The sequence below is a fragment of the Pseudomonas sp. VS40 genome (genome assembly GCF_018587885.1).
GTDB classification, from domain to species: domain Bacteria; phylum Pseudomonadota; class Gammaproteobacteria; order Pseudomonadales; family Pseudomonadaceae; genus Aquipseudomonas; species Aquipseudomonas pergaminensis.
Map to the genome: position 1 here is coordinate 227,397 of NZ_JAGYWD010000006.1, position 115,343 is coordinate 342,739.

General features: G+C 62.8%; 96 protein-coding genes and 1 pseudogene (2 of these 97 cut by a window edge). 53 read left to right on the forward strand and 44 right to left on the reverse strand.

Annotated elements, in window-relative coordinates; all coding sequences use genetic code 11:
- The 3 genes in view from KHP07_RS19415 to KHP07_RS19425 are tightly spaced (each overlapping or abutting the next) and all read left to right on the forward strand, a layout consistent with a single transcriptional unit that may run on beyond the window.
- Positions 1–2,226, forward strand: the 3' portion of a protein-coding gene (locus KHP07_RS19415; RefSeq protein ID WP_214497808.1) for an efflux RND transporter permease subunit. Its footprint begins 996 nt before the window's first position; 2,226 of the gene's 3,222 nt are visible here — the last part of the coding sequence; its start codon lies beyond the left edge, outside the window; it ends in the stop codon at positions 2,224–2,226.
- A complete protein-coding gene (locus KHP07_RS19420) occupies positions 2,216–3,385 on the forward strand; it encodes an efflux RND transporter periplasmic adaptor subunit (RefSeq protein ID WP_214497809.1) in 1,170 nt (389 codons plus the stop codon). The genes KHP07_RS19415 and KHP07_RS19420 overlap by 11 nt, the downstream gene beginning before the upstream one ends.
- Positions 3,369–4,787 carry an efflux transporter outer membrane subunit gene (locus KHP07_RS19425; RefSeq protein ID WP_214497810.1) on the forward strand — a complete coding sequence of 473 codons (1,419 nt, stop codon included), beginning with the start codon at positions 3,369–3,371 and terminating at the stop codon, positions 4,785–4,787. The genes KHP07_RS19420 and KHP07_RS19425 overlap by 17 nt, the downstream gene beginning before the upstream one ends.
- A 57-nt stretch (positions 4,788–4,844) precedes the next feature.
- On the opposite strand, the gene KHP07_RS19430 is transcribed toward KHP07_RS19425, so the two are convergent.
- Both KHP07_RS19430 and KHP07_RS19435 read right to left on the reverse strand, forming a co-directional pair.
- Positions 4,845–6,128, reverse strand: coding sequence for a Zn-dependent hydrolase (locus KHP07_RS19430; protein ID WP_214497811.1), 1,284 nt, complete (start codon positions 6,126–6,128; stop codon positions 4,845–4,847).
- Positions 6,129–6,307: 179 nt separating this feature from the next.
- Positions 6,308–7,795 (reverse strand): NCS1 family nucleobase:cation symporter-1, encoded by a 1,488-nt coding sequence (locus tag KHP07_RS19435; protein ID WP_078049287.1) that lies wholly within the window; start codon positions 7,793–7,795, stop codon positions 6,308–6,310.
- 590 nt (positions 7,796–8,385) lie between these two features.
- On the opposite strand from KHP07_RS19435, the gene hydA reads away from it, so the two are divergent.
- The 3 genes from hydA to preA all read left to right on the forward strand — a co-directional run bounded on the left by hydA (position 8,386) and on the right by preA (position 12,644).
- On the forward strand, positions 8,386–9,825 hold the full coding sequence (gene hydA, locus KHP07_RS19440) for a dihydropyrimidinase (RefSeq protein WP_078049288.1): 1,440 nt from the start codon (positions 8,386–8,388) through the stop codon (positions 9,823–9,825).
- Between the two features lie 177 nt (positions 9,826–10,002).
- The gene (locus KHP07_RS19445; protein ID WP_214497812.1) at positions 10,003–11,370 is read left to right on the forward strand and encodes an NAD(P)-dependent oxidoreductase; all 1,368 of its coding nucleotides are present in this window, start codon (positions 10,003–10,005) and stop codon (positions 11,368–11,370) included.
- A complete protein-coding gene (preA, locus tag KHP07_RS19450) occupies positions 11,370–12,644 on the forward strand; it encodes an NAD-dependent dihydropyrimidine dehydrogenase subunit PreA (protein ID WP_078049289.1) in 1,275 nt (424 codons plus the stop codon). The genes KHP07_RS19445 and preA overlap by 1 nt, the downstream gene beginning before the upstream one ends.
- A gap of 79 nt (positions 12,645–12,723) precedes the next feature.
- Here preA and KHP07_RS19455 read toward each other — a convergent pair whose 3' ends face one another.
- A complete protein-coding gene (locus KHP07_RS19455) occupies positions 12,724–13,344 on the reverse strand; it encodes a TetR/AcrR family transcriptional regulator (RefSeq protein WP_078049290.1) in 621 nt (206 codons plus the stop codon).
- Positions 13,345–13,487: 143 nt separating this feature from the next.
- Between KHP07_RS19455 and KHP07_RS19460 the strand changes: the two genes are divergently transcribed.
- The 10 genes from KHP07_RS19460 (at position 13,488) to KHP07_RS19505 (ending at position 22,560) form a co-directional block, all read left to right on the forward strand.
- Positions 13,488–13,931: a GNAT family N-acetyltransferase gene (locus KHP07_RS19460; RefSeq protein ID WP_078049291.1), complete on the forward strand. Its 444-nt coding sequence runs from the start codon at positions 13,488–13,490 to the stop codon at positions 13,929–13,931.
- 18 nt (positions 13,932–13,949) lie between these two features.
- The gene (gene copC, locus KHP07_RS19465) at positions 13,950–14,315 is read left to right on the forward strand and encodes a copper homeostasis periplasmic binding protein CopC (RefSeq protein ID WP_099492953.1); all 366 of its coding nucleotides are present in this window, start codon (positions 13,950–13,952) and stop codon (positions 14,313–14,315) included.
- Between the two features lie 3 nt (positions 14,316–14,318).
- Positions 14,319–15,176 (forward strand): copper homeostasis membrane protein CopD, encoded by an 858-nt coding sequence (gene copD, locus KHP07_RS19470; RefSeq protein ID WP_214497813.1) that lies wholly within the window; start codon positions 14,319–14,321, stop codon positions 15,174–15,176.
- A gap of 396 nt (positions 15,177–15,572) precedes the next feature.
- Positions 15,573–16,835 (forward strand): OprD family porin, encoded by a 1,263-nt coding sequence (locus KHP07_RS19475; RefSeq protein WP_078049294.1) that lies wholly within the window; start codon positions 15,573–15,575, stop codon positions 16,833–16,835.
- Between the two features lie 197 nt (positions 16,836–17,032).
- Positions 17,033–17,857, forward strand: coding sequence for an NAD-dependent epimerase/dehydratase family protein (locus tag KHP07_RS19480; RefSeq protein WP_099492956.1), 825 nt, complete (start codon positions 17,033–17,035; stop codon positions 17,855–17,857).
- A gap of 3 nt (positions 17,858–17,860) precedes the next feature.
- A complete protein-coding gene (locus tag KHP07_RS19485) occupies positions 17,861–18,736 on the forward strand; it encodes an SMP-30/gluconolactonase/LRE family protein (RefSeq protein ID WP_214497814.1) in 876 nt (291 codons plus the stop codon).
- A 51-nt stretch (positions 18,737–18,787) separates the two neighbouring features.
- Positions 18,788–19,750: a TRAP transporter substrate-binding protein gene (locus KHP07_RS19490; RefSeq protein ID WP_099492957.1), complete on the forward strand. Its 963-nt coding sequence runs from the start codon at positions 18,788–18,790 to the stop codon at positions 19,748–19,750.
- Positions 19,751–19,814: 64 nt separating this feature from the next.
- On the forward strand, positions 19,815–20,342 hold the full coding sequence (locus tag KHP07_RS19495) for a TRAP transporter small permease (protein WP_078049298.1): 528 nt from the start codon (positions 19,815–19,817) through the stop codon (positions 20,340–20,342).
- A 1-nt stretch (position 20,343) separates the two neighbouring features.
- Complete coding sequence (locus tag KHP07_RS19500) at positions 20,344–21,624, forward strand: TRAP transporter large permease (RefSeq protein ID WP_078049299.1); 1,281 nt, start codon at positions 20,344–20,346, stop codon at positions 21,622–21,624.
- A 66-nt stretch (positions 21,625–21,690) separates the two neighbouring features.
- The gene (locus tag KHP07_RS19505) at positions 21,691–22,560 is read left to right on the forward strand and encodes an aldose 1-epimerase (RefSeq protein ID WP_214497815.1); all 870 of its coding nucleotides are present in this window, start codon (positions 21,691–21,693) and stop codon (positions 22,558–22,560) included.
- Between the two features lie 90 nt (positions 22,561–22,650).
- Here KHP07_RS19505 and KHP07_RS19510 read toward each other — a convergent pair whose 3' ends face one another.
- From KHP07_RS19510 to KHP07_RS19530, 5 genes are all read right to left on the reverse strand, one after another.
- Positions 22,651–23,802: an HlyD family secretion protein gene (locus KHP07_RS19510; protein WP_078049301.1), complete on the reverse strand. Its 1,152-nt coding sequence runs from the start codon at positions 23,800–23,802 to the stop codon at positions 22,651–22,653.
- Positions 23,799–25,445, reverse strand: a complete 1,647-nt coding sequence (locus tag KHP07_RS19515; protein WP_078049302.1) for an MFS transporter — start codon at positions 25,443–25,445, stop codon at positions 23,799–23,801. Before KHP07_RS19515 ends, KHP07_RS19510 begins: the two co-directional genes overlap by 4 nt.
- Before the next feature lie 185 nt (positions 25,446–25,630).
- Positions 25,631–26,443: a sulfite exporter TauE/SafE family protein gene (locus KHP07_RS19520; protein ID WP_099492959.1), complete on the reverse strand. Its 813-nt coding sequence runs from the start codon at positions 26,441–26,443 to the stop codon at positions 25,631–25,633.
- Positions 26,444–27,688: an FAD/NAD(P)-binding oxidoreductase gene (locus KHP07_RS19525; protein WP_214497816.1), complete on the reverse strand. Its 1,245-nt coding sequence runs from the start codon at positions 27,686–27,688 to the stop codon at positions 26,444–26,446.
- Between the two features lie 50 nt (positions 27,689–27,738).
- The gene (locus tag KHP07_RS19530; RefSeq protein WP_005789341.1) at positions 27,739–28,074 is read right to left on the reverse strand and encodes an ArsR/SmtB family transcription factor; all 336 of its coding nucleotides are present in this window, start codon (positions 28,072–28,074) and stop codon (positions 27,739–27,741) included.
- Between the two features lie 94 nt (positions 28,075–28,168).
- On the opposite strand from KHP07_RS19530, the gene KHP07_RS19535 reads away from it, so the two are divergent.
- Positions 28,169–29,032: an MBL fold metallo-hydrolase gene (locus tag KHP07_RS19535; RefSeq protein WP_078049305.1), complete on the forward strand. Its 864-nt coding sequence runs from the start codon at positions 28,169–28,171 to the stop codon at positions 29,030–29,032.
- Here the strand turns inward: KHP07_RS19535 and bkdR are convergent.
- Entirely contained in the window at positions 29,029–29,514 is a 486-nt protein-coding gene (bkdR, locus tag KHP07_RS19540; protein WP_010209335.1) for a Bkd operon transcriptional regulator BkdR, read from the reverse strand. The genes KHP07_RS19535 and bkdR overlap by 4 nt on opposite strands.
- A gap of 195 nt (positions 29,515–29,709) precedes the next feature.
- Here bkdR and KHP07_RS19545 point away from each other — a divergent pair, with 195 nt between their 5' ends.
- From KHP07_RS19545 to KHP07_RS19565, 5 genes are all read left to right on the forward strand, one after another.
- Positions 29,710–30,945, forward strand: a complete 1,236-nt coding sequence (locus KHP07_RS19545; RefSeq protein WP_078049306.1) for a 3-methyl-2-oxobutanoate dehydrogenase (2-methylpropanoyl-transferring) subunit alpha — start codon at positions 29,710–29,712, stop codon at positions 30,943–30,945.
- A gap of 1 nt (position 30,946) precedes the next feature.
- Complete coding sequence (locus KHP07_RS19550; RefSeq protein WP_034107322.1) at positions 30,947–32,005, forward strand: alpha-ketoacid dehydrogenase subunit beta; 1,059 nt, start codon at positions 30,947–30,949, stop codon at positions 32,003–32,005.
- Positions 32,006–33,289 carry a dihydrolipoamide acetyltransferase family protein gene (locus KHP07_RS19555; protein WP_214497817.1) on the forward strand — a complete coding sequence of 428 codons (1,284 nt, stop codon included), beginning with the start codon at positions 32,006–32,008 and terminating at the stop codon, positions 33,287–33,289.
- Between the two features lie 3 nt (positions 33,290–33,292).
- A complete protein-coding gene (gene lpdA, locus KHP07_RS19560; RefSeq protein WP_214497818.1) occupies positions 33,293–34,672 on the forward strand; it encodes a dihydrolipoyl dehydrogenase in 1,380 nt (459 codons plus the stop codon).
- A 203-nt stretch (positions 34,673–34,875) separates the two neighbouring features.
- On the forward strand, positions 34,876–35,895 hold the full coding sequence (locus tag KHP07_RS19565; RefSeq protein WP_100490251.1) for a branched-chain amino acid aminotransferase: 1,020 nt from the start codon (positions 34,876–34,878) through the stop codon (positions 35,893–35,895).
- A gap of 129 nt (positions 35,896–36,024) precedes the next feature.
- Here KHP07_RS19565 and KHP07_RS19570 read toward each other — a convergent pair.
- Positions 36,025–36,923, reverse strand: a pseudogene (locus KHP07_RS19570) (GNAT family acetyltransferase).
- A gap of 267 nt (positions 36,924–37,190) precedes the next feature.
- Between KHP07_RS19570 and ctlX the strand changes: the two are divergent.
- The 7 genes from ctlX (at position 37,191) to KHP07_RS19605 (ending at position 43,068) form a co-directional block, all read left to right on the forward strand.
- Positions 37,191–38,117 (forward strand): citrulline utilization hydrolase CtlX, encoded by a 927-nt coding sequence (gene ctlX, locus KHP07_RS19575; protein ID WP_214497819.1) that lies wholly within the window; start codon positions 37,191–37,193, stop codon positions 38,115–38,117.
- Positions 38,118–38,133: 16 nt separating this feature from the next.
- The gene (ocd, locus tag KHP07_RS19580; RefSeq protein ID WP_099492967.1) at positions 38,134–39,180 is read left to right on the forward strand and encodes an ornithine cyclodeaminase; all 1,047 of its coding nucleotides are present in this window, start codon (positions 38,134–38,136) and stop codon (positions 39,178–39,180) included.
- Positions 39,181–39,406: 226 nt separating this feature from the next.
- Positions 39,407–40,186: an ABC transporter substrate-binding protein gene (locus tag KHP07_RS19585; RefSeq protein WP_214497820.1), complete on the forward strand. Its 780-nt coding sequence runs from the start codon at positions 39,407–39,409 to the stop codon at positions 40,184–40,186.
- 133 nt (positions 40,187–40,319) lie between these two features.
- Positions 40,320–41,021, forward strand: coding sequence for an ABC transporter permease (locus tag KHP07_RS19590; protein ID WP_071495875.1), 702 nt, complete (start codon positions 40,320–40,322; stop codon positions 41,019–41,021).
- The gene (locus KHP07_RS19595; RefSeq protein WP_078049314.1) at positions 41,018–41,731 is read left to right on the forward strand and encodes an ABC transporter permease; all 714 of its coding nucleotides are present in this window, start codon (positions 41,018–41,020) and stop codon (positions 41,729–41,731) included. Before KHP07_RS19590 ends, KHP07_RS19595 begins: the two co-directional genes overlap by 4 nt.
- Before the next feature lie 3 nt (positions 41,732–41,734).
- A complete protein-coding gene (locus tag KHP07_RS19600) occupies positions 41,735–42,565 on the forward strand; it encodes an ABC transporter ATP-binding protein (RefSeq protein WP_214497821.1) in 831 nt (276 codons plus the stop codon).
- 5 nt (positions 42,566–42,570) lie between these two features.
- Positions 42,571–43,068 carry an Lrp/AsnC family transcriptional regulator gene (locus KHP07_RS19605; RefSeq protein ID WP_016974875.1) on the forward strand — a complete coding sequence of 166 codons (498 nt, stop codon included), beginning with the start codon at positions 42,571–42,573 and terminating at the stop codon, positions 43,066–43,068.
- Between the two features lie 124 nt (positions 43,069–43,192).
- Here KHP07_RS19605 and KHP07_RS19610 read toward each other — a convergent pair whose 3' ends face one another.
- The 4 genes from KHP07_RS19610 to KHP07_RS19625 all read right to left on the reverse strand — a co-directional run bounded on the left by KHP07_RS19610 (position 43,193) and on the right by KHP07_RS19625 (position 47,250).
- On the reverse strand, positions 43,193–44,026 hold the full coding sequence (locus tag KHP07_RS19610; RefSeq protein WP_078049315.1) for a TIGR03915 family putative DNA repair protein: 834 nt from the start codon (positions 44,024–44,026) through the stop codon (positions 43,193–43,195).
- Positions 44,023–45,243 carry a putative DNA modification/repair radical SAM protein gene (locus KHP07_RS19615; protein WP_016974873.1) on the reverse strand — a complete coding sequence of 407 codons (1,221 nt, stop codon included), beginning with the start codon at positions 45,241–45,243 and terminating at the stop codon, positions 44,023–44,025. Before KHP07_RS19615 ends, KHP07_RS19610 begins: the two co-directional genes overlap by 4 nt.
- Positions 45,244–45,309: 66 nt before the next feature.
- Positions 45,310–46,647: a lysine N(6)-hydroxylase/L-ornithine N(5)-oxygenase family protein gene (locus KHP07_RS19620; RefSeq protein ID WP_214497822.1), complete on the reverse strand. Its 1,338-nt coding sequence runs from the start codon at positions 46,645–46,647 to the stop codon at positions 45,310–45,312.
- 120 nt (positions 46,648–46,767) lie between these two features.
- Positions 46,768–47,250, reverse strand: a complete 483-nt coding sequence (locus tag KHP07_RS19625; protein ID WP_078049317.1) for a sigma-70 family RNA polymerase sigma factor — start codon at positions 47,248–47,250, stop codon at positions 46,768–46,770.
- Positions 47,251–47,506: 256 nt separating this feature from the next.
- On the opposite strand from KHP07_RS19625, the gene KHP07_RS19630 reads away from it, so the two are divergent.
- From KHP07_RS19630 to KHP07_RS19695, 14 genes are all read left to right on the forward strand, one after another.
- Complete coding sequence (locus tag KHP07_RS19630) at positions 47,507–48,676, forward strand: efflux RND transporter periplasmic adaptor subunit (RefSeq protein ID WP_078049318.1); 1,170 nt, start codon at positions 47,507–47,509, stop codon at positions 48,674–48,676.
- 1 nt (position 48,677) lies between these two features.
- Positions 48,678–50,648 (forward strand): MacB family efflux pump subunit, encoded by a 1,971-nt coding sequence (locus KHP07_RS19635; protein WP_214497824.1) that lies wholly within the window; start codon positions 48,678–48,680, stop codon positions 50,646–50,648.
- Positions 50,641–52,059 (forward strand): efflux transporter outer membrane subunit, encoded by a 1,419-nt coding sequence (locus KHP07_RS19640; protein ID WP_214497825.1) that lies wholly within the window; start codon positions 50,641–50,643, stop codon positions 52,057–52,059. Before KHP07_RS19635 ends, KHP07_RS19640 begins: the two co-directional genes overlap by 8 nt.
- Before the next feature lie 107 nt (positions 52,060–52,166).
- Positions 52,167–52,916 (forward strand): alpha/beta fold hydrolase, encoded by a 750-nt coding sequence (locus tag KHP07_RS19645; RefSeq protein WP_214497826.1) that lies wholly within the window; start codon positions 52,167–52,169, stop codon positions 52,914–52,916.
- Positions 52,917–53,023: 107 nt separating this feature from the next.
- Positions 53,024–53,794: a FadR/GntR family transcriptional regulator gene (locus KHP07_RS19650; RefSeq protein ID WP_078049322.1), complete on the forward strand. Its 771-nt coding sequence runs from the start codon at positions 53,024–53,026 to the stop codon at positions 53,792–53,794.
- Positions 53,795–54,036: 242 nt separating this feature from the next.
- A complete protein-coding gene (locus KHP07_RS19655; RefSeq protein WP_078049323.1) occupies positions 54,037–55,239 on the forward strand; it encodes an ABC transporter substrate-binding protein in 1,203 nt (400 codons plus the stop codon).
- Positions 55,240–55,296: 57 nt separating this feature from the next.
- Positions 55,297–56,157 (forward strand): branched-chain amino acid ABC transporter permease, encoded by an 861-nt coding sequence (locus tag KHP07_RS19660; protein WP_016974865.1) that lies wholly within the window; start codon positions 55,297–55,299, stop codon positions 56,155–56,157.
- A 1-nt stretch (position 56,158) separates the two neighbouring features.
- The gene (locus KHP07_RS19665) at positions 56,159–57,169 is read left to right on the forward strand and encodes a branched-chain amino acid ABC transporter permease (protein WP_078049324.1); all 1,011 of its coding nucleotides are present in this window, start codon (positions 56,159–56,161) and stop codon (positions 57,167–57,169) included.
- Complete coding sequence (locus tag KHP07_RS19670; RefSeq protein ID WP_214497827.1) at positions 57,166–57,915, forward strand: ABC transporter ATP-binding protein; 750 nt, start codon at positions 57,166–57,168, stop codon at positions 57,913–57,915. Before KHP07_RS19665 ends, KHP07_RS19670 begins: the two co-directional genes overlap by 4 nt.
- The gene (locus KHP07_RS19675; RefSeq protein WP_214497828.1) at positions 57,915–58,610 is read left to right on the forward strand and encodes an ABC transporter ATP-binding protein; all 696 of its coding nucleotides are present in this window, start codon (positions 57,915–57,917) and stop codon (positions 58,608–58,610) included. The genes KHP07_RS19670 and KHP07_RS19675 overlap by 1 nt, the downstream gene beginning before the upstream one ends.
- Before the next feature lie 13 nt (positions 58,611–58,623).
- Positions 58,624–59,892 carry a Zn-dependent hydrolase gene (locus tag KHP07_RS19680; RefSeq protein WP_214497829.1) on the forward strand — a complete coding sequence of 423 codons (1,269 nt, stop codon included), beginning with the start codon at positions 58,624–58,626 and terminating at the stop codon, positions 59,890–59,892.
- Complete coding sequence (locus KHP07_RS19685) at positions 59,889–61,292, forward strand: amidase (protein WP_214497830.1); 1,404 nt, start codon at positions 59,889–59,891, stop codon at positions 61,290–61,292. Before KHP07_RS19680 ends, KHP07_RS19685 begins: the two co-directional genes overlap by 4 nt.
- Before the next feature lie 443 nt (positions 61,293–61,735).
- The gene (locus KHP07_RS19690) at positions 61,736–62,599 is read left to right on the forward strand and encodes a LysR family transcriptional regulator (RefSeq protein ID WP_078049328.1); all 864 of its coding nucleotides are present in this window, start codon (positions 61,736–61,738) and stop codon (positions 62,597–62,599) included.
- Between the two features lie 58 nt (positions 62,600–62,657).
- The gene (locus KHP07_RS19695; RefSeq protein ID WP_078049329.1) at positions 62,658–63,662 is read left to right on the forward strand and encodes a LacI family DNA-binding transcriptional regulator; all 1,005 of its coding nucleotides are present in this window, start codon (positions 62,658–62,660) and stop codon (positions 63,660–63,662) included.
- Here the strand turns inward: KHP07_RS19695 and KHP07_RS19700 are convergent.
- The 6 genes from KHP07_RS19700 to KHP07_RS19725 form a co-directional block, all read right to left on the reverse strand.
- Positions 63,659–64,384: an SDR family oxidoreductase gene (locus KHP07_RS19700; protein ID WP_099492975.1), complete on the reverse strand. Its 726-nt coding sequence runs from the start codon at positions 64,382–64,384 to the stop codon at positions 63,659–63,661. The genes KHP07_RS19695 and KHP07_RS19700 overlap by 4 nt on opposite strands.
- A gap of 135 nt (positions 64,385–64,519) precedes the next feature.
- Positions 64,520–66,052: an FGGY-family carbohydrate kinase gene (locus KHP07_RS19705; RefSeq protein ID WP_214497831.1), complete on the reverse strand. Its 1,533-nt coding sequence runs from the start codon at positions 66,050–66,052 to the stop codon at positions 64,520–64,522.
- 2 nt (positions 66,053–66,054) lie between these two features.
- Positions 66,055–67,134, reverse strand: a complete 1,080-nt coding sequence (locus tag KHP07_RS19710; RefSeq protein WP_214497832.1) for an alcohol dehydrogenase catalytic domain-containing protein — start codon at positions 67,132–67,134, stop codon at positions 66,055–66,057.
- 22 nt (positions 67,135–67,156) lie between these two features.
- Positions 67,157–68,149, reverse strand: a complete 993-nt coding sequence (locus KHP07_RS19715) for an ABC transporter permease (RefSeq protein WP_078049333.1) — start codon at positions 68,147–68,149, stop codon at positions 67,157–67,159.
- Positions 68,115–69,623, reverse strand: a complete 1,509-nt coding sequence (locus KHP07_RS19720) for a sugar ABC transporter ATP-binding protein (protein WP_214497833.1) — start codon at positions 69,621–69,623, stop codon at positions 68,115–68,117. Before KHP07_RS19720 ends, KHP07_RS19715 begins: the two co-directional genes overlap by 35 nt.
- A 63-nt stretch (positions 69,624–69,686) precedes the next feature.
- Positions 69,687–70,610, reverse strand: coding sequence for a substrate-binding domain-containing protein (locus tag KHP07_RS19725; RefSeq protein WP_214497834.1), 924 nt, complete (start codon positions 70,608–70,610; stop codon positions 69,687–69,689).
- Between the two features lie 294 nt (positions 70,611–70,904).
- Between KHP07_RS19725 and KHP07_RS19730 the strand changes: the two genes are divergently transcribed.
- Positions 70,905–71,582: a sterol desaturase family protein gene (locus KHP07_RS19730; protein WP_214497835.1), complete on the forward strand. Its 678-nt coding sequence runs from the start codon at positions 70,905–70,907 to the stop codon at positions 71,580–71,582.
- Positions 71,579–72,679, forward strand: coding sequence for an SMP-30/gluconolactonase/LRE family protein (locus KHP07_RS19735; protein WP_214497836.1), 1,101 nt, complete (start codon positions 71,579–71,581; stop codon positions 72,677–72,679). Before KHP07_RS19730 ends, KHP07_RS19735 begins: the two co-directional genes overlap by 4 nt.
- 48 nt (positions 72,680–72,727) lie before the next feature.
- Here KHP07_RS19735 and KHP07_RS19740 read toward each other — a convergent pair whose 3' ends face one another.
- The 6 genes from KHP07_RS19740 to KHP07_RS19765 all read right to left on the reverse strand — a co-directional run bounded on the left by KHP07_RS19740 (position 72,728) and on the right by KHP07_RS19765 (position 79,983).
- Complete coding sequence (locus tag KHP07_RS19740; RefSeq protein ID WP_214497837.1) at positions 72,728–74,170, reverse strand: hypothetical protein; 1,443 nt, start codon at positions 74,168–74,170, stop codon at positions 72,728–72,730.
- Positions 74,171–74,283: 113 nt separating this feature from the next.
- Positions 74,284–74,664 (reverse strand): hypothetical protein, encoded by a 381-nt coding sequence (locus KHP07_RS19745; protein WP_099492982.1) that lies wholly within the window; start codon positions 74,662–74,664, stop codon positions 74,284–74,286.
- Between the two features lie 2 nt (positions 74,665–74,666).
- On the reverse strand, positions 74,667–75,662 hold the full coding sequence (locus tag KHP07_RS19750) for a hypothetical protein (RefSeq protein ID WP_214497838.1): 996 nt from the start codon (positions 75,660–75,662) through the stop codon (positions 74,667–74,669).
- A gap of 137 nt (positions 75,663–75,799) precedes the next feature.
- On the reverse strand, positions 75,800–76,861 hold the full coding sequence (locus KHP07_RS19755) for a lipocalin-like domain-containing protein (RefSeq protein WP_214497839.1): 1,062 nt from the start codon (positions 76,859–76,861) through the stop codon (positions 75,800–75,802).
- A complete protein-coding gene (locus KHP07_RS19760; RefSeq protein ID WP_214497840.1) occupies positions 76,851–79,313 on the reverse strand; it encodes an ABC transporter permease in 2,463 nt (820 codons plus the stop codon). The genes KHP07_RS19755 and KHP07_RS19760 overlap by 11 nt, the downstream gene beginning before the upstream one ends.
- A 1-nt stretch (position 79,314) precedes the next feature.
- Positions 79,315–79,983, reverse strand: coding sequence for an ABC transporter ATP-binding protein (locus KHP07_RS19765; protein ID WP_099492986.1), 669 nt, complete (start codon positions 79,981–79,983; stop codon positions 79,315–79,317).
- Between the two features lie 274 nt (positions 79,984–80,257).
- Here KHP07_RS19765 and pmrG point away from each other — a divergent pair, with 274 nt between their 5' ends.
- On the forward strand, positions 80,258–80,932 hold the full coding sequence (gene pmrG / locus KHP07_RS19770) for a lipopolysaccharide core heptose(II)-phosphate phosphatase PmrG (protein ID WP_214497950.1): 675 nt from the start codon (positions 80,258–80,260) through the stop codon (positions 80,930–80,932).
- 177 nt (positions 80,933–81,109) lie between these two features.
- Positions 81,110–82,765 carry a lipid IV(A) 4-amino-4-deoxy-L-arabinosyltransferase gene (arnT, locus tag KHP07_RS19775; protein WP_214497841.1) on the forward strand — a complete coding sequence of 552 codons (1,656 nt, stop codon included), beginning with the start codon at positions 81,110–81,112 and terminating at the stop codon, positions 82,763–82,765.
- A gap of 2 nt (positions 82,766–82,767) precedes the next feature.
- On the opposite strand, the gene KHP07_RS19780 is transcribed toward arnT, so the two are convergent.
- Positions 82,768–83,685 (reverse strand): ATP-binding cassette domain-containing protein, encoded by a 918-nt coding sequence (locus KHP07_RS19780; RefSeq protein ID WP_214497842.1) that lies wholly within the window; start codon positions 83,683–83,685, stop codon positions 82,768–82,770.
- A gap of 145 nt (positions 83,686–83,830) precedes the next feature.
- On the reverse strand, positions 83,831–84,508 hold the full coding sequence (locus KHP07_RS19785; protein WP_352152411.1) for an alpha/beta fold hydrolase: 678 nt from the start codon (positions 84,506–84,508) through the stop codon (positions 83,831–83,833).
- On the opposite strand from KHP07_RS19785, the gene KHP07_RS19790 reads away from it, so the two are divergent.
- Positions 84,416–85,042 carry an LLM class flavin-dependent oxidoreductase gene (locus KHP07_RS19790; protein WP_250883631.1) on the forward strand — a complete coding sequence of 209 codons (627 nt, stop codon included), beginning with the start codon at positions 84,416–84,418 and terminating at the stop codon, positions 85,040–85,042. The genes KHP07_RS19785 and KHP07_RS19790 overlap by 93 nt on opposite strands.
- Here KHP07_RS19790 and KHP07_RS19795 read toward each other — a convergent pair.
- Both KHP07_RS19795 and KHP07_RS19800 read right to left on the reverse strand, forming a co-directional pair.
- Positions 85,032–89,333, reverse strand: a complete 4,302-nt coding sequence (locus KHP07_RS19795; protein WP_214497845.1) for a dermonecrotic toxin domain-containing protein — start codon at positions 89,331–89,333, stop codon at positions 85,032–85,034. The two genes, KHP07_RS19790 and KHP07_RS19795, sit on opposite strands and share 11 nt — an antisense overlap.
- Positions 89,334–89,659: 326 nt before the next feature.
- A complete protein-coding gene (locus KHP07_RS19800; protein ID WP_214497846.1) occupies positions 89,660–95,869 on the reverse strand; it encodes a non-ribosomal peptide synthetase in 6,210 nt (2,069 codons plus the stop codon).
- Between the two features lie 490 nt (positions 95,870–96,359).
- Between KHP07_RS19800 and KHP07_RS19805 the strand changes: the two genes are divergently transcribed.
- Positions 96,360–97,154 (forward strand): helix-turn-helix transcriptional regulator, encoded by a 795-nt coding sequence (locus tag KHP07_RS19805; protein WP_214497847.1) that lies wholly within the window; start codon positions 96,360–96,362, stop codon positions 97,152–97,154.
- A complete protein-coding gene (locus KHP07_RS19810) occupies positions 97,136–98,632 on the forward strand; it encodes an efflux transporter outer membrane subunit (protein ID WP_502937535.1) in 1,497 nt (498 codons plus the stop codon). Before KHP07_RS19805 ends, KHP07_RS19810 begins: the two co-directional genes overlap by 19 nt.
- On the opposite strand, the gene KHP07_RS19815 is transcribed toward KHP07_RS19810, so the two are convergent.
- The 7 genes from KHP07_RS19815 to KHP07_RS19845 all read right to left on the reverse strand — a co-directional run bounded on the left by KHP07_RS19815 (position 98,565) and on the right by KHP07_RS19845 (position 104,847).
- Positions 98,565–98,969 (reverse strand): RidA family protein, encoded by a 405-nt coding sequence (locus tag KHP07_RS19815; protein WP_099492991.1) that lies wholly within the window; start codon positions 98,967–98,969, stop codon positions 98,565–98,567. The genes KHP07_RS19810 and KHP07_RS19815 overlap by 68 nt on opposite strands.
- 678 nt (positions 98,970–99,647) lie before the next feature.
- Entirely contained in the window at positions 99,648–100,580 is a 933-nt protein-coding gene (locus KHP07_RS19820; protein ID WP_214497848.1) for a pyridoxamine 5'-phosphate oxidase family protein, read from the reverse strand.
- A gap of 79 nt (positions 100,581–100,659) precedes the next feature.
- Complete coding sequence (locus KHP07_RS19825) at positions 100,660–101,544, reverse strand: LysR family transcriptional regulator (RefSeq protein ID WP_214497849.1); 885 nt, start codon at positions 101,542–101,544, stop codon at positions 100,660–100,662.
- Positions 101,544–102,464, reverse strand: a complete 921-nt coding sequence (locus tag KHP07_RS19830) for a LysR family transcriptional regulator (protein WP_214497850.1) — start codon at positions 102,462–102,464, stop codon at positions 101,544–101,546. The genes KHP07_RS19825 and KHP07_RS19830 overlap by 1 nt, the downstream gene beginning before the upstream one ends.
- Positions 102,465–102,482: 18 nt before the next feature.
- On the reverse strand, positions 102,483–103,103 hold the full coding sequence (locus tag KHP07_RS19835; protein ID WP_214497851.1) for a glutathione S-transferase family protein: 621 nt from the start codon (positions 103,101–103,103) through the stop codon (positions 102,483–102,485).
- A 272-nt stretch (positions 103,104–103,375) separates the two neighbouring features.
- Positions 103,376–104,167 (reverse strand): ABC transporter permease, encoded by a 792-nt coding sequence (locus KHP07_RS19840; RefSeq protein WP_099492996.1) that lies wholly within the window; start codon positions 104,165–104,167, stop codon positions 103,376–103,378.
- Positions 104,164–104,847, reverse strand: a complete 684-nt coding sequence (locus tag KHP07_RS19845; RefSeq protein WP_214497852.1) for an ABC transporter ATP-binding protein — start codon at positions 104,845–104,847, stop codon at positions 104,164–104,166. The genes KHP07_RS19840 and KHP07_RS19845 overlap by 4 nt, the downstream gene beginning before the upstream one ends.
- Positions 104,848–105,020: 173 nt before the next feature.
- Here KHP07_RS19845 and KHP07_RS19850 point away from each other — a divergent pair, with 173 nt between their 5' ends.
- Positions 105,021–106,217, forward strand: coding sequence for a DUF1835 domain-containing protein (locus KHP07_RS19850; RefSeq protein ID WP_099492998.1), 1,197 nt, complete (start codon positions 105,021–105,023; stop codon positions 106,215–106,217).
- A gap of 46 nt (positions 106,218–106,263) precedes the next feature.
- A complete protein-coding gene (locus KHP07_RS19855) occupies positions 106,264–107,088 on the forward strand; it encodes an HAD family acid phosphatase (RefSeq protein ID WP_214497853.1) in 825 nt (274 codons plus the stop codon).
- Here KHP07_RS19855 and KHP07_RS19860 read toward each other — a convergent pair.
- On the reverse strand, positions 107,057–108,430 hold the full coding sequence (locus tag KHP07_RS19860; RefSeq protein WP_214497854.1) for an LLM class flavin-dependent oxidoreductase: 1,374 nt from the start codon (positions 108,428–108,430) through the stop codon (positions 107,057–107,059). The two genes, KHP07_RS19855 and KHP07_RS19860, sit on opposite strands and share 32 nt — an antisense overlap.
- A 287-nt stretch (positions 108,431–108,717) precedes the next feature.
- Between KHP07_RS19860 and KHP07_RS19865 the strand changes: the two genes are divergently transcribed.
- On the forward strand, positions 108,718–109,095 hold the full coding sequence (locus KHP07_RS19865; protein ID WP_214497855.1) for a c-type cytochrome: 378 nt from the start codon (positions 108,718–108,720) through the stop codon (positions 109,093–109,095).
- A 3-nt stretch (positions 109,096–109,098) separates the two neighbouring features.
- Here KHP07_RS19865 and KHP07_RS19870 read toward each other — a convergent pair whose 3' ends face one another.
- The 6 genes in view from KHP07_RS19870 to KHP07_RS19895 are tightly spaced (at most 18 nt apart) and all read right to left on the reverse strand, a layout consistent with a single transcriptional unit that may run on beyond the window.
- Positions 109,099–109,533, reverse strand: coding sequence for a RidA family protein (locus KHP07_RS19870; RefSeq protein ID WP_214497856.1), 435 nt, complete (start codon positions 109,531–109,533; stop codon positions 109,099–109,101).
- 11 nt (positions 109,534–109,544) lie between these two features.
- Positions 109,545–111,128 carry a flavin monoamine oxidase family protein gene (locus KHP07_RS19875; protein WP_214497857.1) on the reverse strand — a complete coding sequence of 528 codons (1,584 nt, stop codon included), beginning with the start codon at positions 111,126–111,128 and terminating at the stop codon, positions 109,545–109,547.
- A gap of 12 nt (positions 111,129–111,140) precedes the next feature.
- Complete coding sequence (locus KHP07_RS19880) at positions 111,141–112,064, reverse strand: ABC transporter substrate-binding protein (protein WP_078049365.1); 924 nt, start codon at positions 112,062–112,064, stop codon at positions 111,141–111,143.
- Positions 112,065–112,082: 18 nt separating this feature from the next.
- The gene (locus tag KHP07_RS19885; RefSeq protein ID WP_214497858.1) at positions 112,083–112,856 is read right to left on the reverse strand and encodes an amino acid ABC transporter ATP-binding protein; all 774 of its coding nucleotides are present in this window, start codon (positions 112,854–112,856) and stop codon (positions 112,083–112,085) included.
- A complete protein-coding gene (locus KHP07_RS19890) occupies positions 112,849–113,814 on the reverse strand; it encodes an amino acid ABC transporter permease (RefSeq protein ID WP_099493003.1) in 966 nt (321 codons plus the stop codon). Before KHP07_RS19890 ends, KHP07_RS19885 begins: the two co-directional genes overlap by 8 nt.
- A gap of 16 nt (positions 113,815–113,830) precedes the next feature.
- Positions 113,831–115,343: the 3' portion of a TonB-dependent receptor plug domain-containing protein gene (locus KHP07_RS19895; protein WP_214497859.1), read on the reverse strand. It continues 881 nt past the right edge of the window; only the last 1,513 of its 2,394 coding nucleotides appear in the window; the start codon falls outside the window, past its right edge; the stop codon is at positions 113,831–113,833.

A 115,343-nucleotide genomic window follows, 5' to 3' on the forward strand; every position in this document is an offset into this window, starting at 1 on the left:
GGCAGCGTGGCCCAGGAAGGCATCATCGCCGCGTTGCTGACCAGCGCGATGATCCTGCTGTTCCTCGGCAGTTGGCGTTCGACATTGATCATCGCCGCCTCGATTCCGCTGGCCGTGCTGTCGGCCATCGCACTGCTGGCGGTCAGCGGGCAAACCCTCAACGTGATGACCCTCGGCGGGCTGGCGTTGGCGGTGGGGATCCTGGTGGACGACGCCACGGTGACCATCGAGAACATCAACTGGCACCTGGAGCAAGGCAAGGCGGTGAAGACTGCGATCCTCGACGGTGCCGCGCAAATTGTCGGGCCGGCGTTCGTCTCGCTGCTGTGTATCTGCATCGTGTTCGTGCCGATGTTTTTGCTGCAAGGCATCGCCGGCTACCTGTTCCGGCCGATGGCCCTGGCGGTGATCTTTGCCATGGCCAGCTCCTTCATCCTTTCGCGTACGCTGGTGCCGACCCTGGCGATGTTCCTGCTCAAGCCGCACATGCCCGAGGCCGGTGCAGGGCATCATCCGGAAGATGCGTTCATCAACCACCACGAGGGCGAGCAGCACACAACACCACGCAATGCGGTGCTGCAATCGGTGCTGAATTTCCAGCAAGGTTTCGAGCGCCACTTCTCGAATATCCGTGACACCTACCACGGCCTGCTGACCCTGGCCCTGGGCAACCGCAAGGGTTTTATCGTCGGTTTCCTGGCCTGTGTCCTGGCGTCTTTCCTGCTGTTGCCCAGCCTGGGCCAAGACTTCTTCCCGGCCACCGATGCAGGCGCCCTAGCCCTTCACGTGCGTTTGCCACTGGGCACGCGTATCGAAGAAAGCGCCGCCGCCTTCGACCGCATCGAAGCGCGGATTCGTGAAGTCATTCCCGCCGAAGAGCTGGACACCATCGTCGATAACATTGGCATTCCGCTCAGCGGCATCGACATGGCCTACAGCAGCAGCGGCACCATCGGCCCGCAGGACGGCGATATCCAGGCCACCCTGAAAAAAGACCACGCCCCCACCGCCGACTACGTGAAAAAACTGCGCGAAGCCTTGCCGCAAAGTTTCCCCGGCAGCCACTTCGCCTTCCTGCCGGCGGACATCAGCAGCCAGATCCTCAACTTTGGCGCCCCCGCCCCGTTGGACGTGAAAATCTCCGGGCGCAGCGATGAAGAAAACCGTGCCTATGCGGTGGAGCTTGAGCGTCGCTTGCAGCACGTACCGGGCATTGCCGACCTGCGTATCCAGCAGTCCACCGGCTACCCGTCGCTGCAGGTGAACGTCGACCGCATGCGCGCCAATGGCCTGGGCATCACCGAGCGTGACGTGACCAACAGCATGGTCGCCTCCCTCGCCGGCAGCTCGCAGGTGGCGCCAACCTTCTGGCTCAATCCGGCCAACGGCGTGTCCTACTCCATCGTAGCGGCGACCCCGCAATACCGCCTCGACAGCCTGCCCTCACTGGAAGCCCTGCCAGTGACCGGCGCTGACGGCCAGTCGCAGATCCTGGGCGGCGTGGCGACTATTGCCCGCGTGCAAAGCCCGGCGGTGGTCACCCACTACAACATCGAACCGACCCTGGACCTGTACGCCAACGTGCAAGGCCGCGACCTCGGCGGCGTGGCCCGCGACGTGCAAAAAGTGCTGGACGACACCGCATCCATGCGTCCCAAAGGCGCGGTGATCAGCCTGCATGGGCAGATCGACGCGCTGCATGAAGCCTTCAGCGGCCTGAGCTTCGGCCTGCTCGGTGCGGTGGTGCTGATCTACCTGCTGATCGTGGTCAACTTCCAGTCGTGGGTCGACCCGTTCGTGATCATCACTGCTTTGCCGGCGGCCCTGGCGGGGATTGTGTGGATGCTGTTCCTCAGCGGCACGTCCTTGTCGGTGCCCGCCTTGACCGGCGCGATCCTGTGCATGGGCGTCGCCACCGCCAACTCGATCCTGGTGGTGAGCTTCTGCCGTGAACGCCTGGCCGAACATGGGGATGCACTGAAGGCCGCCCTGGAAGCCGGTTACACGCGCTTCCGCCCGGTGTGCATGACCGCCCTGGCGATGATCATCGGCATGTTGCCCCTGGCGATTTCCGAAGAGCAGAACGCCCCGCTCGGCCGCGCCGTGATCGGCGGCCTGATCCTCGCCACCACCGCCACCCTGTTGTTTGTCCCCGTGGTCTTCAGCCTGGTCCACGGTCGTCACCCTACTCGCGCAACTGCTGGAGAAACGTCTCATGTCGTCTGATCACAAACCCTCGCGCAAGCGTCTGATGCTCATGGGTGTCGGCGGCCTGACCCTGGCCACCCTGTTGGTCGCCAACGGCCTGCACGCCCGCACATTGCACGAACAATCGGTCACCGCCTGGACCGAGACCGCCGCCGTCCCGCAAGTGATGGTGTTCCAACCGCAGCAGAATGCCGCGGGCGACACCCTGCGCTTGCCGGCGCACCTGGAAGCCTGGAGCAAGGCGCCGATCCACGCCCGCGTCAGCGGCTACCTCAAGGACTGGAAAGCCGACATCGGCACCCAGGTCAAGTCCGGGCAGATCCTCGCCGAGATCGACAGCCCCGACCTCGACCAACAACTGGCCCAAACCCATGCGCGGCTGGTGCAGGAACAGGCCAATGCACGCCTGGCCACCACCACCGCCACCCGCTGGCAGAACCTGCTGGCCAGTCACTCGGTGTCGCGCCAGGAGGCCGATGAAAAAACCTCCAACGCCGCTGCCGCCAAAGCCAACGCCGAAGCCGCCGCTGCCGATTACGCCAGGCTTACGGCACTGGAAGGCTTCAAGACTATCCGCGCGCCATTCGCGGGCACCATCACTGCACGCAACACCGACATCGGCCAGTTGATCAAGGCCGATACCGACAGCGACCCGGAGCTGTTCAACATCGCCGACACCCACCAATTGCGCCTGTATGTGCCAGTGCCGCAGAACTATGCGGCGGTCATTCACCCAGGCCTCGAAGCCGAGCTGACCGTGCCCGAGCACCCCGGCGAGCATTTCAAGGCGCGCCTGATCGGCGACTCCACCGCCATCGACCGCCGCTCCGGCACCCTGCTCGCGCAGTTCGTCGCCGACAACCCCAATGGCGAGTTGCTGCCAGGCGACTACGCCGAAGCCACCCTGCCGATTCCGGCGGACACCCATGGCGTGAGCATCCCGGCCAGCGCGCTGATCTTCCGTGCCCAAGGCACCCAGGTGGCGGTGCTGGATGCGCAGAATCATGTGCACCTGCAAGACATCCACATCGGCCTCGACCTGGGCGAACGCCTGGTCATCGACCAAGGCCTGAAACCCGCCGACCGCGTGGTCGACAACCCGCCCGACGCCCTGCGAGAAGGCGACCCGGTGCAACTGGCCGACGCCTCTGGAGGTACGCATGCGCCCAAGGCTTAAGCCCCTCGCGGCGTTGATGCTGTTGGCGTTGCAGGGTTGCTCGATGGCGCCCACCTACACAGTGCCGTCACTTGACCTGCCCGCGAATTACCGCGAACAGACCAGCGATGGCCCGTGGCACAGCGCGCAGCCCTCCGACTCATTGGCGCCCGATTGGTGGACCCTCTACCACGACCCGCGCCTGAACGACCTGCAACAGCAACTGCTCAAGGCCAACCCGGACCTGGCGGCGGCACTGGCACACTTCGATGCCTCCCAGGCGTATGCCAGCCAGCTGCATGCCGGGCTGTTCCCGCAGATCACCGCCAGCGCGCAGCCATTGCGCCAGCGTCAATCGGACTCGCGGCCATTGCGGGGGACCACGCAGCCGTCGGTGTACAACAGCAATACGGCGGGGTTTTCGCTGAGTTATGACCTGGACCTGTGGGGCAAAATCCGCAACCAGGTCGCGGCCGGCGACGCCCAGGCACAAGCGTCCGGCGATGACCTGGCCGTGGCGCGCCTGAGCCTGCAACATCAGTTGGCGACGCTGTATGTGCAACTCAATGGGCTGGATGCACAGGCGCGGATTCTCAACAGTTCGCTGGAGGATTTCCGCCAGGCACTGCAACTGACCCGCAGTCGGTATGAGGGCCAGATTGCTTCGGAGCTGGACCTCACCCGCGCGCAAAACCAACTCGCCGAAGCCAAGGCGCAACTGGATGAAGTCCGCGGGCAGCGCAATCTTACTGAACACGCCATGGGTGAGTTGGTGGGTGTGGCGGCCAGTGACTTCAGCGTGCCGCCGAGCCAGCAACTGATCGCACTGCCGGGCATCCCGTCGCAGTTGCCGAGCCATCTGCTGCAACGCCGGCCAGACATCGCGGCGGCGGAGCGTCGCGTGTTTGCCGCCAACGCCAATATCGGCGTGGCCAAGGCGGCGTGGTACCCGGATTTCAGCCTGACCGGCTTGATCGGCGGCCAGACCCAAGGGGTTGGTAACTTGTTGTCCGCTAGCAATCGCTATTGGGCGCTGGGGCCGTTGGTGAACTTGCCGATCTTTGATGGCGGGCGCTTGAGCGCCAACGAACGCCAGGCCAAGGCCGAGTTTGAAGAAGCCTCGGCGCACTACCGCAGCCAGGTGCTGAAGGCCGTGCGCGAGGTGGAAGACAACCTGGCGCAACTGCGCGATTTGCAGCAGGAGGCGCAGGATGAGCAAGCGGCGGCGGATGCGGCGCAGCACACCCAAGCGCTGGCCATGAACAGCTACCAGGCCGGGGCCGTGAGCTACCTGGACGTGGTGACGGCGCAGACGGCAGCATTGCAAGCGCAGCGGACCTTGCAGGCGGTGCAGACCCGGCAGTTACAGGCGAGCATCGGGCTGGTGACCGCGTTGGGTGGCGGCTGGCAGCCCTCTTCCTGACACTGTCCATCCTCCGTAGGAGCCGGCTTGTCGGCTCCTACGGTGGGCAGTGAAGGCTTAGGCGGCGAGCTTGCCGCTGGCGATTGCCGCCGATGCGGCCACCATGGCGCGCAGCAGCACCGCACACCCTGCCGCCAGGTCATCCGGCGCGGCATTCTCGATTTCGTTATGGCTGATGCCGCCTTCACACGGCACGAAGATCATCCCCGCCGGGCCCAGTTCGGCGACGAAGATTGCGTCGTGCCCTGCCCCGCTGACGATGTCCATGTTCGACAGGCCCAGGCCATTCGCCGCATTACGCACCGCTTCCACGCAGCCTTTGTCGAAGTACAGCGGCGGGAAGTCCGCAGTGGACTCCATCTCGAAACTCAGCCCATGTTTGGCGCAGGTGTCTTCAATGACCTGGCGCACTTGGGCAATCATCGAGTCCAGGCGCGCCGGTTCCAGGTGGCGGAAATCCAGGGTCATGCGTACTTCGCCGGGAATGACGTTGCGCGATCCCGGATAAGCCTGCAAGCAACCCACCGTCCCACACGCATGGGGTTGATGACCCAGCGCTGCCGCGTTGACCGCCGCCACCACTGCTGCCGCGCCCACCAGTGCATCCTTGCGCAGGTGCATCGGCGTTGGCCCCGCATGCGCTTCAACCCCACGCAGCTTCAGGTCAAACCACTTCTGCCCCAGTGCGCCGAGCACCACACCGATGGTTTTCTTCTCATCCTCAAGAATCGGGCCTTGCTCGATATGTGCTTCGAAATACGCACCCACCTTATGCCCACTGACCGGCCGCGAGCCCGCATAGCCAATCGCATTCAATGCATCGCCGACACTGACGCCGTCCACATCGACCTTGGCCAGTGTGTCCGCCAGGGTGAATTTCTCGGCGAACACGCCGGAGCCCATCATGCACGGCGGGAAGCGCGAGCCTTCCTCGTTGGTCCACACCACCACTTCCAGCGGCGCCTCGGTTTCCACCTTGAGGTCATTGAGCGTACGCAGCACTTCCACACCCGCCAGCACGCCAAAGCAACCGTCAAACTTGCCACCGGTGGGCTGGGTGTCGATGTGGCTGCCGGTCATCACCGGTGGCAGGTTGGGATTGCGCCCGGGGCGGCGAGCGAAGATGTTGCCGATGCCGTCGACGGTCACGGTGCAGCCAGCGGCCTCGCACCACTGCACGAACAGGTCGCGAGCCTTGCGGTCAAGGTCGGTAAGGGCCAGGCGACAGACGCCGCCCTTGGGGGTGGCGCCGAGTCTGGCCAGGTCCATCAAGGATTGCCACAAGCGGTCGCGGTTGATGTGCTGATGGGTCGATTGCAGAACGTCGAGGGCAGCGTTCATGGGGGATCTCCTCAGGCTACATTTCTTATGGATTGACTCAATTCCATCAATGGAATGCGTTCATACATGTGGGAGCGGGCTTGCTCGCGAAGGGGCCGTGTCAGTCGCTGCAAATGTCGCCTGAAAGACCGCATTCGCGAGCACGCCCGCTCCCACATGTGGATTGCATTTCAAATGATCTACAGTGGTGTTTTCACCGCGACCGGGCTGGCCCCGCGCTTGGCATTCAGGCCGTAATACAACAAGCCACCCAAGGCCGAACCGGTAAACCAGCCATAGCTGTAGAACCAGCTGAACGCATCGCTGCCCAGTGACAGCAAGGTCAGCACCACCGGCACGCCAAAGGCGATGAAGCCGCTCCAGTTCCACGCCGGGTAAACGTCATCGCGGTACAGGCCCGCCAGGTCGAGCTGCTGTTTGCGGGTGATGAAGTAGTCCACCACCATGATCCCGGCAATCGGCCCCAGCAGGCTTGAATAGCCGAGCAACCAATTGGAATAAACGGTCTCCAGGCTCACCTCGGAAACGATCAGCCCGAGTTTTTTCAGCAGCTCATGGGCCATCAACGCCAACCCCACCAGGCCGGTCAGGATCACGGCGGTGGTGCGGTTGATCAGCTTGGGGGCGATGTTCTGGAAGTCGTTGGTGGGCGAGACAATGTTCGCCGCGGTGTTGGTGGACAAGGTGGCGATGATGATCAGCGCCATGGCAATGGCGACCCACACCGGGCTTTGGATATGCCCGATCAGGGTCACCGGGTCGGACACGCTGACGCCCACCAGTTTCACCGAGGCGGCGGTCATGATCACGCCGAGGGCGGCGAACAGGAACATGGTCAGCGGCAGGCCGAATATCTGCCCGAGGATCTGGTCCTTCTGGCTTTTGGCGTAGCGGCTGAAGTCGGGAATATTCAATGACAAGGTGGCCCAGAAACCCACCATCGCCGTGAGGCCGGCCATGAAGTAACCGGTAAGGCTTGCGCCCTCGGGACGCTTGGGCGGGATCGCCATCAGTTCGCTGATCGACACGTTAGGCATCGCCCACACCAGCAGGCCAATCCCCACCGCCACCAGCAGCGGCGCCGACAGGGTTTCAAGGCGCTTGATCGATTCGGCACCGCGCAGCACCACCCACAAATTCAGGCACCAGAAAATCATGAAGCCAATCACTTCACCCGTGCCGCCGAGGGATTTCCAGCCCTCGAAAATCGAGCCCAGGAACAGGTGGATCGCCAACCCGCCGAACATCGTCTGGATACCAAACCACCCGCACGCCACCAGTGCCCGAATCAGGCACGGCACGTTCGAACCGAGGATGCCAAACGACGAACGCAACAGCACCGGAAACGGTATGCCGTACTTCGTGCCAGGGAACGCATTGAGGGTCAGCGGGATCAGCACCACGATGTTGGCGAGCAAAATCGCCATCAGCGCTTCGCCCACCGACAGGCCGAAATACGCAGTGAGCACGCCGCCCAACGTGTAGGTGGGCACGCAGATCGACATGCCGACCCACAGCGCGGTGATATGCCACTTGTTCCAGGTGCGTTCATGCACCTTGGTCGGTGCCATGTCGTGGTTGTAGCGAGGGCTGTCGAGGACGTCGGGGCCGGCGTCGAGTTCGTACAGGCCGTTGCGCTCAATGACTTGCGATCTGTTCTGTTGCATGGCCGCTCCACGGTTTTTTCGAATTATTGTTGCTCGCCTGCCATTGGGTGCAGGCGGCCGGAGTACCTCGTAAACAACATGACATCACGGGTCCGGCCAGCCGCCACTGCACTCAATAACCGTGCCGACAACCGATACCGCACCCACACCGCGTATATAACTGGCTGATGTTAATCAGCTTTCCGATTGAGCCTTCGGTACTTGCCGCGTTACTCAGGCTAGATAACGTGGAAGTTGCCCGAACGATCAGGACTCAATCTGGTGCAACACAATTATTTTTATTCACTGCCTTCGTCAAGAGGCATGTCTCAAGCGTCTGATTTGCAATAAGAAATGTTGCTCAATTTAAGAACCTGTCAAGTGCGTCAAAATGGTGAGAGCGCGCTACATTTTGGTGATTTAAAATTTTTTACCTTATTAATCAATGCATTAAACACTATATAAGCTTATAAAAAATCTTCTTGCCCAATCGAAAAACTCGGGCTAGTTTCTATTCCTGTCACCGATGACAGGAATTAACCGACCATCGGTAAGCAGCATTACAACACTTAGAACTGGCACAAGCCGGTCAAGCCTGTGAGGAACTCGACATGTCGCTGTTGATCCGTGGCGCCACCGTTATTACCCATGATGAAAGTTACCGCGCCGACGTGTTATGCGCAGGCGGTCTAATTCGCGCCATTGGCACGAACCTGGATATTCCCGCCGGCACTGAAATACTCGATGGCAGCGGCCAATACTTGATGCCCGGCGGCATCGATCCCCACACCCATATGCAACTCCCCTTCATGGGCACCGTGGCCAGTGAAGACTTTTTCAGCGGTACGGCGGCAGGCTTGGCGGGAGGCACCACGTCGATCATCGACTTCGTGATTCCCAACCCACAGCAATCCTTGCTGGAAGCCTTCCACCAGTGGCGCGGCTGGGCGGAAAAATCCGCGTCCGACTATGGCTTCCATGTGGCGATCACTTGGTGGAGCGAGCAGGTGCGCGAGGAAATGGCCGAGCTGGTCAGCCACCACGGCATCAACAGCTTCAAGCATTTCATGGCCTACAAGAACGCGATCATGGCGGCGGACGACACCCTGGTCGCCAGCTTCGAGCGTTGCCTGGAACTGGGCGCAGTGCCCACGGTGCATGCCGAGAACGGCGAGTTGGTGTATCACCTGCAACGCAAGCTGATGGCCCAGGGCATTACCGGGCCGGAAGCGCACCCGCTGTCGCGTCCGTCCCAGGTAGAGGGCGAAGCGGCCAGCCGCGCGATCCGCATCGCCGAGACCATCGGCACGCCGCTGTACCTGGTGCATGTGTCCACCAAAGAGGCGCTGGACGAAATCACCTACGCCCGTGGCAAGGGCCAGCCAGTCTACGGCGAAGTCCTCGCCGGCCACCTGCTGCTGGACGACAGCGTCTACCAGCACCCCGACTGGCAAACCGCCGCCGGCTATGTAATGAGCCCGCCGTTCCGCCCGCGCGGGCATCAGGAGGCGCTGTGGCACGGCCTGCAATCCGGCAACCTGCACACCACCGCCACCGATCACTGCTGCTTCTGCGCCGAGCAAAAAGCCGCCGGCCGTGACGACTTCAGCAAGATCCCGAACGGCACCGCCGGTATCGAAGACCGCATGGCGCTGCTGTGGGACGAAGGCGTCAACACCGGGCGTCTGTCGATGCAGGCGTTCGTCGCACTGACTTCCACCAACACCGCGAAGATTTTCAACCTCTACCCGCGCAAAGGCGCGATTCGCGTGGGTGCGGATGCGGACTTGGTGCTGTGGGACCCAGAGGGCACGCGGACCATTTCCGCCAAGACCCATCACCAGCAGGTCGACTTCAACATCTTCGAAGGCAAAACCGTGCGCGGCGTGCCGAGCCACACCATCAGCCAGGGCAAGCTGGTGTGGGCCGATGGCGACCTGCGCGCCGAGCGCGGGGCCGGGCGGTATGTGGAGCGGCCGACATATCCGCCGGTGTTCGAGCAGTTGAGCAAGCGGGCGGAGCGTTCCAGGCCCACTGCAGTGAAACGCTAAAAGCGGCCTTCGGCCTATCGCGGGCAAGTCGAATCGTCGCACCGCCGGCTCCCACAGTTGAACGATGTGAACCCGATCCCATGTGGGAGCTGGCTCGCCTGCGATAAAGCCAGCAACGGCAACACAAAAACCAATGCCCATCAGAGGCAGCACCTCAATAACCGTGAGGCCACCACCGTGATCCAGACCCTGACCCACCTCCCCCATCCCGCTGAGGATGGCGCCACCCTCGCCAGCCACTTCACCGACCTGGCACCGCCCCTCAATGCGCGCCAGGCGCAACTGGAAGCGTCGCGCTGCCTGTATTGCTACGACGCACCGTGCGTGAACGCGTGCCCCAGCGAGATCGATATCCCCTCGTTTATCCGCAATATCCACACCGAAAACGTGCAAGGCGCGGCGCAGAAAATTCTCTCGGCCAATATCCTCGGCGGCAGTTGCGCGCGGGTCTGCCCCACGGAGATTTTGTGCCAGCAGGCCTGCGTGCGTAACAACGCCGAAGAGTGCGCACCGGTGCTGATCGGCCTGCTGCAACGTTATGCGGTCGACAATGCCCACTTCACCGAACATCCCTTCCACCGCGCCGCGTCCACCGGCAAGCGCATCGCCGTGGTCGGTGCCGGCCCCGCTGGCCTGGCTTGCGCCCACCGCAGTGCGTTGCACGGTCATGACGTGGTGATTTTCGAAGCCCGGGAGAAAGCCGGTGGCCTGAATGAATACGGGATCGCCAAGTACAAACTGGTGGATGACTTTGCGCAGAAGGAGCTGGATTTCCTCCTGCAGATCGGCGGCATCGAGATTCGCCACGGCCAGCGCCTGGGGGACAACCTCACCCTCAGCGAACTGCATCAGCAATTCGATGCGGTCTTCCTGGGGCTGGGCCTGGCCGCGAGCAAACAGCTGGGCCTGCCCTTTGAGGACGCCCCCGGCCTGCTCGCCGCCACCGACTACATCCGCGAGTTGCGCCAGGCCGATGACCTGACTCAACTGCCGCTGGCCGACCGTTGCATCGTGCTCGGCGCCGGCAATACCGCCATCGACATGGCCGTGCAAATGGCCCGCCTTGGCGCCCGCGACGTCAACCTCGTGTACCGCCGTGGCCTGGCGGACATGGGCGCTACCCACCATGAACAAGACATCGCCAAGGCCAACCAGGTGCGCCTGCTCACCTGGGCCCAGCCCGAAGCCGTGCTGCTGGATGACCTGGGCCACGTACGCGGCATGCGTTTTGTGCGCACGCGTATGGAGAACGGCCGCTTGCACCCCACCGGCGAAACCTTCGAGCTGGCCGCCGATGCGATTTTCAAAGCCATCGGCCAGGGTTTCGACAATGAGGCACTGCACGACCCGTTGGCGCAGCAACTGCACCGCGTCGGTGAGCGCATCTTTGTCGACGAACAGCTGCGCACCAGTATTTCCGGTGTGTATGCCGGTGGCGACTGCGTCAGCCTCGGCCAGGACCTTACCGTGCAGGCCGTGCAACACGGCAAGCTGGCTGCCGAAGCCATGCACGCCCAACTCATGCTGAATGTGGAGGCTGCGTAATGGCCGATCTCTCGATTGTGTTTGCCGGTATCAAAGCCCCCAATCCGTTCTGGCTGGCTTCCGCGCCGCCCACCGACAAGGCCTACAACGTGGTGCGCGCCTTCGAAGCCGGCTGGGGCGGCGTGGTGTGGAAAACCCTGGGTGAGGACCCGGCAGCGGTCAACGTGTCATCGCGTTACTCGGCCCACTACGGCGCCAACCGTGAGGTGCTGGGCATCAACAATATCGAGTTGATCACGGACCGCTCCCTGGAGATCAACCTGCGGGAAATCACCCAGGTGAAAAAGGACTGGCCCGACCGCGCACTGATCGTATCGCTGATGGTGCCGTGCGTGGAGGAATCCTGGAAAAACATCCTACCGCTGGTGGAAGCCACCGGTTGCGACGGTATCGAGCTGAACTTCGGCTGCCCCCACGGCATGCCCGAACGCGGCATGGGCGCGGCGGTGGGCCAGGTGCCGGAGTATGTGGAACAGGTGACACGCTGGTGCAAGACGTATTGCTCGCTGCCGGTGATCGTCAAGCTCACGCCCAATATCACCGACATCCGTGTGGCAGCGCGGGCGGCGTATCGGGGCGGTGCGGATGCGGTGTCGCTGATCAACACCATCAACTCCATCACCAGCGTGGACCTGGAACGCATGGTCGCCCTGCCGGTGGTCGGCACCCAGAGCACCCACGGTGGTTACTGCGGCTCGGCGGTGAAGCCCATTGCACTGAACATGGTCGCCGAAATCGCCCGCGACCCGCAGACCAAGGGCCTGCCGATCTGCGGCATTGGCGGCATCGGCAACTGGCGCGACGCAGCGGAATTCGTCGCCCTGGGCTGCGGCGCGGTGCAGGTGTGCACGGCGGCGATGCTGCACGGGTTTCGGATCGTGGAAGAGATGAAGGACGGGCTGTCGCGCTGGATGGACAGCCAAGGCTACACAAGCCTGCAGGAATTCTCCGGGCGCGCGGTGGGCAACACCACGGATTGGAAGTACCTGGACATCAACTACCAGGTGATCGCCAAGATCGACCAGGCAGCCTGCATTGGCTGCGGGCGTTGCCATATCGCCTGCGAAGACACCTCGCACCAGGCCATTGCCAGCTTGAAACAGGCGGATGGCACGCATAAATATGAGGTGATCGACGATGAGTGCGTGGGCTGCAATCTGTGTCAGATCACCTGCCCGGTGGCCGATTGCATCGAGATGGTACCGATAGACACCGGCAAGCCGTTTTTGAATTGGACGCAGGATCCGAGGAATCCCTACCGGGAGGCTGTGTAGCCCGAAATAGTGTGGTGAGCGAGCTTGCCTCGCGCGGGGCAAGCCCGCTCACCACAACAATGGGATCAGCTCACCGAGATCAAGGCTCCAACCCAATCCCCCGCAAAATCACACCTGTCACCGTCTGGATCGCCTTCTCGAACTGCATATCCGACAACGGCTGGTGATCATTCAAAATGTTCACTTGGTGATCAAAGTCGGCATAGTGCTGCGTCGAGGCCCAAATCATGTACAGCAGGCTCGACGGCTCCACCGGCAGGATGCGTTTGTCCTCCACCCATTGGCGAATTTTCGCTTCCTTCATCTTGGCCCAGTCGTACAGGCTTTCATCCAGCGCCTCACCCAGGGTCGGCGCACCATGGATGATTTCGTTGGCCCAGACTTTTGAACCATACGGCCGCGTGCGCGAGCGCTGCATCTTGGCGCGAATGTAGCTACTGAGCACCACCCGTGGGTCATCGAAGGTTTCGAAGCTCAGGGCGTCCTGCTTCCACACTTCCAGCAGGTCGAACAGCACGGCGCTGTACAGCTCGCTTTTGGTGGTGAAGTAGTAATGCAGGTTGGAGCGCGGCAGTTGCACTTCTTCAGCGATGTCGGCCATGGCGGTGCTGCCATAGCCTTTTTCGGCGAAGACTTTCTCCGCCGCCAGCAGGATTTTTTCGACGTTGACCCGACGAATTCCGATCTTGTGATTGCCCATAAGGGCTCCCTGACAACAACTTGGCTTAAAGACTACCATCGGCTCTAGATCGCGGCGACAGGCCATAATGAAACTTCTGACGCGAGCCTTTCACCTGGAAAACGGATTGGTTAGGATCGCGATCCCCATGAAGGATCATTGCAATGACTATTCGACCTCGCGTGGCCACCGACGACCCTGTGCTGGGAGCGCTGTGGGAGCGCTCGGTACGCGCCACCCATGACTTCCTCCCCGAGGATGACATTCAACGGTTACTGCCCCTGGTGCGCGATACTTACTTGCCCATGCCCGCCCTGGAGGTGTGGGTATACGAGGATCAGGACGGTATCGCCGGTTTTATCGGCACCGGAGGGCAAAATGTCGAAATGCTGTTTATCGACCCGGACCGTCGTGGCCAGGGCATTGGCCGCCAGTTGCTCGACCACGCCCGCGCCCGTCACGACACCCTTACGGTGGATGTCAACGAACAAAACCCCCAGGCCGTGGGGTTCTACCTGCACTATGGTTTTATCCAGGTCGCGCGCTCGCCGCTGGATGGCGAAGGCAAGCCCTTTCCCTTGCTGCACATGGCTCTACCGACTCCCTGAACCTGAAGGTATTGAACAATGTTGATCAAGAAAAGCCTCACCACCGTCGCCCTGCTCGCCTCCCTGCTGGGCGCTTCGGCGGCGTTTGCCCATGCCCATCTCAAGAGCGCTGAACCTGCGGCAGACAGCAGCGTCGCCGCGCCCAAGGACCTGCGGCTGACCTTCAGCGAAGGCGTCGAAGCCACGTTCACCAAGGTGTCCCTGAGCAAGGACGGCACCGAAATCGCCATCAAGGGCCTGGAAACCCCGGATGCCGACAAAAAAGTCCTGGTCGTCACGCCGGCCGCGCCGTTGGCCGCCGGTAATTACAAGGTGGTGTGGAACGCAGTCTCGGTCGACACCCACAAGAGCAACGGTGAATACAGCTTCAAGGTCGGCCAATAACCCATGGCAACCCTGCTGGTGCTGTGCCGCTTCCTGCATTTCACCGTCGTGTTGTTGATGTTCGGGGCCTGTGTGTTCAGGCCCTGGCTGGTGGGCGCTGAACCGCAACCGGTACTCGACCGGCAACTTCACCGTATCACCCGTGGGCTGGCCTGGCTGGGGCTGGGCTCCGGCCTCGCCTGGTTGCTGCTGATCACTGCCAGCATGGCCGGCAGCTGGGCGGCGGCGTTGCAGCCGGCCACGGTGCAACTGGTTCTGGGCAAAACCTTCTTCGGCCAGGTATGGACCTGGCACCTGCTGCTGAACCTGCTGCTGGTCATCGTGCTGATCAAGCCCTGGCCGGCATTGCGCCTGCCGGTAATCGCGCTGCTGCTGGCGACGCTGGCGCCGGTCGGGCATGGCGCCATGCTCGATGGGCTCAGCGGACAATTGTTGATCCTCAACCAAGTGGTGCACTTGGTCTGCGTGGGGGCGTGGCTCGGCGGGCTGTTACTGCTGGTCCTGATCCTCAGGCAGCCGCATGGCCACCCTGTGCAGGCGATCCTCAGGCGCTTCAGCGGCGTGGGCTATGGCCTGGTCGCCGGGTTGCTGGTCACCGGCCTTATCAACGTGCGCGTACTCACCGGGCAACTGTGGCCCACGCCGGTGTTCAACGGGTTCGCGCTGATCCTGTTGATCAAGGTTCTGTTGGTGCTGGGGATGTTGGCGCTGGCCTTGTTGAACCGCCTGCGCATCGAACGCTGTGAAGCGCGACCGGGCACGCTGAAGGCCAGCGTGATGCTGGAATGGTTACTGGGTGTTTCGGCGGTAGCCGCCGTTTCGCTGCTGGGAACCCTTCCGCCGATGGTCATGGCTGGCTAAAAAATAAATTGGAATGCAATCAATGTGGGCGCTGGCTTACCGATGCAGACACTTTGGTACATCAGTACAGACCGAGTCGATGCCATCGCCGGCAAGCCAGCTCCCACATTTAGATCGTGGGGCTACAGTCAGGGAGCGGTCAGCTGTCCGGCCGCCTTCGCGAGCAAGCCCGCTCCCACAGTTAGATCGCGGGGTAACGGTTAGATTGTGGTCGGCTGCCAGGCCGCTTTCGCAGGCAAGCCAGCTCCTCCACTGACCCTGCCCCTCTAGGTCAAGCCACCCCAGGTCATCGTATAACTTCCGCTTGACAGCCCTCAAAAACCCCGCAAATATCCCCCTCAATGTTGTACGACGACGTACGACAAATAATAAAAACAACAAAAAGGGAGTTCCACTGTGAGTCAATTCGCCCGCAATTCCTCCTCGTCTATCGGCCTCCTCGGTCTAGGCAGCCTGGCATTTACCCTCCCCCTCAGCGTCCACGCCGACGGTTTTATCGAAGACGCCAAGGCCACGCTCAACCTGCGCAACGCCTACTTCAACCGCAACTTCACCAACCCGACCAACCCCCAGGGCAAGGCCGAAGAGTGGACGCAGAACTTCATCCTTGATGCCAAGTCCGGCTTCACCCAAGGCACCGTGGGTTTCGGGATTGATGTCCTGGGCCTGTACTCGCAAAAACTCGACGGTGGCAAAGGCACCGGTGGCACGCAGTTATTGCCGATCCACGATGACGGGCGCCCCGCCGACAACTTCGGCCGTCTGGGCGTGGCCCTGAAAACCAAGCTGTCGAAGACCGAATTGAAGGTCGGCGAGTGGATGCCGGTGCTGCCGATCCTGCGCTCCGACGACGGCCGCTCGCTGCCCCAGACCTTCCGTGGCGGCCAGGTCACCTCCAGCGAAATCGCCGGCCTGACCCTCTACGGCGGCCAGTTTCGCGGTAACAGCCCGCGCAACGACGCGAGCATGGAAGACATGTTCATGAACGGCAAAGCCGCGTTCACCTCCGACCGTTTCAACTTCGGCGGCGGTGAATACAGCTTCAACGACAAACGCACCCAGGTCGGCGTGTGGTACGCCGAACTCACGGATATCTACCAGCAACAGTATTTCAACCTGACCCACAGCCAACCCGTGGGCGACTGGACACTGGGCGCCAACCTCGGCTTTTTCAACGGCAAAGAAGACGGCAGCGCGCTGGCCGGCGACCTCGACAACAAGACCGCCTTCGCCCTGCTCTCGGCCAAGTACAACGGCAACACCTTCTATGTGGGCCTGCAGAAACTCACCGGCGACAGCGTGTGGATGCGGGTCAACGGCACCAGCGGCGGCACCCTGGCCAACGACAGCTACAACGCCAGCTACGATAACGCCAAGGAAAAGTCCTGGCAGGTGCGCCATGACTTCAACTTTGTGGTGCTTGGCATTCCGGGGCTGACCATGATGAACCGCTACATCAGTGGCAGTAACGTACACACCGGTGCGATCACCGACGGCAAGGAATGGGGCCGCGAATCGGAACTGGCCTACACGGTCCAAAGCGGTGCGCTGAAGGACCTGAACGTGCGCTGGCGCAATTCGACCATGCGTCGGGATTTCAGCAATAACGAGTTTGATGAAAATCGGCTGTTTATCAGCTATCCGATTTCACTGTTGTAACCCGCCCAATGTGGGAGCTGGCTTGCCTGCGATGGCGGCGCATCAGCAATGTAGATGTCAACTGACCGTCCGCAATCGCAGGCAAGCCAGTTCCCACAATTGTATTTTGGCGTCAGCAAGAACGTTGACAACCTAGGGAATCCGTAACGATACTTCGGCGTAGTCATACGACAACCTACAACAACAATGGAACCCTCATGACCACCACCACAACCACGCCCGTTCCATTCAATCGCCTGCTGCTCACCGGTGCCGCTGGCGGCCTGGGTAAAGTCTTGCGCGAGCGCCTGCGACCTTACGCTCAGGTACTGCGCCTGTCGGATATCGCCAACATGGCTCCGGCTGCCGACGCGTGCGAAGAAGTGCAACCCTGCGACCTCGCCGACAAACAAGCCGTGCACCACTTGGTGGAAGGCGTCGACGCGATCCTGCACTTCGGCGGCGTATCGGTGGAGCGCTCGTTCGAAGAAGTCCTCGGCGCCAACATCTGCGGCATTTTCCATATCTACGAGGCCGCCCGCCGCCATGGCGTGAAGCGCGTGATTTTCGCCAGCTCCAACCACGTCATCGGCTTCTACAAGCAGGGCGAAACCCTCGACGCCCACTCCCCGCGCCGCCCGGACAGCTACTACGGCCTGTCCAAGTCCTACGGCGAAGACATGGCCAGTTTCTACTTCGACCGCTACGGCATCGAGACCGTGAGCATCCGCATCGGCTCGTCGTTCCCGGAACCGCAGAACCGTCGGATGATGCACACCTGGCTGAGCTTCGATGACCTGACCCAACTGCTCGAACGCGCGCTGTACACGCCGAACGTCGGCCACACGGTGGTCTACGGCATGTCGGATAACCTCGACACCTGGTGGGACAACCGCTACGCCGCCCACTTGGGCTTTGCACCAAAGGACAGCTCCGAGGTGTTCCGCGCCCAGGTCGAAACCCAGCCACCGGTGGCCGACAATGATCCGGCCAAGGTTTACCAAGGCGGCGCGTTCTGCGCAGCCGGCCCCTTCGGTGATTGACCCATGAGCGCCGAATTGATTGTCGACGCGCGCAATGCCGTGGGTGAATGCCCGGTGTGGGTGCCTGAGGAAAACGCCCTGTACTGGGTGGACATCCCCAAGGGCGGCCTGCAACGCTGGAGCGCCGCCAGCGGCCATATCGCCGCCTGGACAGCCCCGCAAATGCTCGCCTGTATTGCCCGCACCACGGCAGGCAACTGGGTCGCCGGGATGGAAACCGGCTTCTTCCAGCTCACCCCGCACAACGATGGCAGCCTCGACACCACGCCCCTGGCGAGCGTCGAGCACCCGCGCACGGACATGCGCCTGAATGACGGCCGCTGTGATCGCCAGGGCCGTTTCTGGGCCGGCAGCATGGTGCTGAACATGGGCTTGAACGCGGCTGAGGGCACCCTCTACCGCTACGCGTCCGGCGCGGCACCCCACGCCCAACTGGGCCGGTTCATTACCCTCAATGGCCTCGCGTTCAGCCCGGATGGCCGCACGATGTATGCCTCGGACTCTCACCCACTGGTGCAGCAGATCTGGGCCTTCGACTACGACATCGACACCGGCACGCCGTCCAATCGCCGCGTGTTCGTGGACATGCACAACCACCTGGGCCGCCCCGATGGCGCCGCCGTGGACGCCGATGGCTGCTACTGGATCTGCGCCAACGACGCCGGGCTCATCCACCGCTTCACCCCCGAAGGTCGCCTCGACCGTTCCCTCACCGTACCGGTGAAAAAACCCACCATGTGCGCCTTTGGCGGCAGTCGCCTGGACACCCTGTTCGTCACCTCGATCCGTGATGACCAGAGTGCACAGTCACTGTCCGGCGGCGTGTTCGCCCTCAACCCCGGCGTTGTCGGATTGCCGGAGCCCCAGTTCATCCTCTAGCTGCATCGCTGTGCCTTGAATACAACAATAACAAGACAGGAGAGACATCCCATGGACTTCAAACGCACCTTGCTCGCCGCTGCATTCTTCACCCTCAGCAGCGCCGCCCACGCGCTGGAAATCAAATTTGCCGACATCCACCCGGACGGTTACCCCACCGTGGTCGCCGAAAAGAACATGGGCGCGGCCCTGACCAAGGAAAGCAACGGTGAACTGACCTTCAAGTTCTTCCCCGGTGGCGTCCTGGGCTCCGAAAAGGAAGTGGTCGAACAGGCCCAGGTCGGTGCTATCCAGATGGCCCGGGTCAGCCTGGGTATCGTCGGCCCGGTGGTCCCCGACGTGAACGTGTTCAACCTGCCGTTCGTGTTCCGCGACCAGGCGCACATGCGCAAGGTTATCGACGGCGAGATCGGCGATGAGATCCTCGCCAAGATCACCGACTCGGAGTTCGGCCTGGTGGCCCTGGCCTGGATGGACGGCGGCACGCGCAACCTCTACACCAAGAAACCGGTCCGCAAGATCGAAGACCTCAAGGGCATGAAGATCCGCGTGCAAGGCAACCCACTGTTCATCGAGGCCTTCAATGAAATGGGCGCCAATGGCATCGCCATGGACACCGGCGAGATCTTCAGTGCCCTGCAAACCGGCGTGATCGACGGCGCAGAAAACAACCCGCCGACCCTGCTGGAACACAACCATTTCCAGAACGCCAAGTACTACACCCTCACCGAGCACTTGATCCTGCCCGAGCCCATCGTGATGTCGAAAATCACCTGGAACAAGCTCACCCCCGCCCAGCAGGTCATGGTGAAAAACGCCGCCAAGGCCGCCCAGGCTGACGAGCGCGTGTTGTGGGACGCCAAGTCCGCCAGCAGTGAAACCAAGCTCAAGGCCGCCGGTGTCGAGTTCATCACCGTCGACAAAAAACCCTTCTACGACGCCACCGCGCCGGTGCGCGCCAAATACGGTGCGGCTTACGCCGACATCATCCAGCGCATCGACGCCGTTCAGTAACGCCCTCCTTCTCTAGCAAGGCCCGGCGCGGTCGGCACTGACGCGCCCGGTTACGGTGAACGCCATGAAGAATTTACTGCTGCGCATCAACGACCGCATCTACATGACCTGTATCTGGGTCGCCGGCCTCTCGGTACTGGGGGTCGCATTGATCATTCCCTGGGGCATCTTCGCCCGCTACGTCCTCGGCACCGGTTCCAGTTGGCCGGAACCCACCGCCATCCTGCTGATGCTGGTATTCACCTTCATCGGCGCCGCCGCCAGTTATCGCGCCGGGGCGCACATGTCGGTGGCGATGATCACCGACCGCCTGCCTCCCACCCAACGCCGCGTCGTCGGCATCGTTTCCCAGCTGCTGATGGCAACCATCTGCCTGTTCATGGCGATCTGGGGCACCAAGCTGTGCCTGTCCACCTGGAACCAGTTCATGAGCGCCATCCCCACGTTGCGCGTGGGCATCACCTACATGCCGATCCCGATTGGCGGGCTGCTGACCCTGGTGTTTGTGCTGGAGAAACTCCTGCTCGGTGACCAGAGCAACCGTCGGGTCGTGCGTTTCGACCTGGTTGAAGAAAGCGAAGGGGCCGCCTGATATGGACGCATTGATTCTGTTGGGCAGCTTTATCGCTTTGATCCTGATCGGCATGCCCGTGGCCTACGCCCTGGGGTTGGCCGCATTGATCGGCGCGTGGTGGATCGACATTCCGTTCCAGGCCCTGATGATCCAGGTGGCTGGCGGGGTGAACAAGTTTTCGCTGATGGCGATTCCGTTCTTTGTGCTGGCCGGGGCGATCATGGCCGAGGGCGGCATGTCGCGCCGGCTGGTGGCGTTTGCCGGGGTGCTGGTCGGTTTTGTGCGCGGTGGCCTGTCCCTGGTGAACATCATGGCCTCGACATTTTTTGGTGCGATCTCCGGCTCGTCGGTGGCCGATACCGCCTCGGTCGGCTCGGTGTTGATCCCGGAAATGGAACGCCGGGGCTACCCCAGGGAGTTCGCCACGGCCGTGACCATCAGCGGTTCGGTGCAGGCCCTGCTGACACCGCCCAGCCACAACTCGGTGCTCTACTCCCTGGCAGCGGGTGGCACGGTGTCGATCGCTTCGCTGTTCATGGCCGGCGTGGTCCCGGGCTTGCTGATGAGTGCCTGCCTGATGGTGCTGTGCCTGATCTTCGCCAAGAAGCGCGACTACCCCAAGGGCGAAGTCATCCCGCTCAAGCAGGCCCTGAAAATCTGCGCCGATGCGCTGTGGGGCCTGATGGCCATGGTGATCATCCTTGGCGGTATTCTCTCGGGCATCTTCACGGCCACCGAATCCGCCGCGATTGCCGTGCTGTGGGCGTTCTTCGTGACCATGTTCATCTACCGCGACTATAAATGGAGCGAGCTGCCCAAGCTGATGCACCGCACGGTGCGCACCATTTCCATCGTGATGATCCTGATCGCCTTTGCCGCCAGTTTCGGCTACATCATGACCCTGATGCAGATCCCGGCGAAGATCACCACGCTGTTCCTGACCCTGTCGGACAACCGCTACGTGATCCTGATGTGCATCAACGCCATGCTGCTGTTGCTCGGCACGGTGATGGACATGGCGCCGCTGATTCTGATCCTCACGCCGATCCTGCTGCCGGTGATCCTGGGGATCGGCGTCGACCCGGTGCACTTCGGCATGATCATGCTGGTGAACCTGGGGATCGGGTTGATCACCCCACCGGTGGGCGCCGTGTTGTTTGTGGGCGCGGCGGTGGGCAAGGTCAGCATCGAGAAAACCGTGAAAGCGTTGCTGCCGTTCTATGGCGTGCTGTTCCTGGTGCTGATGGCGGTGACCTACATCCCGGCGCTGTCGCTGTGGCTGCCCAGCGTGGTGCTGTAACCCTCCCCTTGTAGGCGCCGGCAAGCTGGCGCCTACAAGTGACCTGCATTTCAAGGTAAACATGTGATGCTGGAACTCAGCGATGAACTGACCGTGCTGACCCTGGCCCCGGCCGTGGGCGGCAGCATCGTCAACTGGAGCGTGCGCGCCACCGGCCAGCCGCTGTTGCGCCATAGCGACGAGCAGGCGATCAGTACCGGCCTGCCGGGCAAGCTGGGGTGTTACCCCCTGGCGCCCTGGTCCAACCGCATTGCCCAAGGCGGTTTCGACAACCCCGACGGTTGGTTGGCACTCGCCCCCAACAGCCTGACCGACCCGTTGCCGATCCATGGCTCGGCCTGGCAACAGGCCTGGCAGGTGCTGAGCCACACCGAGGATGAAGCGGTATTGGCGGTGGAGTGCGACACGCCGTTCGCCTATCGCGCCGAGCAGCGATTTCGCCTGCACGAAGGTGAACTGAGCATTGCCCTGCGCGTGACCCATCTCGGCGAAAAAGCCGCCTGGCATGGGTTGGGTTTGCATCCTTACCTGCCACGCCGAGCCACCACGCGGCTGCAGGCCAGGGCGTCGCAGGTGTGGATGAGTGACGCGTCCAAGTTGCCCACGAGGCTGGCGCCGGTGCCGCAGGCCTGGGACTTCAGCGCCTTGAAAGCCCTGCCGGAAGGCCTGGTGGACAATGGTTTCTGCCAATGGGACGGGCACTGCCGGATAGAACAACCGGAGCTCGGGTATGCGTTGGAATGCCAGGCGAGCGGCGCGGATTACTTCCTGCTGTACCGCCCGCCGGGGCTGGGGTTCTTTTGCATCGAGCCGGTGAGCCATCCGGTGAATGCTCATCACCTGCCCGGCCGGCCGGGCCTGAAACTGCTGGAACACAATCAGTCGGTACAACTCAACTTCAAGCTCAAATACATACAACATGTGGGAGGGGGCTAGCCCCCGATGATGGTGTATCAGTAATACAGTGGTGGCTGAGACACCGCTATCGGGGGCAAGCCCCCTCCCACAGTTTTGATTTGTGTTGTGTCAGGGTGGAGCGTTTTTCAGGCGCCCGGCGGTGTCGATGCTCACCACCACCGACAACCCCGGCCGCAACCGCTCGCTCTCGGCCTGGTCGGGGTCCACCGTGATCCTCACCGGCACGCGCTGGGCGATCTTCACGAAGTTGCCAGTGGCATTGTCCGCTTGCAACAGGCTGAACTCCGAGCCGGTGGCCGGGGAAATATGCTGCACCGTGCCGTGGAATTTGCGGTGGTTCAGGGCATCGACGGTGAAGGTCACCGGCTGGCCGACCTGCACATTGTCCATCTGGGTTTCCTTCATATTGGCGATCACCCACAGCTGCTTCGGCACCAGCGCCATTAACTGCGCACCGGAGTTGACGTAGGCCCCCAGGCGCACGCCGATCTGCCCCAGTTGCCCGTCGCGTGGCGCGGTGATGCGCGTGTTGGACAGGTCGATGCGCGCCAGCTCCACCGCCGCCTCGGCACTCGCCACGGCCGCTTCCAAGGAGCCGCGATTGACGATCACGGTCTGCAGGTCCTGACGTGCGATTTCCAGGCTGGCCTGGGCCTGGGCCACCGCCGCGATGGTTTGCGCGTTGGCGGCGCGGGTCACGTCCAACTCACGCTTGGACACCGAGCCGTCACTGATCAACTCTTCATTGCGGCGCAGGTCGGCGGTGCTCTTGCGCGCCTGCGCCTGGCTGTCCGCCAATGCCGCCTGGCGCAACTGGATGGTGGCTTCGGCGCTGTTGCGCTGCTGCACCACATTCGCCAACGAGGCCTTCTGCACCGCCAGTTGCGCCAGCGCCTGGTCGAGGCGCTGCTTGTAGATTCGGTCGTCGAGGCGCACCAGCAGGTCGCCGGCCTTCACGTACTGGAAGTCCTGCACCGGCACTTCGAACACATAGCCGCTGAGCTGCGGGCCGATAATCGTCACCTGCCCACGCACCAAGGCGTTCTCGGTGGTTTCCACGGCACTGCTGAACGGTGGCAACTGCCAGGCATACAACACGATCAGCACCCCGACGATGGCAATCGCGGCAAAGCCCAGGGACGAGACGATGCGCACCCGCAAGGAGCGCGGCTCGGTCACCGTGGCGCCGGGCGGTGTACTGCCTTCCGGGGTGGAGGCGATGGCGTTGGTGGTCGTGGTGGTGGAAGTCGGTTCGGTCATGAGGAAGCGCCGCTGGGTTGAACGGGAGTGGCTGCTGCCTGGGTGGTGCTCATCAGCCACAGGCTGCGGATAAAGATCCAGATCATGGTCAGTATCGCGATGATCGCGATCAGCATGAAGACATCGTTGTAGGCCATCACATTCGCCTCGCGGGTTGCCGCCGTGGCCAGGCTGCGAATGCCCATCAGGTTGCGCAGTTCGGGGTCGGCGACAATACCGCCGTAGGCCGAGCCGCCGCTCTGCACCCGCGCGGCCACACGTGGGTCCAGCAAGGTCAAATGTTCGACGATCATGCTGGAATGATATTTCTCGCGCACAATCTGGAAAGTGCCCAGCAACGCCGCGCCAATCAGCCCGCCGAGGTTCTGGCAGATCCCGAACATCACCGAAAAACTCACCAGGTTACGCGGGTTGGTCAGCACGTTCTTGGTGCCCAGCACCATGGTCGGCCCCAGGAAGAACGTACCGCCGAAGCCTAGCAGGAACTGGCTGATATACAGGTTCTGCGGCCGCGTGAGGTTGCTGGAAAAGCTGTCCATCACCGACCCCGTCGCCATCAACGCCAGGGAAATCACCAGCGGCATCAGCAAATGCGCCGGGTTGATGGTCAGCGCACTGACCGCCAGGCCCGCGATCGCTCCGGCCAGCATTACCACGTACAGCGTGTGCATCTGTTGGTAGCTCATGTTCAGCATCTGCATGAACCCCACGGCGCCGGTGGACTGCTCGGACAGCACCATGCGAATCAGGATCACCGCCAGTGCCAGGCGAATCATCACGCCACTGCCCAGCCAACGGGTCATCAGCATCGGGTTGGCGCGGTTATGCTCGATGGCCAGCCCGGCCATGATCAGCACCAGCGAGCAGGCCGAGGCCACGCCGATCCACGGCGCTTCCAGCCACCAGTCGATTCGGCCCAGGGACAGCACCGCGCAGAGCAAGGCAACCCCGGTGGCGAGGATGGCGAAGGTGAGGAAGTCGAGTTTTTCGAAGGTCTTGAAGCGGTCACCGGGCGGCAACTTGAGCAGGAACACGCAGCCCAGGCAAATCAGCGCCATGCCCAGTTCGAACAGGTACAGCCCGCGCCATTCGGCGATTTGCAGCAGGTCCTCGGAGAACAGCCGCGCCAGTGGCAAGGCCAATTGCGCCGTGCCCAACCCCAGCACCAAGGCCTTCAAGCGCCACTTGGCCGGGAAAGCCTGGATCATGTAATACAAACCCAATGAACTCAGCGCCGCACCTACCATGCCGTGGGCCGCTCGCACGGCGATGGCGGAGTTGAGATCGTTGACGAACAAATGCCCGAACGTCACCAGTGCATACAGCACCAGGAACACCTCGGTGAACGCGCGCAGGCCGAACTGCTGGCGGAACTTCACCAGCAGCAGGTTCATGCACACGTTGGTCATCACATAGGCGGCGGGCAGCCAGGCCATTTCGGCGGTGGTCGCGCCGAGGGCACCCTGCAGGTATTGCAGGTTGGCAATCACCAGCGCATTACCCAACCCCCCGGTAATCGCTACGAGCACGCCCACCATCGCGAACAGCCACCGCTTGTGGGTGGGGTGCAACGGCGTCGACGGCGAGCCAGGCAGGCTTGGCCGCTCATGGGGCTCCCAGGTGTGAGGGGTGTATTTGTTCATTCGATGACCTAGATGACCCGACGCAGGATGTCGGTAAAACCATTACTCAGGGAGTAGTAAACCTGAGCGGAGTTCATCTTGCCATGTCGAGGGGGTGATTGATCCTCCAAACGAGCGCGGTCTTGGACGGGCAGCGGGTGCCCGGCACATTCGGCGTAGGACGGGCCCCGTCACAGGCCCGGCACTTAGGATGTAAGACCGGCCTTGACCAACATGCCAACGGCCACCAGTACACACAGGCTGGCAAACCCCACTTGCAAGGTACGCGCGGGAATCACCGAGCACAGGCGCCGCCCGGCCAGCATGCCGACGATGCTCGCGCCGATAAACACCCAGCCCACTGATTCGATGCGTACACCGGCATGGAACGCGCCAGCCACACCGACCAAGGAGAGCAGGCTGATCACCATCAAGGAGGTGGCGACGATGCCGCGCATCTGCACATCGGTGAGTTGCTTGAACGCCGGCACGATCAGGAAGCCACCGCCCACACCGAGCAGGCCGGATACCGCACCGGTCACCGCGCCGAGGGCGGCCAGGGTCGCGCTGCATTTGGCGGTCCAGGCGAAGCGCCCGGTCTGCTGATCGAGCATGCAGTTCTTCTGGCCCCAGGACGCGGTGCCATGGTCACTCGGCCCCGCCTCACGTTTTTCGCGTTGCAACATGCGCCAGGCCACCAACACCATCAAGCCACTGAACAGCCCCATCAGCAACGCTTCCGGCAGTTGGTGGGCGAGAAACACCCCCACCGGCGAGAACAGCGCACCGAGCAAGGCGATCAACAACGCGGCGCGGTAACGCACCAGGCCATGGCGCAAACCATCGACCGCTCCCACCGCCGCCGCCGCGCCAACCGCAAGCAACGACACCGGCGCGGCCTGGGTCATGCTCAAGCCCAGGCCCAGCACCAGCGCCGGCACCCCAAGGATGCCGCCGCCCGCGCCGGTCAGGCCCATGACCAGGCCCATCAATAACCCCAACACACTGGCCAGCAGCATTCAGTCCACCTTGCTCAGGCGGGTCAGCCACTCGCGGCCCTTGAGCATGCCATTCCAGTAGAACCACGGCAGCAACGTGGCCTTGAGGAACCACATCGAGCGACGCGCCTGGGTCGGGTCGAGGGGAAAGGTCGGCAGCAACTTGCCGCCGTAGCCAAACTCGGCCAGCACCACCTTGCCCTTCTCCACCGTCAGCGGGCAGGAACCGTAGCCGTCGTATTTGAGCGGCAGCGGCGCCTGTTTGCGCAGGGCCAGCAGGTTTTCGGCGACCACCACGATCTGCTTGCGCACTGCAGCGGCGGTCTTGGCGTTGGTGGTGCCGCACACGTCACCCAGGCCGAAGATGTGCGGGTAACGCAGGTGTTGCAGACTGTGGGGGTTCACTTCGCACCAGCCCGCTGCATCGGCCAGCGGGCTTTGCCGGATGAAGTCCGGAGAAACCTGCGGTGGGACCACGTGCAGTAGGTCGAAGGATTTTTCTTCAACGCGGGCATTGCCTTCGGCGTCCTTCACTTCGAACCAGGCCTTACGCGCTGGGCCGTCGACTTTCACCAGGTTGGCGTTGAACGCAAGGCGGGCGTTGTACTTCTCCACGTATTTCATCAACGGCGGCACGAAGGTCGCCACGCCGAACAGCGCGGCACCGGCCAGGTTGAATTCGACATCGATGTTTTTCAGCGCGCCCTGCCTGAGCCAGTGATCGCAGGACAAATACATGGCCTTTTGCGGCGCGCCTGCGCATTTGATCGGCATGGCTGGCTGGGTGAAGATCGCCTTGCCGCCCTTGAGTTGCTGCACCAGTTGCCAGGTGTAAGCGGCGTGCTGGTAGCTGTAGTTGGACGTGACGCCATGCTTGCCGAGGGTGTCTTGCAGGCCTTCGATCTTCTCCCAGGCCAGGCGCAGGCCGGGGCAGACGATCAGGTTTTGCCAGCTGACACGCTGGCCGCTGTCGAGGATCAGGGTCTGCTCGTCGGGCAGTACTTCGGTGACGGCGGCTTGCACCCAGGTAACGCCGTTGGGCAATACATCAGCCAGCGGGCGGCGGGTCTTTATCAGGTCATAGGCGCCGCCACCCACCAGGGTCCAGGCGGGCTGGTAGCTATGATGGTCGCTCGGTTCGATCAGGATGATATTCAGGTGCGGGTCGCGCTTGAGCAGGCTGGCCAGCAGGCCAATGCCCGCCGAGCCGCCGCCGATGACTACGATGTCGCCACTGATGGTTGGGCCCCAGTGTTGGTCGGTCATGGTCTATCGCCTTTGTCATACATGCACACAAGGGTCGCTGCCGGATGGCGTCACGCCCAGCTTTTTATGACCGCGCCGCAGTACAAGCCGGACAGGGTCTTCATTACTTGAATCACTTCGTGGCTGGCCAACCCGTAGAAGATGTATTTACCTTCCCGACGGGTGGCGACCAACCCTTCGTCACGCAGGATGCCCAACTGTTGAGACAGCGTGGGCTGGCGCACGCCGGTCAGGGCTTCCAGTTCGCCGACATTGCGCTCGCCCTGGGTCAACTGGCACAGGATCAACAAACGATCCTCATTGGCCAGGGCCTTGAGCAAGGAGCAGGCCTTGGACGCCGATGCGCGCAACTGGGCGACTTCGCCCTCACTCAGAGTAGATTCCATTTGCCTCGGGTCCTTTTTGTCACTTAAGCTCAAAACATTATGTGAAAACGTAAACTGATTGTAACTACTTTTTTCTTCATCCGGGACAACCGCCATGCCAGCGCTGATCCAAGCCTTTCTGGACGAGGCATCGTCGACCTACACCTACGTGGTTTATGAAACCGATGGCGGCCCCTGTGCCATCGTCGATTCGGTGCTCAACTACGACCCGGCCTCGGGGCGCACCGACACCGCCCAGGCCGACAAGGTCATCCGCTTTGTGCGCGAGCATGGGCTGCAGGTGCAATGGCTGCTGGAAACCCACGCCCACGCTGATCACTTGTCTGCCGCGCCATACCTGCGCCGCACGCTGGGTGGCAAGATCGCCATCGGGCAGTCGATCAGCAAAGTGCAGGGCGTGTTCAAGAACCTGTTCAACCTGGAGCCGGAATTTCGCGTGGATGGCTCGCAGTTCGATCACCTGTTTGCGCCGGATGAGGTGTTTCACATCGGCACGCTCAAGGCCCAGGCCCTGCATGTGCCAGGGCATACCCCGGCGGACATGGCCTATCTGATCGACGACCGACTGATCCTGGTGGGTGACACGCTGTTCATGCCGGATGTCGGCACGGCGCGCTGTGATTTCCCTGGCGGCGATGCGCGGCAGTTGTATGCGTCGATGCGCAAGTTGCTGGGCTTTCCCCTGGAAACCGAGTTGTACGTCTGCCACGACTACCCGCCTGAAGGCCGTGAGGCAAAGTGCCGGACCACGGTGGCAGAGCAGCGTGCGGGGAATATCCATGTGCATGATGGCGTGGATGAAGCCACGTTTGTCGAGATGCGCACCACGCGCGACGCAGGGCTGGGGATGCCGACGCTGTTGCTGCCGGCGATCCAGGTGAATGTGCGGGCGGGGAATATGCCGCCGGCGGAGGACAATGGTGTGGTGTACCTGAAGATTCCGGTCAACCACCTCTAACCCAGGTTGATGCCGTTGGCCGGTAGCGGCAACGCAGTTTTGTAGCGCACCTGCTTGAGGGCGAAGCTGGAGCGGATGTTGGCGACGCCCGGCACCTTGGTCAAAAAGTCCATCATGAAACGCTCAAGCGACTGGATTGTAGGCACCAGCACCCGGATCAGATAGTCCGGGTCACCGGCCATCAGGTAACACTCCATCACTTCTGGCCGGTCCGAGATCGCGCCTTCGAACTGCTGCAATGCCAACTCATTCTGCTTTTCCAGGCTCACGTGGATGAACACGTTGACGTGCAGGCCCAACAGGTCGGCGTCGAGCAGCGTGACCTGGTCTCGAATCAGGCCCAGTTCTTCCATCGCCTTCACCCGGTTGAAACACGGCGTGGGCGACAGGTTGACCGAGCGGGCCAGGTCGGCGTTGGTGATGCGGGCATTCTCCTGCAGGGCGTTGAGAATGCCGATATCGGTACGGTCCAGTTTGCGCATGAGACAAAATCACCTGTTTATTATGTTTATGCAGTTTTTTTATCCGCAAATGGTCTTGAGCGCAACGAAACAGAGATAAATATTCTTCTACGCCACGCCTATGATTGTTGTAGGACAAGATTTCTCCTACCCGGAGTCTGACTGTCAGCTAGCGCGCCCACTACAAGAAATTCACAAGATAGAGCGTAGAAAGCCATGACCCAGCAGTACGAACCACTGCGCCTGCACGTCCCTGAACCCTCGGGACGCCCAGGCTGCAAGACCGACTTTACCTACCTGCGCCTGACCGACGCCGGCCTGGTGCGCAAACCCGCCATCGACGTAGAACCCGCCGACACTGCCGACCTGGCCAAGGGCCTGATCCGCGTGCTCGACGACCAGGGCCAGGCCCTCGGTCCCTGGGCTGAAGGCGTCCCCGTCGAGATCTTGCGCAAAGGCATGCGCGCCATGCTCAAGACGCGGATCTTCGACAACCGCATGGTGGTCGCCCAGCGTCAGAAAAAAATGTCGTTCTACATGCAGAGCCTTGGCGAAGAAGCCATCGGCAGTGCCCAGGCCCTGGCCTTGAACATCGACGACATGTGCTTCCCCACCTACCGCCAGCAAAGCATCCTGATGGCTCGCGACGTGCCCTTGGTGGACCTGATCTGCCAACTGCTGTCCAACGAGCGCGACCCGCTCAAGGGCCGTCAGTTGCCGATCATGTATTCAGTGAAAGACGCTGGCTTCTTCACGATTTCCGGCAACCTCGCCACCCAGTTCGTACAAGGCGTGGGCTGGGGCATGGCCTCGGCGATCAAGGGCGACACCAAAATCGCTTCCGCCTGGATCGGCGACGGCGCCACCGCCGAATCCGACTTCCACACCGCCCTCACCTTTGCCCACGTGTACCGCGCGCCGGTGATCCTTAACGTGGTCAACAACCAGTGGGCCATTTCCACCTTCCAAGCCATCGCCGGCGGCGAAGCCACCACCTTTGCCGGACGCGGCGTGGGTTGTGGCATCGCCTCCCTGCGGGTGGACGGCAACGACTTCATCGCGGTGTACGCTGCTTCCGCCTGGGCTGCCGAGCGTGCGCGCCGCAACCTTGGTCCTACGCTGATCGAGTGGGTCACGTATCGAGCCGGCCCGCACTCCACTTCTGATGATCCGTCGAAATATCGCCCAGCCGACGACTGGAGCCACTTCCCCTTGGGCGACCCGATTGCCCGCCTCAAGCAGCACCTGATCAAGATTGGCCAGTGGTCCGAAGAGGAACACGCGGCGGTCAGTGCAGAACTTGAAGCCGAAGTGGTCAAGGCACAGAAAGAAGCCGAACAGTACGGCACCCTTGCCGGCGGCCAGATTCCAAGCGCCGCGACCATGTTCGAAGACGTTTACAAAGAGATGCCGGAGCACTTGAAGCGCCAGCGTCAAGCGTTGGGGATCTGACATGAACGATCACAACAACAGCATTGAAGTGGAAACCGCCATGACCACCACCACCATGACCATGATCCAGGCCCTGCGCTCGGCCATGGATGTGATGCTCGAACGTGACGACAACGTGGTGGTGTTCGGCCAGGACGTCGGCTACTTCGGCGGCGTGTTCCGTTGCACCGAAGGCCTGCAGACCAAATACGGCAGCTCGCGGGTGTTTGACGCGCCAATCTCCGAAAGCGGCATCATCGGCGTGGCCGTGGGCATGGGCGCCTATGGCCTGCGCCCGGTCGCCGAGATCCAGTTCGCCGACTACGTTTACCCTGCCACCGACCAGATCATCTCCGAAGCCGCCCGCCTGCGTTATCGCTCGGCAGGTCAGTTCACTGCGCCGCTGACCATGCGCATGCCCTGCGGCGGCGGCATCTACGGTGGCCAGACCCACAGCCAGAGTATCGAAGCGGTGTTCACCCAGGTCTGCGGCCTGCGCACGGTGATGCCGTCCAACCCCTATGACGCCAAGGGCCTGCTGATCGCCTCGATTGAAAACGATGACCCGGTGATCTTCCTTGAGCCAAAACGCCTGTACAACGGCCCATTCGATGGCCATCACGACCGCCCGGTAACCCCGTGGTCGAAACACCCGCAAGCCCAGGTGCCGGACGGTTACTACACCGTGCCGCTGGACGTGGCCGCCATCGTGCGTCCGGGCTCGGCCGTTACCGTGCTGACCTATGGCACCACCGTGTATGTGTCGCAAGTTGCCGCCGAAGAAACCGGCATCGACGCCGAGGTCATCGACCTGCGCAGCCTGTGGCCGCTGGACCTGGAAACCATCGTCAACTCCGTGAAGAAGACCGGCCGTTGCGTGGTGGTGCATGAAGCCACCCGCACCTGCGGCTTTGGTGCCGAGCTGGTGTCGCTGGTGCAGGAACATTGCTTCCACCACCTGGAAGCGCCGATCGAACGCGTCACCGGTTGGGACACCCCCTACCCGCACGCGCAAGAGTGGGCGTATTTCCCAGGGCCGTCCCGAGTGGGCGCGGCGTTGAAACGGGTCATGGAGGTCTGAATGGGCACGCACGTTATCAAGATGCCGGACATTGGCGAAGGCATCGCGGAAGTTGAACTGTCGGTGTGGCATGTGAAGGTTGGCGACATGGTCGTCGAAGACCAGGTGCTGGCGGATGTAATGACCGACAAGGCGATGGTGGACATTCCCTCGCCCGTGCACGGCAAAGTGATCTCCCTCGGCGGCGAGCCGGGTGAAGTCATGGCCGTGGGCAGTATTCTGATCAGTATCGAAGTGGAAGGTGCGGGCAATGCCAAGGACGCGCCGGTCATAAATGAAGCACCAAAGGAAGCGCCAAAGGCTGCACCGGAGGTTGAAGCTAAGCCTGAAACCAAGCCTGCGCCGGTCGCCGTTGAAAGCAAAACTGTGCCGGCTGTTGCCGCCCAGGCCCCGGTGGGCCGGGCTGCCGACGAACGCCCGCTAGCCTCCCCCGCCGTGCGCAAACGCGCATTGGATGCCGGGATCCAGCTGCGCCTGGTCCAGGGCTCTGGCCCGGCGGGCCGGATTCTGCACGAAGACCTGGACGCTTACTTGCGCCAGGGCCCGACGCCGTCCAAAGCCGCAGCCAACCCCTACGCCGAACGCAACGACGAAGAACAGATCCCGGTGATCGGCATGCGCCGCAAGATCGCCCAGCGCATGCAGGACGCCACCCGTCGTGCCGCGCATTTCAGCTATGTGGAAGAGATCGACGTCACCGCCCTCGACGAGTTGCGCGTGCACCTCAACGAGAAGCACGGCGCCACGCGCGGCAAGCTCACCCTGCTGCCGTTTATCGTGCGCGCCATGGTCGTGGCGTTGCGGGACTTCCCGCAGATCAACGCGCGTTACGACGACGAAGCCCAGGTCATCACCCGGCTTGGCGCGGTGCACGTAGGGGTCGCCACCCAAAGCGACGTAGGCCTGATGGTGCCGGTGGTGCGTCACGCCGAAGCCCGCAGCCTGTGGGGCAACGCCGAGGAAATCGCCCGTTTGGCCACTGCTGCGCGCAGTGGCAAGGCCAGTCGCGATGAACTGTCGGGCTCCACCATTACCTTGACCAGCCTCGGCGCTTTGGGCGGCATCGTCAGCACGCCGGTGCTCAACCTGCCGGAAGTCGCCATCGTGGGCGTCAACCGCATCGTCGAACGGCCCATGGTGATCAAGGGCCAGATCGTGGTGCGCAAGATGATGAACCTCTCCAGCTCGTTCGATCACCGCGTGGTCGATGGCATGGACGCGGCGCAATTCATCCAGGCCATTCGCGGCCTGCTCGAACAACCCGCCAGCCTGTTCCTGGAGTAAGGCATGACGCAGACATTGAATACCACGCTGCTGATCATCGGCGGCGGCCCTGGCGGTTATGTGGCGGCGATTCGTGCCGGCCAACTGGGCATCCCGACCATCCTGGTGGAAGGCCAGGCGCTGGGCGGTACGTGCTTGAATATCGGCTGCATTCCGTCCAAGGCCTTGATCCATGTGGCCGAACAGTTCCAGCAAACCATCCACCACAGCCAGGGTTCGCAACTGGGCATCGAAGTGGATGTGCCAACCCTGGACATCCGCAAAAGCGTGGAATGGAAAGACGGCATCGTCGACCGCCTGACCACCGGCGTCGCCGCCCTGCTGAAAAAGCACAAGGTGCAGGTGATCCACGGCTGGGCCAAGGTGGTGGACGGCAAGACCGTCGACGTCGGCGACCAGCGTATCCAGTGCGAACACCTGCTGCTGGCCACCGGCTCGAAAAGCGTCAACCTGCCGATGCTGCCGATTGGCGGGCCGATCATCTCGTCCACCGAGGCGCTGGCGCCAACGCGAGTGCCCAAGCGTTTGATCGTGGTGGGTGGCGGCTATATCGGCCTGGAGCTGGGGATTGCCTACCGCAAGCTCGGCGCCGAGGTCAGTGTGGTCGAGGCCCAGGACCGCATCCTGCCGGCCTATGATGCCGAGCTGACGCAGCCGGTCAACGAATCCCTCAAGCAACTGGGGGTGAAGCTGTACCTCAAGCACAGTGTCACCGGTTTTACCGATGGTAGCCTGCAAGTAAGCGACCCGAATGGCGACACCCTGTCGCTGGCAACGGATCAGGTGCTGGTTGCTGTGGGTCGCAAACCCAACACCCAAGGCTGGAACCTTGAAGCACTGGACTTGGAGATGAACGGCGCGGCGATCAAGATCGACAGCCGCTGCCAGACCAGCATGCGCAACGTGTATGCCATCGGCGACCTGAGCGGCGAGCCGATGCTGGCGCACCGCGCCATGGCCCAGGGCGAGATGGTGGCCGAACTGATCAGCGGTAAACCCCGCGAATTCAACCCGGCCGCGACCCCGGCGGTGTGCTTTACCGACCCGGAACTGGTGGTGGTCGGCAAGACCCCCGATGAAGCCAAGGCCGCTGGCCTGGACTGCATCGTGTCGAGCTTCCCATTTGCGGCCAATGGCCGGGCGATGACCCTGGAGTCGAAAACCGGCTTCGTCCGGGTGGTGGCGCGACGCGACAACCACCTGATCGTCGGCTGGCAAGCCGTGGGGGTGGGCGTCTCGGAATTGTCCACCGCCTTTGGCCTGAGCCTGGAAATGGGTTCGCGCCTGGAAGACGTGGCGGGCACCATCCATGCGCATCCGACTCTCGGTGAAGCCGTGCAGGAAGCCGCGTTAAGGGCCCTGGGCCACGCGCTGCACCTGTAAAAACGAGGTGAGGCCATCGCGGGCAAGCCCGGCTCCCACAATGGAATGCATTGCAAATGTGGGAGCTGGCTTGCCTGCGATAGCGGTGGATCAGCCATTACAGAGGCTGAATGGTCCGCCCACCCGCTCCCACACCGGCCAAGAATGCAGTATTGTTGCGCCCATCCAGAAAAAAACCGACTTGACCAACGATAGAGGGTGTCATGGGTAACGAAAGCATCAATTGGGACAAGCTGGGTTTTGACTACATCAAGACCGACAAGCGGTTTCTCCAGGTCTGGAAAAACGGCGAATGGCAAGAAGGCACCCTGACCGACGACAACGTGCTGCACATCAGCGAGGGCTCCACCGCCCTGCACTATGGCCAGCAGTGCTTCGAAGGCCTCAAGGCGTACCGCTGCAAGGACGGTTCGATCAACCTGTTCCGCCCGGACCAGAACGCCGCCCGCATGCAGCGCAGCTGCGCACGCCTGCTGATGCCGCATGTGTCGACCGAAGACTTCATCGAAGCCTGCAAACAAGTGGTCAAGGCCAACGAGCGCTTCATCCCGCCGTACGGCAGCGGCGGCGCCCTGTACCTGCGCCCGTTCGTGATCGGCACCGGTGACAACATCGGCGTGCGCACTGCGCCGGAGTTCATCTTCTCCGTGTTCGCCATCCCGGTCGGCGCCTACTTCAAGGGCGGCCTGGTGCCACACAACTTCCAGATCTCCACCTTCGACCGCGCCGCGCCACAGGGCACCGGTGCCGCCAAGGTCGGTGGCAACTACGCCGCCAGCCTGATGCCAGGTGCCGAAGCGAAGAAATCCGGCTTTGCCGACGCGATCTACCTGGACCCGATGACCCACTCGAAGATCGAAGAAGTCGGCTCGGCCAACTTCTTCGGGATCACCCACGACAATAAGTTCATCACGCCGAAGTCGCCTTCGGTGCTGCCAGGCATCACCCGCCTGTCGCTGATCGAACTGGCCAAGACCCGCCTGGGCCTGGACGTGATCGAGGGCGAAGTGTTCATCGACAAGCTCGACCAGTTCAAGGAAGCCGGCGCCTGTGGTACGGCTGCGGTGATCTCGCCGATCGGCGGCATCCAGTACAACGGCAAGCTGCACGTGTTCCACAGCGAAACCGAAGTCGGCCCGATCACCCAGAAGCTCTACAAAGAGCTGACCGGCGTGCAGACCGGCGACGTCGAAGCCCCCGCCGGCTGGATCGTCAAGGTCTAACCCACAACAACGCGAAACCCAAATGTGGGAGCGGGCTTGCTCGCGAAAGCAGTCTATCAGCACTGAAATCGGTGACTGACACTCCGCTTTCGCGAGCAAGCCCGCTCCCACATTTGTTCTCAGGTGTTCTCAGGACCGTGTCGGGATGTTTTCGGCAATCTTCTTGCCCATACTGATCCTCGGTTCCACCCCATACCCCAACGCCTCGTAAAACCCCGCCACCGCGTCATTGCCACTGGTGATCTGCAGGTTGATCTTCATGCAGCCCAGTGCCGTCAATGCCTGTTCCGCATACCGCACCAGCGACGACCCCAGGCCATGCCGCCGATAGTCAGCGTGCACCGCCACCGAATACAGCCAGCCGCGATGCCCGTCATAGCCGGCCAGAATCGAATCGTCCCGATCACGGTTTTCTTGTCCATCGCGACGAAAAACAGCCCGTCGTTGACCGCCAGCTTTTTATCAATCGCCAGCGCCGGCAGGTTATGCGCCGTGTCATAGCCAAATGCTTCCTGCCATAACGCCACCACCTGCGCCCGGTGCGGGCGGTCGCGATACGGCCCGATAGGGTGGCGGGACAGCAGCGCTTTTTCCATCACCAGCGTACGCTCGTTGCCGTGGTAGACGTCGCGCACGGTATGGAACCCCAGCTTCGCGTAGAACGGCTCGGCTGTCAGCGAAGACGGGACGCTCAGCACCGTCACTCCGGCTTCGCGGGCGCGTAGCTCAATCTCGATCATCAACAGCCGACCAATGCCCTGCCCTTGCAGCGCCGGGTTGACGAACACCGAGCGCACCACATTGCCATCGAGGGCCGCAGTGGCGACGATCACCCGTTCCTGAACCGCCACCAGCACCACGCGACGCTTGAGCAGTTCCAGCACCGCCTCCGGCGTGAAGTTAGCGGCAACCCGCGCAATCACATCCGCCGGATAGTCCCGCGCATTGCTGCTGTGCAGGGCCGCCAGAATGACCTGGCTGATCCCCTCGGCATCGGCGGTTTGGGCAGTACGAACAGCGGTAGACATGCATTCTCCTTCCCGGCTCGGGTTTCACGACCGCCCCCATACTAATGTAGGAGCCGGCTTGCCAGCGATAGCGGTCGGTCAGACCCAGCGCTTTCGCCGCCAAGGCGGCTCCTACCGTTTGATCGCACTTCAACCTCCACAGCCGATTCGGCTGCCCTACCCCACTTTTCAGCTTTCCCGGCTGAACCTCCCCAAGTTTTCAGCCGGGATTCATCCCGCACAAGCCACACACTATTCCCACAGCTCAACCCATGGACCCGTGCACCCATGCAAACCACCAACACCGTCTTGATGATTCGCCCGGCGCGCTTTGCCTTCAACCCGGACACCGCGATCAACAACCGTTTCCAACGCCCGCCCCTCGACCCGCTCAGCGCACAGCAGAAAGCGCTGGAAGAGTTCGACGGCTATGTCGCCACCCTGCGCCAGCATGGCGTGGAAGTGCTGGTGGTGCAGGACACCCCGGCGCCCCATACACCCGACTCGATCTTCCCCAATAACTGGTGGAGCAGCCACGCCGACGGCAGCCTGGTGCTGTACCCGATGGAAGGCCAGAACCGACGACTGGAACGCAACAAAGGCGTGCTGCAAGTGTTGGAACAGCGATTTACGGTCAAGGACACCATCGACCTCAGCCACCTCGAACAACAGAACATCTTCCTCGAAGGCACCGGCAGCATGGTGCTCGACCGCCAGCACCGCATCAGCTACGCCTGCCACTCCGGGCGCACCCACCACGACGCCCTGCGCCAGTTCGCCGAACGCCTCGACTACCAGCTCTGCGTGTTCCACGCCGTCGACCGCCACCACGCGCCGATCTACCACAGCAACGTGATGATGAGCGTTGGCCGCGACCTCTCGGTGGTGTGCCTGCAAGCCCTGCCCCATACCGACGAGCGCCAGGCCCTGGAACGCTCCCTGCGCGATACCGGCAAGGACATCCTCGCCCTCGATTTCGATCAGCTGGAGGCGTTCGCCGGCAACATGCTCGAAGTCCACGACCGCGACGGCCAGCCGCTGCTGGTGATGTCCGCCAGCGCCTGGGGCGCCTTGCAGCCTGCCCAGCGCCAACACGTGGAACGCCATACGCGGCCAGTGGTGGTGAACATCGACAACATCGAACGCATTGGCGGCGGCAGTGCCCGCTGCATGCTGGCGGAAGTGCATCTGCCTGCCCGCACCACCTTCCAATAACTCAAGGAGTCTTGCCATGACCCGCTACATCGACGTGAACGACCTCTGCTACCTGGTCTCGCAAAAAGGCCTGCCCACCTGCATCACCGAAATGGCCGAGTACATCCGCGCCGACTACCTGCGCTGGCAGGACTTCGAAAAATGCGCGCGCCTGGCCAATCACTCGCCGGACGGCGTGATCGAGCTGATGCCGGTCTCCGACGCATCGCTATATGCGTTCAAATACGTCAACGGCCACCCGAAAAACACCCTGGCCGGCATGCTCACCGTGATGGCCTTCGGCGCACTGGGCGATGTCGACACCGGCCTGCCGGTGCTGCTGGCGGAAATGACCCTGACCACCGCGATTCGTACCGCCGCCACCTCCGCGCTGGTCGCCCGCTACCTGGCCCGCGACAACAGCCGCAGCATGGCGCTGATCGGCAACGGCTCGCAAAGCGAATTCCAGGCCCTGGCCTTCCACGCCATGCTCGGTATCACTGAAATCCGCCTGTTCGATATCGACGCCAAGGCCACCGCCAAACTGGCGGCCAACCTCAAGGCTTTCCCGGCGATCAAGGTGATCCTGGCCGGCAGCGTGGCCGAAGCGGTCAAAGGCGCCGACATCGTCACCACCGTGACCGCCGACAAGGCCTACGCCACCATCCTCACCGACGACATGATCGAGCCGGGCATGCACCTCAATGCCGTCGGCGGTGACTGCCCCGGCAAGACCGAGCTGGACCGACGTATCGTCGAGCGCGCCCGCGTGATCGTCGAATACGAACCGCAAAGCCGCATTGAAGGCGAAATCCAGCATATGCCGCAGGATTCGCCCGTCACCGAACTGTGGCAAGTCATCAACGGCCAAAAGCCCGGTCGCGAGAATGCGCGCCAGGTCACCCTGTTCGACTCGGTGGGTTTTGCCATCGAAGACTACTCTGCCCTGCGCTATGTGCTGGACGTGGCCAAGGCGCTGGATGTGGGCAGCACCCTTGAACTGGTGCCGGACCTGGCCGACCCGAAAGACCTGTTCGCACGCCTGGCCCAACAGCCCCGCGCACAGCAGAAAAAGCGCGCCTGAAAACGCTCTGGCCTGCCGCTTTGCGCCGTTGGCAGGCCAGGATTTGCAGGCGTAAAAGCCGATTCAGCGGGTGCTGCAGCCGATTCCGCTGCATTGGCGGTTTTAACAGCGCAATTTGCGCTTTAGGCACCGGGTAAACGACACAAAAAACGCACCTTCATGAAGCATTCTCTGCTCCCAGCTATTCACTGCCCTGACATCAATTACAAAATATAGGGACCTGCACATGACTCCATTGCGATCACTCTTCGCCGCGCTGCTGTTGCCACTCTGCGCAACCGCCGCCCACGCCCAGGAATGGAAAGAAATCCGCTTCGGCGTTTTCCCCGAATACCCCCCCTTCGAATCCGTGGCCGCCGACGGCAGCCTGCAAGGTTTCGATATCGAGTTGGGCAACGCGATCTGCGCCAAGCTCGAAGTGAAATGCACCTGGGTCCACAACGAATTCGACGGCATGATCCCGGCCCTGCGCGCACGCAAGTTCGACGCGATCATGTCGTCCATGGCCGTTACCCCGGTGCGTGAAAGAATCATCGACTTCAGCGACAAGCTGTTCCTCAGCCCGACCTCGGTAATCACCCGCAAGGGCGCCGACTTCGGCGACACCCCGGAGTCCCTCAAGGGCAAGCAAGTCGGTGTGCTGCAAGGCTCGTTGCAAGAGGCGTATGCCCGTGCGCACCTGGCCAAGCTCGGCGCGCAGATCAAGGCGTATCAGTCCCAGGACCAGAACTACGCCGACCTGCAAAACGGCCGCCTCGACGCGACCCTGACCGACAAGCTCGAAGCCCAGCTCAACTTCCTGTCCAAACCCGAAGGCGCCGACTTCAAGACCGGCCCGGCCTTCAAGGACCCGACACTGCCCCTGGACATCGCCATGGGCCTGCGCAAGAACGATCAAGCTTTGCGTGAGCTGATCAACAAGGGCATTGCAGCTGTGCAGGCGGATGGGACTTATGCCGAGATCCAGAAGAAATACTTCGGCGATCAGGACATCTACAACGAATAGCAGCCTCGTCCTTATGTGGGAGCTGGCTTGCCTGCGATCGCGGTGGGTCAGCTTGCACATCTGTGACTGACGTTCTGCTATCGCAGGCAAGCCAGCCCACCGCCAACCTGTGCGCTCCTTCGAGATCTTCCCAATGAACGAATTCCTCAACCTGCAAGGCTACGGCCCGATGCTGGCCCAAGGCGCCTGGATGACCCTCAAACTGTCATTCCTGGCCCTGGCCCTGAGCCTCGCCCTGGGCCTGATCGCCGCCGGCGCCAAGCTCTCCAGCGCCAAATGGCTGCGCGTACCGGCCACGCTCTACACCACGCTGATCCGCAGCGTGCCGGACCTGGTGCTGATCCTGCTGATCTTCTACAGCCTGCAACTGTGGCTCAACGACCTGAGCGAAGTGTTCGGCTGGGATTACTTTGAAATCGACCCGTTTACCGCGGGCGTCGTCACCCTGGGTTTTATCTACGGCGCGTATTTCACCGAGAACTTCCGGGGCGCGATCCTCAGCGTGCCAGTCGGCCAGCTGGAAGCCGCGACCGCCTACGGCCTGAGCCGCTGGCAGCGCTTTCACCTGGTGCTGTTCCCGCAACTGATGCGGTTTGCCCTGCCGGGCCTGGGCAATAACTGGCTGGTGCTGCTCAAGTCCACGGCGCTGGTGTCGATCATCGGCCTGTCGGATCTGGTCAAGGCCGCGCAGAACGCCGGCAAGACCACCAACGAGCCGCTGTACTTCCTGATCCTCGCGGGCCTGGTGTACCTGGTGATCACCACCCTCTCCAACCGCATCTTCAAGCGCCTCGAGCGGCGCTACAACCTCGGCATCAAGGGGATGGCGCGATGATCGAACTGTTCCAGCAATACGGCCTGGCCTACCTGTTCAGCGATGGCGCGGGGTTGTCCGGCGTCGCCATGACCCTGTGGCTGTTCATCGTCTCGGTGGTGTTTGGCTTCATCCTGTCGATTCCACTGGCACTGGCGCGCGTCTGCGAGCACTTCTGGCTGCGCTGGCCGGTGGAGGTCTACACCTACCTGTTCCGCGGCACGCCGTTGTATATCCAGTTGCTGATTTGCTACACCGGGCTGTACAGCCTGGAAGTGGTGCAGGACAACGCCCTGCTCAACCAGTTTTTCCGCAATGCGCTGAACTGCACCCTGCTGGCTTTCGTGCTCAACACCTGCGCCTACACCGTGGAAATCTTTGCCGGGGCGATCCGCAATATTCCCCACGGCGAAATCGAAGCGGCACGCGCATACGGCCTGCACGGCTGGCGGCTGAACCTGTTTGTGGTGGTACCGGCGGCCTTGCGTCGCGCGTTGCCGGCCTACAGCAACGAAATGATCCTGATGCTGCACGCCACGTCCCTGGCCTTTACCGCCACCGTCGCCGACATCCTCAAGGTGGCCCGCGATGCCAATGCCGAGACGTTCCTGACGTTCCAGGCATTCGGCATCGCCGCCCTGCTCTACATGCTGCTGTCCTTTGCACTGGTGGGCCTGTTCCGACTGGCCGAACGTCGCTGGATGCGCTTTCTCGTTCCTACCCGAGGCTAACCCATGAATCAGTCCGCGCAGGCCCTGGCCGCTTATCCTGTTGATGAACCCATCGCCCCACCCGCCACCGCGGCCATCAAGCTGCAGGTCGAAGGCATCCATAAACGCTACGGCGAACACGAAGTGCTCAAGGGCGTGTCCCTGAACGCCCGTAATGGCGACGTGATCAGCTTGATCGGCGCCAGCGGCTCCGGCAAAAGCACGATGCTGCGCTGCATCAACTTCCTTGAACAGCCGGACGCCGGTGTCATCACCCTGGACGGCATCAGCATCGAAATGCGCCAGGGCCGTGCCGGCGCCCGCGCACCGCACCAAGACCAACTGCAGAACCTGCGCACGCGCCTGGCCATGGTGTTCCAGCACTTCAACCTGTGGAGCCACATGACCGTGCTGGAAAACATCACCATGGCCCCGCGCCGGGTGTTGGGCGTGAGCGCCGCCGAAGCGGAGAAACGTGCGCGCCTGTACCTGGACAAGGTCGGCCTGCCAGGCCGCGTGGCCGATCAGTACCCGGCGTTCCTGTCCGGTGGCCAACAGCAGCGCGTGGCGATTGCCCGGGCGCTGGCGATGGAGCCGGAGATCATCCTGTTCGATGAGCCGACGTCCGCGCTGGACCCCGAACTTGTAGGAGAAGTCCTCAAAGTCATACAGACGTTGGCCGAGGAAGGTCGTACCATGCTGATGGTCACCCACGAGATGGGCTTTGCCCGCCAGGTGTCCAGCCAAGTGCTGTTCTTGCACCAGGGCCGTGTCGAGGAACAAGGCGACGCCAGGATCCTCGACCACCCCAGCAGCGAGCGCTTGCAGCAATTTCTTTCCAACCGTTTGAAGTGAAACCCATGGATACCAAGGCCAACGGACCCCATTCCTCCCCTGCGCTGGACCGCATCGATGAAGCCATCATCGAAGTACTGCGTCACCAGGGGCGTATCACCTACGAAAAGCTTTCGTCGCTGGTGCACCTTACCCCCAGGCCCTGCCTGGAGCGCGTGCGCAAGCTGGAGCGACGCGGGGTGATACGCGGGTATGGGGCGATCATCGATGTGCAGATGGTCTCGCCAGGGCTGTCGTTGCTGGTGCTGGTGGCCTTGTCCAACCAAAGCGGGCGGTCGGCGCAAAAGGCTTTTGAAGCCTGTGTGAAGGCCTGCCCGCAAGTGTTCGAATGCCAGTTGATCAGCGGACCATTTGACTACAGCCTGCGCATGCGCTGCCGCGACATGGAGCACTACCGGGTGCTGACCGAGACCTGGTTGAACAATGACGAGTTGCACATCGATAAGTTGGTGGCGCATCCGGAATTGGCGGTGGTCAAGAACACCGCCACCGAACTGGCCTGAGCCCCCATTTCACCAAACACTGCATAACCCCTGTGGGAGCGGGCTTGCTCGCGAATGTGGAGTGTCAGTCACTTAATTTGTCACTGATACACCGCATTCGCGAGCAAGCCCGCTCCCACATTTTTTAACCGTGCCCACTTAGTATTTTCTTGCCAGGCTTGACCCCAATCATCTTCGCCTGCCCATCCTTCTGCTTCCCCGTCCGCGCCTCACTGATCAACCCCGGTATCAACTTGCCCTCCGGCAGGTTCTTCCAGAACCGGCTGGGTAAGTGCCCTTCCATCACCTTGGGGTTCAACCGCGCCGGGTTGAAGATGTGGCTGTAGTAGGTCAGCCACATCGCACTGTGGGGGTCCTCGACATTCTGCGCCAACTGCCGCCACGCCTCGGGGCATTCCCGCTGATGGATCAACTGCTCACCGTCGTAGTAAACACCATCCAACGGCGTGGCGATCATCCAGCGATGCCGGCCCATGCGCCCGATAAAGTGCTGGCTGGCTGATTTCAGGATGTCATGGGCCGGCTCATGCCACGCCACGTACTCGGGCAGTTCCGGCCCCGCCTGCGCCGGCAACGCAATAAACCGTACAAACGCATGCAGATGGTGCGCCTCGCGGCTGACCTGCTTGATCCGCCGCTGCAACTCACTGCCCAGCTTGTCCCCCGCCAGCATGGCGGTGCGGTCGCCGTGGCTGACCCGCCACAACACTTCGTACAGCAGGCTCCAGCGCTGGTCGCCGTGGTAACAGGCGGCCGACTCCAACAGTTCCAGCAGGGCCTTGGGCACCCGCGTCTGGAAAGGCCCAGGCGCTTCGGGAATCGACTGGTCGGTGGCAAACAGGTCGGCCACCTCCGCCTCGCCCCAGCTTACCTGGCTGGGGTCTACCTGATGGCTGAGCAACCAGCGCGCCTGGTCGCGCCAGGTGCTGAACAGGTTGTCGCATTCCAGGCTGATCATCCCCACAACCCCATCTGCTGCGGTTGCGGGCGGTCGCGCAATTGTTCGCGCAGCAGCACGCTGGTGCTGTCGGCCTGTTGCGGGTGGTAGTCACTGGTGATGAAAAACGGCTTGGCCTTGGCCAGTACGCAGCGCATGCGCGCCAGGTCTTCGAAGCGGATCTTGCGCTCGCGGCGCAGGTCCACCAGGCGCTGGGTGGTGCGCAACCCAATGCCCGGGATGCGCGCGATCAAGGTCGGCTCGGCGCGGTTCAGGTCCAGGGGGAACACCTCACGGTTTTCCAGGGCCCAGGCCAACTTGGGGTCGATATCCAGTGCCAGGTGGCCGGGACCTTTGAACAGTTCATTGGCGTTGAACCCATAGCTGCGCAGCAGGAAATCGGCCTGGTACAAGCGATGTTCACGCATTAACGGCGGCGCGGCCAGGGGCACGCTTTTCGGGCTATTGGGGATGGGGCTGAACGCCGAGTAATACACGCGGCGCAGCTTGAAGTTGCCGTACAACGCCTCGGCACCGTGAAGGATGGTGCTGTCATCGGTGTCATCCGCGCCGACGATCAGTTGCGTGCTCTGCCCGGCCGGGGCAAAACGCGGCGCGCGCGGCTCGTTACGGACCGTCTGCTCGCCGGTGTAGATGGTCTGCATGGCCTGCTTGATCGACACGATCTTTTTTTCCGGCGCCAGGGTCTGCAGGCTGGCCTCGGTCGGCAATTCGATGTTCACGCTCAGTCGATCGGCATACTTTCCGGCTTCGGCGATCAGCGCCGGGTCGGCATCGGGAATGGTCTTGAGGTGGATATAGCCACGGAAGTCGTGCTCTTCGCGCAGCAGCTTGGCCACGCGCACCAATTGCTCCATGGTGTAGTCGGACGAACGGATAATGCCGGAGCTGAGAAACAGCCCGCTGACGCAATTGCGCCGGTAGAAATCCAGGGTCAGGGTGACCACCTCCTCCGGGCTGAAACGCGCGCGGGGCACATCGCTGGAGCGGCGGTTAACGCAGTACTGGCAGTCGTAGAGGCAGAAGTTGGTGAGCAACACCTTGAGCAATGACACGCAGCGCCCGTCCGGCGTGTAGCTGTGGCAGATGCCCATGCCATCGGTGGAACCCAGCCCCGCCTTGCCTTCGGAGCTGCGCTTGGGTGCGCCACTGCTGGCGCAGGACGCATCGTACTTGGCGGCGTCGGCGAGAATGCTGAGTTTTTCGATCAACTGCATGGAGGGCTACCGATACTGGTTTTTTGTACAGTATCAGCCAACCCTCCAGGTCACAAGTGCAGCCTGTCAGCTCGCGGTGGCGAGCAACAGGTCCTGCACCGAACGCCCTTTGTCGCGCCCACGGTCCAGCGCATACAACGACGCCGCAATCTCATCCGCGCGAATCGGCAGCACCGACAGCAAGGTATCGCTCAAGCCATGGCTGGCCTGGCTGAAGCCCTGGATATAGATGCCGGCATTGCAACGTTCGTCAGTGACGATGCGGTAGTCACGCGCCACGTCGAAGTCGCCCAGGTAGGCTTCCAGCGGCGCCAGCAGCGCGCGGTGTGTCTGGCGCTCGTAGCCAGTGGCCAGGATCACCGCGTCGTAATGGTTGACGCTGGTGTCGCCGTTGGCGTTGTTGCGCAGCACCAGCTCGATGCCCAACGGGCCTGGGGTGGCCTTTTCCACCACGGTCATGGTGCGGAAGGCCTGGCGGGCGATGCCGGAGACTTTCTGGCGGTAGAAGATGCCGTAGATACGTTCGATCAGGTCCAGGTCCACCACCGAATAGTTGGTGTTCTGGTACTCGGCCACCAGGCGCTCACGCTCGGCGCCCTCTTGCTGGAACACCAGGTCGGTGAAGGCCGGCGAGAACACTTCGTTGACGAACGGGCTGTCATCCGCGGGCTTGAGCGCCGAACCGCGCAGGATCATGTCGACCTGCACCGACGGGAAGCTGTCGTTCAGGTCGATAAAGGCTTCGGCTGCGCTCTGGCCACCGCCGATGATGGCGATGCGCATGGCCTTGCCGTCGACACACGGCTGCGTCGCCATGCGCTCCAGGTACTGGGAATGATGGAACACCCGGCTGTCGCCCTTGAGCGCCTTGAACGCTTCAGGAATGCGCGGCGTGCCACCGGCGCTGACCACCACCGAACAGGTGGTGCGCACATGCTGCTCACCCAGGGCATCACGGGAGATCACACGCAGGGCTTCGACCTGCTGCTGGTGCAGGATCGGCTCGATGGCCAACACTTCCTCGCCATAGCGCGCCTGGGCCTGAAACTGCCCGGCGACCCAGCGCAGGTAGTCGTTGTACTCCATGCGGCACGGGTAGAAGGTGCCCAGGTTGATGAAGTCCACCAGGCGGTCGTGGGCTTTCAGGTAATTGACGAACGAGTACGGGCTGGTGGGGTTGCGTAGGGTCACCAGGTCCTTGAGGAACGAGATCTGCAGTTCGCTCTGGGTCACCAGGGTATTGCCGTGCCAGCGGTAGTCGGCTTGTTTGTCCAGGAACAGCACGTCCAGTTTGCCCTGGGCCTTTTCGCGCTCCTGCAGGGCGATGGCCAGCGCCAGGTTCGAAGGGCCGAAACCGATACCGATCAGGTCGTGAACCGCGGGCGAAGCAATTGCCTGTGTCATTCCAGTGTCCTCTGGATAAGCCCCTTGGCGGTGGGGCGGGAATACCTTTCAAGGCCTGAACAACAGGCCGTGTGTTGATAGGAAACGAGGACAGTGAAATAAAATTTAACTGATCAGTGATCAGTGCGCTTCCCACTCGCGCATCCGCACCCGGCAGTGCTTCATGGCGTTGACGATATGTTTTTCCACCAGGGCGCGGGAAATGCACAGGCGCTCGGCGATCTGCAGGTGGGTGAGGCCGTCGAGCTTGCGCAGCAGGAAGCTGTCGCGACAGGCCGGCGGCAGCTCGGCCAGGGCGCGTTCGAGCAGTTCCAGGCGTTGGGCGTGGTCGTGGTTGGTGTGGGGCGAACTGCTGGCGAAGCGTTCTTCGGCATCCAGCACGTCCAGGGGTTCAACCTGGCGCAAGGCATTGCGCCGGTGGCCGTCGATCACCAGGTTGAGCGCGGTACGGTACAAAAAGGCGCGGGGTTGTTCGATGGGGGTGTCGCTGGAACGTTCCAGCACCCGGACATACGCGTCATGCACCACATCCTCGGCCACCTGACGGTTGCCCAGCTTGGCGTTGAGGAAACACACCAGCTCGCGATAGTAGTTTTCCAACATGACTCCCGGCCGCCGGGTAGCGGCATTAGGTCCCTGGGTGCAAAAAAGACAGCGTTAAGGTGATGGCAGTTTGAGTGCGTGCAATTTATAGTAATTCTCATCTACTTTTAAAGCAGACTTGCATCAACGGACGAATTTTTTCTTCAAGGGAGCTGTAACTGCTTATGTAACCGCCTAAATCCCCGCGCAATTCTCTCGTTTACTTGTCAGCTCTCCCGCAACTGCGGTCCGAACTTTCCTGGCTGGAAACCCAAGCATGAAACGCCCTCGACCTGCCCGACGCGCCTTGCTCGTTATCGCGTGCCTGATCCCCCTGATTGCCGTCGCGGCCTGGCAGGTGCTGCCGCCGGGGCGTGACACCCTCACCACCGTCACCGTCACCCGCGGCAATATCGAGAACAGCGTGACCGCCCTGGGCACATTACAGCCGCGTCGCTACGTGGACGTGGGCGCCCAGGCGTCGGGGCAGATCCGCAAGATCCACGTCGAGGCGGGCGACCAGGTCCAGGAAGGCCAGTTGTTGGTGGAAATCGACCCGTCCACGCAAAAAGCCAAGCTCGACGCCAGCCGCTACGCCATCGAAAACCTCAAGGCCCAGTTGCAGGAGCAAAAGGCCCAGCACGAACTGGCGCGCCAGAAGTACCAGCGCCAGCAGCGCCTGGCCGCTGGCAACGCCACCCGCGAAGAAGATGTGCAAACCGCCAAGGCCGAACTGAGCGCCACCCAGGCCCGGGTCGACATGTTCCAGGCGCAGATCCAGCAAGCCCAGGCCAGCCTGCGCAGCGATGAGGCCGAGTTGGGCTACACGCGTATCTACGCGCCAATGACCGGCACTGTGGTCGCGGTGGACGCGCGGGTCGGCCAGACCCTCAATGCCCAGCAGCAGACCCCACTGATCTTGCGGATCGCCAAATTGTCACCGATGACCGTGTGGGCGGAAGTCTCGGAAGCCGATATCGGCCACGTCAAACCGGGCATGACCGCCTATTTCACCACCCTGAGCGGCGGCAACCGACGCTGGACCAGCACCGTGCGGCAGATCCTGCCGATCCCGCCCAAGCCATTGAATGAAACCCAGGGCAGCGGTAGCCCCAACAGTTCGAATAAAAGCGGCAGCGGCCGCGTGGTGCTGTACACCGTGTTGCTGGATGTGGACAACAGCGACAACGCGTTGATGGCCGAAATGACTACCCAGGTGTTTTTCGTCGCCAGCCAGGCCAAGGACACGCTGACGGCACCGGTCGCTGCGCTGCAGGGAACCTCGGACGCCAGCCAGCAGATCGCCCAGGTCGTGGGCAAGAACGGCCGTATCGAGCAGCGCCAAGTGCAGGTCGGCATCAGCGACCGCCTGCGCGTGCAGGTGCTCGCCGGCCTGAACGAAGGTGACCAACTGCTGATCGGCCCGGCCGACGGCAACGGGGGTTGAGGTGACCACGCCCCTGATCGAACTCAAGAACATCCGCAAGTCCTACGGCGGCGGCGACAGCCCGCAGGTCGACGTATTGCGCGGCATCGACCTGGCCATCCATGCCGGGGAATTCGTCGCCATCGTCGGCGCTTCCGGCTCCGGCAAGTCCACGCTGATGAATATCCTCGGCTGCCTCGACCGTCCAAGCGTCGGCGACTACCTCTTCGCCGGCGAGAACGTCGCGCACTTGGACAGTGACGAACTGGCCTGGCTGCGCCGCGAAGCCTTTGGCTTTGTGTTCCAGGGCTACCACTTGATTCCCTCGGGCTCGGCCCAGGAAAACGTCGAGATGCCGGCGATCTATGCCGGTATCAGCGCCACCGAGCGCCATGCCCGCGCCAACGCCCTGCTCACGCGCCTGGGCCTGGCCGAGCGCACCGGCAACCGTCCGCATCAGCTTTCCGGTGGCCAACAGCAACGGGTGTCCATCGCCCGTGCGTTGATGAACGGCGGGCATATCATCCTTGCCGACGAACCCACGGGCGCCCTCGACAGCCACAGCGGCGCCGAGGTCATGACCCTGCTGGACGAGCTGGCCAGCCAGGGCCACGTGGTGATCCTGATCACCCACGACCGCGAAGTCGCGGCGCGGGCCAACCGCATCATCGAGATTCGCGACGGCTTGATCATCAGTGACTCGGCCGATGACAGCGACGCCGTCCCCGTCGCCACGACCGGCGCCCTGCAAGCCGTGGACCTGCGCCAGCGCCTGGCCGACGGCGCCGAGCACAATGGCGCCTGGAAAGCCGAACTGGTGGACGCGGTGCAGGCCGCCTGGCGAGTGATGTGGATCAACCGTTTCCGCACCGCGCTGACGCTGCTGGGCATCATTATCGGCGTGGCATCGGTGGTGGTGATGCTGGCGGTGGGCGAAGGCAGCAAGCGCCAAGTCATGGCGCAGATGGGTGCATTCGGCTCCAACATTCTCTACCTCAGTGGTTCGTCGCCCAACCCGCGCACGCCCATGGGGATCGTGACCCTCAACGATGTCCACGCGCTGGCGGCTTTGCCCCAGGTGCAGCGCATCATGCCGGTCAATGGCAGCGAGGCCGGGGTGCGTTTCGGCAACGTTGACTACATGGCCTATGTGGGCGGTAACGACACCAACTTCCCGGCGATTTTCAATTGGCCGGTGGTCGAGGGCAATTACTTCACCGCAGCCGATGAGCGCGCAGCCGCCACCGTCGCGGTGATCGGTCATCGCGTGCGTGAGAAGCTGTTCAAGGGCGAGGTCGACCCTATCGGCCAGTACATCCTGATTGAAAACGTACCGTTCCAGGTGATCGGCGTACTCGCGGAAAAAGGCGCCAGCTCCGGCAACAAGGACAGTGACGACCGTATTGCCATCCCCTACACCGCCGCCAGCGTGCGCCTGTTCGGCAACTACAACCCCGAATATGTGGTGATCGCCGCAGCCGACGCGCGCAAGGTGCACGAGGCCGAGGTGGCCATCGACCAGTTGATGCAAAAGCTGCACAACGGCAAGCGTGATTACGAGTTGACCAACAACGCCGCGATGATCCAGGCCGAGGCCCGCACGCAGAATACGCTGTCGCTGATGCTGGGTTCGATTGCCGCGATTTCCCTGCTGGTGGGCGGCATCGGGGTGATGAACATCATGTTGATGACCGTGCGCGAGCGTACCCGTGAAATCGGCATTCGCATGGCGACCGGTGCACGCCAGCGCGACATCCTGCGCCAGTTCCTCACCGAGGCGGTGATGCTCTCGGTGGTCGGTGGCCTGTGCGGTATCGCCCTGGCCCTGATGGTGGGAGGCGTGCTGGTGCTGGCCGAGGTGGCGGTGCAGTTTTCCCTGGTGGCCGTGCTGGGCGCATTTGGTTGCGCCCTGGTCACCGGCGTCGTATTCGGCTTTATGCCGGCCCGTAAAGCTGCCCGGCTCGATCCGGTTAAGGCGTTGACCAGTGAATAAACGATCCCTGTGCGTGTCCGGCCTGTGCGTGTTCCTCAGTGCCTGCGCCGGCAACCCTGCCGCCCTCGACAGCGGCATCGCCCCGCCCGTCGCCTGGCAGTACGCCGAGCGTGACGCGGCGCAAGCCACCAATCAGCAGTGGTGGACCCAATTCGGCAGCCCGCAGTTGAACCGCCTGGTCGACCAGGCCCGCCGCGACAGCTTCGACGTGGCCGCCGCTACGGCCCGTGTGCGCCAGGCCCAGGCCAGCGCGGTGATTGCCGGTGCACCGTTGTTGCCGGAAGTGAAGTTCAACCTCGCCACCAGCCATCAGAAATTGCTGCGCGGCAAAGGTGGGCCGGACCTTGACGCATCACAAAGCGATGACGCCGTCGATAACTTTGGTGCCAACCTCACCGCCAGTTACGAAGTGGACTTCTGGGGTGGCCGCGCGGCCGCCCGTGACAGCGCCCTGCAGAGCCTGCGCGCCAGCGAGTTTGACCAAGCCACGGTGGAATTGACCTTGCTCAGCAGCGTGGCGGACCGCTATGCCCAGACCCTCGCCGCCCACCAGCGCGAGCAGATCGCCGCGCTGAACCTGGCCAATGCACGCAACGTGCTCGACCTGGTACAAACCCGCTACGACGCCGGCTCCGCCACCGCCCTGGAACTGGCCCAGCAAAAAAGCCTGGTGGCCAGCCAGCAGCGCCAGTTACCGCTGATCCAGCAACTGGCCGAAGAATCTCGCATCACCCTCGCCGCCCTGCTCGGCCAGCCGGTGCAGGCGCTGAACCTGGGGGCAGAACCGTTCCAGGCACTCACCTGGCCGGACATCGGCGCTGGCATGCCCAGCCAATTGCTCAGCCGCCGGCCCGATATCGCCAAGGCCGAGGCTCAGTTGGCAGCGGCCCAGGCCGACGTCACCGTGGCGCGCGCGGCGATGCTGCCCGCCGTCACCCTCGGCGCGACCCTGGGTTCGGATGCCTACAAAGCCATGGATGTGCTGCGCAGCCCCTACTACACGCTGACCGCCGGCCTGGTGGGTCCGATCTTCAACAACGGTCGTTTAAGCGCTGAACGCGACAAGGCCCGCGCCCGCCAGGATGAACTGCTGCAAACCTATCGCGGCGCGATCATCAATGGCTTTGCCGATGTGGAAAAAGCCCTCAGCAGCATCACTCGCCTCGACCAGCAACGCCAATGGCAAACGGAAGAACTGCAACAGGCGCAGAGTGCCTTTCAGATCGCCGAGAGCCGCTACCAGGCAGGCGCAGAAGACCTGCTCACGGTGCTGGAAACCCAGCGCACCCTGTATGCGGCGCAGGACCAGAACGTGCAACTGCGCCTGTCACGCCTGCAAGCCAGCATCGCCTTGTACAAAGCGCTGGGGGGCGGTTGGCAAATACAGCGCTCTGATAAGCAAGGTTTCTGATAAACAAAACTCCGGTTTCGTACACAAGTCGTCTTTTCACCCTACATTCATCGAGCCAGGGTCCTTGGTAAAAAAGCCGCCACCACACGGCCGCCCAGGACCTCTCGATGACTGTTGCAAGACACCTGCTGTGCGCCTGCCTCTGGCTGACCGCAGGCATTGCCGCTGCCCAGCCGCTGATTCCCCCCACCGCCATCGACTGGCTGCTGGACTGCCCTTTCCCCACCGCTGACCGCCTGGACCCCGAGGTGCTGGAACGCACCCAATGCGGCACTGTGTCCGTACCGCGCAACCATGCCGCGCCCCGGCAAGGCAACCTGCGCCTTTACTTGACCCGCGTCGGTGCCAGAGACCCATTGAATCGGCTAGGCGTGGTGTTTGCCCAGGCCGGCGACACCGCACGCAAGCACCAGGGCGGCACCTTTGCCATCAGCCTGACCAGCCTCTGGGGCGCCCACGCCAACCCGGCCTATCGCACACTGGTCAACCGCTACGATGTCATCGAACTGAGCACCCGCGACCTCAGCAACGAGACCGCCATCGAACAGGCAGTTCAAGACCTGGAGTTCGTCCGTAGCCAACTCGGCGATGCCCAAATGTTCTACCTGGGCCACGCCACTGCCGCCCGCCTGGGTAACCATTACGCCGCGCAGTTTCCCGAACGGGTGGCGCGCATGGTGCTGGTCAACGGGCAACAGCCCGTGACGGCCGCTCCCCTGGTCGAACAGTTGCGCCTCAAAGAGCCGGTCAAACAGGACGCCAGCGCGTGTATCAACCGCTGGGTGGGCGACTTCTTGGTCTACGGCAAGCAACCGCCGCGATCCACGCGTTGCCTTGATTCCGCAAACACGGAGTAGCAACCCGTTTGCGACCTGTTGCCATCGAAAACGACACCCGCCGTTGACGCTGCACCGCGATCGTTATTAAGTGCTATTTATCCGCATTAATACGATAAATCGAACCCATGCTAAGCCGCCCGCTGAGACGCAAACGCCAGAAGCTGTCCGATGTGATTGTCGAGTCGGTCAAGCGCTCCATCGTCACCGACGCCCTGAAGCCCGGCGACCGCCTGCCCACCGAACGTGAGCTGATGGAGAGTTTCCAGTGCTCCAAGGGCTCGGCCCGTGAGGCGCTCAAGGCCCTGGAAGTGGAAGGCTTGGTAAGCACGCGCACCGGCCCCAGCGGCGGCGCGTACCTGAACCAGGCGGGCACCGAGCCGGCCAGCCGCGCCTTGCGCAACTACCTGCACTTCCAGCACCTGGACGGCGAGCAGGTGTACCAATTGCGCAAAGTCATCGAAGTGGAGTTGGCCGTGTCGGTGTTGGGGCGCCTCAGCGAAGACGACTACCAGGCCCTGCAAGACAACGTGGATTTCTGCAGCGCCCCGGAAGACAGCGAGGCCGGCCAACGCGAGCAACGCCTGGCGGAACTGGAGTTCCATAACCTGCTGGCCAAGGCCTGCCCCAACCCGCTGCTGAGTTTCATGGCGCAATTCCTCAACGACCTGCTGCGCGACCTGGTGGTGCTGAAAAAAGCCTACAAGCCCAAGCGCAAGCAATTCGACGCGGCCAACCTGGATTATCACAAGCAGTTGCTGGCCGCCTTTCGCGCCGGGGATGAAAGCGCGGTGCGCAGCTTGATGCATGAGCACATGTGCGATGCCGAACACCACATGACCGCCCTTGAAGGCCAGGTCAGCCCGCATTTTCTACTGGAGTTCGATCACACCCACTGACACACCACGGTACCTACTGTGGAAACCCGATCAATGTGGGAGCTGGCTTGCCTGCGAATGCATCGACTCGGTTTGACAGAAACACCGAGGCGCCTGCATCGCAGGCAATCCAGCTCCCACACTCGATCCAGGTCCAACCGTTAGAGCGTTTGCCCCAACCAATAACAGGCCTGCCCACAGGCCCTTGCTCCACCGTATCGCCATTGCCACTCCTGCCAATAACTAAACCAGGGAGTCACCCCATGCAGCGTCGTACGTTGTTGAAAGCCAGTCTCACCGCCGCCGCCGCCCTCAGCCTTCCGCTGAGCGTGCGTTCGGCATTCGCCGCCGAGCCCTTTACCTTTTACGGCCTCAAGTCCATGTCTGGCGCGTTTGCCAGCTATGGCAAATTTGCCGACATGGGTTCACGCCTGGCCGTGGAGCAACACCCCGAACTGCTCGGCCGCCCGCTGAACTACAAGGTCATCGACACCGAAGGCAACGCCGGCAAGGCCGTGCGCAAGGTGCAGGAAGCCATCCAGCAGGACGGCGCGCGGTTCTTCCAGGGCTGCACCTTGTCATCGTCGGCACTGGCGGTGGCCAAGGAAGTGGACAAGGTCGGTGGCGTATTCATGACCCCGGTAGGCGCCGATGAAGTCACCGGCAAGGACTGTAACCCTGCGACCTTCCGCTGGTCGGTGCCCACCTATGGTGCCATCCGCGAGACCCTGGTGCCGCTGATCAAGCTGCTGCCGGACGCCAAGCGCTGGTACACCATCACCCCGCAATACGTGTTTGGTGAAGCGCTGCTCGAAGGCGCAAAAAATGTACTCAAGGAAAACGGCCTGGAACACATCGGCAACAGCTACCACTCGTTGCAGGAACAGGAGTTCTCCGGCTACCTGACCAACGCCATCGCCGCCAAGCCCGATGTGCTGGTGCTGCTCAACTTTGGCAGCCAGTCGTCCAACACCCTGCGCCAGGCGGTCAACTTCGGCATCAAGGAACGCATGAAGGTGCTGCTGGTGTGGTCCGCCGGCCTCGACCAGTTCCAGGAACTGGGCAGCGATGTGCTGGAGGGCGTGTACCTCGGCGCGCAGTACTGGCACCAGGTCGACACCCCGCTCAACCGTGAACTGGTCAAGCTCACCCAGGCCAAATACGGCATCAACCCCACCTACCCGCTGGCCGCCGACTACATCAGCACCAAGGTCATGCTCGACACCATCATCGCCACCGGCAGCTTTGACGGGCCGACCGTGGCCAAGGCCATGCAGGGCCTGAGCTTCGAAGGCCCCACCGGCAAGGAATCGATCCGCGCCGGCGACCACCAGGTGATCAAGGATTACTACCTGCTGATCGGCAAGGCCACGGCCGACATGGCCGACAAGGATGACCTGGCCAAGGTGCTCAGTGCCGGCCAGTCGTTCCCGCCAGTGGAAGCCACGGGCTGCACGCTCGGCTGATCCCCTGAATTTTGTAGCGCAGGGCCGCGCAAGCGGCGTCCTGCCGAGGGTTCCTGCATGCTAAATCTCTACCTGTTCCAGATCCTCAACGGCCTTGGGTTGGGGATGATCTACTTCCTGATCGCGGTCGGGCTGACGATCATTTTCGGCCTGCTCAACTTCGTCAACTTCGCCCACGGTGCGTTCTTCCTGCTGGGCGCCTACATCTGCTACACCGCCGTGAGCCTCACCGGCAACTTCTGGCTGGCGCTGCTGATCGCGCCGTTGGTGGTGGCCGCGTTGGCCTGGGCCATCGAGCGATTGCTGATCCAGCGGATCTACCACTTGCCGCACATGTTCCAGATCCTGGTGACCCTGGGCATCGCGCTGATCATCCAGGAAGCCAGCGTGATGATCTGGGGCCCGGTGGGCAAGAGCGTCGCCGTGCCGGAACTGCTGCGCGGCGTGCTGGTGGTGGGTGACTTCGTCTACCCCTACTACCGCCTGTTCCTCATCGTATTCTCCGGGTTGGTCGGCCTGGGCCTGTGGCTGCTGCTGGAACGCACGCGCTTCGGCGCCCTGGTGCGGGCCGGCAGTGAAAGCACCGAAACCGTGTCGCTGCTGGGCACGAACATTTTCCGCCTGTTCTCCATGACCTTCGCCCTCGGCGTAGCCCTGGCCGGCGTTGCGGGCGTGCTGTTCGCTCCATTGCGCGGCGCCCAGCCCTTCGTCGGCCCGGAAATTCTCGGCGTCGCCTTCGTGGTGGTGGTGATCGGCGGCATGGGCTCGTTCAGCGGTGCGCTGGTCGGCGGTTTGCTGGTGGGCGTGGTGCAAAGCCTGATGACCACACTCTGGCCCCAGGGTGCGAGCCTGATGATCTACGGCGCCATGGCCGTGGTGATTCTGGTCCGTCCCTACGGCCTGTTCGGGAGAGCCTGACATGAGCGAGAAAAATCCCCTGCCGTTTGCCAAGACCCAGTCCAAGGCCATGTTGCTGTGGGTGCTGGCGGTGCTGATTGGCCTGCCGTTGATATTGCCTTCGGCGACCCTGGCCACCGAGATCCTGATCTTTGCCATGGCCGCCCTGGCCTGCAACCTGTTGCTGGGCTACACCGGATTATTATCATTCGGCCAAGGCATCTTCTTCGGCGCCGGCGCGTATTGCGCGGCGCTGCTGATGATCCACCTGCAACTGGGGCTGTTCACCGCATTGCTCGGCGCCGCCATCGCCGGTGGGTTCCTGGCCTTGCTGGTGGGCGCCCTGGCGATCCGCCGCACCGGCATCTACTTTGTGATGCTGACCCTGGCCTTCAGTCAGATGGCCTACTTCGTCGCCTACACCCTCAGTGACTGGACCGGCGGCGACAACGGCCTGCTCAGCGTGCCGCGCCCGGAGATTCGCCTGGGGGACACCGTGTTGTTGTCGCTGGCCGATGCCCGTGCCTTCTACGGTTTTGTCGCGGTGCTGTTCCTGCTGATCTTCATCGGCGCACGCCGGGTGATTGCCTCGCCCTTCGGCAGCACGCTGATGGCGATCCGCGAAAACGAAACCCGGGCCTCGGCCATCGGCTATGACACACGCCACTTCAAGATCCTGGTGTTTGTGCTGTCCGGCGCGGTGACCGGGATTGCCGGGGCGCTGTACGCGATGCTGCTGCACTTTGTGCCGTTGTCGAATATCGACCTGGCGATGTCCGAGAACATCCTGATCATGACCATCGTCGGCGGCACCGGCTCGTTGTTCGGCTCGTTGCTGGGCGCCGGCTCCATCGTGCTGCTCGGAGATTTCCTCTCCGACCTGTGGCCACGCTGGCTAATGCTGCTGGGGGTGATCCTGATCCTGGTGGTGATCTTCATGCGCGGCGGTTTGTGGGGCGGCCTGGCGTCGCTGTTCGAGAAGGTGCGCGGCAGCCGCAAGAGCGTCGTCGTCGCCAAGGAGGAAGGGCTATGAGCATCCTGCTGGAAACCAAAGACCTGGAACTCGCCTATGGCGCGTTCTACGCGGTGAACGGCGTGAACCTCAAGGTCGAGGCGGGCACTATCCATACCATCATCGGCCCCAACGGCGCGGGCAAGACCAGCCTGTTCCACTGCCTCACCGGCGAACGCCAGGCCACCGCCGGGGCGATCCACTTCGACGGCAAGAACCTGATGCGCAAGCCTGCCCACGGCCGCGTCGGCCTGGGTATGGCGCGCTCGTTCCAGCTCACCAGCCTGTTCCAGAACCTCAGCGTGCGCGAAAACCTGCGCCTCGCCGCCCAGGGCCGCGACGGTGCACGCGCACTGAATTTCTGGCGCCGCGTGGACAGCAAGCGCGAACACCTGGAGATGGCCGACCAGGTGCTGGAACGCCTGCAACTCACGGCCCGCGCCGACACCCTGGCCGGTGAGTTGTCCCACGGCCAGCAGCGGGTGCTGGAGGTGGGCATGTCGATCTGCTCCAAACCGAAACTGTTGATGCTGGATGAGCCCACCTCGGGCATGGGCATCGACGATATCCCGATCATGACCCAGCTGATCAGCGACCTCGGCCGCGACCACACGGTGCTGCTGATCGAACACAACATGAGCATTGTCATGTCCATCAGCCAACGCATCACAGTGATGAGCCACGGCCAGATCCTGGTGGAAGGCACGCCGGAATTCGTGCGCGCCGATGAACGTGTGCGCACTGCATACCTTGGGGAGGCTGCCTGATGCTGATCGTCGAGAATATCCACTCCTACTACGACAAGAGCCACGTGCTGGAAGGCGTGTCGCTGACCGTCAACCCCGGTGAGCTGGTGACGCTGCTGGGCCGTAATGGCGCCGGCAAGACCACCACCCTGCGCAGCATCCTCGGCATCATTTGCCCGCGCCAGGGCCAGATCCACTTCAACGGCCAGGCACTGGTGGGCCAGAAGATCTTTGAAATTGCCCGCCAGGGTTTGGCGCTGGTGCCGGAGAACCGTGGGATCTTCCGCCTGCTCACGGTCGAGGAAAACCTGCGCATCGCCGCACGCAAGACCAGCCGCTGGCAGCTCGAAGACGTGTACGCCATGTTCCCGCGCCTCAAGGAACGGCGCAAAAACGCTGGCCACGCGCTGTCCGGCGGCGAGCAACAGATGCTCGCCATCGCCCGCGCGCTGCTCAACGACCCCAAGCTGCTGATCCTCGATGAACCCACCGAAGGCCTGGCCCCGGTGATCGTCGACGAGCTGGTGAAGATCCTGCGCAAGATCAAGGACGACGGCCTGCCGGTACTGCTGGTGGAACAGAACCTGATGGTCTGCGACAAGCTCGCCGACCGCCATTACGTACTTGAACAGGGCCGTGTCGTATACGAAGGCAGCGCCGAAGCTTTCCGCGCCGACCCTACGATCAAAAACCGTTATTTGGCCCTGAGTGCCTGACCGGAGATTGCAGATGAATAGTTTTGCGCAACCGCTCAAGAGCAACGCCCCGCTAATCAACCGCGACCGCCTGTGGCAATCGCTGATGGACCTGGCCCAACTGGGCGCCACGGTAAAAGGCGGCGTGTGCCGCCTGGCCCTCACCGACCTCGACCGCCAGGCCCGCGACCTGTTTGTGCAATGGTGCGAGGCCGCCGGGTGCAGCGTCAGCGTTGACGCCATCGGTAACATCTTTGCGCGCCGTGCCGGGCGCAGTCCGGCCCTGCCCCCGGTGATGACCGGCAGCCATATCGACACCCAACCCACCGGCGGCAAGTTCGACGGGTGCTACGGGGTAATGGCGGGACTGGAAGTCATCCGCACCCTGAATGATTTGAAGATTGAAACCGAAGCGCCGATCGAAGTAGTGGTGTGGACCAACGAAGAAGGCTCGCGTTTTCCGCCGTGCATGATGGGTTCCGGGGTGTTTGCCGGTAAGTTCGATTTGCAGGACACCCTCGACAAGCTCGATGACCAGGGCCTGTCAGTCGGCGCCGAATTGCAGCGCATCGGATACGCCGGCTCCCGCGCCGTGCTCGGCCACCCGGTCGGTGCCTACTTCGAAGCGCATATCGAACAAGGCCCGGTACTGGAAGACCAGGCCACCACCATTGGCGTGGTCATGGGTTGCCTGGGCCAGAAGTGGTTCGACCTGACCTTCACCGGCGTCGAGGCCCACGCCGGCCCGACGCCGATGCACCTGCGCAAGGACGCCCTGGTCGGCGCCGCCGAGGTGGTCAGCGCAGTCAACCGCATCGCCCATCAACAGCAGCCCCACGCCTGCGGCACGGTGGGTTGCCTGAGCCTGCACCCCGGTTCGCGCAACGTGATTCCCGGCCAAGTACACATGACCCTCGACCTGCGCCACCTGCACGCGGACACGCTGCAAGCCATGGTCGATGAAGTGCGCGGCGTGATCGAAGCCACGGCCGCCAGGCACGGGTTGACGTTCGAACTGACCCCTACCGCCGACTTCCCGCCGCTGGACTTCGCCCCGGCCTGCGTCAACGCCGTGCGTGAAGGTGCCGAGGCCTTGGGCTTGAGCCATATGGACATCGTCAGCGGCGCCGGGCACGACGCGATTTTTGTCGCGGAGCTGGGCCCGGCCGGGATGATTTTCGTGCCGTGCGAAGGCGGCATCAGCCATAACGAAATCGAAAACGCCGCGCCGGACGACCTGGCGGCGGGCTGCGCGGTATTACTGCGGGCCATGGTTAATGCAGCCCAGGGGGAAATCGCATGAGTGAGATCGGCCAACTGACGGCAGTGCAACTGCTGCTGCATTTTCGCGACAAGACCTTGTCGCCGGTGGAGGTCACCGAAGACGCCTTGCTGCGGATCGAACGCTACAACCCGGTGGTGAACGCCTACTGCCACGTGGACCCGGAAGGCGCGCTGAACGCCGCGCGCGCGTCGGAACAACGCTGGCTTAACGGCCAACCCTGCGGCGCGCTGGACGGTGTGCCGGCGTCGATCAAAGACCTGACGCTGACCGTCGGCATGCCAACCCGCAAGGGCTCGCGCACCACATCGGCCGAAGGCCCGTGGGAGGTGGACGCGCCCTTCCCGGCCTTTATGCGCAAGGCCGGCGCGGTGCTGCTGGGCAAGACCACCACCCCGGAATTCGGCTGGAAAGGCGTCACCGACAACCCGCTGTACGGCATCACCCGCAACCCCTGGGACACCCGCACCACGGCGGGGGGCTCGTCCGGCGGCGCAGGGGCAGCGGCGGCGTTGAACCTCGGCGTGTTGCACCAGGGCAGCGATGCGGGCGGTTCGATCCGGATTCCCTGTGCATTCACCGGCACTTTCGGGATCAAGCCGACCTTCGGTTATGTGCCGCAATGGCCGGCCAGCTCCATGACCATCCTCTCGCACCTGGGGCCGATGACCCGCACGGTGGAAGACAGCGTATTGATGCTGCAAACCATCGCCCAGCCGGACGCGCGCGATGGCTTGATCGGCGCGCCACGCACCACACCGTGGCTGTCGGGCGCAGCGGATTTGAAAGGCTTGCGCGTGGCCTACAGCCCCAACTTCGGTTACGTGGATGTCGACCCGCAGGTGGCCAAGGTGGTCGCCCAGGCGGTGCAAGGCCTGGTGCAACTGGGCGCGCAGGTCGAGCAGATCGACCCGGGTTTCAGTGACCCCCTGGAGGTGTTCAGCACCTTATGGGCAGCCGGCGCGGCACGCCTGACCGGGCCCATGAGCGAGGCACAAAAACAACAGCTGGACCCTGGCCTGCTGCGCATCGCCCAGCGCGGCGAGCGGTTGAGCCTGGATGACTTCAACGCAGCCCTCGAAGCCCGCGCCGCCCTGGTGGCGCGGATGGCAGCGTTCCATGAGCACTACGATGTACTGGTATCGCCGATGATGCCCATCACCGCATTCGACGCCGGGCACGACGTCCCCCCCGGCTCCGGCTTACAGGAATGGACACAGTGGACGCCCTTCACCTACCCCTTCAACCTGACCCAACAGCCGGCGGCATCGGTGCCGTGTGGGTTGGCGGCGAATGGCTTGCCGGTGGGCTTGCATGTAGTCGGCGCGCGGTTTGCCGACGACCAGGTGTTGCGGGTGTGCCACGCCTACGCGAAGGCCTTCCCGACCCAGCACCTCCAAGCCCCACAAACCCCAACCTGAAAGGCACTCCCTGTAGGAGCCGGCTCCTACAGATCTAACCACTCAGGTCGGCTACCAGGCCGCCGTGCTCTTGCTTTTGATCTTGATCTTAGGCGCCCCGTCAAACACGCTGGCCGGAATTCGACAGGGATTTGGGGGGTAAACCGGCAGGGACGCCGGTTTAGCCGCCCCGCGCCATGGATGGCGCGTGGCGGCGGCCCCCCAAATACCTGTCGGATTACGGGCACACCGAGCCTAGGCGAGGTGCCGAGTGTTGGGGCAAGAGCCCTTTGGTTACTTTGGGGCTCTTTTCCAAAGTGACCCGCCGTAAGGGCGGAACCAATAGCAGCCGTTACCTAAATAACGGATATGTACACAGCACCACCGCCATCGCAGCCAATCCCCCTCCCACAGTTTCAACCACATTCCATTACACTGTCCCCCATTCATCCCCGGGGGGCTTCATGGACATCGAACTGGCACGCACCTTCCTCGAAATCACCCGCTGCGGCAGCCTGGCCGCAGCCGCCGAGAAACTGCACGTCACCCAGACCGCCATCACCGCGCGGGTCAAAAGCCTCGAAAGCCAGCTAGGCAGCACACTGTTCATCCGTAACCGCGCTGGCGCCAGGCTGACCGCCGACGGCGAGGCCTTCGTGGTATACGCCAACCAATTGCTGCAAACCTGGGAAGCCGCAAAACGCGACCTGCCGCTGCCCGATGGCTACCGCAACGTGCTGCACATCGGCGGCGAGGTCAGCCTGTGCAACCCGTTGATGCTCGGCTGGGCCCAAGCCCTGCGCCAACACATCCCGGGCCATGCACTGCGTACCGAAGTGCGCGAAGGCGACTACCTGTTGCGCCAGCTGGAACTGGGCGTGCTCGACGCTGCCTTGGTGTTCCAGCCGCAGTACTGGCCCGGCTTGCAAGTGGAGCAGGTGCTGGAAGAAAAACTGATCCTGGTGCAACTGGTGAGCAACCCGGCCCCCTACGTGTACATCGATTGGGGGCCGGGCTTTCGCCAGCAGCATGACGCCGCCCTGCCCGACAAGGCCCGCGCCGCGTTGAGTTTCAATCTTGGCCCGTTGGCGCTGCAGTACATCCTGGAGAACGGCGGCGCCGGCTATTTCCGTACCCGCGTGGTGCAAAGCTACCTCGACAGCGGCGTGATGCAGCGCGTGCCCAAGGCGCCAGAGTTCAACTTCCCCACGTTTGTGGTGTATTCACGGGCGCGGGATTCGGCGGTGTTGCAACAGGCGCTGGTGTTGCTGCGTGAGGTGGTCAAGGCCGAAAGTGACTGGTCGCAGCGCTGGGACCCGCTGATTTGAAGCAACAATATCCGTCGCGCATGCTAGCCTGCGGGTGTTTCCTTTCGCAGCCTTACCGATGAACAAGAAAAAGTCCGTCACCATCAGCGACATCGCCAAACGGGTCGGCATGACCACCATCACGGTGTCCCGCGCACTGAGCAAACCCGACCTGGTCAAGCCGGCCACCCTGGCGCGCATCCTCGAAGTGGCGCGGGAAATGGACTATGTGCCCAATGCCTTCGCGCGCGGGCTCAAACGCAGTGAAAGCCTGATCATCGGCGTGATCACCGCGTCCGTCGACAACCCGTTCTACAGCGAAATGATCAAGGCGATTTCCCGCGAGGCCAAACAGCACGGCTACACCATCATGCTGGTGGACACCGATGAGCTCGAAGAGCTGGAAAGCAAAGCCGTGGATACCCTGTTGGGCTACCGCGTGGCCGGGATCATCCTGTCGCCGGTCTCGGATGAGCCGAGCTACCAGCCCGATTACCTCGAACGCCTGGGCAACGGCAAGACGCCGGTGGTGCTGCTCGATCGCACAATCCACGACAGCCCGTTCAGCCGCGTGGTGCTCGACAACTACCACAGCGGCATCCAGGCCGCGCACTACCTGCTGCGCCAGACGCCCGACCTCAAGCGCCTGCTGGTACTGACTGGCCCCGAGCACTCGCGCATCACCGTCGAACGCCTCAAGGGCCTGCGCGAAGTGCTGGCCGAGCACCCACAGGTGCAGGTCGAAGTACAGGCCGGCGACTACACGCTGATGCCGTCCTACCTGCACACCCTCGACTACCTGGCCGAACACTCGGCGCCAGACGCGATCATGGGCTTCAACCAGTTGATCACCCTGGGCGCCCTGCGTGCGTTGCGCATGCACAACATTCCCCACGACAGCCTGACCATCTGCGGCATCGACCGCCTGCCCTTCGCCGATATCTTCGGCGTGCCTATCGCCTGTGTGGCCCACGATGCATCCCTGGCCGGCAGCAGCGCGGTACGCCTGCTGCTCGACCGCCTCGAAGACCCGCACAAGCCACGGGACAAGGTGGTGATCGCCGGCCAGTTGGAAAACGGCTAGCGGCTGGTGTAGCCGCCGTCGATGGGCAGGCTGACGCCGCTGATCATGCTGGCGGCGCTGCTCAGCAGGAACAGCACCGGCAACGCCACTTCGACGGTTTCAGCAAAACGCCCCAGTGGAATGGCCGCCAGCGCCGGGTCGCGCTTGGCCGGCTCGGACCAGGCCATGGCCGCCATCGGCGTGAGCGTGACCGTCGGGTTGACGCTGTTGACGCGAATACCGAAGCGGCCCCACTCGGCGCACTGCACGCGGGTGATCGCATCCAGCGCGGCCTTGGAGGCGCAGTAGCCGAGGTGATCGTCCAGGGCCACCAGTGAGGCCTGGCTGGAGACATTGACGATACTGCCAGCGATGTGTGCTTCGATCATTTTCGCCGCTACCCGGCTGCCGACCTGGGCGGCGGCGCGGGCGTTGACGTGCATCACCTGGTCGAAGGCGTCGGCGCTGATAGCGGCGGCGGGCTCCAGCCGCGAGATGCCGGCGCAATTGACCAGGCCGTGCAGCGGCGGCAGGTCCTTCAAGGCGTTGTCGAGGGCGGCGCTGTCGGCGATGTCCAGGCACAGGGTGTGGCAGCCGAGTTGAGCCAGGGCCTGCGCGTCACGGCCGAGGGCGAAGACGTCGGCGCCACTGGCGATAAGCTGTTGGGCGATTTCACGGCCGATGCCGCTGCTGGCGCCGGTGACGAGGATGCGCTGGTGGGTGAAGTTGAAAGTGGTGGTCATGATCACTGTTCCATAGGCGATGAAGATCCCGTGTGGGAGCTGGCTTGCCTGCGATAGCGGAGTGTCAGCCAATCCATCTGGTACTGATACACCGCCATCGCAGGCAAGCCAGCTCCCACAGGGGATTGTGTTGAGTCAGTTGGTTTGCAGGTTGTGCATGATCGGTTTCAGGGCCGGATACAGCTTCAGGTACTCGCCGAACGCACGGTCGTACGCCTCGACATTTTCCGCCTTGGGTTCAGCCCGCAACGCCAACTGCACCCACCCCTTGTCCATCTCCCCATCACTCACCAACCCCACCGTGTGCGCCGCCAGCAACGCCGCGCCCAGCGCCGCTTCCACCTCCTGGACAATGGTGTACACCGGGTACCGCGTGACATCCGCGATAATCTGCATCCACAGGTCCGAATGGCTTGCCCCACCGACCACGATCAAGCGTGGGTCCAGGGAATGCGCGCCGCGCGTGCCCGCTTCGATGTTGTGGCGCAAGGCCAAACTCACCCCCTCCAGCACCGCGCGATACAGGTGAATGCGGCTGTGGTAGAGGTTCAAGCCGACAAAGCTGCCACTGGCGCGGTCATCCCACACCGGGCTGCGTTCACCCATCAGGTACGGCAGGAACAACAGGCCTTCGCTGCCCGCCGCAATCGTCATCGCGCGCTGCTCCAGCAGCACCAGGCTGTCCTGGCCGGTGGCCTTGGCCTGCTGCTCCTCGGCCTGGCAGAACTGCTCGCGAAACCAGCTCACCGACGCACCGGCCGTGATCGCACCGCCAAAGATGTACAGGTCACGGTGGCCGTTGTAGACGTGGGGCATGCTGACCAAGCCGTGATGGGCGTCCACCTGTTGGTTCAGGTAGCCCCAACACATGCTGGTGCCGATCATTGCCACGTGGTTGCCCGGCTGGGTCACCCCCGCAGCCAACGTGGCCATGGCCGCATCAACGCCACCGGCCAGGATCGGCGTACCCGCCTGCAACCCCAAGCGCGCTGCCCACGTCTCCAGCAACCCGCCTACGACTTCTGCGGAATACACCAGCCGCTCCGGCATCATCGCTTGCGGTATGCCCAGCGCATCGAGCATCTCGGCAGACCAGCCACGCGCCTTTACGTCATAGACACCGCCGATATTGCCGGCGCTGCTATGGTCCACCGCCAGCTCTCCGGTGAGGCACCAGTTGATGTAGCTGTTGGGCGGCAGCAAGTAACGGGTTTTCGCCCACACCTCTGGCTGGTGCTGCTTGAGCCAGAGCATCTTGGTGAAGCCGTAGTAGCTGTCCACCGAGTTGCCGGTGACCGCGAACAGCCGCTCCAGGTCTACGTGCTCGCGTACCCAGGCCACCTGCTCGCCGGCACGGCGGTCCATCCAGATCAGGCACGGGTGCAGCGGTGTGAGCTGCGCATCCACCGCAATCCCCGAACCGCCATACAGGCTGCTGATGCACAGGGCCTTCACGTGATCCTTGGCCACGCCGGCCTTGGCCATGCACTGCGCCACGCACGCCTCGACCGCATCGAGCCAGACCTGCGGCCATTGCTCGGCCCAGCGCACTTTCGGGGTATCCACACGATACCCCTGGCTGTGCTGGGCGATGATCGTGCCATGGGCATCCACCAGCAGCGCCTTGGTACTCTGGGTTCCTATGTCGACCCCCATCACGTAGTTCATGCTCAGACCACCGGCTTCAGCAGCACCTTGATCGATTTGGTCGAGTTGGCCAGCTCGAAGGCTTCGGCCCAATCGTCCAGCGGGAAGTCATGGGTGACGATACCTTTGGAGGTGACCAGGCCGCGCTCGAACAGGTCGATGGCAACGGGGTAGCAATAGGGGCCGAGGTGCGCGCCACGTACGTCCAACTCCTTGCGGTCACCGATGATCGACCAGTCGACGCTGGTCTCGGCGCCAAACACGCTGAACTCGACAAAACGCCCGAGCTTGCGGATCAAATCCAGGCCCTGGGTCACGCCGGCCGGCACGCCGGTGGTTTCGATGTAGACGTCGCAGCCATAGTTGTCGGTGAGGCCGTTGATGATCTCGCGGGCGTTGTCGCGCGACGGGTTGATCACCACATCGGCGCCGAATGTCTTCGCCAGCTCCAGGCGCTCATCGACCATGTCGATCACCACCAGTTTCTTCGGGGTTTTCAGCGCGGCGACCTGGACCATGCACAGGCCGAGGGTGCCGGCGCCGGCGATCACCACCACGTCGTCGAGCTGGATATCGCCACGGTTGACGGTGTGGATCGAACACGCCATCGGTTCCACCAGTGCCGAGTCTTCCAGCGACACCGACTCGGGAATCTTGTGCACGATGGCGGTCTTGGGGATCCGCATGTACTGGGCCATGCCGCCTTCGGCGACTTCGCGCTGGAAGCCGAAGATGTTGTGCACTTCGCACATCCAGTACTTGCCGGATTTGCAGAAGCGGCACTTGCCGCAGGGCACGATCTGCTCGGCGATCACCTTGTCGCCTACCGCGACTTCAAAGTGCTCTTCGGCGCCCTCGCCCGCCTCCACCACATAGCCGAAAAACTCGTGCCCCGGCACCACCGGCGCCTTGACCCACGGGTTGTCGCCACCCCAGAACATCGCCGCGCCGGAGTGGCACTTGCAGTCACTGGCGCAAATGCCACAGGCGGCGATGCGGATCACCAGTTCATTGGCGCGCGCCTGGGGTTTGCCGATGCGCTCCAGGCGATAGTCTTTGGGGCCGTGGCAAACGACGGCTTGCATTTGGGTGTGCTTGTCCATGGTGTTAGGTCCTGTCTTGAGTTTATTTATGGCGCTGACGGCTGATGAAAATCGCCAGCAAAATGATCCCGCCCTTGATCACGCTCTGGACGTAGGGCGAAACGCCGAGCATGTTCAGTCCGTTGTTCAATACGCCGAGCAGCATGGCGCCAAGCAAGGTGCCGACGATCACGCCACGCCCACCGGCGATCGACGCACCGCCGAGCACCACGGCGGCAATCGCATCCAGCTCGAACGACACGCCGGCATTCGGCTGGCCGCTCATCAAGCGTGAGGTAAGTACCAGCCCGGCAATCGCCGCCGTCAGGCCGCTGATGCCGTACACCAGCAACTTGAAGCGCGCCGCGCGCACGCCGGACAAGCGCACCGCTTCTTCATTGCCGCCGATGGCGTAGATGTAGCGGCCGATGCGCGTGTGTTGCAGCAGCACATAGGCGGCGGCGTAGGTAATCAGCATGATCAGGATGGGCACTTCGATGCCGAACAAGCTCTGGCGACCAAAGAAGCCAAACCACTCCGGCAACCCGGAAATCGGGTAGCCGTCGGTGTACATCAGGCCCAGGCCCCGGGCGATGCCCATGGTCGCCAGGGTGACGATGATCGGCGGCATGTGCAGGTAGGCGACGAACAGGCCGTTGCCGATGCCGAAGGCCACGCCGATCAACATCCCCGCGCCAATCGCCAGGCCCGGCGGCAAGCCCGCGACCATCAGGCCGGCGGTGAGCGTGCCGGACAACGCCATCACCGGCCCTACCGACAAATCGATGCCGCCCGTGAGGATCACGCAGGTCATGCCCACCGCGATAATCGCGTTGATCGACACCTGGCGGGCAATGTTCGACAGGTTGCTGGCGGTCAGGAAGGTGTCGCTGGCGAGGATCATCACCAGGGTCACCACCACCAGCCCCACGAACGGATAAAAGGCCGGCGAGCGCACCAGCCGCGCCAGGTTGAGGCGCAGCCGGCTGTTGTCGCCGGTACTAATGGACGTATTCACTTGAGCCCCCTGTTGCATGGCGCATGACCTCTTGAGGATTGACGGCGGACGCTTCCAGCAGCTTGACGATGGCGCCCTTGTGGAACACGGCAACGCGGTCGCACATGCCGATGATTTCCGGCAACTCGGAGGAAATCATGATGATTGCGTAGCCCTGTTCGGTGAGGTTGCGCATCAGCGTGTAGATCTGCGCCTTGGCGCCCACGTCGATGCCACGGGTGGGTTCGTCGAACACCAGCACGTCGCAGTGGTGGTTGATCCAACGGGCGATCACGACCTTTTGCTGGTTGCCGCCGCTGAGGTTGAACACCCGGCTTTCACTGCTGGGGGCCTTGATCGACAGTTGTTTCATCAGGCCCTCGACGCTGGCGCATTCGCGGCTTTTGTCGATCAGGCCCGAGGCGTTCTGGTACTTGGGCAGGTTGTTCAGGGAGATGTTTTCGCGAATGCTGAAATCGGTGATCAGCCCTTCGCTCTTGCGGCTTTCCGGCAGCAGGCCGATGCCATGCGCCAAGGCCTGGGCCGGGTCGTCGAGGGTGATTTTCTCGCCGCGCAACCACACGTCTTTGCTCACCGATGGCAGAGCCCCCATCATGCCCAACGCCAGTTCGGTGCGACCGGAGCCCACCAGCCCGGCGAACCCGAGGATCTCGCCCTTGTGCAGCTGGAAGCTGTTGTGAGGACCGTTGCGCACCAGTTGGATGTCCTTGACCTCCAACAAAAGCGGGCCGCGCTCGCTGTTCGGTTTGGGTGGAAAACTGCATTCCAGGCGGCGCCCGACCATCATCTCGACCAGCCGGTCGATATCGCTGTCGGCCACGTCGGTGACGCCCACATTGCCGCCGTCGCGCAACACGCTGATGCGGTCACACACCTGGAAAATTTCCTCCAGGTGATGGGAGATGAAAATCACCGCCACGCCCTGGCGCTTGAGCTCGCGCATGATCTCGAACAGCAGCTCGGCCTCGCTGGGCGTCAGCGTCGCGGTGGGTTCATCCAGCACCAACAGGCGCGCATCCAGGGCCAGGGCCTTGGCGATTTCGACAAACTGCTGTTCGGCCACGCTCAGGTGCTTGACCGCGCATTGCAGGTCGATGGTCACGCCGAGGCGCTTGAACAAGGCCTCGCTGGCCTCGACCATTTCGCGCTTGCGCAACAGGCCGAAGCGGTTGCTCAGCTCATGGCCGAGGAAGATGTTTTCCACAGCAGTGAGGTAGGGAATCAGGCTGAACTCCTGGAACACAATGCCGATGCCGGCGGCAATCGCATCACGGTAGGTCGCGAATTGCCGGGGCTGGCCGTCGATCAGGATCTGGCCCTCGTCTTGATGCTCGACGCCGCCGAGGATCTTCATCAGCGTCGATTTGCCCGCGCCATTTTCCCCGAGCAAGGCGTGGATCTCGCCGCGCTCGACTTCTAAGTTGATGGACTTGAGGGCCTGTACGCCCGGGTAACGCTTACAGATATTTTCCAGCTTCAGAAGACTGCTCATACCGCCGACCTCGTATTCAGAAGGATGACCTGGGCCCCACGGATTGCGTGGGGCCTGGGTGATTTACCAGCTGAAATCCTTGGCCTTGGCCTGGTCGATCAGGGTGATGTCCACCGGGATGGTGGCCGGCACTTGCGAGCCCCACTTCTTGGCCAGGGCGATGCCCAGGGCAAGGCGAATCTGGTCGCGCGGGTACTGGGCCGAGGTGGCTATGAATTTGCTGCCGGGCTTCTGGATCGCCTTGATGGCTTCGGGCGCGCCGTCGACACTGACCAGCTTCACGTCCAGGCTGCTGGCCTCGATGGCCGAGAGCGCGCCGAGCGAGCCGTTGTCATTCACGCTGAAAATGCCCTTGAGGGTGGGCTGGGCTTGCAGCATGTTCTCGGTGACGGTCAGCGCCTGGTCACGTTCCTGCTTGCCGTTCTGGATGCTGACGATCTTGATATCGGGGTGCTTGGCCACGGCCTCTTTGCAACCGCGCACACGCTCCAGGATCGGCACCACGGCGATGCCGTCGAGGATCGCGATATTGCCTTTGTCGCCGATGTTCTTGGCCAGGTATTCACAGGCCTGGAAGCCAGCGTCAAAGTTCTTCGAGCCGACGAAGGAATCCAGCGGGCCGTCGGCCTGGGCGTCCACCGCGACGACCACGACACCGGCGGAGTGGGCAGATTTGACCGCCGATTGCACGCCGACCGAATCAGTGGGGTTGATCAGCAGGATATCGATGCCTTTTTGCAGCATGTCTTCGACGTCACTGACCTGCTTGGACACGTCGTGGCGGGCGTCGGTGATGATCAATTTCGCGCCGATGGTCGCCCCGGCTTCTTCGAGGGCGTTTTTCATGGTGACGAAATAAGGGTTGTTGATTTCCTGGAAGGACGCGCCGATGCGGATCGGCTTGGCAGCGTCGGCGAATGCTGGGGAGACAGTGCCGAGGGTGATGCTTACAGCCAATAAACACAGGGTTTTCGGGAGCATTTTCATGGCGTGGTTCTCTGTTTTGTTTTTATTGTTAGAGCAAATGTTATCGTTAACATTTTGCGAGAAACTAGCAAGGAAATAAGAGGGGCGCAAGGGGCCGCTGGTCGGTCGCGATCAAAATGTGGGAGCGGGCTTGCTCGCGAATGCGGAGGGTCAGCCACCTGATGCCTTGCCTGACACGCCCTCTTCGCGAGCAACCCCGCTCCCACAGGCGTAGTGCGCTGCCTGCAAAAACTCGCACATTCCCCACCACCAACTAAGCTCAGACTCCCATAAAAAAACACCGAGCAACCGGCCATGGACCACCCCACCGAGACCTTCCGCGCCCGTTACCGCGCCACTGTCGCGCCCCACTACAACCCTTGGCTGCACGCCAGTTTCGTGTTCGGCTACTGCATCGTGTGCATCGCCCTGGCCTGGTCATCCACACATCAGATCAGCGCTGTGCAATGGCTGACCGTGCCGCTGACCCTGGTGTTCTTCAACCTCTGCATCTACCTGGTCCACCGCCACCTCGGCCACCATAAACACGGGTTGGCCCGGCTGTTTTATGCGCGCCACACCGGCGACCATCACAGCTTCTTCACCCCTGGCCACATGACCTACGACAGCCCCCGGGATTGGCGGGTGATCCTGTTCCCAGCCTGGCTGATCGTGCTGCACAGCCTGGCAATCACCCTGCCCGCCTGGTGGCTGCTCAAGCACTGGAGCCCCAACGTTGCCGGGCTGTTCGCCGTCTGCATGATCCTCGGTTATTTGCTTTACGAAGTGTTTCACGCCTGCGAGCACCTGCCCGCCGACCATCCGGTGGCGCGCCTGCCGTGGTTGCGCCAGATGCACCAACTGCACGCCCTGCATCACCGCCGGGAGCTGATGCAGGGGCGCAATTTCAATATCGTCCTCCCGCTGATGGATTACCTGTTCGGCACCCTGCACTGGGAGCCGCGCACCCACGACAACCAGGAATCGTCATGAGTACCCGTCCAAAAAAACTGCGTCATCTGTTGTTCTTGCTGTTTCTGGCGGTGATCGCCTTTTTGCTGTTGATGCCCACCAAAGTCCAGCCGGTGAACTGGACGCCGCCCAAGGCCCCCTCGATGAAGGACGGCCCCTATGCCGAGAACCAGCGCCTCAAAGGCGTGCAGAAAATCGGCGCCCAGGACATCGCCGGGCCCGAGGCCCTGCTGTTGGATGCCCAGGGCTACCTGATCAGTGGCCTGCATGACGGACGCATCATCCGCACCTCGCCCGACAGCCGCAGCCTGGAAGTGCTGGCCAACACCGGTGGGCGGCCGTTGGGCATGGCGCTGCACCCGGACGGGCGCTTGATCATTGCCGATGGGGTCAAGGGTTTGCTGGCGCTGGAGACCGATCGCCAACTGACCACCCTGAGCACCAGCGCCAATGGCGTCGCCCTGGGTTTCACCGATGACGTGACCGTGGACGCCAGCGGGCGTTATGCCTATTTCAGCGACGCCTCGAGCCGCTGGGGTTACGGCCAGGACGGTGAGGCGGTGATTGAGCACGGCGGCGACGGTCGGCTGTTGCGCTATGACTTCAGCAACGGCACCACCGAGGTTTTGCTGGACCAACTGCAGTTCGCCAACGGCGTCGCCTTGGGCCCGGATGAACACTACGTGCTGGTGAATGAGACCGGTGCCTATCGCATCAGCCGTTACTGGCTCAAAGGTGAGCACGCCGGCACCCATGATCTGTTTATCGATAACCTGCCGGGCCTGCCGGACAACCTCAGCTTCAACGGGCAGGACCGCTTCTGGGTGGCGCTCTACTCGCCGCGCAATCCGCTGTTGGACAGCTTTGCCGGCTACCCTCTGCTGCGCAAGGTGATGGTGCGCGCGCTGATGGTGGTGCCCAAGCCCATCGAGCGCAAAGCCTTCGTGCTGGGGCTGGATACCGAGGGCAAGGTCATCGCCAACCTGCAGGATGGCAGTGCCGGCAACTACTCACCCATCACCACCGCGCGCGAGTATGGCGACTGGTTGTACCTGGGTTCATTGAAGAGCACGAGCATGGCGCGATTGCCGTTGGCGCTGGCATTGGCGGGAGAATAGAAAAGGGGCAGCCTCGTCAGGCTGCCCCTCTTCACTGACGCCGTTGTATCAGTGAACGATGTTCTGGGTGCAGATATGCCCGAACGTTACGTAAGGCACATTCTCGCCTCCCACACCCACACCAGGGAACTCATCCAACTCGATACGCCAGCCGCCGAAGTTGAAGGTGGTGTCCCAGGTGTACGTCACACCGGTGCTGCTGTCTGGATACTGCACACGGTACTCGCCAAAGCAGTCACCGATAGCCGCACTGGCCAGGGAGTTACCCGCACTGTTGGTGGTGGCCTTGAAGTCGGTCCAATTGAAATCGGCACCTTCGAAGTGTTTATCGATGCGCAGCACCGGCGTAACGCCCAGCAGCGGTGCACCCGTGGAGTCGGACCAGTTGGTGGTCCAGTTCACTGTACGTGCGGCCTGGGTCGCCATCCAGAATATCGACGCGGGCACCCGCACGACGTTGTCACCCTTCACATCCGACGTGTTCAGCCGCGGCGTGGAGCCGAGGCTCAGTTGGTAGTGCTTGGTCGGGTCCTGAACCACAGCCGGATTGGCCCGCACACGCACCTTCACGGTGGTGCCCGGGGTGACACTCGGGTAGGTCGAGGTCGAGCCAGCAGGAACCGTAACCCAGTTGACACCATCAAAACGGTCGAAAATCCACTGGTTACGGCTGCCACTCGCGTCACCGGCCAGGTACATGCTCACGCTCTGGCCACGGACGGCCTTGAAGTCGAAGTAGTCGACGTCGTTGGCGTTGTCGAGGTTGCCGGTGACCTTGTTCATCGAGTCCGGCAGCACAAAGGCCGTTTGTGGCGTGTCATTAGGCTCGTAGGCATCGATGTTGGTGTCCACCGCCACGCCAAAACTGAACTGCGAATTGTTGGCGACCTTGGCGACCATGTACCAATAGTAATCACCGGCCGGCAGAACACCGTTGAGATAATCATCGGTATTGCCCGCCGCATCAGCGGAGCCCACCACGCTCAAATTGCCCTGGCCGTCGTCCTGGAACAGGGTCAACGACATGTCGGTGCCCGCACTCTGGTTGACCAGTTGCACCTGGACCCGCGCATTATGTGGGAGGTTGAAGTGGTACGCGAACTCTTCACCCTGGGCCACACCGTTGATGGTGTAGAGGGTGTTGATATCCAAGGTGGGGAACAGCGGTACAAAGTCAGCGACGGCGGCGCTTTTCGGCTCGACTTGGCTCGGCTTTTTCAACTCGCCGACCACGCTGTTGAACGGCGCGGATTTGACCGCCTGGGTAACGGCCTTGGACTGACCGGTCTTGGCCGCCTGGAGTTTTTGCTTGAGGCTGGCCGGCACCTTAGCCGCGTCCAGCTTGCCGCCGGATTTGAGCGCTTTGTCCACGGCCTGTTTGACCGCTTCGGCGCTGAGTTTCTGAGGGGTTTGCTCGGCCAGGGCAAAGGCCGAAACGAAGCAGGAGGCCGCCATGGCCGCGCCCAGCATAAAGGCTTTTTTCGATTTCATTTTTTATCCATCCATAGTTAAAAAGTGAAGCTCAGGTGACATCCGGTCACCTGGGATGGAATCTAGGATATAACTGGATGGATGTACAGTATTTTTTGAAAAAATTTCAATTTCTATGGAATGGGAATGTCACACCACCAGCGCCAGAAGCTCCAGACCGCTGTTGCAATCAACCACATGAACCCAAGGTAATAGGGCCAAACTACCCAGCGCTTAAGCGATATGGGAATGGAAGCCAGCTCCGCCTCAGTCACCACCCCAGCTTTCAGATGGCGCTTTGAATCTGAAAGCATTTCAGCAATCAGCATCATGCGATATTGCCTGTCGATCCAACGGTTTCGGCTCCAAAATCGCTTGTTGCCGCAGACCATTTCGTTTTGGCTGAAGTAACTCTCCACCTCGTCGAGCTTTGTGTATTCGACAAAAAAACCCAGCCCCAAAACGACAAACACTCCTGCAAAATGCACAAGGGTGAAAGCAAGAAAAAACGACACGGTTAAGCTCCCTCCGGCACAAAGATCACATCCCCATTGGCGTCTTGGATCTTTCCACCCAATAAAGCAGTTTCATGACTAAGAGCATTACCTACGGTCTGACCACCCGCAGCGCCGCCAATAATTGCGCATGCAAGCTCACCGCGCCCCTTCATCGCAATCCCCAAAAACATGCGACAACCACGAATCGCAAGTTTGGCACCGTACTTTCCTCCTACCGCGGCCCCCGACACTCCCCCCACCAACCGCCCCGTCTCCACATACTTCGCCCTTCTACACTGCGCCTCCCTCCCCTCCACACACGCCTCCTTGATCTCCAACCCCGCCACCCCCACATCCAGCGCCAACCCCACATAAGTCCCTTTGCCCAACCACTTCGACATCTGCGCAATCTCCCGCATCCGCTTCGCATACCCCGCAATCTCACCTTTATGCAGATAGCTCTTGGTCGACAGGCCCAACACCTTTTTCAACGACTCATTGCCCTGCAACCCCGTGCCCAACCGCGCCGCGCCTTGCAGTTGCACTTCCAGCCGCCGAAACAACGCCTGGCGCTGCTGGATAAACGCTGCCCTGTCTAAAGCACCGTCTTTCAACCGCTGATGCAAGCGCTCGATGTCTTCCAATGTTTGCGCTACCTCTTCCAGATGCCGCGCCCAGGCCGACGTCGCACTGCCGATGCCAATCGAGCCCTTCGCCATGAAACTCTGCAGCAAGTCATAGTTGTCGATCACCGCCGTACCGGCCGCTGCACGCCTCTCCAAGTGACGACTTACCTGCTCGGCATGCCGCATCAACCAGGCCTCCTCGACCGAACAATTCAAGCTCTGGTTTTCGGGAATAATCACCAGTTGCCCCGGCGCTACCAAGCCGGGGCGCAGGTGCCGGTTCAGCACATCAAAATGAGCGGAACGCTGGCGGCTCAGGGCGCCGCCCATCACCCGGTTTTTCAAACTCTGGTAGTCCGTCGCGCGCTCGTTGATAAAGCTCTGCGCCATGCTTCACATCCCTGATGCGATGAAGATGGCGTCGAAATATAAGCAAGCGCCTACGCCCCGGACACACGTCCAGGGGGGGCAATTTACATTTGGGAAGCTGCCTACGCAGCGAAGAAATACGACCTACAGAAACAACCCTAATACCCGGTCATTTCCAGGTAACCCACCCCACCCTCGAACTGCACCGGACCTTCCCAGTACGGGACTCCCAGGTTCATCCAGGCATTCGGGTTGACCGCTTGTGTGGTGATATCCAGCTGCTTGCCGGGGACTTTCAGCGACCAGCGAGTGGGGATCTTGCGCCCTTCAATGGCCGTCGTTTCCAGCGGCGTCAGTTGGATATCCGCGTTGTGCAGGGTCTGGGTCTGGCCCTCGCGATCAATCCAGGTGCCGGTCAGGTAGGACGCGCCGTCGGTTTGCCGCACCCGGAACAGCATCAACTGTTCGCCCCGGTCCAGGTGCAGGGAAAACCAGTCCCAGCCGGTCTGGCTGGCGGTCAGCGGTTGGCTGCTCCACTCGCGGTCGAGCCAGGCCGGGCCGGTGACTTGATACACCTTGCCATCGATGCTGACGCTGCCATTGGCACTGAAAAACGGCTGGCTGTAGTAGTACGACGCCTGGCCCTGGTCGGATTTGCGGCTGTAGCCATTGTCGCCTTGCAGCACCAGTGGACGACTGGAGGTCAGGTGCAGGTCGTAGGCGAACTGGGCGCCGCTGGCCTTGAGTTGCATGTCCGCCAGGCTGCTGTTGGCGCCGGGGCGGGTGGCGAAATTCCAGTCGTCGATCCAGGCGTTGAACGGCACCGCCTGGGCCCCGGCCTGGCCGACGCCACCGCGCGCATAACGTTCGGCGGCGTAGTGGTGGGTGGCGGACGTCACGGCGGCGTGGCCCAGCCAGATCGTCGAGTCGTGCCAGCCCGCCTGCGTGGGCCCGGCCTTGAGGGCATTGCGAAACAGCGTCCATTGCACGCCGAATACGTTGCCGTGTTCATCCTTGAGATTGGCGGTGACGTACCACCACTCGATCCGAAAGCCGGCGTGGGGGCCATGGTCCTCGGGGAAGCTGAACACCTTGCCAGGCACCACTTGGGCAAAGTCTGCCGCGTCACTGCCCAGGCCGGCGAAGCTCTCCTGTGGCGCGGGGACTTTGTCGCATGCGGCCAATAACAAGCACGTCCACAGCAGGTACTTAATCTTCATTGGCAAACGTCCTCAACAAATCCGCAGGACGGCTGCGGTACAACTGCCACAACGGCCAGGCCGACGCCAGCAAGGTCGCCAGCATCGCCAGCCCGAGCAATTGCGCGAGTTGCCATGGGAACACCTGCAGCGGCAGGCGCCAGCCAAACGCCTGCACATTGATCACCGCATCCAGGCACCAGGCCAGCAGCAGGCCGAGGGGCAACGCCAGGATCAGTGTGAGCACCGCCAGCAGCCAGGTCTGGCCGAGGTTGAGCAGCATCAACTGTCGACGCGTGACACCCAATGCCCACAGTGGCGCGAGTTGGCCGAGCCGGCTTTGGCTCTGGGTCAACAGGCTGATAAACAGCGCCACACCGGCTACGCCCAGGGTCAGGCTGTTCAAGGCGGCGGTGGCGGCGAAGGTGCGTTCGAACACCTGGCTCGACCAGCCCTTGAGTTGTTGCTGATCGACGATACGGCTGTCGTCCAGGGCAAAGGCGCGTTGCACCTCGCGCACCAGCGGGGCCACATCCGTCGGCGCGACCCGCAGGTTGAAACGCGCCGGTGACAGCGTCGGCCAGTGCGCCAGCAGGTGTTGGTCATTGACCAGCACATGGCCCTTGGGGTTGCCGTAGTCGGCGTAGACCCCCACCACTTTCGGCGCCCACACACCTTGGGGCGTGGGAATGCTCACGCTATCGCCCAGCCTCACGTCGAGCCGGCGCGCCAGTTGTTCGCTGAGCATCAGGGTGTCGCCTTGCTGCAACTGGTCCCACGGGTCAGGGGACGCCTCCAGCAGCGGCCAGTGCTGACGATAGGTCGGGTCGTCGACCACGCCAAACAGGTCCGCCGGCCAGCCTTGCACCTGCACGGCGACCTGCCAGGTGGGCAGCACGGTTTGCACCAACGGTTGCCGCGCCAGCCAGGTGCCGAGTTGCTGCGCCTGGGCCGGGGTTTGTGGGTTGAGATACAACTCGGCGGTGAGGCGTTGCTCCAGCCAGTTGTTGAAGGTGTGACGAAACCCCGAGGTCATCGACCCCGCACCGATGTTCGCCGCCAGGGCCAACAACAGCGCCATCAGGGCCAGGCTCAAGGCTGGCAATTGCTGGCGGCAATCTGCCAGGAACCATTGGCCGAGCACCGAATGGCTGCGCCCCAACACCGCCTTGAGCAGGCCATTGAGCACCACCGGCAACCCCAGGGCGGCGCCGAGCAGCAACGCCGCCATCAGCACAAAGCCGGCAGCCAGGCTGTTGCCCAACCACAGTGCCAGCAGCGCGGTCAGCAGCGCCGCACTGGCCACCCAACCCTGGCGACGCAACCAGCGTCCATGGGCTTCATGCCACGCCTGGGCGTTGGCCAGCGCCAGCAAAGGCAATCGCGCCGCCCGCCACAGGCTGCTGGCGCCGGCCAGCAAAGCGCCGAGCAGGCTCAAGCCCAACCCCGCGCCCCACCACCAGGGGCTGAGGCTCAACTGCCCCGGCACCTCGGCGCCATATAACCCGCGCAGGCTGGCGGCCACATCCGGCAGCAACAGGCTGGCCAACAGGTAACCGCTGGCCACACCCAACACGCCGCCCAGCAATGAGAGCACGCCCAGTTCCACGCTGAGGCTGGCGATCAACATCCGCACACTGACGCCACACGCCCGCAGGGTACGCAGCAGTCCACGCCGTTGCTCCAGGGCCAGGCCGATGGCGGCGTGCACGATAAACAGCCCGACCACAAAGGACAGGAAACCCAGCGCATCAAGGTTCAGGTGAAAGCTCTCGGTGAGGCGCGCGAGGTTATTGTCCTCGCCCTGCTTGAGTTGCAGCCCGGTGGGCGGTATCGGGTGGGCGGCGGCGAACGCCTTGTCCACCAGCAGGTGCGACAGGCGCCCCGACATCTCCAGCAGCGGCTGAGCAAAACCGATATCGGTGAGCAACAGGCCGGGGGCCATATCTGCTTGGGCTTGCAGCGGCGGCAGTGTGTGACCACTCAGGGTGGTCGGTTGCTGACCTTCGTGCAGGCCCAAAGCCTGCAGGGTTTGCGGCGCGATCCAGGTACGCCCCGGCGGCTCGAAAAACGCCAGCATCTGCGCCTGGCTCAAACGCTGCCCCGCCACCGCACCGCTGCCGGGCAACGACACCGGGTCGATGCCCATCAGTTGCAGGCGCACGTCTGCCTGCCCCGTGAGCTGTACGCGGCCCTGCACCACCGGCGACACCGGCCACCCGGCACGCCGCAATTGGGCAAAGACGGCTTGGTCGACACTGGCCCTGTCCGGCGTACCGAGGCTGGCTTGGGGTTCGCCGCCGATCAGTTGGCTGGCGCGGGCATAGCTGTCACGCGCCTGGCTGTTGAGGGCTTGCACGCCGACCAGCAGCGCAGTGGCCAGCCACAGGCCGGTGAGCACGCTGAAAAATTGCACGGGATGCCGCCGCCAGTGGCTCAGCAACGCGCGCAGAGTCCAATGAAACACCGCCATATCAGGCCGCGCCCGCAGGCACGACACGGCCGCGATGTAGCACCACCTGCTGGTCCAGGCGGGCGGCGATGCGCGGGCTGTGAGTGACCATCAGCAGGCTGGTGGGGCTGTCACGCAGCAAGTCCAGCAGCAGTTGCAGCACCTCGTCGCTGGTGGCTTCGTCAAGGTTGCCGGTGGGTTCATCAGCCAACAAAAGGCCTGGCCGTGACGCCAATGCGCGCCCCACCGCCACCCGTTGCTGCTGGCCGCCGGAGAGCTGTTCCGGGTAACGCTTGAGCAAATCCCCCAGCCCCAGGCGTTCAACCAGTTGCGCCTGCCACTGCGGGTCAAACCGCCCGGCCAGGCGTGCCTGGAACGCCAGGTTGTCCTCGACCCGCAGACTGCCAATGAGGTTGAACTGCTGGAACACCAGGCCGATTTCGGTGCGCCGCCAATGGGCCAGTTGCGCTTCGCTGAGGTGGTCGAGGCGCTGCTCGCCCACCTGGATGCTGCCGCCATCCAGCCGGTCGAGTCCGGCCACCAGGTGCAGCAAGGTGCTCTTGCCGCTGCCCGACTCGCCCATCAGCGCCAGGCTGCTGCGCTCGGCCAGGTGCAGGTCCACACCGGCCAACACCGCCAATGGCCCCTGAGGGGTGGCATAGCTTTTGAACACACCTTGCACCTGCAACATGACAACACTCGTTTGATGGGCGGCAATCGAGAATAACGGCTGGCGCTCCACGCCACGCAAATTTTTCACATGGATTTCACCGGCTGCCCACCCACGCCTCTTTAAATTACCCGCCATGGGTCATTCGTCGGCAACTTGTTAGTTGCCTCGCCTGACAACTTTTTAACCGCAACATGTTCAGCGAAAAGACAGCCGCCGTGTGACAGCCTCCAGCATCACTGCGGCATTCGCCAACCCGTTGCGCCTAATTAATACAAGATTGCCAACACTGCCCATGGTGAATGAAGTGGTTGACCTTACCCTGACCAAACCGCGCTCGCGATGGGCCTTTATCAAGCGCCTGCAACGGCTGTGGCTGGGAATGCTGGTGGTGGCGTTGCTGCTCGCCGCCAGCCTGCTCTGGCACGCTTCACCCAAGGACCTGGGCATCGGCAACCGCCTGCTGACCTCCCACGTGCTGCCCCTCTGGCGCGACGGCGATTTGATCGTGCTGGTGCGCCACGAAGAGCGTTGCGACCGCTCGACCAACCCATGCCTGGGCCCGGTGGAAGGCCTGACGATCCACGGCAGCCAGCAGGCCGAGACCCTCGGCAAAGCCTTTAAAACATTGGGCATGGAGGGCAGCGACGTACTGGCCAGCCCCGCCATCCGCACCGCCCAGACCCTGCGCTTCATGTTCGGCAAAAACGAGTTGACCTCCGGCCAGCAAGCCGTCTGCGGCGCGGCCATGGGTGAGGAATTGCTCAGCCACAAAACCCCCGGACGCAACCTGGTGTTCGTCACCCACAGCGGCTGCATTGCCGACTTCGAAAACAGCCTGGGCTTCCCCCACGCCGCCTTCCCCCAGTACGGCAGCGCGCTGTTCGTGCAGGTATTGCCCCACGGTAAATTCAAGACCCTGGGCATCGTCAACAACCCGGATTGGCCCGCCGCGTTAAAACAACTCTAATCACTTTCCTGTCTGTTTGTTCAGCAAAAAGACAGGCCTGCTCTGGCATGTTTAGTTGCGCCTTTTAACTAAGGACGTCATGAATATTTCCTGCAACTCAGTGACCGTTGTGACTTTTTCTTCCACGACTTTATTAGTTCAAACTTCTTCCACTAAACGTCAGGGAGCGACGTTTGCATGACTCGATTAAAACCGCTGCCGGTCTTACTGCTGGCCTTTGTCGCGTTCTACCTGCTGCCCCTGGGCCTGCACGGCCTGTGGATACCCGACGAGACCCGCTACGCGCAGATCAGCCAGGAAATGCTCCAGAGCGGCAATTGGATCGCGCCGCACTTCATGGGGATCCGCTATTTTGAAAAGCCTGCCGGCGGCTACTGGTTGATCGCCCTCGGCCAGGCGGTGTTTGGCCAGAACCTGTTCGGTGTGCGCATCGCCTCGGCGCTGACCACCGGCCTGAGCGTGCTGCTCGCCTACCTGATCGCCCGTCGCCTGTGGAATGACCCGCGCAAAAGCTTCGCCTGCGCCCTGCTCTACCTGAGCTTCGGCCTGGTGGCTGGCCAAGCTGGCTATTCCAACCTGGACCCGCTTTTCACCCTGTGGGTCAACCTGAGCCTGGTGGCCCTGTGGTTTGCCCTCGACAGCACCACCCAACGCGGCCGCTTGTGGGCCTGGGCCGTGGTGGGGTTGGCCTGTGCGTTGGGTTTCTTGACCAAGGGTTTCCTGGCCTGGGTGCTGCCGGTGCTGATTGCCCTGCCCTACATGCTCTGGCAACGCCGCCTGGGCGAACTGCTGCGCTACGGCCCGTTGGCGATACTGGTAGCGGTTTTGGTGTGCCTGCCGTGGGCACTGGCGATCCACCTCCAAGAACCAGACTTCTGGCGCTTCTTTTTCTGGAATGAACACATTCGCCGCTTCAGCGCCGACAACGCGCAACACGTGCGGCCGTGGTGGTTCTTCCTGCCAATCATTGCTGCGTCATGCCTGCCCTGGGCAGGGCTGTTGCCCAGCACCCTACGCACAACCTGGCAGCAAAAGCGCCAGCCGGCCATCGCCTTCATGGCCCTGTGGCTGCTGCTGCCGCTGGGCTTCTTCAGCCTGAGCAACGGCAAGTTGCCGACCTACATCATGCCGTGCCTGCTGCCCCTCGCGCTATTGATGGGGCACACCCTGACGGACCTGATCAACCGGCACAAAGCCCGCACGATCTGCCTCAATGGCCTGCTCAACTTCGTGATCGGCATGGCCGCCATGATCGGCCTGATCTACCTGCAAATCGCCCGGCCGTTGTACAGCAACAGCCACGCCGAGATGTTCAGCCTGTCCCTGGCCTTTATCGTGTTGCTGGTGTGGATCCTCGCCAACCTGCTGCAAGCGTTCCGGCCGTTGACGCTGTGGGCCATGCCCGCCCTGGGCATCGGCCTGCTGGTGATATTGCTGCCGGCAAGCATGCCCGCCTGGATCGCGGACAACGAAATGCCCGACCAGTTTGTGCTCGAACACTTGGAGGAACTGCAGCAGACTCAAGCGCTGCTGAGCAATGAATTGGAGAGTGCCAGCGCCCTGGCCTGGCGCCTGAATCGCCCGGACGTGGCGCTGTATGACACCGAGGGCGAGCTGCGCTATGGCTTGCAATACGCGGGTTCGGCACATCGCAAAGTGGAATTGGAAGCGGTCCAGGCCTGGCTCAAGGCCGCCCGCCAGCGTGGCTCGGTGGGCGTGCTGATGCGGGTCAACAGCACCAGTGAAATGCGCGAGGCGGGGCAATTACCGCCGGGTGGCAAGCGCTATTACAAGGGCTATCTGGAGCTGATTGTGTACCCGCAATTGCCTTGAGATCAGCGCGGCGTGGTCTTGGCCGGGTCCGTCACGTCAACCGGCGCGACGTTGCTGGCCAACCCCGCCACCTGCTCCTGCACCGCCCGCCCCTCCGCCCGGTTGCGGATGAACCCGGCCCGGGTGAAGCGCTCCAGAAACGGTACCGGCAACGCCTTGTTGGGCGTCACTGCTGGCTGCTCGGCCCTGTCGCCAAACAAGGTGTACGCCGCACTCGGCAAGTGCCGGGTATTGAGGTCGCTGGTCAGGCGACCCTCCTGCAACACAATCGCACGGTTGGTGACCCGTTGCAGGTCGGACAGGCGCTGGGAGATGTAGAGGATGGCCACGCCCCGCGCGCGCTGGCTGTCGATCAAGCCCAGCAGGCGTTCGGCGTCGGCTTCCGAGAGGGCGGCGGTGGGTTCGTCGAGGATCAGCAACCTGGGCTGCTGGGCAAAGGCGCGGGCCAGTACTAGCAACTGCCGGTCCGCCGGGTTGAGGCGTTCGACCGGGTGTTGCAGCGGCAGGTCCAGGCCCAGCCCGGCGGCAATGGCTTCGGCGCGATGCAGCAGGCTTTTGCGGTTAAGCAGGAAGTCTGCGTCAGGCTGCCCCAGCTCATCGAGCAACAGGTTCTCGGCCACACTCAGGCCAGGGGCGATGGCGTCGTCGGGGCATTGGTGCACGGCGACGATGCCGACTCGGCGCGCCGATAACGGTGAGGTAAAACGTTGGCGTTGCCCATCGACCCACAACTCACCAGCATCCGGCACCAGGGTGCCGCTGAGGATGCGCACCAGGGTCGATTTGCCCGCCCCCTTGGCACCCAGCAACGCCACGCCCTCGCCCAGGTAAATATCCAGGCTGACCTGATCGAGGGCCCGTTGGGCACCAAAGGTCTTGCACAGGTCACGCAGGCGGAGCAAGGGCTCGGGGTTGCTCATGGCTGATCTCTAAGGCGGAACGATGACTCATTACAACACGCCAGGGCGCTGATTTATTCAGAACAACAATGAGTTAGGTCCCGAATTAAATGCATTACCTCATGAACAATCCAATAGCTGAATCGCATAGCAGAAATATTTTGAGTTATAAGACCCTTGCCCGCAGTGTGTTGAATGCTTTCAGCACGGCCTCCGGTTTCTCCAGCATCAACGGGTGACCGCAGGCTTCCAGCACCTGGAACTCGGCATTCCGCAATTGCCCTGCCAGGGCCTGACCACCGCTGGCGGGCGTCAGGCCATCGCTGTCACCGGCCAGGACACTGACGGGCAGCACCAAGGTGGGGATGTGTTCGGCCTGCGGCCACTCGGCGTTTTTGGTCAGGGCCTTGAACATGTGCAGGCCGTTGCGCTGGGTGAGTTTTTCTTCATAGGCCACCAGTGCAGCGTCCGCCGAGGCATGCCCGGCGCGCTCGCGAAAGCCCTTGGCCAACGCCGGCCGCAGCCATTCCAGAAGCCACGCCGGCAGCGACATCAAGCCGCCACTGACCACCGGCTGGTACAACTGGGAGCCCAACAGCAGCGCCGCGTCAATCGGCACCGAGGGCTTGGCCAGCAGCGCACTGAGGCTCAGGCCGGTGCCAAAGGAATGCGCCACGATCAGGTTTCGCGCACCGCCATAGCGTTGCAGGATGGCCAGGTAGTCAGCCACCAGTTCGGCCCAGGCGTAGGCTTGGTCATCACGCCGATTGCGCCAGGTGCCGAAATCCCTTCGATCTACTTCGGAGGTGCTTGCGAAGCCGCCGAGCGTGTCGGCGCTGCCCACGGGCAAACCTACCTGATGTGGTGCGAGCCCCCGGCGATGATCGCCGAACGCATCCAGCGCATGCGCGACCTCGCCGCCGCCCAGGGCCGCACCCTGCGCTTTGGCCTGCGCCTGCACGTGTTCGCCGCCCCCACCGATGAAGCGGCGTGGGCGCATGTCGAACGGCTGCTGGAGGAATTCCCCAAGGACGCCATCGACCAGGCCCAACGACAGATGGCGACGTATGAGTCTGTAGGCCAGAGCCGCCAGACACAACTGATGCAAGGCCGCGGGCGCAGCGCACGGGAGCTGGAAGTGTCAGCCAACCTGTGGGCAGGTGTGGGCCTGGTACGCGGCGGCGCCGGCACCGCGCTGGTGGGCAGTTATGCGCGGGTAGCGGAACGGATCGAGGAGTATCACCAGCTGGGGGTGGACAGTTTCATCCTGTCCGGTTTCCCCCATCTGGAAGAAGCGATTCATGTGGGTGCGCAGGTGTTGCCGTTATTGCGCAAGATTGGCACGGCACAACCCGCTGGGGTGGGGCTCAAGGCCTGAAGATAAACGGGTTGACCACCGGCCCCCCCAGCACCTGCAAGCCGCCGACCAATTGCACCAGGCTCCCTGAATTGATCGCCCGAGTGAGCATCGGGCGCAGGTTCCCAGGCAGATTGCCGCGTAACGCCCACTGGCTCGGCGGTGCAGTGGCGATATTCGGCATGTACTCACTCTGGAGGAGATACAGGGTCAGCCAGTACAGAGTGTCTTGGCCCGGTCGCCTGAACAGCAGTTCATTGGAGGCAGGCATTTCGAAGGTTTCATAGCGGCTGCGGTTGAGCAACGTCCGCATCACCGCCCGCATGCTATGGGCCGAGGGCGATCGCAGGACGCTGTCGACCAACACCCGCGGAATACGATCAACCCGAAACCAGAGGATCGAGAACTGCCCCAGCAACTCGCGTAAAAACCAGGTTGAATTCATACTGCGCGGCAACGGGGTCATCAGTTGCAGCGGGTCCCCCAACATCGGTACGCCGGCGCGTTCCCAGGTCGACCAATCCTGCAGAACGCTCGCCATCTGCCTGTGCCCGCCAACAGTCATGCCGCGAGGGTTGGCGTGGTCGAACAAGGCCGTGGCCAGGCTTGTAATGCTACGCTGCTTGAATTGTCGAAATACTCGCATGAGGTAGGGCGTCATTGGCCCGCTAAAAGGCAGGTTCAAGACGACCTGCCATCGGCTAATGTCACTCGCCCATATCGCAACCCTCGGCTGGTTGAGCGGCTGCAGGCGCAACAGCCTCTCCCATTGAGCAAACGTTCCCGGCCCCCCTTCAGAAGGGGTAATCAACACATCCATGCGTGAAGCGTTGGAATCGGGCAAGGTCCGGTAGTATAAGCCATCTATTTCAATGTATTCCGTCGCCGCCTGCCCAGACTCGGCACCACCATGGCGCGCGCTTCTAGGCCTCGAGAGCATCAGTTGCAGATCATCCGGCGCCAGGGCCTGTGCCCACCCTGCGACGTGCTGATGGGAAGGGCTTACGGGAGTGGTTGCCGGACGTTCAGGGAGTACGATTACGCTCCCGCGACTGGGACCCGGCGTTGGTTCGGGTGCCGGACGCTCACGCGGCACGATAACGCTTGCGCGACTAGGTCCCGGCGTTGGCTCGAGTGGCACTGCAACCGATGAAGTGTGTCCGTGCAGCCCACTCAAGCTCTCGACAAACTGCCGGGAACTGATGTTGAGGTACAACCTGACGAAGTCGTCCGAAACCTTGCCGGTGGTGCGCAGTTGATGGACTAACACCATTTCCAGATTGGGCCGAGCACCCTGCGGAAAAGCGAACAGATCAAATGCACGCCGTGCCTCGGCTTGACTCATCGCTGGGCATAGCGCCATGAGTGCCGCTTCGGCCGGAGTTGGATCAGGCGCACCACCGTGCAACCCCCGCCAAGGTGAACGGACCTCCCAGGCGCCCTGGCTGTTTCTGCGGATGGCCTCGTGGTGATAGGCGTGAGGCTTTCGCGCATCCCTGAGCCGCCACACTGTGTTGTCGTTGTCCCTGAAGATCGAATACCAATGCCCCTTGTCCTCGAGAAAGTGCTGGGCGGCGCCCGACACCGGGTCGTTGCGGGTAAAAACCCCTTGGCCTTCCCAACCGTCGAGCGGCGTGACACCGTCGGGCTTTTTCGCCAGCGCCTTCTTGGCGTTCAGCCCCAGTCCGGCCGGAGCGGGTCGGCGTATGGAAGCAGCGCCTATTGCGCCATCCAGCACCGCCCCCAACAGCTCGCCGATGGAGCGCACCACGTAGTGCGCGGCACCTGCCCGCTCCCCGGCCTGCGCGGCCTCTACCGCACTGATTACCGACAACGCGCAGCGGGCCAGGCCGATCGGCAACATGATCTTGATCGGTAGCACCATAGACACGACATCCAGGCCCAGCGTCAGCAGCGTCGAGGCGGTTTCCCAGTTGGTTTCCTGGGTGCTCGTCGTTTGCATGCCAGCCTGATTGATCACTGCCGAAGCCTCCAGTTGATAGGCCTCCTCCAGGACGTTACCGGCAATTCTTTCCAGCATGATCAACGCGGCACTCACTCGACCGCGCAAGCTGGTGCGAAGGCGTGGGCGCGCACTCAGCGGAACCCGCTCGACCAAATAGTCACGCCAGGCACTGTGGTTGATAAAGTCGCGGTATAGGGTCGAGGTGTCCGGGTATTCGTGGAACCGGCGCCCCCCTTGCGCCTGGGCGGTGTACACCACCTTGTTCGACACGCTCGCGGTCGCCGAAGAGAACACAAGCACTCCACGCACCCGCTCACCCCGAAGCTTCAAACCTTGCACCAGTATCCGGTGCCCTTCGACCTGTCGCCGCTGGTCGGTATCTTCAGGGCATTCGAGTACGCTCATCACCCAGTGATAGCCACGGTCCGTACGATCCGGCAGAAAATCGCCGGCCATTTTGGCTTCGAGGGCATCGGCCCGCAGTTGCAAATGCATCAGCTGTACATACTGCAATTGGTCAGCGAGCGCCGTGGACGACGTCACCAGGCGGTCCTTCAAGAATCGCTCATAGCTGTCGCCGATATTGACCTTGCGCACCAGTGCTTTGACCTGTGCCGTGGTGAGGGCCGAATAGGGCTCGCCGTCCTGCCCGATCAACTGGGAATACTCCGCAAACTTGGCTTCCAGGCCGCTGACATTTTCCAAGGCCAACGCCGTCAGCGAGCGTTTGTGTAGCGTGAACACCTGCGTCCCCGGGGGCGCAGGCTGCGGCTTGCCGCCCGGAATAAAACTGCCTGGTTGCCGAGGCGCATAGTCCTTGGTGTGGACCATGATGTGATCGGGGTTCACCGTCAGGCCATGCTCGGCCTCCAGGACGATGCGCACTTGCGTGTTGCTGTATTCCAGGAGTTTCGCCGGGTCACTGAACTGCGCCAGGTCGGGCAAGCCGTCCACTTCGGACAGACTCACCAACGCATCGCAATAGGCGCGCGTCGCAGCTTCCCACGCCTGCACGTCGGCGGGGAGCGCCCCCTTGAGAAAGTCCTTGATCTGCGCCTGAGTCCGTTTCTGCAAACGGGCCATGAGGGTGCTGGAAGCCCCGAACGTATCTCGCACGCTCAGCAACTGCTCCAGGCTCTGCGGCAGATCGCCGATCTCGGCACCACTATCGGGATCCTGGTACCGCGCGAGCATGTCAGCGACGTCATGCTGAGCCTTTTCAAAAAGTGCATCGAGGCTGTAGAGGAAGACAGACTCCAACCGTTCCTGATAGCGAATACGATCCTGTCGAGCCGGCTGCTCAGCCATCGCCAAGCCGCGCGCCTGGTCCTTATAAGCTAACAGCGCGAGCAGATCGCTGGACTCGGCACTGTTGTGCAAACGTCGGTGCAGTTCTCGATCGAGGCTGGCCAAGGAATCGAACCCTTCAACGCCACTGCCCGGCAGATACAACAGCACGGCGCCCACATTGGCCTGTGACTCAACCGGGCGCACCTGGGGTGGCTTGACGGCGTCCACGGGCAACACCTTGTCGTCATCCTGATCGCGGGTCGTGATGACAAACGCTCCGTACAGTGGAATATCACCCGCTGGCCCGTCGTTGATGGCCACACCATAGACACACGGCCGATACCCGTCGAGACGCTGCCTGGACACAGCATCGGGATGACGTGTCACGAGGTCGAACAGCAACTCGTCAGACAAGGCAAGTACCCCATCGGCCTTGAGCAGTTGGACCTCGACCTTGAGCATTTCCACGCGTTTTTGCACCAGCCACTGCTTGCGCGAACGCGAATCCGTGGCACTGAGCGGCGCTCGCCAGTAGCGCTCATGAAACTGCTTGAACGCGCCGAAAAAACCCTCGGCCAAGGTGTCGAGGAAGCGGTCGAACGCGGCGATGCCCAGACCCGAAACCGGCACCAGGCCCTCTTGATCCACAGCCGCTCGATGCAGACTGGTTTCAGCGCTGGCGTAGTCCGCGGGCGCCTTGGCGACCAGGCGCGTCACCACCGCATCCATCAACGTGGGCCACAGCACCAGAATATTATCCAGCACGCCCTGGGGCACCGCTTCAGGCGCATGGGTGGGAACTGTCTCAGCGCTCGGCGTTGCTTTAGCGACCGACTTGATAAACGTGGTGCACAGGTCGACAGGTTCCTTCAAATCACTGAACGTCCGGTCGAACTCAGCCTGCACGAAGACCTGGAACCCCGGTTGCGACTCCAGCGGTTCCAGCAACTGGATGCTCAATATTTCCAGACGGCGTGCCAGCCGGGTTTGTAAGGGGGTATCGCGGGCGTCCACCAGGCGCGTCAACGCGATGGATACGGGGGCACCATAGTGCATGGGCTAGGCCTCGGGAAAAATGAGAAGGCCACAGCTTGCCCCTCTCCCGGTTGCCAGGGGCCATGCACAATTAGTTCACACCTACCCGCCGGCGTTCGCTCATGGTTTGTAAAGGCTCGCCGCACCGCAGCGCTGCAGACACCTCGCTCCATCAAGCACCCGGTTGATGCCATCGCCGGCAAGCCAGCTCCCACATTTTTGAATCGCGGGACAACCGTTAGAGAGTGGTCGTCAGCCAGGCCGCCTTCGCGAACAAGTCAGCTCCCACCCTTGATCCGGTTTACACCCGACCAGTGAAGTAGCAACCCAGCCCGCGCACCCCCACATCAAATCCTGCGCCGCCGACCCAGCTGAGGAATCGCCGCCTGAGGCACCTCCACACGCCGCACCTGCGTCGCCGTCTGCGCAGCCAATTGCGCCAATGTCGGATAACTGAACACACTCCGCGCGTCCACCTCCAACCCCGCCTTGCGCATCCGCGCCACCAGATTCACCGCCAGCAACGAATGCCCCCCCAACTCAAAGAAATGGTCATGCCGCCCCACCCGCTCCAGCTTCAGCACCTGCGCCCACACCCCAGCCATCAACGTTTCCACCTCCCCGACCGGCGCTTCATAGGCACGACTCACCACCGACCCCAAGCCCGGCTCCGGCAAAGCCTTGCGATCCAGCTTGCCCGCCGGATTAAGCGGCAAGACCTCCAGTTGCACAAAAGCCGCCGGCACCATGTACTCCGGCAATTGCTCCAACACATGGGCACGCAAGGCCTCCAGGCTCGGCGCCGGCCCCCGCAGGGTGAAATACGCCACCAAGCGCTCATCGCGAATCAACACCGCCACTTCACGCAACGCCGGGTGCGCCGCCAGGCGTGCTTCGATCTCCCCCAACTCCAGGCGCAGCCCACGCAGCTTGACCTGGAAGTCGTTGCGCCCAAGAAACGCCAGGCTGCCATCCGGCAGATAACGCACCAGGTCGCCGGTGCGGTACAGCCGGTCCCCCTCGACAAACGGGCTGTCGATAAAACGCTCGGCCGTCATCTGCTCCAGCCCGAGATAACCACGCGCAACCCCAACACCGCCAATATGCAACTGCCCGCTGACACCCATCGGCACCGGCGCATCCTGTTCATCCAGCACATACAAGCGCGTGTTGTTGATCGCCCGGCCAATCGGCAATTGCAGGGCCGGCACCGGCGCGCCAGGCTCCAGGGTCCAGGCGCTGCTGTCCACCGTGGCTTCGGTGGGGCCATAGACATTATGCAAGCGCACCTTGGGCAAGCGCGCTTGCACGCCACGGGCCAGGGCTTCGGTGAGTTCGCCGCCGCCGCACAACACATCGGTGAGGCTGGTGCACAGCGCCGACGCCTCCAGCTCAAGGAATTGCTGCAACATCGCCGGCACAAACTTGATCACCGTGATCTGCTGCTCGCGAATCACCTGCGCCAGGTAGGCAGGCTCGCGATGACCATCGGGCCGCGCCAGGACCAAGCGCATGCCATGGGTGAGCGGCCAGAACAGCTCCCACACCGACCCATCGAAGCTGAACGGCGCCCGCTGCAACAGTGCGCCGCCTTCGGCATTGGGGCAAAGCCGGGAACCCCAGTGCATCAGGTTGCCGAGCCCGCGATGCTCGATCATCACGCCTTTGGGCGTACCGGTGGAGCCCGAGGTGTACATGACGTAGGCCAGGTTGGCGACGCTCAAACCGGGCACAAGCGGGTTGCCGCTGGGTGCCTGGCTCCAGGCGCAGTGGTCGAAGTCGATCACCGGGATCGACACCTCACCCGGCACGTCGCGGGTGGCGGCGTGCACCAGCAACGCGACCGGTTGGCTGTCCTGAAGCATGTAGGCCAGGCGCTCGCGCGGGTAGCCAGGGTCGAGCGGCACATAGGCACCGCCCGCCTTGAGGATGGCCAGCAGGCCCACCACCAGGTCCAGCCCGCGTTCGACGCACAGCGCGACGCGGGTGTCCGGTTGCACACCGCGTTCACGCAGGTGGAAGGCCAGTTGGTTGGCGCGTTCGTTGAGTTCGCGGTAAGTCAGTTGCCGCTCGCCGGCCTGCACGGCCACGGCATGCGGGATTTGCCGCGCGTGGGCTTCGAACAGCGCCTGCACGGTGAGGTGCTCGGGGTAGTCCGTGGCCGTGGCGTTATAGTCCACCAGCAGGGTATTCAGTTCGCTGGCGGGCAGTACCTGCACGTCACGCAAGGGGCTTTGCGGCATGTGTTCCAGCGCGTCCGCCAAGTTGACCAACGCGGTTTCGAGGTAGTCCAGCAGACGCTCGGCGCCGACCTGGCGCGGGGCCTTGGCCTTGAGGCGAAAACCGCTGGCGATGTCGTCCACGGTCAGCATCAGCGGGTAGCTGAGGATGTCTTCGCTGCTGAGCAAGGCAATGCCCGGTACCAGGGTCAGGTCGCGCTCGGCGTCGGTGTGCCGGTAGTTGAGCAGGCTGTTGAACAGCGGCGACGCGCTGCTGCAGCGTTGGGCCAGCGCAAGGGACGCTTGTTCATGGGCGAGCAAGGCGCTGAGCCGGGTGTGGGTGTCAACGAGCGCATCGGCCACCGTTCGCCCCGCCAGCCGCACCCGCAGCGGCAGGGTGTTGATGAACATGCCCAAGGCCCGGTCGGCGCCCTCGCCCGCTTGCAAACGGCCGAGCAGCACGGTGCCGAACACCACATCATCGCGCCCCGCGACACGGCCAAGCACATGGGCCCAGGCCAGGTGGAACAGGCTGGCGGCGCTCACGCCGACCCCACGGGCCTGCGCACGCAGACGCTGGTTGAGGCTGTCGCTCAATACACGTTCGGCTTCGTCGGTGTGGGCGCGATCCGCCTGGCGTTCCTGCAGGCCGAACGCCAGGGTCGGCTCATCCACATCCCCCAACTGCTCACGGAAAAACGCCTCATGCCCGGCCTGTCGCGCTGGCGAACGGGCTTGCACCACCACATTGCGATACGGCACCGGCGCAGGCAGTTGCGCCTGTTGGCCGAGCAGGTGGGCGCGGATTTCCTGCATCAGGATCGTGGTCGACGTGGCGTCGTTGACCAAGTGATGAAAGCGCAACCGGGCGACCCAGCGCGGGTGTGAAGGCTCTTCGGCATAGTCCAGGGCCATCAGCGGCGCCCGGCGCAAATCCAGCGGCGCAGGGCCTTCGCGCAGCGGTTCGACGCGCAACGGCGCCTGGCGCCACACCACCTGCATCGGTTGCTCCAAGCCCTCCCACACCAGGCTGGTGCGCAGGATGTCGTGGCGATCGATCACCTGTTGCAGGGCCTGGGCAAACGCGTCCAACTGCTCGCGCCGGGCAAAACTGAACTGCGCCTGTTGCTGGTAGGGATCGTGCTCGTCGGTGAGGTGGTGGTAGAGCAAACCTTCCTGCAACGGCGCCAGCGGGTAGATGTCCTGCACATTGGCCGCGCCGCCCGGGATGCTGGCAGCGATGAGGTCACGGATGGCGGGGTCCGGTTCGGCCAGGTCCGTCTCGTCGGCCTCAGTGTATTCACTCGCCGCCGCCAAGGCCGCCAGGGTCGGCTGGCCAAACAGTACCTGCACATCGGCGCGCAGCCCGACCTGGCGCATGCGCTGCACCAGTTGCACCGCCAGGAGCGAATGCCCGCCGAGTTCGAAGAAGTGGTCGTGTCGCCCCACCTGCTGCACGTGCAACAGCTCGGTCCATATCGATGCCAATAAGGTTTCCACCCCGGCGTGCGGCGCTTCATAAACGCGAGTGACGAAGGCGTCCTGGGTCGGTGCCGGCAGCGCCCTGCGGTCGAGTTTGCCGTTGGCGGTCAGGGGCAAGGCGTCGAGTTGCATGTAGGCGGCCGGCAGCATGTAGTCGGGCAACGAGGCTTGCAGGTGGCTGCGCAGGGTCTCGATCTGCACGGCTTCGCGCGGGACAAACCAGGCCAGCAATTGCCCCTCGCGTGCCTGCACCACGGCTTCCTGGATCTGCGGGTGGGTGGCCAGGGCGGATTCGATTTCACCGAGCTCGATGCGCACGCCACGGATTTTGACCTGGTCGTCATTGCGGCCCAGATATTCAAGGTGACCTTGCGGCAGCCAGCGCACCAGGTCGCCGGTGCGGTACAGACGGCCATCGCTGAAGGGGTCGTCCAGAAAACGCTCGGCACTGAGGTCGGGGCGATTCAGATAGCCGCGCGCCACGCCCTGGCCACCCACGTACAACTCACCCGCCACCCCGATGGGCACCGGCCGTTGCTGCGCGTCCAGGACGTGCACACAGGCATTGGCGATGGGCGCGCCGATATGCAGCGGCTCGCCCACGTGCATGCGGCCAGAGGTGGCGACCACCGTGGCTTCGGTGGGGCCATAGTTATTGATCACCGCAAAGGACTGCGCCTGGGGGAACGAACGCAGGCGGTCGCCGCCGATCAGCAGCGTGCGCAGGGTCGGGTGTTGCAAGCCCTGGCTAAACGCGTATTCGGCCACCGGCGTGGGCAGGAAGCACAGGTCCAACGGCTGCGCCTGCCACCAACCGAGCAGCGCGTCGATGTCTTCAGCGCCGTCATGGGCGGGCGGCAGGTGCAGCGTGGCGCCCACACACAGCGCCGGCCAGACTTCCCAGGCCATCGCGTCAAACCCAAAACCGGCGACACTGGCCGTGTGGCTGCCGGCGCGCAGGTCGAAGGCCTGGCAATGCCAGTCCACCAGGTTCGACACACTGTGATGCTCGACCATCACCCCCTTGGGCAAGCCGGTGGAGCCGGAGGTGTAGATCACGTAGGCGAGGTTGGAAGGGCTCACCGCGACACGGGGGTTGGTGCCCAGGTGGAAGGTCGGACGGTCGAGCTGGATCACCGGCACATTCAGCGGCGGCAGGCGCTGCAACAGGTCGTGCTGGGTCAGCACCACCACCGGCTCGCTGTCCTGCAGCAAGTAGTTGATGCGTTCGGCGGGATGGGCCGGGTCCACGGGCACGTAGCAGGCGCCAGACTTGAGAATCGCCAGCAAGCCCACCAGCGTGTCCAGCCCGCGCCGCGCCAGGATCACCACGCGGTCGTCCGGCTGTACACCACGCTCCAGCAGTTGATGCGCCAGGGCGTTGGCTTGCTGGTTGAGTTGCGCGTAAGTCAATTGCCGGCCCTGGTACACCGCCGCCACCGCGTCCGGCGTGCGCTCGGCCTGGGCTTCGATGCGCGCGTGCAGGGTTTGCGGGTGCGCGTTGGGTTGGGCGGTGGCATTCCATTGGTGCAACTGGGCTTGTTCGGCGGGCGTTACCAACGAAAAGTCGCGGATTTTCAGCGTGGTGTCTTCCAGCCCCTGCTCCAGCAGCCAGGTGAAGCGCTGCGTCAGCGCAAGCACTTCGTCGTGCTGGAAGTAGGCTTCGTTGTAGACGCAATGCAGGTACGCGGTGTCCTGATAGCGGTTGCTACGCAGGTGGATGGCCAGCGGCAACGGCTCATGGTGGTTGGACACCTTGATCGCACGGGCCTCGGTCGTGCCGTAGCGCAATTCATGGTCGTCCTGCTCGTAGGACACCGACAGGTCGAACAGCTGGCCGCGATCGCTGCGGCGCAGGCCCAGCGCCCGGTTCATCTCACTCAGGGGGAACCGCTGGTGGCGGAAATCCTGCTTGAGCTGGTCGCGCACCCCGCGCACCAAGGCGCTGAACGGCAACTGCTCATCGAACTGCAGGCGCACCGCGCTGACCTGGGTAAACAGCCCGACGGTGGAACGAAAGCGCGCATTCGAACGGTTGAGAATCGGCAGCCCCACGACCCATTCCTGGCGCTGGGCGGTGCGGGTGAAATACACATGCATCGCCGCCAGCAGCACATGAAACGCCGACGCCTGGTAACGGTTGGCCACGTGTTCCATGCGATTGAGCAGCGCGACCGGGAACGCTTGCAGCAGGGTATTGCTCGAGGCCTTGGCGGCGTGCCGTGGCGTCAGCAGTGGCTCCGGCAACTGCTGGTATTTGTCCAGCCAATAGGCGCGGTCGCGGGCATAGCGGGCCGAGGCGTGGTAGTGAGCATCCGCGTCGATGAAGTCGATGTAGGACGGCGCCAATGGCTCCGATTGGCGGCCGTGTCCCAGGTCGGTGTACAGCCGGGCCAGCGACTGCAGCATCTGGCCGAAGCCCCAGCCATCGAGAATCAAGTGGTGGGCCTGGGTGCCGAGGCGGTAGTGATGGGCACCGAGCTTGACCAGGAAGAAGCGGAACAGCGGCGCGCCCCTCATCACAAAGGGCAAGGCCATTTGCGTTTGCATCAGCGCCTGGCTCGCGGCCTGAGGGTCGGGTGCTGCGGACACATCATGCAGCGCCAGCTCCACGGCCAACGTGGCGGCAAAGGTCTGCCGGGGCAAACCGTCGGCATCGCTGTGCAGTTGCGTGCGCAAGGCGTCGTGCTTGGCCACCAGTCCTTCAAGGGCGCGCTGCATCAGGTCGGCATCGATGGCGCCGGCGAAATCCACATAGCCGCCGATGTTGTACAGCGGCGAGTCGCCCACACGCAGTTGGTCGAGCCAGATGTCCTGTTGGGCGGCGGTGAGGGGGAAGCTGGAGGAATGCTTCATAAGATCCTTCTCATGGAGGTCAGGCACTGGCCGCGCAGGGGCGCCCATTACGACGAATGTGCCGGATTGGAGCATGGGGGTGGGGGGCTGTCTGTCACCCGAAACCCGGACATCCAAAGGGTAGGATCAGGCTTGGCTGAGGGATCATTGCTGAAACGATTAAAGCGATGTAGGACATTGGCTATATCTTGCCGATGCCAAGGTGCATTGCCTTCCCTTTAGATAATATTTTTCCGTTATTTATCATCAGGTTAAGCAAATACAGAAACTTCTCAAGGATTTAATTGGTCGGAAATGTCTTTCAGAAACGTCGAATTAATGACGTGGTTTTTATGGCACGTTGTGTCCCTCGTTTCCGCTACATACGTAGGACGAATCCGCTGGCTAAATAAACGCTCGACTACCGCCTCGGGTGCGTGAGCACGGATCGCCCCCCGCAGAGAGCCCAGAGAGACTGTTGACGGTGTTCGACATCAAGGATGAGATGGCTATGAGTGTGACCCGCAATAATGCCGACCCGCAAAGCCCGAATTTCTATGCCGAAATGGGCGAGTTGATTGCCAGCAGTGGCCAATCGGACTTCGCCGCCCACATGCTGCACCTGGTGGACAAGTGGGTGCCGATCCACCTGGTGGACCTGAGCGAATGGACCCTCGACGAGCTGCGCAACCGCGTGCTCGATATCAAGCTGTTGGGCAGTGCCGGCGAGAAGGAGGACCTGCCGCCGCCCCTGCCCCTGAACTCCATGGAAGACCATCCGCTGCTGCGGGACATGCTCGGCATGCAGGACCCGCTGCTGATCCAGCTCAAGGCCAAGGCCAAGAGCCTGTACCCGCGCGGCACCTCGCACCAGTGCAACCTGGTGTCGCGCCAGGGCAACCGGCGGTGCGTGATTTCGTTTTATCGGCCGCCCAACCATCGCGGGTTTTCACTGGCCGAGCTGTCGTTTCTCAAGTGCCTGTCGGACACCCTGCTGCCGCTGATCGAGTGCCACGCCCAGGGCCTGCGCCAGGCGCCGCACACCGAGGTCGAACCGGCCCACACCTTGCTGGAGCAATCCCAATTGCAGCGTGAGTTCTACAAGCGCCTGTCCCTGGGCGACATCACCCTGTCGGCACGCGAGCAAGAGGTGTGCCTTGGCCTGCTGACCGGCGGCACCGTGCCGCAAATGGCCGAAAAGCTCAGCGTGAAAAACAGCTCCATCGAAACCTACCTCAAGCGCGCCGCCGCCAAGTTAGGCGTCAGTGGTCGGCATGGCTTGGCCAAATGGATGATTGGCGCCTGATGCATAAATTGAGCACATTCGCGATGGCATGGATGCTCGGCGGTTGCTCGCTGATCCCGGACTATCAAAGACCCCCGGCCCCCGTGCCGACGCAGTATCCCCAGGCAGGTGTGTACGCAATGGCGCAGTCCGGTACGTCGGACTGGCAGCACCTGTTCCGTGACCCGGCGCTGCAACGCTTGATTGGCGATGCCCTGGTCAATAACCGAGACCTGCGGGTGGCAGCGCTGAACGTCGAGGCGTTCCAGGCGCAGTACCGTATCCAGCGGGCGGACCTGTTCCCGGCGGTGTCCGCCACCGGGGCCGGCCAACGTCGGCGTTTGCCGGGGGATGTGACCGGCACGGGCAAGCCGGCGATTACCTCCAGCTACTCGGCGACCCTGGGGCTCAGTGCCTACGAACTGGATTTGTTCGGCCGCATCCGCAGCCTCAGCGAACAGGCCATGCTCACCTACATGGGCACCGAAGAGGCGCGGCGCAGCGCACAGCTGAGCCTGGTGGCGAACGTTGCCAATGCCTACCTGACCTGGCGCGCCGACCAGGAACTGCTGGCCCTGGCCCACCAGACCCTGGACGCCAACGAGCATAGCCTGCGCCTTACCAGTCGCAGCAAAACCGCCGGCAAAGCCTCGGCGCTGGATGTGGTGCAAGCCCGTACGAGCGTCGAAAGCACCCGCGCCAGCGTGGCCCGCTATGAACGCCAAGTGGCCCAGGACCTCAACAACCTCGCCCTGCTGGTGGGCGGCGCGGTGGATGAACACTTGCCGTCGCGGCCACTGGCTGACGACCTGGTGGCACGCGTGCCCGCCGGCCTGCCCTCGGACTTGCTGCAACGGCGCCCGGACATCCTCCAGGCCGAATACCAACTGCGCGCCGCCAACGCCAACATCGGCGCAGCGCGTGCGGCGTTTTTCCCGTCCGTGAGCCTCACCGCCAACGCCGGCAGCGCCAGCACCGAACTGTCGGGGCTGTTCAAGGGCGGTTCGGGCAGCTGGACCTTCCAGCCGCAGATCAACCTGCCGATCTTCAATGCCGGCAGCCTGCGCGCGAGCCTCGACTACGCCAAGCTGCAAAAAGACATCAGCGTGGCGCAGTACGAAAAATCCATCCAGACCGCCTTCCAGGAAGTCGCCGACGGCCTGGCGGCACGGCAGACCTTTGTCGACCAGCTGCAAGCGCAACGGGATTTTGTCGCGGCCAACCAGCAGTACTACAACCTGGCCGAACACCGCTACCGCAGCGGCGTCGACAGCAACCTCACGTTCCTGGATGCCCAGCGTGCACTGTTCAGCTCGCAGCAGGCGCTGATCGTCGACCGCCTGGCGCAGTTGGTGGCCGAGGTGAAGTTGTATACCGCGCTGGGCGGCGCCTGGGGAGAAGCCCTTGCGGACGCAGGCGGGGTTGTCGCGTTTAACCCTGAGGAATCACCGCCTCCGCCTCGATCTCGATCAACCACTGCGGCAACGACAACCCGCTGACGATAATCCACGAAGACGGCGGCGGGTTGTGCGGGAAGCGCTCGCGCAGCGCCTGCGCGATCGGCTCCTGCTGGTCGCGGGCGGACTCGACGATATACAGCCGCAGCATGATCACATGGGAGAGATCGCCCTCGACCTCGGCCAGGACCTTTTCGATATTGTCCAACGCAGTGGCGGTTTGCTCGGCAATGCCAGGGCCGACGGTGCGCTCGTCTGCATCCACGCCCACCTGGCCGGAGAGCAGGATGCGCCGGCCTTGCGGGACTTCAAGGGCCTGGCTGAAGCCGTATTGCAGGGAGTTGAATACCGTTGCGGGATTGATGACTTTTCGCTGCATGACGCTTCCTTGTTGTCTGTAGGAAAACAAGGCTAACCCATTGGGTGGGGGCAATCCGGTGATTCAATATCTGGCAACATTTCAACCCATGCATGCTCAGCAATCACCGGACTGTTCTTACATAACTTTCGGGTTGCGTCCGATGAACCTCGCCCCTAACCTTCGCGTGTCGCTGCAAATTCAGCGAATGGGTGTGGTAGCCCAGTTCTTTCATAGACCCCAAAACGCTCAAGGGCGTTTTTTTGTGCGGGCTGCTTTGTGGCGGCTGTGCATGGGAGGCTTCGGCCTGCCGGGCTTCTATGACCGGTCTACCACCCCGTGTACAGACGCCTCCTTACTTCGCGTGGTAGCGAAGTTGTTGGTCGATGAGGCGCTGAACCGGGAATGCCCGGTGGCCTGATCAAACACGTAACTCCATCAGACAACGCAATCCCCTGTGGGAGCCGGGCTTGCCCGCGATAGCGGTGTATCAGTCACAGCAACGCCACCTGACACTCCGCTATCGCAGGCAAGCCAGCTCCCACACTTGGGCGTCATCGCTTACCAACTCCCCATCGCCAGACTAAACGGCGAAAACTCCGCGAACTGCCACCGCAACGCCAACGTATCAGTTACAGCAACGCCACCCGACACTCCGCTATCGCAGGCAAGCCAGCTCCCACACTTGGGCGTCGTCGCCTACCAACTCCCCATCGCCAGACTAAACGGCGAAAACTCCGCGAACTGCCACCGCAACGCCAATGCCGCCGGGCGGCGCACCACCTGTTCCACCGTCACCGTCCACAGCCGTTGCGCCCCCTCGAACAGCGCCACTTCCGGGCCGTCGAGGATCAACGTGGTACGCCCGGCCACTTGCAACACATCCCCCGATTCAAAGTCGATGAACAACAGCCCGGCCACCGGGTTGGCTTGCAGGTTGCCCAGGGTGGCAAAAAACAGGTTACCGGCAAAGTCGGGGATGGTCAGTATGTTGCCCTCGACCCGCACAAAACCCGTGTTGCCACCTCTATGAGAAACGTCCACCGAGCGTTGAGCGTCCACCTCGACGTAGCTGGCGACGAACAGCGTGTCGGCGTTGCGGATCAGGGTCTGGGCGGCAGCGTCCAGGTCGTTGGAGCGCTCGACCGCCGTGCCGGGTTTACGAGCAATGCCATCGACCGGGCGCAGTTGGATGTACTTGGGGCAATTGCCGAAGGTGTGTACCACGTCGACCGAAAAGCCATCGTGATCGAGTGCACCCACACGGCCGTTCATGCGATTGCGACGCCGGGTGTTGAGGTCGATGCCCAACAGGCCGACAGCTGCCCCCTCTTGCAGGGCGTTGCGGGCCGGGTCGGTCGCGGACGGCAGGCTGTCGATCTGCAGGGTCTGTGGGTCCGGCGAGTGGGCGAAACCGGGGGCGCCTTCGATCATAGTCGCCCAAGGGATGCCACGCTCGTCCACCGCACCCAGTATCAGGTAAGGCAGCAAGGGGTAGAAATCCCGGTGCTGTTCCGGCAGGTGATCGCGTATTACCTTCGGCCCGACCACGGCCATGCGGTCGGCCACGCCCACCGCCTCTTGTATGTGCCGTTCGCCGGCATGCCAGGGAGATTGTTCATTCAGGTTCATGGCAAGCACCTCAGGTTGGATGTGTCGATGCTGCGCCCTGCCAGTCGGCGTGAGAATCACCACGCCAGGCAATCCACTATTACGCCAGCTGAAATGCCGGGTGTTCGCGCAGCACCATTACGCAGTGGTCGACAAAGCTGCGCACGCGCATCGGTGCGTTGCGACCTTCGCGGTACACCACCTGCACTGGCAGTGGCGGCAGCTCAAAATCGGGCAATACGCGATGCAGTTGCCCGCTCAGCAGGTGTTCGTGCACCGGATAACTCAAGCAGCGAATCAACCCCGCGCCCTGCACCGCCGCATTGATCGCACCCTGTACCGTGGCGCAGCCCAGGCGGGCGCGGGCCTTGAGTTGATAGCCCTGGAAATCCCAATGCACCTGATCGGCGCTGGCGATCAGCCGGTGCTGCTTGAGATCGTTCGGGTGTTGGGGCTCGCCGTGAACAGCCAGATAGGCAGGGCTGGCACAGACGATATGCCGCACCTGCCCCAGCGGCCGGGCGATCAATGACGAGTCGGGCAGTTCACCGACGAGGATGGCGACGTCGAGCCCTTCTTCGTGCAGGTTCGGGTAATAGTCGTGGTAGCTGACGACCAGGTTCACCTCGGGATAGCGGTCCAAGTAGTCGGCCAGGACCGGCGCCATCACATAACGGCTGAACAGGAACGGCAAAAACACCCGCAGATTGCCCTGGGCCTGCACATGCAGCCCCTTGGCCGAGGCTTCAGCGGCGTCCACCGCAGCGAGCAGGCGCACGCAGTCCGCCAGGTAGGCGCTGCCGGCGTCGGTAAGGCTCACGCCACGCGTGCTGCGCGCCAGCAGCGGCACGCGCAAACGCGCCTCCAGGCGGGCGATCGCGCGTACCAGGGTCGGGCCGGAGACCTGTGCGTCACGCGCCGCCGACGCCAGGCTCGGCTGCCCGGCCAGCGCGGCGAACAACTGCATGTCGCGATAGCGTTCCATCAGCTGCGCCGTTTCATCGCCGGGTTCAGGGCAGCGTCCTGGCCCAGGCGATGGGTGAGGAAGTCGACAAAGGTGTTGATCTTGGCCGGCACCCGGCTGCTTTTCTGGAACACCACCTGGATCGGCAGCGGCGCCGCCTCATAGTCTTCGAGGACAATCTCCAGCTCTCCCGCCGCCACCGCTGTGGCGACCTGATAGGACAACACCCGCGTCATGCCCCAGCCCAAGCGCGCCAGGTTGATGGCGGCGTTGTTTGCCGTGACGACCAGGCGCGGCTCGATGGACACGGTCAACGTTTGGGCGCCGTCGACGAACTCCCAGCCACTCACCAACTGGCTGGACGACGACGTGGCAATCTTGGCCTCGCGCAATTGCGACGGATGCCCAGGCCGGCCATGTTGGTCGAGATAGGCTGGCGACGCACACACCACCCGGCGCACTTCGCCGACCTTGATCGCCTGCTGCCCCGGCTCGTGCAGATGGCCGATTCGCACCGCCACATCCACCCCCTCGTCGGTCATGTTGACCACGCGGTCGACCAGCAAGGCGTTGATGTTCACCAACGGAAAGCGGTCCAGGTATTCCCCCAGTACCGGCGCCACATACAACTCGCCGAACAGTACCGGCGCAGTCACGGTCAGGTGACCACAAGGAATGGAATAACTGCCTGCCGCCGCTTCCTCGGCCTCATCGAGCTCGGCCAGGATGCGCCGACAATCTTCCAGGTAACGCTGGCCGGCTTCGGTCAAGTGCAGGCTGCGGGTGGTGCGCGCCAGCAGCTGAGTGCCGATGCGTTCCTCCATGGCGGCGATGGCCCGCGTCACACTGGGTGGCGAGGTTTTCAGGCGACGCGCGGCGGCGGCGAAGCCCTCCTCCTCGGCCACCGCCAGGAACACCTGCATTTCATGAAATCGGTCCATCGGCACGCCTCTAAAAAGTTATTGCGACTGCAAGCCCACCGCCGTGCGCGGCATGCCCACGAACCCCGGCAACGCCTCGATGCTAGCGAGCCAGGCGCGCACCTGAGGGTAGTCGGCCAGCGACACATTGCCTTCTGGCGCATGGGCGATGTAGGTGTAGAAGGCCACATCGGCAATGGTCGGCTGCTCACTGGCCAGGAAGCGGCTTTGGCCCAGCTGCGTTTCCATCAGTTTCAGCAACGCGTGGGACCGGCTGATTGCGGCGGCGGTGTCCACCTGGGCACCAAACACCAGGGCAAGGCGTGCGGTCGCGGGTCCTGCGTGGAGTTGCCCGGCGGCGGCCGAGAGCCAACGCTGCACACGGGCCTGGCCCACCGGGTCGCTCGGCAGCCACAGGCCTTTGCCGTAGGTGTTCGCCAGGTAGACCAGGATCGCATTGGAGTCCGCCAGTACCACACCGTTGTCATCGATGGCTGGCACCTGGCCGAAAGGGTTGATGGCAGCAATGAACTCGGGCGCTTTGTGGGCGGCTTGCTTGAGGTCCACCAACACATAGTCCGTGGGCAGGCCCAACAGAGACAGCATCAGCTCGACCCGATGGGAGTGGCCGGACAACGGGAAACCGTAGAGTTTGATCATGAAAGGCTCCAAAAAAGGGGTTATCGACCCCCCGCATGTTCCACCGCTGCCGCGACCGTTGGAATCACCAGGATTTACAATCCAGCATTTCATCCGGCGAAACAATCACTCACTGGGACACAATCAAAAAACTCGCCATCTGAGCTTGTTCCCTGTGGGAGCTGGCTTGCCTGTGATAGCGGTCTCAGGCGAAAAAAATGCCAGCAGTCCCGCCGCCTTCGCAGCCTCGCCGGGGCTCGACAGCTCCCACAGTTGATCGTCGTCGTGGCGCCTCAACGCTCTACGAGGCGATCCCGCAGGAATCGATGGCTACTGGAAAACAACCGCCGATAGGTCAGCAACACCGCCCCTACCGTGCCCAGCGCCGACGACGCGGCAATCAGAAACATGATCACGATCTGATACCGCACCGCATCCTCCGGGCTTTCCCCCGCCAGCACTTGCCCGGTCATCATGCCGGGCAGGCTGACGATGCCCACCACAGTCATTTGGTTCAGCGTCGGGATCATTCCCGCGCGCACCGCCTGGCGGATGGCCTCCTGCGCCGCTTCCCAACGGGAGCCGCCGAGGGCCAGGATCATCTCGATGGTGTTGCGCCCCGAGGTCAGTTCCTGGGTCATGCGCTCGATCCCCAGGGACACGCCGGTCAGGGTGTTGCCGAGGATCATCCCCAGGATCGGAATCGCGTACTGCGGCTCGTACCACGGGTGGATTCGGATCACTGCAAACAAACCCACGGCCGTGACCAGCCATGAACTGCCCCACACCGACAGGATGCTGTCAGCGCGCTGCCCGCGATAAGTCCGTCGCCCACGCCCCGCTGCCGACAGGCCGGCGATCAGGGTCATCGCACACATCAGCGGCAGCACCACGTACCAGTAGGCGAACTCGAACACCCAGCCCAGCAGGTAACCGATGGCCAACAGTTGCACCACGGTGCGCACCGCCGCCCACAGCAACTGGCGGCCCAAACCCAGGCGCAGCAGCAGCGAGAGTGCACCATTGATAAGGATCAGCGACGCGGCGATGCCCATGTCGAGCGCGGTGAGGTTCTGATAATTCATGGCTGGGGCACTCCGCTCAACACACCGGCACTCATCTGCAAATGGATGTCACTCATGCGTCGCGCCTGGTCCAGGTCGTGGGAGACCCAGATACAGGCGCGGGACGGATCCCCGGCAAACCAGGCGTCGATCAGCGCTTCCACTTCGCGGGATGAGGTGGGGTCGAGGGCGGCGGTGGGCTCGTCCAGCAACAGCACTTCGGGATTGAGTTGCAGAGTGCGGATCAACGAAACCACCTGGGATTCGCCGCCCGACAGGTCGGCGGCGCGCTTGGCCAAAAAGTCCGGTGCCTTGCCGGCATGCCCCAGCAGTGTGGTGACGGTCGCCAGGTCGAAGCGGCGCTTGCGTGAGGTCTTGAGGCTGAAGGGAAAGCGCAGGTTGTCTTCCACCGAGCCTTCGAGCAGCGCCGGGCGTTGCGACAGGTAGCTGATGTGGCAGCGGTAGTGGGGAATCTGTGCGTTGCCGATCGGCTGGTTGTTCCACAGGATCTGCCCGGACGTGGGTGCATCCAGCAGCGCCAGCGCGCGCAGGAACACACTTTTGCCGGAGCCGGACGCACCGGTGATCGAAACGCGGTCGCCTGGTTGCAAAGTGAAATCGGTGGGCTGGAGTAAGGCCACGTGGCGGCGCTCGTCCATGCGCGTGAGGGCGCGGGCTTCGATTAATGCGGTGTCGGTCATGAACTCATTACTCGCTTGAACGGCTTGCAATCAAAAACTTCACTGCCTATATTCCTTGCCTGGCGCTCTCTACGCCACCTTCCGCGGAAAGGGCTGCGCCCAAGACACTGCAACACCCTCATTCTCTACGACTCCCAACCTTAAAGCGGAAAAGGTTTGTGCAAGGAGATCGTATGTCCCGACACGTCAACACCGATGGCCGCCTCAACCTCACGCAGCAGCGCAAGCGCGCCAAGGAATTGCTGCCACACCTGAAAAGCCAAGACCCGAATGCGACCCTGTCCCAGGCGCAATGGGCGATCGCCAAGCAGTTGGGGTTCCGCAGTTGGCCGAGGCTCAAGGCCCATGTCGATGCCATCGACTTCGCCGCCCACCACCCCGACTTCGCCGCCAGCGACGAACCCCGCACCACCCATTGGCGTTGCGGCAATGACATTGCCCACAGCCTGCAGATCGCCGGGTTCAAGGGCGACTTCAAAATGCTCACCGACCCACTGTGCATGGGGCCGGTTCGTGATGTGCCCAGCGAAGCATTCCGCGCCATGCGCAGTACGTTTATCAGCCAGGCTTTCGCCCTGGACAAAACCCAAGCAGCGCGCCGCGTCGCTGATGAATATGACCAGCTCGACGCCTTGGCCAACGCCGATCATAGCGTGCTGTGGTGCGAAGCGGATGCCTACGACCAACTGTTCCTGATTCGTGCACTCGCCAGTCTTGAGCAGGCGCCGCGCAAACTGGAGCTGATCGAGGTGGACCGCGTGCCCGGTGTCGAGCGCTTTATCGGGATCGGCCAATTGGCCCCCGATGTACTGGCCTGGCTCTGGCCGCAGCGACGACGGCTCGGTGACGACGCGGTGCATTTGGCCAAACGCGCCTGGGCGGCGTACTGCTCCCCCTCTCCCGAACGCCTGGCGGAACTGGCCCACGGCACCCATTCGGCATTGCCCTTGCTGGCACCTGCGCTGTTGCGCCAATTGCAGGAATTACCGGGCGTGCGCGATGGCTTGTCGCTCACCGAGCGCCTGTCACTGAGCTACATCGCCGAAGCCGGACCGGTGCCGTTTGGCCGGGTGTTTGCTGAGTTAATGGGCAAGCGCGAACCGCTGCCGTTCCTGGGAGACATGATGTTTCATGCGCTGTTGCGGCCGCTACTCGATGGCGACACCCCTTTACTGACGGCCACCGAGACGCACCTGGAATGGCCGCGCCAGGTGCTGGCCTTGACTGCGCTGGGGCAAACCGTGCTGAAGGGTCACGCCAACTGGCTGGATCACGCCGGCCATGTGCGATGGGTGGGTGGGGTTTGCCTGCGACCTCGCCAACCCCATTGGGCGATTGATGAAAACATCATGCCTTTATGGCGACCGTGATTAAGCTAACGTGCTGCCCATTCAACCCTCACTTGCGAGACTGCCCATGCGCAACCTGATCTTCGCCAGCCTGCTTCTGCTGGCGGGCTGCCAACATACGCCGCCGGCCAACGACCAACTCGACGCCGTGCTCTGGACCCAAACCTCCATCGAGCATGAGTTGATCTACCGTCAGCTCTTCGCCAATGCCACCCGTCAACTCGACGTGGCGTTGGCTGATCCGACCTGGGACGCCCTGCCCTTCCCCCCGCGCGACCTCAAAGGGTTGCCGCCGGCGGTCGTGGTCGATATCGACGAAACCCTGCTGGACAACGTGCCGCTCAACGCCCGCGATGTGGTCAACAACCAGGTCTATTCCTACGATCGCTGGAACACCTGGGTCGACCAGGCCAGGGCCGAGGCTTTGCCCGGTGCGGTTGCCTTCCTGCAAGCGGCGCAGCAAAAAGGTATCAAGGTTTACTACCTCACCAACCGCGAACACAACCAGGTCGCGGCCACCGCGAAGAACTTGCGCCTGCGGGGTTTCCCGGTTGAAAGCGCAGAACAAGTGCTCGCCGCCAGTACCCCCACCGGCCACTGCGAAAGTGCCGGCTACGGCAAGAACTGCCGCCGCCAATGGGTCGCCAGCCATGCCCGTGTATTGCTGATGGCCGGGGACTCCCTGGGGGACTTCGTGCAGGCCGAACACAACACCCTCGCGGATCAACGCAAGGCGGTGCAGCCTTATATGAATTGGCTCGGGCAGCGCTGGTTCTTGCTGCCCAACCCGACGTACGGAAACTGGTACAGCGCGCCGTATGGGGATGATGAGACGTTGCCGTTTGAGCAAAAGCGCCAGCTCAAGCAGCAGGCGTTGCAGTTGCAAGAGTAGCCCGCGCGGCTGAACGGGCCTGGGATGCCGCCGTATACCGATTCACCGGCACCGGCAGCCCCAGGTGCCCGCGCAACGTACTGTGGCTGTACTCACTGCGAAACAAGCCCCGCGCCCGCAATAGCGGCAACACCTGGTCAGTAAACCGCGCAAAATCCTCCGGTGCGCCCACATGGATGTTGAACCCATCCACCGCGCCCTCCACAAACCAGCGCTCAATCTCATCCGCCACGGTCTTGGGCGAGCCGACAAAGCTGGAAAACGGCTTGGCAAAGCGCAACGCCGCCTGACGCAAGGTCAACCCCTGCTCACGGGCTACGTGCTTGATGTTCTCCGCATGCCCGCGATAGCCATTGCTACCCAGGTCGCCCAACTCAGGAAATGGCTCATCCAGCGCGTACTGGCTGAAGTCGTGGTAGTTGAACGGCCGCCCCAATTGCACCAGCGCCTTGTCCAGGTCCAGCTCGCCATTGCGCTCGCGGTCGATGGCCTGGGCCTGCTCGTCGGTGTCGGCAATGATCGGCGAGATGCCGGGCAGGATGGTCACGTGATCGGGGTTGCGCCCGGCGGCGGCCGTGCGTTGCTTGATGTCGCGGTAGTACGCCTGGGCGTCTTCGAAATTACCCACGCCGGCAAAAATCCCCTCGGCATAGTTCGCCGCCAGGTTGCGCCCGGACTCGGAAATCCCCGCCTGGAAAATCACCGGTTGGCCCTGGGCCGAACGTGAAATATTCAGCGGCCCGGTGACGGAGAAAAACTCGCCATGATGGTCGAGACGGTGTTGGCGCTGCGGGTCGAGGAACACCTTGTTTTGCTTGTCACGCACAAAGGCATCGTCCTCATAGGAATCCCACAGCCCCTGCACCACTTCCAGGTGCTCGGCCGCCCGGCGATAGCGCTCGGTGTGGTCGATGTGCTGTTCACGGCCGAAGTTGCCGGCAGCGCCTTCCAGGCCGGTGGTCACCACGTTCCACCCAGCGCGACCGCCGCTGATGTGGTCCAGGGACGCAAACTGCCGCGCGACGTTAAAGGGTTCGGTGTAGGACGTGGTCAGCGTTGCCACCAGGCCGATTTTCGAGGTGGCGCCGGCGATGGCCGAGAGCAGCGTCAACGGCTCCAGGCGGTTAAGGAAGTGGGGCGCGGAGTCCGGTGTGATGTAGGGGCTGTCGACGATGAACACCAGGTCGAACTTGGCCGCTTCCGCCTGCCGGGCCTGGGCGCGGTACCAGTCGATATCCACACTCGCATCGCCGGGGATCTGCGGGTGCAGCCATTCGTTTTGTGCGGTGCCGACACCGGTAAGAATGGCGCCGAACTTGAGTTGTCGGGATGAGGCGGGCATCAAGGTATTCCTCCGTGGATGGCAGCGGTGCTGGCCTGTGTAGATCGACCTTAATGCCCGCGAGCGGGGCTTGTGAAAGGCTTTGTAGATCTATGCTAATTATTAAAAATACTGATTTAAATAAAGACAAAACATCCGCAACTGACATAACCGCGCACAGGCCGTCGAAGCGGCCTTGGACACGGTCACGGCAAAACAAGGAGAATGGCGGCCTTTCAAACTCAACGCGCTGACATCAGGTTCTTCCCTCGATCCCAATCTGATTCAAGCCACAAGGTCATATGGATATGAAACGGGTACTTATCGCTGGGCTCGGCCTGTTATCGCTGGCCCAGCCCTCACTGTCCTTTGCGGATAACCTCAACGGGAAAACCCTCTTTACCCAACGGTGTGCGATGTGCCACGGCGCCGATATCAAAGGCACAGGCCCTTTGGCCAATAAGAGCAATCCTCCCACCCCCGACCTGACCACCGCTGCGTTCAAAAAACGCCTGAGTGATTATCCAGGCGTTATTGTTTCGTCGATCATCCTTCGCCCCAATGGCGACTTGATCCCGAGGACCTTGCGAGAGAACGGCGTAAAGCTGGCGCCGTTCGCTTGGAGGGTTAACGACTTCCGCGATTTGAACCAATACATGAGCGGTGTGATTGCAAAGAGCCGATGAGCCTCACACTGCTCTTGCAGCGATCGCCTCCACTTCAACCAACGCGCCGGGCAATGGCAACGCCACCACCTGCAGCGCGGTACGTGCCGGTTTGTTCGGCTGCTCCAGCGTGCCAAAAAACTGCGTGTAGCCCGCCTGCAAGCCGGCGAAATCCAGCTTGCCACCGGTCTCTTCGGCGCCCACCAGGAATACGCGCAACTGCACGATATCCCCAAGGTCCAGGTCCTGCTGGCGCAGGATCTTGCGGATCTTGTTGAACACCGACACCGTCTGGATTTCCGTATTGCCATAGGCCGCCGGCGTCCCCGCCGGGGCATTGGCATCGTGCAGGTCGGGCAAGGTGCCGCTGACGAAGATCAGGCTGGCAGACGCCGGCACTGTCACGGTCTGCGAAATCGGGAAATCGCCGACGCTGGTGCGTTGAATGCTGTCGCTCATGATGACGCTCCTTAGGAGGCGGCCAGTGCCGCGCTGTGTCGTTGTTGGGTTACCCGTTCGGCCAGTTGCCCGACCACATGGCGCGCCGAGTTGGCCGCCGATTCCTGCCAGATGCCCACGCCGCTTTGCACCAGGCCGTCGCCGGCGAAGTACACCCGGCCATGCCCGGCTTCGAGCAAGGCGCTGGCGTCGGCCGGGAAGTGTTCACGTTGCAGCCACGGGCCTTCGCTGTAGGGGATCTGTTCCCAGGACACCGCCAGCGGGTTGCGCAGGTGTTTGGAATAGCCCGGATGCAACAGCTCAACCGCCTCCTTGGAGGTGGCGTACTGCTTGTCGAACGGTTGCGCGCCAAAGACGTCAGCGCCCTCCCCCGTCACGTAACCCGCCACCAGCAAGCCTTCGCGGGTGTTGAGGTCGTTGCTCGGGTACCACACCAGGCGCGCCGGGTGCTCGATCCACGACAGGCCGCCGTAGGTGCGGTAGTCGGTTTCCCAGAACCGAGGCGACTGCCACGCGACTTTGGTGGCCTGGTCGCTGCGGGTGCTGAGCAGGGCGGCCTTGATCGGGTCGCTGAAATCGGTGTCGAGTTGGGCCAGCAGCGGTAGCGGCAATGTCGAGATCAGATAATCGGCGCGTACCACCTGCTCGCGGCCGCTGAGTGTGTCGTGATAGGTCACCGCCACGCCGTCTTCCAACTGGCGGATCTGCCGCACCTGGGCACCCAGTTGCACATGGCGCCTGACGCGCTGGTAGAAAGCATCGGTGATGCGGTCCATGCCGCCGACCGGCTGGAACATGGTCGCGGAGAACTCGGGGAATTCGGTGTGCAGCAGCGCGCCCCACAGTTCCGGGTGCAGCAATTGGTCCAGCGCCAACGGACGGCGGCTGGCGGGCAATGCGCCGGGATGGGCAGGCGACTCCAGGTGCCCCGAACGCAGCGTGCCCTCGAAGGCCAATGCTTGGGACAAATCGCCATACACCTGCAGGAACGCCAGCAGCCGTGTGCGTTCTTCAGCGCTCAACACATCATCGAGGGCATCGCGCTGCACGGCTTTGGCCAGCAAGCCGGAGAGGTGCCCGCGCGCATCGTTGATCGCCTGGCCGACGGTGAACGCCGGCTTGCTCACATCCGGCCGCACCTGGGCGCCATGGCTGCTGTTGACCAGCACCTCCAGTGGCACGCCCAACTCGCTGCAATAGTCGAGAATGGTGCGATGCTGGCTGGGAATCCGCGCCGGCCCGGCATTGAAGTAATGCCCGGGGTCGAACGCGGCGGTTTGCGTGCGGCCGTCCTTGTAGTCCACCCGGTCGCCGTTGCGGATTGTCCAGGTACGGCCGCCCGCCCGTTCACGGGCTTCCAGCACTTGCACGTCGAACCCGGCGCGGGTCAGCTCCAGCGCAGTGACCAACCCCGCGATCCCGGCCCCCAGGACCAGCACGCGAGTGCCCTGCCCCAGGCCGCTCTTGAGTTTCAGCGGTTGCGGGCGCCTGTGTGACGACGGCCCCAGGCCCAATGCCGCCAGCGCATCCTTGACTGCCTGCTCGCCGCCCACCGCAGCGATGCTCGACAGCGCTTCACGTCGTGTCAGTCCCATGTTCGATGCTCCTTAATCCGGTAGGCCCGGAGGGTTGATCAACGACTGGTCGACGCGCTCGATATCCAGGCCCCAGCGTTGCAGCACCTGTTCGTATTGGCCGCCGGCAATCGCGCCTTCCAGGGCGGTGTGGATCGGCTTGACCAGGCCATTGTCCTTGCGCGTGGTCACCGCGATGTCGGCTTTCAAAGGCCAGCCCCCATTCACCGTGCCGACGCGCTTGATACCGCCGGTGATTGCCGCCGAATAGGCGTACACCGAGTTGGGCCCGAACAGGGCGTCGCTGCGCCCGGACTGCACGGCCAACTGGGCGGCCGCCTGGTCGTCGAAGTACTGCAACAGCGCGGGCTTGAGGCCGGCTTTTTCGTTGGCGTCATTCCAGGCCAGCAGGACTTTTTCCTGGTTGGTGCCGGAACCGACGATGATCTTCAGCCCGGCGATGTCCGCCGCCTCCTTGATCGCGCTGATCTTGCTGGTGCTCTTCACATAGAACCCGAGCACGTCCTGGCGATAAGTCGCGAAGTCGAAACGCTTCTTGCGCGCCTCGGTCACCGTGACGTTGCTGATCACCGCGTCGTACTTGCCCGAACTGACGCCCAGGGGCCAGTCCTCCCAACTGGTCTGCACCACGTTGAGTTGCAAGCCCAAACTATCAGCAACAAGCTGCGCCGTGTCGGCCTCGCTGCCGATGGTGGTTTTGTCGTCGTTGGCCAGCAGCGCCAGGGGTGGCCCGGCCACGCCGGACACGGCCACGGTGAATTTCCCCGGCTGGGCGAACTTGAAGCCTGGCGGGATCTGCGCGATGGCCGCCTCGTTGCGCGGTACATGGATGCGCACGCGGTCGGGGCTGAGGTCGACCTGTTGCACGGCAAACGCGGTTTGCGCGGTGCTGACGGCAAGCGCCAGCAAGGCTGCGCGGGTAGTCGCGATAAACATGGGCAGTCACTCCTTGAACTAAAGCACCTTGCCGAGAAAGGCTTTGGTGCGGGGATGTCGGGGTTGGCGGAAAATCTGTTCGGGCGGGCCTTCTTCGATCAACTGACCGTCGCAGAGGAACACCACGTGGTCGGCCACCTCACGGGCAAAGCCGATCTCATGGGTGACGATCACCAGGGTCACGCCCAGTTGGGTCAGGCCCTTGATCACGTCGAGCACTTCGCCCACCAGCTCCGGGTCTAGGGCCGAGGTGGGCTCATCGAAGAGCAGCACTTTGGGGTCCAGCGCCAGGGCGCGGGCAATGGCGACGCGCTGTTGCTGGCCGCCGGAGAGCTGGCGCGGGTAGGCATCGACCTTGTCCGCCAGACCGACTTTGTCCAGCAGCTCGGCCGCCTTGGCTTGGGCGTCAGCCTTGCTCCAGCGTTTATGGGCCAGGGGTGCTTCGGCGACGTTTTCCCAGGCAGTCAGGTGCGGGAACAGGTTGAAGTTCTGGAACACAAAGCCCACGTCGATACGGCGCTTGAGAATCTCGCGCTCTTTCAGTTCGTAGAGCAGGTCGCCCTTGCGGCGGTAGCCGACGTATTCACCGTCGATGGTGATATGCCCGCTGTCGATTTTCTCCAGGTGATTGATGGTGCGCAGCAAAGTGGACTTGCCCGAGCCGGAAGGCCCGAGGATCACCGTGACCTTGCCCGGATCGATCGTCAGATCAATGTCCTTGAGCACCTGCTGGTTGCCAAAGCGCTTGCCCACGCCCTGGATCTGAATGCGCCCGGCGCGTGCTTCAGCCATGGGTTTTCTCCTTCAACCAACCGCGTAGGCGTTGCAACGGCGTGGGCGGCAGCACCCGCGCGGTGCCGCGCGCAAAGTGGCGTTCGACGTAGTACTGCGCGCTGGTGAGCACGGTGGTGATGATCAGGTACCAGACCGTGGCGACGATCAGCAGCGGGATCACCGCCTGGGTGCGGTTGTAGATGACCTGCACGGTGTAGAACAGCTCGGGCAGGGCCAGCACGTAGACGATGGACGTGCCCTTGACCAGGCCGATGATTTCGTTGAACCCCGATGGCAGGATCGAACGCAGCGCTTGCGGCAGGATGATCCGAAAGATGCGTCGCGAGGCCGGCAGACCGAGGGCCGCCGCCGCTTCATGCTGGCCGGCGTCGACACCGATGAGGCCGCCGCGAATGATCTCCGCCGCGTACGCCGCCTGCATCAGGCTCAAGCCCAGCACGGCCACGGTGAACTGGCTGAGCACATCCACGGTGGACCACTCGGCAAACACCACTGAGGTGAACGGCACGCCGAGCACAATGTGGTCATACAGGTAGGCAAAGTTGTACAGGATGATCAACACCAGCAACGCCGGCATCGAGCGGAAAAACCAGATATAGCCCCAGGCCAACGCCGCCAGCAGCGGCGAGCCCGACAGCCGCGCCAACGCCAGTGCGGTGCCAAGGATGATGCTGAACACCGTGCTCAGCAGGGTCAGCAACAGCGTCTGTCCCAGGCCGCGCAACACCGATGGCGAGAAAAACCACTGGCCGAATACCCCCCACTCCCAGCGCGGGTTGGTGGCCAGGGAATGCACGATGCCAAGCAGCACCAGCGCGGCGAAAATCGACCCGGCCCAGCGCCAGGGATGCCGCGCGGGCACCACCTGCAGGGCCTTGATCGGCGTGGAGACACGGGCCTGGCGCACCGGGGCGGGCTGTTCAATCAGGTCATAGGATTTGGCGACAATGGGCATGGTGTATTCCTCGGCCTCAGAAGGCATAGGTCAAGCGGGTGTAGTAGTACCCGCCGGTAAAACCGTAGGGCGAATAGACGCCGTAGCTGCTGACCATGGTGCTGCTCGGTACCCCTTGTTTCTTGGGGTAAATGTCGAACAGGTTCTTGGCGCCGACGGCGATGTTCAGGTCTTTGGTGAGGTTGTAGCCAAGGTCGAGATCGGTGATCCACTTGGCGCTGTAGATGCGGTCCAGGTCGCGATTGGCCGATGAATTCACTTCCTTGTAGGAGCCGTAGCGCGTCAGGGCCAGGTTGAGGTTGAAGCGATCGATGCTCCAGTCGCCGCCCAGGATCAGCTTGGTGTTGGGCTGCACGCCGGTGATCAGGTTGCGCGCCTCGCGGTTCATCAGCTCGTAGGAGGTGCCGAGGATGTTGGTCGACTCCTTGTAATTGAGGATTTTGGTCTGGTTCCAGTTGAACGCGGCGGTCCACTTCAGCGAGCCGTACTGGCCGAGGTCCTGGTTGTAGTTGCTGACCAGGTCGAGGCCCTTGGTGCGGGTGTCGGCGCCGTTGATGAAGTACTGGCCGCCGGAGGTGGAGTTGATGCCGTTGTTCTGCAATACCTGGGTGATCTCGGGACCGAGCAAAGTGCCCGTGAGGGTGATGCGGTCACGCAGGTTGATCACGTAGGCGTCGGCGGTGAAGCTCAGGCGGTCGGTGGGCGTAAGGGTGAAACCGAGGCTGAAGTTGGTCGAGCGCTCCGGCTTCAACTGCTGGGCACCCAGGGCTTGGGCCGCGGCGGAACCCACGGGCAACACGCCGTAGTTGATCGACTGGTACACGCCGTCCACCACGCCATAGGTGGTGGAGCGTGCGCTGAACAGGCTGTTGGCCAGGGACGGCGCTCGGAAACCGTTGCTGACAGTGGCGCGCACGGCGAACTGCGGGGTGAAGTCATAGCGGGTGGTCAGCTTGCCGCTGCGCGTGGCGCCGACGCCCTGGTTGTAGTGCTCGTAGCGAAACGCAGTGCCGACGTACCAGTCCGGCACCGGGTTGAAGCCCACGTCGACGTAACTGGCCAGGCTGTTGCGCGAGGCGCTGCTTTCTTCATCCGGCGAAATGCCGTTGGTGACCTGCGCGCCCGACGACGCGCAATTCCCCGGTGCCACGCAGTAGCCGCCGTTGGCATAGGACTCATAGTCACCGGCCTGCACCTCATAAGTGTCGCGCCGATGCTCGAAGCCGACGCTCAGGTCCAAGGGTTTTTGCAGACCGATATCGAAGCCGCGCTTGAAATCGAGGTTGGTGGTCAGTTCGGTGGAAATCCACGTACCGGAAGTAAAGTGATTCGGCGTGGCCTCGCCCAACGACGGGTTCTGGTTATGGGTGGTGCCCTGCTCCGCGTCGTTGCGCCCGTAGGTGGTGGAGAAGTCCCAATCCCACTCGCCAACGGTGCCCTTGCCACCGAATGCGGCCTGGAAATCGTCCTCGTCGATAAACCACGTAGGCGTGTAGCCGCCTGGGTAACCGTTCGGGCCGGTGGTGATG

Bases quoted from the DNA above. Each gene is read 5' to 3' on its own strand.
- KHP07_RS19420 (WP_214497809.1), top strand. From the start codon at position 2,216: ATGTCGTCTGATCACAAACCCTCGCGCAAGCGTCTGATGCTCATGGGT.
- KHP07_RS19425 (WP_214497810.1), top strand. From the start codon at position 3,369: ATGCGCCCAAGGCTTAAGCCCCTCGCGGCGTTGATGCTGTTGGCGTTG.
- KHP07_RS19430 (WP_214497811.1), bottom strand. From the start codon at position 6,128: ATGAACGCTGCCCTCGACGTTCTGCAATCGACCCATCAGCACATCAAC.
- KHP07_RS19435 (WP_078049287.1), bottom strand. From the start codon at position 7,795: ATGCAACAGAACAGATCGCAAGTCATTGAGCGCAACGGCCTGTACGAA.
- hydA (WP_078049288.1), top strand. From the start codon at position 8,386: ATGTCGCTGTTGATCCGTGGCGCCACCGTTATTACCCATGATGAAAGT.
- preA (WP_078049289.1), top strand. From the start codon at position 11,370: ATGGCCGATCTCTCGATTGTGTTTGCCGGTATCAAAGCCCCCAATCCG.
- KHP07_RS19455 (WP_078049290.1), bottom strand. From the start codon at position 13,344: ATGGGCAATCACAAGATCGGAATTCGTCGGGTCAACGTCGAAAAAATC.
- KHP07_RS19460 (WP_078049291.1), top strand. From the start codon at position 13,488: ATGACTATTCGACCTCGCGTGGCCACCGACGACCCTGTGCTGGGAGCG.
- copC (WP_099492953.1), top strand. From the start codon at position 13,950: ATGTTGATCAAGAAAAGCCTCACCACCGTCGCCCTGCTCGCCTCCCTG.
- copD (WP_214497813.1), top strand. From the start codon at position 14,319: ATGGCAACCCTGCTGGTGCTGTGCCGCTTCCTGCATTTCACCGTCGTG.
- KHP07_RS19480 (WP_099492956.1), top strand. From the start codon at position 17,033: ATGACCACCACCACAACCACGCCCGTTCCATTCAATCGCCTGCTGCTC.
- KHP07_RS19485 (WP_214497814.1), top strand. From the start codon at position 17,861: ATGAGCGCCGAATTGATTGTCGACGCGCGCAATGCCGTGGGTGAATGC.
- KHP07_RS19490 (WP_099492957.1), top strand. From the start codon at position 18,788: ATGGACTTCAAACGCACCTTGCTCGCCGCTGCATTCTTCACCCTCAGC.
- KHP07_RS19495 (WP_078049298.1), top strand. From the start codon at position 19,815: ATGAAGAATTTACTGCTGCGCATCAACGACCGCATCTACATGACCTGT.
- KHP07_RS19500 (WP_078049299.1), top strand. From the start codon at position 20,344: ATGGACGCATTGATTCTGTTGGGCAGCTTTATCGCTTTGATCCTGATC.
- KHP07_RS19505 (WP_214497815.1), top strand. From the start codon at position 21,691: ATGCTGGAACTCAGCGATGAACTGACCGTGCTGACCCTGGCCCCGGCC.
- KHP07_RS19510 (WP_078049301.1), bottom strand. From the start codon at position 23,802: ATGACCGAACCGACTTCCACCACCACGACCACCAACGCCATCGCCTCC.
- KHP07_RS19515 (WP_078049302.1), bottom strand. From the start codon at position 25,445: ATGAACAAATACACCCCTCACACCTGGGAGCCCCATGAGCGGCCAAGC.
- KHP07_RS19520 (WP_099492959.1), bottom strand. From the start codon at position 26,443: ATGCTGCTGGCCAGTGTGTTGGGGTTATTGATGGGCCTGGTCATGGGC.
- KHP07_RS19525 (WP_214497816.1), bottom strand. From the start codon at position 27,688: ATGACCGACCAACACTGGGGCCCAACCATCAGTGGCGACATCGTAGTC.
- KHP07_RS19530 (WP_005789341.1), bottom strand. From the start codon at position 28,074: ATGGAATCTACTCTGAGTGAGGGCGAAGTCGCCCAGTTGCGCGCATCG.
- KHP07_RS19535 (WP_078049305.1), top strand. From the start codon at position 28,169: ATGCCAGCGCTGATCCAAGCCTTTCTGGACGAGGCATCGTCGACCTAC.
- bkdR (WP_010209335.1), bottom strand. From the start codon at position 29,514: ATGCGCAAACTGGACCGTACCGATATCGGCATTCTCAACGCCCTGCAG.
- KHP07_RS19545 (WP_078049306.1), top strand. From the start codon at position 29,710: ATGACCCAGCAGTACGAACCACTGCGCCTGCACGTCCCTGAACCCTCG.
- KHP07_RS19550 (WP_034107322.1), top strand. From the start codon at position 30,947: ATGAACGATCACAACAACAGCATTGAAGTGGAAACCGCCATGACCACC.
- KHP07_RS19555 (WP_214497817.1), top strand. From the start codon at position 32,006: ATGGGCACGCACGTTATCAAGATGCCGGACATTGGCGAAGGCATCGCG.
- lpdA (WP_214497818.1), top strand. From the start codon at position 33,293: ATGACGCAGACATTGAATACCACGCTGCTGATCATCGGCGGCGGCCCT.
- KHP07_RS19565 (WP_100490251.1), top strand. From the start codon at position 34,876: ATGGGTAACGAAAGCATCAATTGGGACAAGCTGGGTTTTGACTACATC.
- ctlX (WP_214497819.1), top strand. From the start codon at position 37,191: ATGCAAACCACCAACACCGTCTTGATGATTCGCCCGGCGCGCTTTGCC.
- ocd (WP_099492967.1), top strand. From the start codon at position 38,134: ATGACCCGCTACATCGACGTGAACGACCTCTGCTACCTGGTCTCGCAA.
- KHP07_RS19585 (WP_214497820.1), top strand. From the start codon at position 39,407: ATGACTCCATTGCGATCACTCTTCGCCGCGCTGCTGTTGCCACTCTGC.
- KHP07_RS19590 (WP_071495875.1), top strand. From the start codon at position 40,320: ATGAACGAATTCCTCAACCTGCAAGGCTACGGCCCGATGCTGGCCCAA.
- KHP07_RS19595 (WP_078049314.1), top strand. From the start codon at position 41,018: ATGATCGAACTGTTCCAGCAATACGGCCTGGCCTACCTGTTCAGCGAT.
- KHP07_RS19600 (WP_214497821.1), top strand. From the start codon at position 41,735: ATGAATCAGTCCGCGCAGGCCCTGGCCGCTTATCCTGTTGATGAACCC.
- KHP07_RS19605 (WP_016974875.1), top strand. From the start codon at position 42,571: ATGGATACCAAGGCCAACGGACCCCATTCCTCCCCTGCGCTGGACCGC.
- KHP07_RS19610 (WP_078049315.1), bottom strand. From the start codon at position 44,026: ATGATCAGCCTGGAATGCGACAACCTGTTCAGCACCTGGCGCGACCAG.
- KHP07_RS19615 (WP_016974873.1), bottom strand. From the start codon at position 45,243: ATGCAGTTGATCGAAAAACTCAGCATTCTCGCCGACGCCGCCAAGTAC.
- KHP07_RS19620 (WP_214497822.1), bottom strand. From the start codon at position 46,647: ATGACACAGGCAATTGCTTCGCCCGCGGTTCACGACCTGATCGGTATC.
- KHP07_RS19625 (WP_078049317.1), bottom strand. From the start codon at position 47,250: ATGTTGGAAAACTACTATCGCGAGCTGGTGTGTTTCCTCAACGCCAAG.
- KHP07_RS19630 (WP_078049318.1), top strand. From the start codon at position 47,507: ATGAAACGCCCTCGACCTGCCCGACGCGCCTTGCTCGTTATCGCGTGC.
- KHP07_RS19645 (WP_214497826.1), top strand. From the start codon at position 52,167: ATGACTGTTGCAAGACACCTGCTGTGCGCCTGCCTCTGGCTGACCGCA.
- KHP07_RS19650 (WP_078049322.1), top strand. From the start codon at position 53,024: ATGCTAAGCCGCCCGCTGAGACGCAAACGCCAGAAGCTGTCCGATGTG.
- KHP07_RS19655 (WP_078049323.1), top strand. From the start codon at position 54,037: ATGCAGCGTCGTACGTTGTTGAAAGCCAGTCTCACCGCCGCCGCCGCC.
- KHP07_RS19660 (WP_016974865.1), top strand. From the start codon at position 55,297: ATGCTAAATCTCTACCTGTTCCAGATCCTCAACGGCCTTGGGTTGGGG.
- KHP07_RS19665 (WP_078049324.1), top strand. From the start codon at position 56,159: ATGAGCGAGAAAAATCCCCTGCCGTTTGCCAAGACCCAGTCCAAGGCC.
- KHP07_RS19670 (WP_214497827.1), top strand. From the start codon at position 57,166: ATGAGCATCCTGCTGGAAACCAAAGACCTGGAACTCGCCTATGGCGCG.
- KHP07_RS19675 (WP_214497828.1), top strand. From the start codon at position 57,915: ATGCTGATCGTCGAGAATATCCACTCCTACTACGACAAGAGCCACGTG.
- KHP07_RS19680 (WP_214497829.1), top strand. From the start codon at position 58,624: ATGAATAGTTTTGCGCAACCGCTCAAGAGCAACGCCCCGCTAATCAAC.
- KHP07_RS19685 (WP_214497830.1), top strand. From the start codon at position 59,889: ATGAGTGAGATCGGCCAACTGACGGCAGTGCAACTGCTGCTGCATTTT.
- KHP07_RS19690 (WP_078049328.1), top strand. From the start codon at position 61,736: ATGGACATCGAACTGGCACGCACCTTCCTCGAAATCACCCGCTGCGGC.
- KHP07_RS19695 (WP_078049329.1), top strand. From the start codon at position 62,658: ATGAACAAGAAAAAGTCCGTCACCATCAGCGACATCGCCAAACGGGTC.
- KHP07_RS19700 (WP_099492975.1), bottom strand. From the start codon at position 64,384: ATGACCACCACTTTCAACTTCACCCACCAGCGCATCCTCGTCACCGGC.
- KHP07_RS19705 (WP_214497831.1), bottom strand. From the start codon at position 66,052: ATGAACTACGTGATGGGGGTCGACATAGGAACCCAGAGTACCAAGGCG.
- KHP07_RS19710 (WP_214497832.1), bottom strand. From the start codon at position 67,134: ATGGACAAGCACACCCAAATGCAAGCCGTCGTTTGCCACGGCCCCAAA.
- KHP07_RS19715 (WP_078049333.1), bottom strand. From the start codon at position 68,149: ATGCAACAGGGGGCTCAAGTGAATACGTCCATTAGTACCGGCGACAAC.
- KHP07_RS19720 (WP_214497833.1), bottom strand. From the start codon at position 69,623: ATGAGCAGTCTTCTGAAGCTGGAAAATATCTGTAAGCGTTACCCGGGC.
- KHP07_RS19725 (WP_214497834.1), bottom strand. From the start codon at position 70,610: ATGAAAATGCTCCCGAAAACCCTGTGTTTATTGGCTGTAAGCATCACC.
- KHP07_RS19730 (WP_214497835.1), top strand. From the start codon at position 70,905: ATGGACCACCCCACCGAGACCTTCCGCGCCCGTTACCGCGCCACTGTC.
- KHP07_RS19735 (WP_214497836.1), top strand. From the start codon at position 71,579: ATGAGTACCCGTCCAAAAAAACTGCGTCATCTGTTGTTCTTGCTGTTT.
- KHP07_RS19740 (WP_214497837.1), bottom strand. From the start codon at position 74,170: ATGAAATCGAAAAAAGCCTTTATGCTGGGCGCGGCCATGGCGGCCTCC.
- KHP07_RS19750 (WP_214497838.1), bottom strand. From the start codon at position 75,662: ATGGCGCAGAGCTTTATCAACGAGCGCGCGACGGACTACCAGAGTTTG.
- KHP07_RS19755 (WP_214497839.1), bottom strand. From the start codon at position 76,861: ATGAAGATTAAGTACCTGCTGTGGACGTGCTTGTTATTGGCCGCATGC.
- KHP07_RS19760 (WP_214497840.1), bottom strand. From the start codon at position 79,313: ATGGCGGTGTTTCATTGGACTCTGCGCGCGTTGCTGAGCCACTGGCGG.
- KHP07_RS19765 (WP_099492986.1), bottom strand. From the start codon at position 79,983: ATGTTGCAGGTGCAAGGTGTGTTCAAAAGCTATGCCACCCCTCAGGGG.
- pmrG (WP_214497950.1), top strand. From the start codon at position 80,258: ATGGTGAATGAAGTGGTTGACCTTACCCTGACCAAACCGCGCTCGCGA.
- arnT (WP_214497841.1), top strand. From the start codon at position 81,110: ATGACTCGATTAAAACCGCTGCCGGTCTTACTGCTGGCCTTTGTCGCG.
- KHP07_RS19780 (WP_214497842.1), bottom strand. From the start codon at position 83,685: ATGAGCAACCCCGAGCCCTTGCTCCGCCTGCGTGACCTGTGCAAGACC.
- KHP07_RS19795 (WP_214497845.1), bottom strand. From the start codon at position 89,333: ATGCACTATGGTGCCCCCGTATCCATCGCGTTGACGCGCCTGGTGGAC.
- KHP07_RS19800 (WP_214497846.1), bottom strand. From the start codon at position 95,869: ATGAAGCATTCCTCCAGCTTCCCCCTCACCGCCGCCCAACAGGACATC.
- KHP07_RS19805 (WP_214497847.1), top strand. From the start codon at position 96,360: ATGAGTGTGACCCGCAATAATGCCGACCCGCAAAGCCCGAATTTCTAT.
- KHP07_RS19810 (WP_502937535.1), top strand. From the start codon at position 97,136: ATGGATGATTGGCGCCTGATGCATAAATTGAGCACATTCGCGATGGCA.
- KHP07_RS19815 (WP_099492991.1), bottom strand. From the start codon at position 98,969: ATGCAGCGAAAAGTCATCAATCCCGCAACGGTATTCAACTCCCTGCAA.
- KHP07_RS19820 (WP_214497848.1), bottom strand. From the start codon at position 100,580: ATGAACCTGAATGAACAATCTCCCTGGCATGCCGGCGAACGGCACATA.
- KHP07_RS19825 (WP_214497849.1), bottom strand. From the start codon at position 101,544: ATGGAACGCTATCGCGACATGCAGTTGTTCGCCGCGCTGGCCGGGCAG.
- KHP07_RS19830 (WP_214497850.1), bottom strand. From the start codon at position 102,464: ATGGACCGATTTCATGAAATGCAGGTGTTCCTGGCGGTGGCCGAGGAG.
- KHP07_RS19835 (WP_214497851.1), bottom strand. From the start codon at position 103,103: ATGATCAAACTCTACGGTTTCCCGTTGTCCGGCCACTCCCATCGGGTC.
- KHP07_RS19840 (WP_099492996.1), bottom strand. From the start codon at position 104,167: ATGAATTATCAGAACCTCACCGCGCTCGACATGGGCATCGCCGCGTCG.
- KHP07_RS19845 (WP_214497852.1), bottom strand. From the start codon at position 104,847: ATGACCGACACCGCATTAATCGAAGCCCGCGCCCTCACGCGCATGGAC.
- KHP07_RS19850 (WP_099492998.1), top strand. From the start codon at position 105,021: ATGTCCCGACACGTCAACACCGATGGCCGCCTCAACCTCACGCAGCAG.
- KHP07_RS19855 (WP_214497853.1), top strand. From the start codon at position 106,264: ATGCGCAACCTGATCTTCGCCAGCCTGCTTCTGCTGGCGGGCTGCCAA.
- KHP07_RS19860 (WP_214497854.1), bottom strand. From the start codon at position 108,430: ATGCCCGCCTCATCCCGACAACTCAAGTTCGGCGCCATTCTTACCGGT.
- KHP07_RS19865 (WP_214497855.1), top strand. From the start codon at position 108,718: ATGAAACGGGTACTTATCGCTGGGCTCGGCCTGTTATCGCTGGCCCAG.
- KHP07_RS19870 (WP_214497856.1), bottom strand. From the start codon at position 109,533: ATGAGCGACAGCATTCAACGCACCAGCGTCGGCGATTTCCCGATTTCG.
- KHP07_RS19875 (WP_214497857.1), bottom strand. From the start codon at position 111,128: ATGGGACTGACACGACGTGAAGCGCTGTCGAGCATCGCTGCGGTGGGC.
- KHP07_RS19880 (WP_078049365.1), bottom strand. From the start codon at position 112,064: ATGTTTATCGCGACTACCCGCGCAGCCTTGCTGGCGCTTGCCGTCAGC.
- KHP07_RS19885 (WP_214497858.1), bottom strand. From the start codon at position 112,856: ATGGCTGAAGCACGCGCCGGGCGCATTCAGATCCAGGGCGTGGGCAAG.
- KHP07_RS19890 (WP_099493003.1), bottom strand. From the start codon at position 113,814: ATGCCCATTGTCGCCAAATCCTATGACCTGATTGAACAGCCCGCCCCG.